General features: G+C 70.8%; 93 protein-coding genes, 1 tRNA gene and 1 riboswitch (1 of these 95 only partly in view). Of the genes, 60 read left to right on the forward strand and 34 right to left on the reverse strand.

All coding sequences use genetic code 11. The features are described 5' to 3' along the window. Window positions 1-40, forward strand: the end of a protein-coding gene (locus ACIREE_RS28640) for an HNH endonuclease family protein (RefSeq protein ID WP_404158381.1). Its footprint begins 647 nt before the window's first position; the window shows 40 of its 687 coding nt (coding positions 648-687); the start codon falls outside the window, past its left edge; its stop codon occupies window positions 38-40. Between the two features lie 4 nt (window positions 41-44). Further along, the gene (locus ACIREE_RS28645; protein WP_404158101.1) at window positions 45-818 is read left to right on the forward strand and encodes an N-acetyltransferase; all 774 of its coding nucleotides are present in this window, start codon (window positions 45-47) and stop codon (window positions 816-818) included. Between the two features lie 34 nt (window positions 819-852). On the opposite strand, the gene ACIREE_RS28650 is transcribed toward ACIREE_RS28645, so the two are convergent. After that, entirely contained in the window at window positions 853-1,683 is an 831-nt protein-coding gene (locus tag ACIREE_RS28650; protein WP_404158104.1) for a DUF4190 domain-containing protein, read from the reverse strand. Window positions 1,684-1,928: 245 nt separating this feature from the next. Here ACIREE_RS28650 and ACIREE_RS28655 point away from each other — a divergent pair, with 245 nt between their 5' ends. The 15 genes from ACIREE_RS28655 (at window position 1,929) to ACIREE_RS28725 (ending at window position 20,099) form a co-directional block, all read left to right on the forward strand. Beyond that, complete coding sequence (locus ACIREE_RS28655) at window positions 1,929-4,046, forward strand: N-6 DNA methylase (RefSeq protein WP_404158107.1); 2,118 nt, start codon at window positions 1,929-1,931, stop codon at window positions 4,044-4,046. A gap of 148 nt (window positions 4,047-4,194) precedes the next feature. Next, window positions 4,195-4,830: a hypothetical protein gene (locus ACIREE_RS28660; RefSeq protein ID WP_404158110.1), complete on the forward strand. Its 636-nt coding sequence runs from the start codon at window positions 4,195-4,197 to the stop codon at window positions 4,828-4,830. After that, window positions 4,827-6,392: a protein kinase gene (locus ACIREE_RS28665; RefSeq protein WP_404158113.1), complete on the forward strand. Its 1,566-nt coding sequence runs from the start codon at window positions 4,827-4,829 to the stop codon at window positions 6,390-6,392. Before ACIREE_RS28660 ends, ACIREE_RS28665 begins: the two co-directional genes overlap by 4 nt. A gap of 71 nt (window positions 6,393-6,463) precedes the next feature. Further along, entirely contained in the window at window positions 6,464-7,312 is an 849-nt protein-coding gene (locus ACIREE_RS28670) for a glycoside hydrolase domain-containing protein (RefSeq protein WP_404158116.1), read from the forward strand. 146 nt (window positions 7,313-7,458) lie between these two features. Further along, window positions 7,459-8,139: a SurA N-terminal domain-containing protein gene (locus ACIREE_RS28675; protein WP_404158119.1), complete on the forward strand. Its 681-nt coding sequence runs from the start codon at window positions 7,459-7,461 to the stop codon at window positions 8,137-8,139. A 204-nt stretch (window positions 8,140-8,343) separates the two neighbouring features. Next, the gene (locus tag ACIREE_RS28680) at window positions 8,344-9,411 is read left to right on the forward strand and encodes a nucleoside triphosphate pyrophosphohydrolase (protein WP_404158384.1); all 1,068 of its coding nucleotides are present in this window, start codon (window positions 8,344-8,346) and stop codon (window positions 9,409-9,411) included. A gap of 79 nt (window positions 9,412-9,490) precedes the next feature. After that, window positions 9,491-10,717, forward strand: coding sequence for a cytochrome P450 (locus tag ACIREE_RS28685; protein WP_404158387.1), 1,227 nt, complete (start codon window positions 9,491-9,493; stop codon window positions 10,715-10,717). 161 nt (window positions 10,718-10,878) lie between these two features. Continuing rightward, window positions 10,879-11,910 carry a transglycosylase family protein gene (locus ACIREE_RS28690; protein ID WP_404158122.1) on the forward strand — a complete coding sequence of 344 codons (1,032 nt, stop codon included), beginning with the start codon at window positions 10,879-10,881 and terminating at the stop codon, window positions 11,908-11,910. A 181-nt stretch (window positions 11,911-12,091) separates the two neighbouring features. Further along, window positions 12,092-12,239, forward strand: a riboswitch (cyclic di-AMP (ydaO/yuaA leader). 4 nt (window positions 12,240-12,243) lie between these two features. Further along, window positions 12,244-12,951 (forward strand): transglycosylase family protein, encoded by a 708-nt coding sequence (locus ACIREE_RS28695; protein ID WP_404158125.1) that lies wholly within the window; start codon window positions 12,244-12,246, stop codon window positions 12,949-12,951. Window positions 12,952-13,267: 316 nt separating this feature from the next. Beyond that, window positions 13,268-14,554, forward strand: a complete 1,287-nt coding sequence (gene eno, locus ACIREE_RS28700; RefSeq protein ID WP_404158127.1) for a phosphopyruvate hydratase — start codon at window positions 13,268-13,270, stop codon at window positions 14,552-14,554. Window positions 14,555-14,667: 113 nt separating this feature from the next. Further along, window positions 14,668-15,162 (forward strand): septum formation initiator family protein, encoded by a 495-nt coding sequence (locus ACIREE_RS28705; RefSeq protein ID WP_404158130.1) that lies wholly within the window; start codon window positions 14,668-14,670, stop codon window positions 15,160-15,162. Window positions 15,163-15,214: 52 nt separating this feature from the next. Continuing rightward, window positions 15,215-15,739, forward strand: a complete 525-nt coding sequence (locus tag ACIREE_RS28710) for a DUF501 domain-containing protein (RefSeq protein WP_404158132.1) — start codon at window positions 15,215-15,217, stop codon at window positions 15,737-15,739. After that, on the forward strand, window positions 15,736-16,680 hold the full coding sequence (locus ACIREE_RS28715; RefSeq protein ID WP_404158390.1) for an exopolyphosphatase: 945 nt from the start codon (window positions 15,736-15,738) through the stop codon (window positions 16,678-16,680). The genes ACIREE_RS28710 and ACIREE_RS28715 overlap by 4 nt, the downstream gene beginning before the upstream one ends. Before the next feature lie 449 nt (window positions 16,681-17,129). Next, window positions 17,130-18,530, forward strand: a complete 1,401-nt coding sequence (locus ACIREE_RS28720) for an NAD(P)/FAD-dependent oxidoreductase (RefSeq protein ID WP_404158135.1) — start codon at window positions 17,130-17,132, stop codon at window positions 18,528-18,530. A 258-nt stretch (window positions 18,531-18,788) separates the two neighbouring features. Continuing rightward, the gene (locus ACIREE_RS28725; protein ID WP_404158138.1) at window positions 18,789-20,099 is read left to right on the forward strand and encodes a class I SAM-dependent methyltransferase; all 1,311 of its coding nucleotides are present in this window, start codon (window positions 18,789-18,791) and stop codon (window positions 20,097-20,099) included. An 86-nt stretch (window positions 20,100-20,185) separates the two neighbouring features. Here ACIREE_RS28725 and ACIREE_RS28730 read toward each other — a convergent pair whose 3' ends face one another. After that, window positions 20,186-22,723 (reverse strand): ABC transporter permease, encoded by a 2,538-nt coding sequence (locus tag ACIREE_RS28730; RefSeq protein ID WP_404158141.1) that lies wholly within the window; start codon window positions 22,721-22,723, stop codon window positions 20,186-20,188. Between the two features lie 114 nt (window positions 22,724-22,837). Then, window positions 22,838-23,608 carry an ABC transporter ATP-binding protein gene (locus tag ACIREE_RS28735; protein WP_404158144.1) on the reverse strand — a complete coding sequence of 257 codons (771 nt, stop codon included), beginning with the start codon at window positions 23,606-23,608 and terminating at the stop codon, window positions 22,838-22,840. Between the two features lie 375 nt (window positions 23,609-23,983). Here ACIREE_RS28735 and ACIREE_RS28740 point away from each other — a divergent pair. The 3 genes from ACIREE_RS28740 (at window position 23,984) to ACIREE_RS28750 (ending at window position 26,529) form a co-directional block, all read left to right on the forward strand. After that, window positions 23,984-24,066: transfer RNA gene (locus ACIREE_RS28740), tRNA-Leu, on the forward strand. A 217-nt stretch (window positions 24,067-24,283) separates the two neighbouring features. Next, window positions 24,284-25,459: a 4-hydroxybenzoate 3-monooxygenase gene (locus ACIREE_RS28745; protein WP_404158147.1), complete on the forward strand. Its 1,176-nt coding sequence runs from the start codon at window positions 24,284-24,286 to the stop codon at window positions 25,457-25,459. Window positions 25,460-25,635: 176 nt separating this feature from the next. Next, window positions 25,636-26,529 (forward strand): Bax inhibitor-1/YccA family protein, encoded by an 894-nt coding sequence (locus ACIREE_RS28750; RefSeq protein ID WP_404158150.1) that lies wholly within the window; start codon window positions 25,636-25,638, stop codon window positions 26,527-26,529. A gap of 96 nt (window positions 26,530-26,625) precedes the next feature. On the opposite strand, the gene ACIREE_RS28755 is transcribed toward ACIREE_RS28750, so the two are convergent. After that, window positions 26,626-26,856: a DUF4287 domain-containing protein gene (locus ACIREE_RS28755; RefSeq protein WP_404158153.1), complete on the reverse strand. Its 231-nt coding sequence runs from the start codon at window positions 26,854-26,856 to the stop codon at window positions 26,626-26,628. Between the two features lie 88 nt (window positions 26,857-26,944). On the opposite strand from ACIREE_RS28755, the gene ACIREE_RS28760 reads away from it, so the two are divergent. Then, entirely contained in the window at window positions 26,945-27,256 is a 312-nt protein-coding gene (locus tag ACIREE_RS28760; protein WP_404158156.1) for a hypothetical protein, read from the forward strand. 96 nt (window positions 27,257-27,352) lie between these two features. Here the strand turns inward: ACIREE_RS28760 and ACIREE_RS28765 are convergent, their stop codons facing one another. The 3 genes from ACIREE_RS28765 to ACIREE_RS28775 all read right to left on the reverse strand — a co-directional run bounded on the left by ACIREE_RS28765 (window position 27,353) and on the right by ACIREE_RS28775 (window position 30,811). Beyond that, the gene (locus ACIREE_RS28765; protein WP_404158392.1) at window positions 27,353-28,141 is read right to left on the reverse strand and encodes a hypothetical protein; all 789 of its coding nucleotides are present in this window, start codon (window positions 28,139-28,141) and stop codon (window positions 27,353-27,355) included. A 245-nt stretch (window positions 28,142-28,386) separates the two neighbouring features. Continuing rightward, window positions 28,387-29,607, reverse strand: a complete 1,221-nt coding sequence (locus ACIREE_RS28770) for an acetyl-CoA C-acetyltransferase (protein ID WP_404158159.1) — start codon at window positions 29,605-29,607, stop codon at window positions 28,387-28,389. Window positions 29,608-29,779: 172 nt separating this feature from the next. After that, window positions 29,780-30,811, reverse strand: a complete 1,032-nt coding sequence (locus tag ACIREE_RS28775) for an SGNH/GDSL hydrolase family protein (protein WP_404158162.1) — start codon at window positions 30,809-30,811, stop codon at window positions 29,780-29,782. A 152-nt stretch (window positions 30,812-30,963) separates the two neighbouring features. Here ACIREE_RS28775 and ACIREE_RS28780 point away from each other — a divergent pair, with 152 nt between their 5' ends. Next, entirely contained in the window at window positions 30,964-32,355 is a 1,392-nt protein-coding gene (locus tag ACIREE_RS28780) for a cystathionine beta-synthase (protein WP_404158165.1), read from the forward strand. A gap of 342 nt (window positions 32,356-32,697) precedes the next feature. On the opposite strand, the gene ACIREE_RS28785 is transcribed toward ACIREE_RS28780, so the two are convergent. Continuing rightward, window positions 32,698-33,558 carry a MurR/RpiR family transcriptional regulator gene (locus tag ACIREE_RS28785; protein ID WP_404158168.1) on the reverse strand — a complete coding sequence of 287 codons (861 nt, stop codon included), beginning with the start codon at window positions 33,556-33,558 and terminating at the stop codon, window positions 32,698-32,700. A gap of 124 nt (window positions 33,559-33,682) precedes the next feature. Between ACIREE_RS28785 and ACIREE_RS28790 the strand changes: the two genes are divergently transcribed. Further along, window positions 33,683-34,198, forward strand: coding sequence for a hypothetical protein (locus tag ACIREE_RS28790; protein ID WP_404158171.1), 516 nt, complete (start codon window positions 33,683-33,685; stop codon window positions 34,196-34,198). A 4-nt stretch (window positions 34,199-34,202) separates the two neighbouring features. Here ACIREE_RS28790 and ACIREE_RS28795 read toward each other — a convergent pair whose 3' ends face one another. Together ACIREE_RS28795 and ACIREE_RS28800 are read right to left on the reverse strand one after the other, a co-directional pair. Further along, window positions 34,203-35,177, reverse strand: coding sequence for a hypothetical protein (locus ACIREE_RS28795; protein ID WP_404158173.1), 975 nt, complete (start codon window positions 35,175-35,177; stop codon window positions 34,203-34,205). Between the two features lie 36 nt (window positions 35,178-35,213). Next, complete coding sequence (locus tag ACIREE_RS28800) at window positions 35,214-36,707, reverse strand: aromatic amino acid ammonia-lyase (RefSeq protein WP_404158395.1); 1,494 nt, start codon at window positions 36,705-36,707, stop codon at window positions 35,214-35,216. A 190-nt stretch (window positions 36,708-36,897) separates the two neighbouring features. Between ACIREE_RS28800 and ACIREE_RS28805 the strand changes: the two genes are divergently transcribed. The 6 genes from ACIREE_RS28805 to ACIREE_RS28830 are packed head-to-tail and all read left to right on the forward strand — an operon-like array spanning window position 36,898 to window position 42,256. Further along, window positions 36,898-38,025 (forward strand): ABC transporter ATP-binding protein, encoded by a 1,128-nt coding sequence (locus tag ACIREE_RS28805; RefSeq protein ID WP_404158176.1) that lies wholly within the window; start codon window positions 36,898-36,900, stop codon window positions 38,023-38,025. After that, window positions 38,022-38,672 (forward strand): ABC transporter permease, encoded by a 651-nt coding sequence (locus ACIREE_RS28810; RefSeq protein WP_404158179.1) that lies wholly within the window; start codon window positions 38,022-38,024, stop codon window positions 38,670-38,672. Before ACIREE_RS28805 ends, ACIREE_RS28810 begins: the two co-directional genes overlap by 4 nt. A gap of 5 nt (window positions 38,673-38,677) precedes the next feature. Then, the gene (locus tag ACIREE_RS28815; protein ID WP_404158182.1) at window positions 38,678-39,355 is read left to right on the forward strand and encodes an ABC transporter permease; all 678 of its coding nucleotides are present in this window, start codon (window positions 38,678-38,680) and stop codon (window positions 39,353-39,355) included. Between the two features lie 11 nt (window positions 39,356-39,366). Next, window positions 39,367-40,311: an ABC transporter substrate-binding protein gene (locus ACIREE_RS28820; RefSeq protein ID WP_404158185.1), complete on the forward strand. Its 945-nt coding sequence runs from the start codon at window positions 39,367-39,369 to the stop codon at window positions 40,309-40,311. A 25-nt stretch (window positions 40,312-40,336) separates the two neighbouring features. Then, window positions 40,337-41,758, forward strand: coding sequence for a purine-cytosine permease family protein (locus tag ACIREE_RS28825; RefSeq protein WP_404158188.1), 1,422 nt, complete (start codon window positions 40,337-40,339; stop codon window positions 41,756-41,758). A gap of 57 nt (window positions 41,759-41,815) precedes the next feature. Next, a complete protein-coding gene (locus ACIREE_RS28830) occupies window positions 41,816-42,256 on the forward strand; it encodes a hypothetical protein (RefSeq protein ID WP_404158191.1) in 441 nt (146 codons plus the stop codon). Window positions 42,257-42,281: 25 nt separating this feature from the next. Here ACIREE_RS28830 and ACIREE_RS28835 read toward each other — a convergent pair whose 3' ends face one another. Further along, window positions 42,282-43,052: an SDR family oxidoreductase gene (locus tag ACIREE_RS28835; RefSeq protein WP_404158194.1), complete on the reverse strand. Its 771-nt coding sequence runs from the start codon at window positions 43,050-43,052 to the stop codon at window positions 42,282-42,284. 103 nt (window positions 43,053-43,155) lie between these two features. Here ACIREE_RS28835 and ACIREE_RS28840 point away from each other — a divergent pair, with 103 nt between their 5' ends. Continuing rightward, window positions 43,156-43,998, forward strand: coding sequence for a helix-turn-helix transcriptional regulator (locus tag ACIREE_RS28840; protein ID WP_404158197.1), 843 nt, complete (start codon window positions 43,156-43,158; stop codon window positions 43,996-43,998). 110 nt (window positions 43,999-44,108) lie between these two features. Here the strand turns inward: ACIREE_RS28840 and ACIREE_RS28845 are convergent, their stop codons facing one another. The 5 genes from ACIREE_RS28845 to ACIREE_RS28865 all read right to left on the reverse strand — a co-directional run bounded on the left by ACIREE_RS28845 (window position 44,109) and on the right by ACIREE_RS28865 (window position 47,924). Continuing rightward, window positions 44,109-44,483 (reverse strand): hypothetical protein, encoded by a 375-nt coding sequence (locus ACIREE_RS28845; protein ID WP_404158199.1) that lies wholly within the window; start codon window positions 44,481-44,483, stop codon window positions 44,109-44,111. A gap of 26 nt (window positions 44,484-44,509) precedes the next feature. Next, a complete protein-coding gene (locus ACIREE_RS28850) occupies window positions 44,510-45,082 on the reverse strand; it encodes a roadblock/LC7 domain-containing protein (protein ID WP_404158202.1) in 573 nt (190 codons plus the stop codon). Between the two features lie 95 nt (window positions 45,083-45,177). Continuing rightward, window positions 45,178-45,945 (reverse strand): DUF4388 domain-containing protein, encoded by a 768-nt coding sequence (locus ACIREE_RS28855; RefSeq protein WP_404158205.1) that lies wholly within the window; start codon window positions 45,943-45,945, stop codon window positions 45,178-45,180. After that, window positions 45,942-46,352 carry a hypothetical protein gene (locus ACIREE_RS28860; RefSeq protein ID WP_404158208.1) on the reverse strand — a complete coding sequence of 137 codons (411 nt, stop codon included), beginning with the start codon at window positions 46,350-46,352 and terminating at the stop codon, window positions 45,942-45,944. Before ACIREE_RS28860 ends, ACIREE_RS28855 begins: the two co-directional genes overlap by 4 nt. A 219-nt stretch (window positions 46,353-46,571) precedes the next feature. Continuing rightward, entirely contained in the window at window positions 46,572-47,924 is a 1,353-nt protein-coding gene (locus ACIREE_RS28865) for a diaminopimelate decarboxylase (RefSeq protein WP_404158211.1), read from the reverse strand. 112 nt (window positions 47,925-48,036) lie between these two features. Between ACIREE_RS28865 and hutU the strand changes: the two genes are divergently transcribed. From hutU to hutI, 4 genes are all read left to right on the forward strand, one after another. Continuing rightward, window positions 48,037-49,695 carry a urocanate hydratase gene (gene hutU, locus ACIREE_RS28870; protein ID WP_404158213.1) on the forward strand — a complete coding sequence of 553 codons (1,659 nt, stop codon included), beginning with the start codon at window positions 48,037-48,039 and terminating at the stop codon, window positions 49,693-49,695. Between the two features lie 128 nt (window positions 49,696-49,823). Further along, entirely contained in the window at window positions 49,824-51,035 is a 1,212-nt protein-coding gene (locus ACIREE_RS28875) for an allantoate amidohydrolase (protein ID WP_404158216.1), read from the forward strand. Beyond that, window positions 51,026-52,360 (forward strand): formimidoylglutamate deiminase, encoded by a 1,335-nt coding sequence (locus tag ACIREE_RS28880; RefSeq protein WP_404158398.1) that lies wholly within the window; start codon window positions 51,026-51,028, stop codon window positions 52,358-52,360. The genes ACIREE_RS28875 and ACIREE_RS28880 overlap by 10 nt, the downstream gene beginning before the upstream one ends. 122 nt (window positions 52,361-52,482) lie before the next feature. Beyond that, a complete protein-coding gene (gene hutI, locus ACIREE_RS28885; RefSeq protein ID WP_404158218.1) occupies window positions 52,483-53,652 on the forward strand; it encodes an imidazolonepropionase in 1,170 nt (389 codons plus the stop codon). A 32-nt stretch (window positions 53,653-53,684) separates the two neighbouring features. Here the strand turns inward: hutI and ACIREE_RS28890 are convergent, their stop codons facing one another. The 3 genes from ACIREE_RS28890 to ACIREE_RS28900 all read right to left on the reverse strand — a co-directional run bounded on the left by ACIREE_RS28890 (window position 53,685) and on the right by ACIREE_RS28900 (window position 55,468). Continuing rightward, window positions 53,685-54,092 (reverse strand): type II toxin-antitoxin system VapC family toxin, encoded by a 408-nt coding sequence (locus ACIREE_RS28890; protein ID WP_404158221.1) that lies wholly within the window; start codon window positions 54,090-54,092, stop codon window positions 53,685-53,687. Then, a complete protein-coding gene (locus tag ACIREE_RS28895; RefSeq protein ID WP_404158224.1) occupies window positions 54,089-54,385 on the reverse strand; it encodes a type II toxin-antitoxin system Phd/YefM family antitoxin in 297 nt (98 codons plus the stop codon). The genes ACIREE_RS28890 and ACIREE_RS28895 overlap by 4 nt, the downstream gene beginning before the upstream one ends. A gap of 183 nt (window positions 54,386-54,568) precedes the next feature. After that, window positions 54,569-55,468 (reverse strand): RNA polymerase sigma factor SigF, encoded by a 900-nt coding sequence (locus ACIREE_RS28900; RefSeq protein ID WP_404158401.1) that lies wholly within the window; start codon window positions 55,466-55,468, stop codon window positions 54,569-54,571. A gap of 259 nt (window positions 55,469-55,727) precedes the next feature. Here ACIREE_RS28900 and ACIREE_RS28905 point away from each other — a divergent pair, with 259 nt between their 5' ends. From ACIREE_RS28905 to ACIREE_RS28930, 6 genes are all read left to right on the forward strand, one after another. After that, entirely contained in the window at window positions 55,728-56,099 is a 372-nt protein-coding gene (locus ACIREE_RS28905; protein WP_404158227.1) for an STAS domain-containing protein, read from the forward strand. Window positions 56,100-56,279: 180 nt separating this feature from the next. Continuing rightward, the gene (locus ACIREE_RS28910) at window positions 56,280-56,759 is read left to right on the forward strand and encodes an ATP-binding protein (protein ID WP_404158230.1); all 480 of its coding nucleotides are present in this window, start codon (window positions 56,280-56,282) and stop codon (window positions 56,757-56,759) included. A gap of 157 nt (window positions 56,760-56,916) precedes the next feature. Beyond that, window positions 56,917-57,648 carry an LPXTG cell wall anchor domain-containing protein gene (locus tag ACIREE_RS28915; protein WP_404158233.1) on the forward strand — a complete coding sequence of 244 codons (732 nt, stop codon included), beginning with the start codon at window positions 56,917-56,919 and terminating at the stop codon, window positions 57,646-57,648. Window positions 57,649-57,731: 83 nt separating this feature from the next. After that, window positions 57,732-58,610 carry a hypothetical protein gene (locus ACIREE_RS28920; RefSeq protein ID WP_404158236.1) on the forward strand — a complete coding sequence of 293 codons (879 nt, stop codon included), beginning with the start codon at window positions 57,732-57,734 and terminating at the stop codon, window positions 58,608-58,610. Beyond that, window positions 58,607-59,722, forward strand: a complete 1,116-nt coding sequence (locus ACIREE_RS28925) for a hypothetical protein (RefSeq protein WP_404158239.1) — start codon at window positions 58,607-58,609, stop codon at window positions 59,720-59,722. The genes ACIREE_RS28920 and ACIREE_RS28925 overlap by 4 nt, the downstream gene beginning before the upstream one ends. Next, window positions 59,719-61,026 carry a hypothetical protein gene (locus ACIREE_RS28930; RefSeq protein WP_404158242.1) on the forward strand — a complete coding sequence of 436 codons (1,308 nt, stop codon included), beginning with the start codon at window positions 59,719-59,721 and terminating at the stop codon, window positions 61,024-61,026. Before ACIREE_RS28925 ends, ACIREE_RS28930 begins: the two co-directional genes overlap by 4 nt. Before the next feature lie 84 nt (window positions 61,027-61,110). Here ACIREE_RS28930 and ACIREE_RS28935 read toward each other — a convergent pair whose 3' ends face one another. Beyond that, entirely contained in the window at window positions 61,111-62,610 is a 1,500-nt protein-coding gene (locus ACIREE_RS28935) for a peptide MFS transporter (RefSeq protein ID WP_404158243.1), read from the reverse strand. 521 nt (window positions 62,611-63,131) lie between these two features. Between ACIREE_RS28935 and ACIREE_RS28940 the strand changes: the two genes are divergently transcribed. Continuing rightward, window positions 63,132-63,809, forward strand: coding sequence for a response regulator transcription factor (locus tag ACIREE_RS28940; protein ID WP_363194836.1), 678 nt, complete (start codon window positions 63,132-63,134; stop codon window positions 63,807-63,809). A 142-nt stretch (window positions 63,810-63,951) separates the two neighbouring features. Beyond that, a complete protein-coding gene (locus ACIREE_RS28945; RefSeq protein ID WP_404158246.1) occupies window positions 63,952-65,235 on the forward strand; it encodes an ATP-binding protein in 1,284 nt (427 codons plus the stop codon). A gap of 19 nt (window positions 65,236-65,254) precedes the next feature. Here ACIREE_RS28945 and ACIREE_RS28950 read toward each other — a convergent pair whose 3' ends face one another. Beyond that, window positions 65,255-65,818 carry a GtrA family protein gene (locus ACIREE_RS28950; protein ID WP_404158249.1) on the reverse strand — a complete coding sequence of 188 codons (564 nt, stop codon included), beginning with the start codon at window positions 65,816-65,818 and terminating at the stop codon, window positions 65,255-65,257. A gap of 67 nt (window positions 65,819-65,885) precedes the next feature. Between ACIREE_RS28950 and ACIREE_RS28955 the strand changes: the two genes are divergently transcribed. From ACIREE_RS28955 to ACIREE_RS28970, 4 genes are all read left to right on the forward strand, one after another. Next, entirely contained in the window at window positions 65,886-67,130 is a 1,245-nt protein-coding gene (locus ACIREE_RS28955; RefSeq protein ID WP_404158252.1) for a 5-(carboxyamino)imidazole ribonucleotide synthase, read from the forward strand. Beyond that, window positions 67,127-67,651, forward strand: coding sequence for a 5-(carboxyamino)imidazole ribonucleotide mutase (gene purE, locus ACIREE_RS28960; protein ID WP_404158255.1), 525 nt, complete (start codon window positions 67,127-67,129; stop codon window positions 67,649-67,651). Before ACIREE_RS28955 ends, purE begins: the two co-directional genes overlap by 4 nt. Window positions 67,652-67,680: 29 nt before the next feature. Continuing rightward, window positions 67,681-68,880 carry a dipeptidase gene (locus ACIREE_RS28965; protein WP_404158404.1) on the forward strand — a complete coding sequence of 400 codons (1,200 nt, stop codon included), beginning with the start codon at window positions 67,681-67,683 and terminating at the stop codon, window positions 68,878-68,880. Window positions 68,881-68,979: 99 nt separating this feature from the next. Continuing rightward, on the forward strand, window positions 68,980-70,050 hold the full coding sequence (locus ACIREE_RS28970; protein WP_404158258.1) for a membrane dipeptidase: 1,071 nt from the start codon (window positions 68,980-68,982) through the stop codon (window positions 70,048-70,050). A gap of 16 nt (window positions 70,051-70,066) precedes the next feature. Here ACIREE_RS28970 and ACIREE_RS28975 read toward each other — a convergent pair whose 3' ends face one another. Then, window positions 70,067-70,438: a VOC family protein gene (locus ACIREE_RS28975; RefSeq protein WP_404158261.1), complete on the reverse strand. Its 372-nt coding sequence runs from the start codon at window positions 70,436-70,438 to the stop codon at window positions 70,067-70,069. Between the two features lie 105 nt (window positions 70,439-70,543). Here ACIREE_RS28975 and ACIREE_RS28980 point away from each other — a divergent pair, with 105 nt between their 5' ends. Then, entirely contained in the window at window positions 70,544-71,047 is a 504-nt protein-coding gene (locus ACIREE_RS28980; protein WP_404158264.1) for a CGNR zinc finger domain-containing protein, read from the forward strand. Window positions 71,048-71,093: 46 nt separating this feature from the next. Here the strand turns inward: ACIREE_RS28980 and ACIREE_RS28985 are convergent, their stop codons facing one another. After that, entirely contained in the window at window positions 71,094-72,419 is a 1,326-nt protein-coding gene (locus ACIREE_RS28985) for a UDP-glucose dehydrogenase family protein (protein WP_404158266.1), read from the reverse strand. Between the two features lie 178 nt (window positions 72,420-72,597). Here ACIREE_RS28985 and ACIREE_RS28990 point away from each other — a divergent pair, with 178 nt between their 5' ends. After that, window positions 72,598-73,764 (forward strand): acyl-CoA dehydrogenase family protein, encoded by a 1,167-nt coding sequence (locus tag ACIREE_RS28990; RefSeq protein ID WP_404158269.1) that lies wholly within the window; start codon window positions 72,598-72,600, stop codon window positions 73,762-73,764. An 89-nt stretch (window positions 73,765-73,853) separates the two neighbouring features. On the opposite strand, the gene ACIREE_RS28995 is transcribed toward ACIREE_RS28990, so the two are convergent. Then, window positions 73,854-75,131, reverse strand: a complete 1,278-nt coding sequence (locus ACIREE_RS28995; protein WP_404158271.1) for an LCP family protein — start codon at window positions 75,129-75,131, stop codon at window positions 73,854-73,856. Window positions 75,132-75,249: 118 nt separating this feature from the next. On the opposite strand from ACIREE_RS28995, the gene ACIREE_RS29000 reads away from it, so the two are divergent. Beyond that, window positions 75,250-75,792: an acyl-CoA thioesterase gene (locus tag ACIREE_RS29000; protein ID WP_404158274.1), complete on the forward strand. Its 543-nt coding sequence runs from the start codon at window positions 75,250-75,252 to the stop codon at window positions 75,790-75,792. Between the two features lie 53 nt (window positions 75,793-75,845). On the opposite strand, the gene ACIREE_RS29005 is transcribed toward ACIREE_RS29000, so the two are convergent. Further along, a complete protein-coding gene (locus ACIREE_RS29005) occupies window positions 75,846-77,303 on the reverse strand; it encodes an LCP family protein (RefSeq protein ID WP_404158277.1) in 1,458 nt (485 codons plus the stop codon). A 126-nt stretch (window positions 77,304-77,429) separates the two neighbouring features. Here ACIREE_RS29005 and ACIREE_RS29010 point away from each other — a divergent pair, with 126 nt between their 5' ends. Further along, window positions 77,430-78,467, forward strand: coding sequence for a glycosyltransferase family 2 protein (locus ACIREE_RS29010; RefSeq protein ID WP_404158279.1), 1,038 nt, complete (start codon window positions 77,430-77,432; stop codon window positions 78,465-78,467). 19 nt (window positions 78,468-78,486) lie between these two features. Here the strand turns inward: ACIREE_RS29010 and ACIREE_RS29015 are convergent, their stop codons facing one another. Beyond that, the gene (locus tag ACIREE_RS29015; protein ID WP_404158282.1) at window positions 78,487-78,903 is read right to left on the reverse strand and encodes a spore-associated protein A; all 417 of its coding nucleotides are present in this window, start codon (window positions 78,901-78,903) and stop codon (window positions 78,487-78,489) included. A 309-nt stretch (window positions 78,904-79,212) separates the two neighbouring features. On the opposite strand from ACIREE_RS29015, the gene ACIREE_RS29020 reads away from it, so the two are divergent. Continuing rightward, complete coding sequence (locus ACIREE_RS29020) at window positions 79,213-79,671, forward strand: DUF2690 domain-containing protein (RefSeq protein ID WP_404158285.1); 459 nt, start codon at window positions 79,213-79,215, stop codon at window positions 79,669-79,671. Between the two features lie 77 nt (window positions 79,672-79,748). Here the strand turns inward: ACIREE_RS29020 and ACIREE_RS29025 are convergent, their stop codons facing one another. From ACIREE_RS29025 to ACIREE_RS29040, 4 genes are all read right to left on the reverse strand, one after another. Further along, window positions 79,749-81,413 carry an LCP family protein gene (locus ACIREE_RS29025; protein ID WP_404158288.1) on the reverse strand — a complete coding sequence of 555 codons (1,665 nt, stop codon included), beginning with the start codon at window positions 81,411-81,413 and terminating at the stop codon, window positions 79,749-79,751. Window positions 81,414-81,501: 88 nt separating this feature from the next. After that, on the reverse strand, window positions 81,502-83,202 hold the full coding sequence (locus tag ACIREE_RS29030) for an LCP family protein (protein ID WP_404158291.1): 1,701 nt from the start codon (window positions 83,200-83,202) through the stop codon (window positions 81,502-81,504). Between the two features lie 283 nt (window positions 83,203-83,485). After that, window positions 83,486-84,832, reverse strand: a complete 1,347-nt coding sequence (locus tag ACIREE_RS29035; protein ID WP_404158294.1) for an LCP family protein — start codon at window positions 84,830-84,832, stop codon at window positions 83,486-83,488. A gap of 107 nt (window positions 84,833-84,939) precedes the next feature. After that, window positions 84,940-85,695 (reverse strand): TIGR03089 family protein, encoded by a 756-nt coding sequence (locus ACIREE_RS29040; RefSeq protein WP_404158297.1) that lies wholly within the window; start codon window positions 85,693-85,695, stop codon window positions 84,940-84,942. 165 nt (window positions 85,696-85,860) lie between these two features. Between ACIREE_RS29040 and ACIREE_RS29045 the strand changes: the two genes are divergently transcribed. The 3 genes from ACIREE_RS29045 (at window position 85,861) to ACIREE_RS29055 (ending at window position 89,652) form a co-directional block, all read left to right on the forward strand. Beyond that, window positions 85,861-87,210, forward strand: coding sequence for a peptidoglycan recognition protein (locus tag ACIREE_RS29045; RefSeq protein ID WP_404158300.1), 1,350 nt, complete (start codon window positions 85,861-85,863; stop codon window positions 87,208-87,210). Window positions 87,211-87,300: 90 nt separating this feature from the next. Then, window positions 87,301-88,383, forward strand: a complete 1,083-nt coding sequence (locus tag ACIREE_RS29050) for a sugar phosphate nucleotidyltransferase (RefSeq protein WP_404158303.1) — start codon at window positions 87,301-87,303, stop codon at window positions 88,381-88,383. Window positions 88,384-88,629: 246 nt separating this feature from the next. Beyond that, window positions 88,630-89,652: a DNA-3-methyladenine glycosylase family protein gene (locus tag ACIREE_RS29055; protein ID WP_404158306.1), complete on the forward strand. Its 1,023-nt coding sequence runs from the start codon at window positions 88,630-88,632 to the stop codon at window positions 89,650-89,652. A gap of 18 nt (window positions 89,653-89,670) precedes the next feature. Here ACIREE_RS29055 and ACIREE_RS29060 read toward each other — a convergent pair whose 3' ends face one another. Genes ACIREE_RS29060 through ACIREE_RS29070 form a run of 3 tightly spaced genes read right to left on the reverse strand, consistent with a single transcriptional unit; the run spans window position 89,671 to window position 92,487 of the window. Continuing rightward, window positions 89,671-91,083 carry a coenzyme F420-0:L-glutamate ligase gene (locus ACIREE_RS29060; RefSeq protein ID WP_404158309.1) on the reverse strand — a complete coding sequence of 471 codons (1,413 nt, stop codon included), beginning with the start codon at window positions 91,081-91,083 and terminating at the stop codon, window positions 89,671-89,673. After that, the gene (gene cofD, locus ACIREE_RS29065; RefSeq protein WP_404158312.1) at window positions 90,978-91,949 is read right to left on the reverse strand and encodes a 2-phospho-L-lactate transferase; all 972 of its coding nucleotides are present in this window, start codon (window positions 91,947-91,949) and stop codon (window positions 90,978-90,980) included. Before cofD ends, ACIREE_RS29060 begins: the two co-directional genes overlap by 106 nt. Window positions 91,950-91,992: 43 nt before the next feature. Further along, a complete protein-coding gene (locus tag ACIREE_RS29070; RefSeq protein ID WP_404158316.1) occupies window positions 91,993-92,487 on the reverse strand; it encodes a cysteine dioxygenase in 495 nt (164 codons plus the stop codon). Window positions 92,488-93,180: 693 nt separating this feature from the next. Between ACIREE_RS29070 and ACIREE_RS29075 the strand changes: the two genes are divergently transcribed. The 3 genes from ACIREE_RS29075 (at window position 93,181) to ACIREE_RS29085 (ending at window position 98,861) form a co-directional block, all read left to right on the forward strand. Continuing rightward, window positions 93,181-93,444 (forward strand): WhiB family transcriptional regulator, encoded by a 264-nt coding sequence (locus ACIREE_RS29075; RefSeq protein WP_127831770.1) that lies wholly within the window; start codon window positions 93,181-93,183, stop codon window positions 93,442-93,444. Window positions 93,445-93,609: 165 nt separating this feature from the next. Continuing rightward, on the forward strand, window positions 93,610-97,362 hold the full coding sequence (locus ACIREE_RS29080) for a glycosyltransferase (protein WP_404158320.1): 3,753 nt from the start codon (window positions 93,610-93,612) through the stop codon (window positions 97,360-97,362). Further along, window positions 97,359-98,861, forward strand: coding sequence for a DUF5719 family protein (locus ACIREE_RS29085; RefSeq protein ID WP_404158324.1), 1,503 nt, complete (start codon window positions 97,359-97,361; stop codon window positions 98,859-98,861). Before ACIREE_RS29080 ends, ACIREE_RS29085 begins: the two co-directional genes overlap by 4 nt. A 23-nt stretch (window positions 98,862-98,884) precedes the next feature. Here ACIREE_RS29085 and ACIREE_RS29090 read toward each other — a convergent pair whose 3' ends face one another. After that, entirely contained in the window at window positions 98,885-99,382 is a 498-nt protein-coding gene (locus ACIREE_RS29090) for a metallopeptidase family protein (protein ID WP_404158407.1), read from the reverse strand. A 321-nt stretch (window positions 99,383-99,703) separates the two neighbouring features. On the opposite strand from ACIREE_RS29090, the gene ACIREE_RS29095 reads away from it, so the two are divergent. The 3 genes from ACIREE_RS29095 (at window position 99,704) to ACIREE_RS29105 (ending at window position 103,381) form a co-directional block, all read left to right on the forward strand. Then, a complete protein-coding gene (locus ACIREE_RS29095) occupies window positions 99,704-100,081 on the forward strand; it encodes a DUF3499 domain-containing protein (protein ID WP_363194867.1) in 378 nt (125 codons plus the stop codon). Window positions 100,082-100,221: 140 nt separating this feature from the next. Further along, on the forward strand, window positions 100,222-101,838 hold the full coding sequence (locus tag ACIREE_RS29100) for an L-lactate permease (protein WP_404158328.1): 1,617 nt from the start codon (window positions 100,222-100,224) through the stop codon (window positions 101,836-101,838). A 178-nt stretch (window positions 101,839-102,016) separates the two neighbouring features. Further along, window positions 102,017-103,381: a phosphomannomutase/phosphoglucomutase gene (locus tag ACIREE_RS29105; RefSeq protein ID WP_404158331.1), complete on the forward strand. Its 1,365-nt coding sequence runs from the start codon at window positions 102,017-102,019 to the stop codon at window positions 103,379-103,381. Window positions 103,382-103,501: the final 120 nt, after the last annotated feature.

Genomic DNA, 103,501 nt, shown 5'->3' on the forward strand with positions numbered 1-103,501 from the left:
AAATCCGACTGCGGCACCGCCCCGCTTCCATGCACGATGACGGGATGAACCCGCACTCCGGATCCTCGGCGCCCGTCCTGACCATCACCACGCTCGCCGAGCGGCCCGAACTGGCCGCCCCGATGTGGGGCATGCCGGACAACTGGCCCGACTTCGCGGTACAGGACCCGGTCGCCGTAATGCTGATGCCCCGGGTGCGCGACGAACTGCCCGAGTACGTGCTCGTCGCCACCGACGCCGAAGGGGCCGTCGTGGCCCGGGGCTTCAGCGTGCCGTTCGCGCTGCACGCCGAGGGGCGCGGGCAGCTGCCGGACCGGGGCTGGGACCAGGTGCTGCAGTGGGCGTTCGGCGACCGGGAGCGGGGCGTCGCCCCGGACACGGTCAGCGCGATCGAGATCACCGTCGTGCCGGGGATGCAGGGCAAGGGCCTGTCCGGGCGGATGCTCGCGGCCATGCGGGACAACGCGCGGGGCCGGGGCTTTTGTGAGGTCGTCGCGCCCGTGCGGCCCAGCGCCAAGCACCTGGAGCCGGCCACGCCGATGAGCGAATACGCCTACCGCGTACGGGAGTCGGACGGTCTGCCGAGCGACCCGTGGCTGCGCGTGCACGTCCGCGCGGGCGCCGTCATCGACAAGGTCGCGCCCGCCTCGATGGCCGTGTCCGGATCTCTCGCGCAGTGGCGCGCGTGGACCGGGCTCCCCTTCGACACCGCCGGGCCGGTGGAGGTGCCCGGCGCCCTGGTGCCGGTGGCCTGCGAGCCGGAGCACGACCGCGCCGCGTACGTCGAACCGAACGTGTGGATGCGGCACGCGCTGTGAGCGCGTGCCGCATCTGCCCCCGGGGTGCTGACGGTTACACCTTCAGGTCCCACTGCGTCGCGTTGTACTCGAAGCTCGGCGTGACCTCGACGGTCAGGTTCTTGGCGGCGGCCGGGGCGTCGAAGGCGTAGACGACCGTGGCCTTCTTGCCCGGCAGGATCGTGCCGTCGAAGCCGGTGCCGACCTTCTCGTCGAAGACCTGCTCGGCGTCGACCCCGTCCGCACCGGCGCGGGCGTCGGCGGTGAGCAGGGTCGAGTCGAACTTCTCCTTGCTGTCGTTGGTGACCGTGACGGTGACCTTGTAGGCGTGGTTGCCCTTGGTGTGGCCCGCCGCGAACTCGCTCGGGCTGTACGCCACCGCGTTCGACACCGTCACCGTCAGGTCGTCGTCGTAGACCACGGAGTCGCCCGCCTCGAGCGCCTTGCCGGCGTCGGGCTTCTTGTCGTCCTTGCCGGTACCGGAATCCCCCGAGCCCTTCGCGTCACCGGACGCCTTCGTGTCCTTGGCCTTCGTGTCCGACACCGACTTGTTGATCTGGTCCACCGCGTCGTCGACGGCCTTGAACGTGGTGTACGCGCCGAAGACCGCGAGGCCGAGCGAGGCCAGCGCCAGGATCACGCCGGTCAGTGCCACCCCCTTGTTCGTCGCCTCGCCGCGCTTGGCGCGCCCTCTGCCCGTCAGGCCGAGGATCAGGGCGATCACGCCGAGGACACCGGCCAGCCAGAACAGGATCGGGACGAGTCCGGACAGCGCGCCGATGACGCCGAGGATCAGCGCCGCCGTCCCCAGACCATTGCGCGCGACCTGCTGCGGCTGCTGCGGCTGGAACGGCGGGTACTGGGGCTGCTGCTGGGTCTGGGACATGGATTCCTCCGAGATGAGAGACGCCAACCTCCCCCCGGCTTTCCGTGTATCCGGCGGTTGGCTGGGTTAAGCAGACCATGCCGTGTGAACCGAGTCAACCGTGTTCACGGAGGTTGGCGTCTATCTGCTTGTGAACCGGGCTCTTACGCGGAGGTCGATAGAGTCGGGCGTACACAGGCGGTCCACACCGCATGCGACCGCATGCCGCCGCATGCAACCGAACGCCACCGAGGGGAGCCGACGCGGTGCAGGACAACGCGACAGAGGTGACGGCAGCCGGGATCGCCCGGCTCGCCGGGGTGGGCCGCGCCGCGGTCAGCAACTGGCGGCGCCGGCACGCCGACTTCCCCAAGCCCGTCGGCGGCACCGAGACCAGCCCCTCCTTCGCGCTCCCCGAGGTCGAGGAGTGGCTGCGCACCCAGGGCAAGCTCGCCGAAGTCCCGCTGCGCGAGCGCGTGTGGCAACAGCTCGCGGGACACCCCGCGGGCCCGGTCACCGCACTGCTGCACGCGGGAAGCGTCCTGCTGCTCGTCCACGACCGGCCCACCGAATGGCTCGCGCTCACCAGGACGGACGACGACCGCGCCCTCGCCGAACTGCTGCCCGCCGCCCTCGAAGGCGTCCTCACCCCGCGCTTCGGACACGCCACCGAGCGCGCCCTCACGACCCCGACGTCCACCGCCCTGCTGCCGTCCGTACCGCTGCTGCGCGGCGCGGCCGAACTCGCCGCCGAGCGGGGCGCCCGCTCCACCTTCGCGTTCCTCCTCGGCCGCCACCTCGACGCCAACCCGCGCCAGTACACCCTGACCCCGCCGGGCCCCGCCGAGCTGATGGCCGCCCTCGCGGGACCCGCCGGCACCGCCCTCGACCCCGCCTGCGGCACCGGCGCCCTGCTGCACGCCGTGCGCGCCCTCGACACCCGCCCCGGACAGCGCCTCTACGGTCAGGACGCCACCGCCGAGCTCGCCGCCCTGACCGCGCTGCGCCTGGCCCTCGACGGACACGACGGCGAAGGAGCCGCGCCCGCCATCCGCACCGCCACCGCCGACACCCTGCGCCACGACGCCCTCGGCGACGTACGGGCCGACGTGGTGCTCGCCCACCCGCCGTTCAACGAGCGCGGCTGGGGCCACGACGAGCTGGCCTACGACCCGCGCTGGGAGTACGGCTTCCCGGCCCGCACCGAGTCCGAACTGGCCTGGGTGCAGCACGCGTTGGCCCGCCTGAAAGACGGCGGGACCGCGGTGCTCCTGATGCCGCCCGCCGTCACGTCCCGCCGTTCGGGCCGCCGTATCCGCGCCGACCTGCTGCGCCGCGGCGCCCTGCGCGCGGTCATCGCGCTGCCCGCGGGAGCCGTACCGCCCAACAACATCCCGCTGCACCTGTGGGTCCTGCGCAGGCCCGCCGCGGCCGCCCCCGCCGCACCCGAGCTGCTGCTCGTCGACACGACATCGCTGGCCGGCCCCGGCGACGTACGCGAGAAGCAGGCCTGGGCCGCCGTGCGGGACGCCGTGCTCGACGCCTGGCGCACCTTCGACCGCGCGGGGGCCCTGGCGGAGCGCCCCGGGCTCGCCCGGTCCGTGCCCGTCATCGAACTCCTCGACGACGAGGTCGACCTCGCGCCCGCCCGCCGCCTGCCCCCGCCGGCCGCGGCCGGCGGCGCCGGTGAACTCACCGCTGTACGCGAGCGGCTCGCCGACACCCTGCGCCTGACCACGAAGCTCGCCCCGCAGGACGCGCCCCCGACCGCGTCCCCCGCGCGCTGGCCGCAGACGACGATCGGCGAACTCGCGCGCGCGGGCGCCCTCACCCTTCGCACGGCCGCCACCTCCGCGCCGGTCACGGCCTCCGCCACCGCCGCGAGCGGCACCGGCGGCCACGCGCGCGTACCCGTGCTCACCGACCACGACGTGCTCGCGGGCGCCGCCCCCTCCGGCACGCACACCGGCTCCGCCGCCGACGGTGAACCCGTCCTCCTCGAAGCCGGGGACGTCGTCGTGCCGGTCGTCGGCGGCGGCGCCGTCGTCCGCGTCGTCGACGAGGCCACCGCGGGCGCCGCCCTCGGCCGCGGCCTCGCCCTGCTCAGGCCCGACCCGGCCGCGCTCGACCCCTGGTTCCTCGCCGGATTCCTGCGCGGCACCGCCAACAACCGGCAGGCCAGCAGCTACGCGTCCACCGCGACCCGGCTCGACGTGCGGCGCCTCCAGCTGCCCCGGCTGCCCCTGGCGGAACAGGCCGGGTACGGCGCCCGGTTCAGGTCTCTCGCCGCCTTCGAGGACGCCCTGCGCCTCGCCGGCCGGCTCGGCGAGCAACTTGTCCAGGGCCTGCACGACGGCCTGACGGACGGGGTCCTGGAGCCGTAGCGAAACCGTAGTGAACCGGAGTGGGCACAACCCGGGGCCTGTTGTCCTTGTCGGCCTATACGCTCGGAGCAGCACACACCTCGTACCGCACCCCGTATCGCACCTTGTAGCGCACCTTGTACATAGGCACACACCAGCAGGAGCAGTCATGCACGGCCACGGCTATGCGCCCCCGCCCAAGCTCCCCTCACCCGGAGCGCAGGCCGGTATGCGCGTGCTCTTCGTGGCCATCGCCGTCCTGACCGTCGGCTTCCTCGGGTTCGTGCCGGTGCTGCGGCTCGCCCTGACCACCCACAGGAAGGTCGACTGGCGCGTCTTCATAGGCGTGGCAGCGATCCAACTCCTCTGCTGGGTGGGCATTTTCAGCGACCCGGGCGGGGAAGAGTTCACCACCTGGTACGGCAACGGGGGGATGGGCCTGATGCTCGTCAACCTGACCGGCTCGGTCACGTACTACCTGGTCGCGGACATCCGCCACGCCAACAGGAACCGGCTCGCCATGGGACCGGCCATGTACGGCATGCCGCGCGCGCAGCAGCCGTACGGCTACCCGCAGCCGCAACCCCAGACGTACGTACAGCCCCGGCCCCAGGCGCCCACGCCGCCGATGCACGCGATGCCCACCCAGGCCGCGACCCCGGCGCCCACCTCGGTCCCGCCGCCGCAGCCGCAGAACCATGGCCAACCGCAACCGCAACCGCAGCCGCCCCAGCGAATCGACCAGGTCCGCGCCGAGCTGGACGAGCTGAGCGACTACCTGCGCAAGCGGGACGGCGGCCGGTGACCTCTCCGTCCCCTCTTGCGGCGGGCGGCGGTCGTGTCATCGCCGGGCGCTACGAGCTGTCCACGCTCATCGGCCAGGGCGGCATGGGCCAGGTCTGGACGGCGTACGACAAACGCCTGGACCGCCGCGTCGCGGTGAAGCTGCTGCGCCCCGACCGGGTCGCGGGCGCCGAGGCCGACGAACTGCGCCGCCGCTTCCTGCGCGAGTGCCGCGTCACCGCGCAGGTCGACCACCCCGGCCTGGTCACCGTGCACGACGCGGGCAGCGAGCATGAAGGCGCCGACGGTGCCTCCTCGTTCCTGTACCTCGTCATGCAGTACATCGACGGGTCCGACCTCGCCGACCACCTCGCCGAGCACGACCCGTACCCCTGGCAGTGGGCCGTCTCGGTCGCCGCCCAGCTGTGCGCCGTGCTCTCCGCCGTGCACGCCGTGCCGATCGTGCACCGGGACCTCAAGCCCCGCAACGTCATGGTCAGGAAGGACGGTACGGTCACCGTCCTCGACCTCGGCGTCGCCTCCGTCCTCGACACCGACACGACCCGCCTCACCCACACCGGCTCGCCCATCGGCACGCCTGCCTACATGGCGCCCGAACAGGCGATGGGCGGCGCCGTCGGCCCGTACACCGACCTGTACGCCCTCGGAGTGCTGCTCTTCGAACTCCTCAGCGGCGACGTCCCGTTCGCGGGCACCACCGCGCTCGGCATCCTCCACCGCCACCTGTACGAGGCCCCGCGGCCGGTGCGCCAACTGCGCCCCGAGATACCGGAGGCGCTGGAGAACCTCGTCCTGCGCCTGCTCGCCAAGGACCCGCAGCACCGGCCCGCCTCCGCCCAGCAGACCTACGAGGAACTGCTCCCGCTGCTGCCCGCGCGCGGCGTGCCCAGTGGCCACCCGCTCGACCCCACGCGCCCGTTCCTGCGCCCGCACGCCCCCTGGCCCGACCGGGCGCGCACGCCCGCGCCGCAGCCCGACGGCTCCGACGTGCAGGGCGAGCGCCCCGATGTCGCGGGCGCCGTCGACGAGGTCAAGCGCCTCCTCGGCGAGGGCCGCATCACCCAGGCCGTCGACATCCTCGGCGCGATCCTGCCCGCGGCGGCCGCCCAGCACGGCGAGCACTCACCCGTCGTCCGCACGCTGCGCAAGCAGTACGCGGCCACCCTCATGGACGACGGCCAGTACCGCCGCGCCCTGCCCGAACTGCGCCGCCTCGCCGACGAGCGCGCGGCCGAGGCGGGCCACGCCGACCCGCAGTCACTGCAGTTCCGCTACGAGGCGGCGCAGTGCCTGGAAGCCCTCGGTGAGCCGGCCGCCGCGCTCGCCGAGTACCGCGCTCTGCTGCCCTACTACGAGAACCAGTACGCGACCACCGATCTGCGTCTGGCCCTCGAAGTGCGCCGCCGCATCGGCCAGTTGCTGCTCGCCGTCGGCGACCGGGGCGCCGCGCACGAGACCCTGATCCGCCTGCTGCACGACGCGGAGCGACTGCACGGGCCCGGCCACCCGTTCCCGGCGGAGGTGCGCCGTACGCTCCAGTGGCTCGGCCAGGTCAGGGGCTGACACATAGCCCGCACACGTAATACATCAGTTGTCACCAGTACAGACATCACAACACCAGGGGTGGGGATCTCATGACCAAGTCGTTTCGTTCCAGACCGGGGAGCCACAGACTCTCCAAGCGCAACCGGTACGTGGCCTGGGGGGCCGCGGGCGCCGTCGTCGTCGCCGGAGGCGCGTTCGCCGCGACCAGCGCATCGGCCACGACGTGGCCCGCACAGAAGACGTTCACCGGCCGCGCCTTCGACACCTGCACCGCGCCCTCGGCCGCCGCGATGAAGGCCTGGCACACCGGCTTCTACGGGGCGGCCGCCGTCTACATAGGCGGCAAGAACCGCGGCTGCGCCCAGCCCAACCTCACCAAGTCCTGGGTCAAGACGGTCAACTCGCAGGGCTGGAAGCTGATTCCGCTCTACGTAGGCGCCCAGCCGCCCTGCCAGACGGGCACCAGGAACGAGAAGATGACCACGTCGAACGCCGCGTCCCTCGGCGCCAAGGACGGCAAGGACGCCGTGGCCAAGGCGTCCGCGCTCGGCATGAAGGCGGGCAGCGCGCTCTACCTCGACATGGAGCCGTACGACATCAAGAACGCGTCCTGCAACAAGGCCGTGCTCAGCTACGTGCGCGCCTTCGACAAGGTCCTGCGCGGCAAGATCTACCGGGCGGGCTACTACGGCTTCAGCAGCTCCAGCGCCGCCGCGATCGCCACCGCGAAGGACCGCACCGACCTGCCGGGCAACCTCTGGTACGCCAAGTGGGACAAGGTGAACACGACGACGTCCGACTGGCCTTGGGCCAAGTCGCTCTACACGAAGCACAGCCGCGCGCACCAGTACATGGTCAACAGCAAGGAGAAGCGCGGCGCTTACACGATCACCGTGGACCGGAACGCGTGGGATGCCCCGGTAGCGCTCATCGGCTGACCGCGTCATCGCGGGGCCGGGGCGGAACGAGTACCTCAACTCGCGGCGAATCGTTGTCGAATAGGTGGCCGAGCCAGCGGCCACCTCCTACCATCGATCACGGACTTTGTGCACCGACGCACAAACTCGCCGCAGGGAGGCTCACCTTGCACCGCCGCACCAGTAGCCGTCGCCGTACCGCGCTCATCCTGTCCGCCGCCGCCGTTGCCGCGGTTCCCGCTCTCACCGCCTGCGGAAGCGGAGCGCACCCCGGCGCCGCTGCCGTCGTCGGCGGTCAGCGGATCACGGTCTCCCAACTGGAGACCCGGGTGAACGAGGTACGTGACGCGCAACAAGCCGCCACCACCGACAGCGCCCAGTACGAACAGGCCATCGCCAAGACCGGCGGCCTCACCCGCAACACGCTGCACACGATGGTCCTCGACCGGGTCCTGCACCGCGCCGCCACCGACCAGGGCGTCGGCGTCACCCGCAAGGAGATGCAGGACATGCGGGCCGGCCTGGAGCAACAGGCGGGCGGATCCAAGCAGTTGGAGTCCGCCTGGCTGTCGCAGTACAGCGTCCCGCCGAAGCGGCTGACCGAAAGCCTGCGCACCGAGATCGAGGCACAGAAGCTCGCGACCGCGCTCGGCGCCGACATGCAGACGCAGGAGGGCCAGAGCGTGTTCTGGAAGGCCCTCGGCACGGCGTCCAAGGAGCTGAACGTCGACCTGAACCCCCGCTACGGCGCCTGGAAGGTGACCCCCACGAGCCGCCTCGTGGAGGCGAAGACGCCCTGGCTCAAGCAGGTCACGAAGCAGCCGGCGGAATCCCAGCAGACCGCCTAGGGCCTGTCTTCGAACTCCCTCCCCCAGCTAACGCTGGGAGGCGCCCCCAGCCCGAAGGGCGGCCCCGCGGCGTCTGGTGCGTGCTCTGGGGGTCCCCCCGGCCGGAGGCTGGGGGAGGGGGTTTGAAGACAGGTCCTAGGGCGGGCTCCGGGGCGGAGCACTGTCAGCGGCCTGCGTTACGTTCGGGTGGTGAACGATCGAGAGGTGCACGGCACCAGCAGCGACACCACCACCGGATCCAGCACCACCAGTGACGCCGGCCGCATCGTCCTGCTCACCACCAGCCACCGGGTCGCCCCGGGGCTGCTGTCCTGGCAGGCGTGGGAGGCGCTGCGCGGCGCCGACGCGGTGCTGTGCGCCGACGCCGCGCACCCACAGCTGCCGTACGTGAAGGACGCCGGCGTCGAGGTCACCCTCGCGACCGCGCCGCTCGCCGCCCGCGACCTCGTCGACCGCTGCGCCGACGGCGGCCGCACCGTCGTCGTCCTGGCCACCGCAGAGGGAGACCGGCGCCTCACGGACGGCCTGGCGACACTGGCCGGCTCGGGCCGCGAGCAGATGCCGTCCCTCGAACTCCTTCCCGGCTCCTACGACCTGCCGGGCGCCCGCCTCCTCGACCTCGTCCAGGTCATGGACCGGATCCGCCGCGAGTGCCCCTGGACGTCCCGGCGCACCCACGAGGACCTGGCGAAGTACGCGATCGAGGAGGCGTACGAGCTGGTCGAGGCGATCGAGACGGGCGACCGCGCGGAGCTCAGGGAAGAGCTCGGCGACGTACTCCTCCAGGTCGTCTTCCACTCCCGTATCGCCGAGGAGGCGCCCGGCGAAGCCGGTGAGGACGCCGAGGACGCCGAGGACGCCGGCCCCTTCTCGATCGACGACGTGGCGGGCGGCATCGTCGAGAAGCTCATCCACCGCCACCCGCACATCTTCGGCGACGAGAGCGCGTCCACGCCGGAAGAGGTCAGGGAGATCTGGCTGCGCAAGAAGGGCGAGGCCAAGCGCCGCGCTTCGGTCACGGACGGCGTCCCGGTGGGCCAGCCCGGCCTGGCCCTCGCCGCGAAGCTCGGCTCCCGGGTGCGGACAGCGGGCCTCGACGTCCCCGTCCCGACGGGCCGGGGCATCGGCTACGAGCTGCTGGCCCTGGCCCTGCGCGCGGAGGCGTCCGGTGAGGACCCGGAGGCGGCCCTGAGGGCGGCGGCACGCGCGTACCGGGCGGCGATCCGCTCGACGGAGGGGCTGGAGGGGCTGGAGGGGCCGGACCGCCCCTAGGGCCGTCCACGGTCGTGTCACCCGCTCCGGGGACGCCGGATACGGTCGGGAGGTGACCGAAAGCCCTGTCCCCGCCGCGATGCCCGAACTCTTCGACTGGGAGTTCGCGACCAACCCCTACCCCGCGTACGCATGGCTGCGCGAGCACGCCCCCGTGCACCGTACGACCCTTCCCAGCGGCGTCGAGGCCTGGCTGGTCACCCGGTACGCGGATGCCCGCCAGGCCCTCGCCGACCAGCGGCTCAGCAAGAATCCGGACCACCACGACGGGCCGTCCCACGCGAAGGGCAAGACGGGTATCCCGGGCGAGCGCAAGGCGGATCTGATGACGCATCTGCTGAACATCGATCCGCCGGACCACACCCGCCTGCGCCGCCTCGTCTCGAAGGCGTTCACCCCGCGCACGGTGGCCGAATTCGCTCCCCGTGTGCAGGAGTTGGCGGACGACCTCATCGACCGCTTCGCGGCGAACGGCGAGGCCGACCTGATCCACGACTTCGCCTTCCCGCTCCCCATCTACGCCATCTGCGACCTGCTCGGCGTCCCGCGCGAGGACCAGGACGACTTCCGGGACTGGGCGGGCATGATGATCCGGCACGGGGGAGGGCCCCGCGGCGGCGTCGCCCGGTCCGTGAAGAAGATGCGCGCCTATCTCGCCGAGCTGATCCACCGCAAGCGCAACGAGCCGGGCGACGACCTGATCTCCGGCCTGATCCGCGCCTCCGACGAAGGTGAGCACCTCACCGAGAACGAGGCCGCGGCCATGGCATTCATCCTGCTTTTCGCCGGTTTCGAAACCACGGTCAATTTGGTCGGTAACGGGGCATATGCCTTGCTTACCCACCCGGAACAGCGCGAGCGACTGCAGCAGGCACTGGCCGAGGGCGACACCGGGCTCCTGGAGACCGGCGTAGAGGAACTGCTGCGCTTCGACGGCCCGGTGGAGCTGGCGACCTGGCGGTTCGCGACGGAGCCGCTCAGCATCGGCGGCCAGGACATCGCCGCCGGCGACCCGGTCCTCGTCGTGCTCGCCGCCGCCGACCGGGACCCGGCGCGCTTCACCGATCCGGACATTCTCGATCTCTCCCGCCGCGACAATCAGCATCTCGGCTACGGCCACGGCATCCACTACTGCCTCGGCGCTCCCCTCGCGCGACTGGAGGGACAGACTGCGCTCCGCACCCTTCTGACGCGCCTTCCGGACCTGCGACTTGCCCAGGATCCCGCCGATTTGCGCTGGCGGGGCGGGCTCATCATGCGCGGACTGCGCACGCTGCCGGTGGAGTTCACACCCCAGCAGAACTGACGACCAGTCAACTCTGTGACTTTGACGTGATCTGCGCTGCATCGACTTGTGACAAGCGTTCGAGTCCCGCTACGTTCACCAGTCATCGCGACACATGCACAACAAGCACCACCACATCACCCGTCGCGTGCTGCTGCATCAGTCTCGCGAAAGGCAACCGCATGCTCTCCGGGAACGGTCGACACCGTCGCCCCCGTCAGGCCCCTGCTCTCGTCGTCGCCGCCGGCGTCACCGGCAGCGTCATCGCGATACCGCTCCTCGCGGCAACCAGCGCGAGCGCCGCCTCCACCACCACCTGGGACAAGCTCGCCGAGTGCGAGTCCGGTGGCCAGTGGAGCCTGAACGCGGGCACCGGCTACTTCGGCGGACTGCAGTTCTCCCAGGAGATGTGGGAGCAGTACGGCGGCCTCGACTACGCGCCGAGCGCCGACGAGGCCAGCCGCTCCCAGCAGATCGCCGTCGCCGAGCAGGCGCTCAAGGCCAAGGGGCCCAGCGCCTGGCCGAGCTGCTCGCTCGTGGCGGGTCTCACCCAGGGCGACGAGTCGGCCGATGTCGACCCGGGCGCGACCGTCTCCCCGCAGGCGTCCGACCCGGCCGATCCCTCCGTCGGGGTCGGGCTCGGGGTGTCGGACGAGCCGTCAGCCGAGGCCTCGGGGGATACCTCCGGTAACACGGCGAGCGGCGATCCGAGTGGCGACTCCAGCGACGAGCCGAGCGGCGACGCAAGTGGCAAGGCAAGTGGAAAGGCGGGCGACAAGGCGGGCGACAGCGCGTCGGATGACGCGTCGGATGACGCCGCAGGCAAAGACGGTGGCGGGTCGGACAAGTCCGGCCGGGCCGACGACCCCACGTCCTCCGCGACGCCGTCCCCTTCCGGCTCCGCTTCCGGTGACTCCGCCTCCGACGAGTCCGGGGCCGACTCCGCCGGCCGCCACCGCGGCGACCCCGCCGCGGACGACACCTCCGACTCCCGTACGGGCGACGGACGGCACGCCTCGCGCGAGGAGGACCGCACCGAGGAGGCGTACACGGTGCGCTCCGGCGACAGTCTCTGGGACATCGCCGACGCTCAGGACGTGCGCGGCGGGTGGGATGCGCTCTACGACCTGAACAAGAAGACGGTCGGCTCCGACCCCGACCTCATCCTTCCTGGTCAGAGTCTGGATCTTGGCCTCGAAACGGTCGAAAAGTAGCGGGAGTTCAGAGACGGTTGGGGCGCGTATGTCCACTTTTGCGAGAGTGAGACATGAGTCTCAAAGACCCTGATCGTCTTTGAAATAGGGCGGATCGACTGCTTACGGTCGTCACCGCTCGCCACAGCGGGCCCCGTTGGACGTCACGCCGAATCCTGCCGACGCCCGTACGGGAACAGTCGACGCGTCAGCGCCGTAGGCAGGAGCGGGGGACCCAAGGTAAGTGCCGGGAAACCGGCTTGGGGTTAAGCCGCGCACAAGGATGCGCGGCCGGACACTCACTGGTCCGAACCCGACAGCTCACCTCGTAGGCGTCGGTGAGGGGATCTCTCCATGCTGCTTTCCAGCAAGGGCAAGCACCGCCGCCCGTCCAAGGCTGTCCGTGTCGCCACGCTCGCCGGCGTCGCCGGTGCCGCTGTCGCCGTCCCGCTGATGGGCGCCACCTCGGCCTCCGCCGCCTCCACCTCCGAGTGGGACGCGGTCGCGCAGTGCGAGTCCGGTGGCAACTGGTCCATCAACACGGGCAACGGTTACACCGGTGGCCTTCAGTTCTCGTCCTCGACCTGGGCCGCGTACGGCGGCACCTCCTACGCGTCCTCCGCGGACCAGGCGTCCAAGGCGCAGCAGATATCGGTCGCCGAGAAGGTTCTCGCCGCGCAGGGCAAGGGTGCCTGGCCGAGCTGTGGCGTGGGCCTGTCCGGCGCCGACACGAGCAACTCCGCCCCGGCCGGATCCTCGTCGGACTCCTCGCAGCAGCAGTCCCAGCCGCAGCAGCAGGAGCGCTCCGACTCCTCCACGACGACCCGCTCCGAGCAGCGCCAGCAGCCGCAGCAGCAGGAGTCGAAGAAGGACACCGTCACCACCCCGACCGGCAAGAAGGTCGAGAAGGGCGACGGCGAGTACAAGGTGAAGACCGGCGACACGCTCAGCAAGATCGCCGACGCGCACGGCACCGACTGGCAGAAGGTGTTCAAGCTCAACAAGGACATCGTCAGCAACGCCGACCTGATCTACCCGGGCCAGCAGCTGCACCTGAAGTAAGCCCGTCCTTCTTATAGGGGCCCTGTTGTTACGGCCTGCCTATAGGAGCGCATGGGGGCTTACAGGGGAGGCGTCGGTTCGGCTCGGCATCGGCGGATGCCGGGTCAGGCCGCCGCTTCACCCCGAGGGCCGCTCGTTTCAGCGACCTCCGTCCCGGCATCCGGGACGGAGGTCGCTGTCTTTGTTCCGTTAAGGAACATTTCGCTGTCGGCGTTGTCCACAAGGCGGGCGGTCGGCTGGCCGATGCCTCGGAGCCGGTTACGCTCATGGGTGCGGGCCACCCTGCCCGCACTGTTGTGTCACATCCCAGAAGGAGATGCTCGTGCCGTCCATCGACGTCGTCGTAGCCCGGGAAATCCTGGACTCCCGAGGCAACCCCACGGTCGAGGTCGAGGTCGGCCTCGACGACGGCAGCACGGGTCGTGCTGCTGTTCCGTCCGGCGCCTCCACCGGTGCCTTCGAGGCCATCGAACTCCGTGACGGTGACCCCAACCGTTACCAGGGCAAGGGCGTCGAGAAGGCCGTCCTCGCCGTCATCGAGCAGATCGGCCCGGAGCTCGTCGGCTACGACGCCACCGAGCAGCGCCTGATCGACCAGGCGATGTTCGACCTGGACGCCACCGACAACAAGGGCTCGCTCGGCGCCAACGCGATCCTGGGCGTCTCCCTCGCCGTGGCGCACGCCGCGTCCGAGGCCAGCGACCTGCCGCTGTTCCGCTACCTCGGTGGCCCGAACGCGCACCTGCTGCCCGTCCCGATGATGAACATCCTGAACGGTGGGTCGCACGCCGACTCCAACGTCGACATCCAGGAATTCATGATCGCCCCGATCGGCGCGGAGTCCTTCTCCGAGGCGCTGCGCTGGGGCACCGAGGTCTACCACACCCTCAAGAAGGTGCTGAAGGCCAAGGGCCTGTCCACCGGTCTCGGCGACGAGGGCGGCTTTGCCCCGAACCTGGACTCGAACCGCGCGGCCCTCGACCTCATCCTCGAGGCGATCAAGGAGGCCGGCTACATCCCCGGCCAGCAGGTCGCTCTCGCGCTCGACGTCGCCGCCTCCGAGTTCTACAAGGACGGCAAGTACCAGTTCGAGGGCAAGGAGCGCTCCGCCGCCGAGATGACGGAGTACTACGAGGAGCTCGTCTCCGCGTACCCGCTCGTCTCCATCGAGGACCCGCTGTACGAGGACGACTGGGCCGGCTGGACCGTCCTCACCGAGAAGCTCGGCGAGAAGGTCCAGATCGTCGGCGACGACCTGTTCGTCACCAACCCGGAGCGCCTCGCCCGCGGCATCGACGAGAACTCGGCCAACGCCCTGCTCGTCAAGGTCAACCAGATCGGCTCGCTGACCGAGACCCTGGACGCCGTCGAGCTGGCCCAGCGCAACGGGTTCAAGTGCATGATGTCCCACCGCTCCGGCGAGACCGAGGACGTCACCATCGCCGACCTGGCCGTCGCCACGAACTGCGGCCAGATCAAGACCGGCGCCCCGGCCCGCTCCGAGCGCGTCGCCAAGTACAACCAGCTGCTGCGCATCGAGGAGATCCTGGACGACGCGGCGGTCTACGCCGGTCGTTCGGCCTTCCCGCGCTACAAGGGCTGACCCGCCCCCGCGTGAGCCGGTAGTTCCGTACGTCCCCGCACTCGGTCCCGTACCGTGTGCGGGGACGTACGTACGTAGGCAGCCGGACAGTCAGACGGGGAGGCGGACAGGCGATGCCGGGAAAGCTCCGAAGCAGGGGCCGCGACGACTCGGCCCGCTTCTCCACGGCCACCCGGCTGCGCGTGCTCGGCGAGCAGACCGCGGAGCGCGTCTACCGCTCGCAGAACAAGCGCCAGGCCCGCCGCTCCCGCCTCACCGGGCGGGCCGCGCTGCTCGCCCTCGTCGTCTGCACGCTCGTGGTCGCCCTCGCGTACCCGATAAGGCAGTACGTGTCCCAGCGCGGCGAGATCGCGGACCTGCAGCGCCAGCAGCAGGAGGCGAAGGACCGGGTCGACCGGCTCCGGGACGAGAAGGCCCGCTGGCAGGACGACGCGTACGCCGAGCAGCGGATCCGCGAGCGCCTGCACATGGTGATGCCGGGCGAGACCGGGTACGTGGTGCCCGACGCGCGGTCCACCGCGGCGGAGCGCGCCGAGCAGGGCGAGACCGACCGTCCCTGGTACTCGAACGTCTGGGACGGCGTCGACAAGGCCGACCGGGCAAACTGACCGCCGTACCGCCCCCGCCCCTTCCCCGCACACACCGAAGTGAAAGACAGGCATGGAAACGCCCCCGCCCCAGACCGAGTCCACGGCGCCCACGGACGCCGACATCCGCGCGTTCCAGGAGCAGCTCGGCCGCCCGCCGCGCGGCCTGCGGGCCATCGCGCACCGCTGCCCCTGCGGCAACCCGGATGTCGTCGAGACGGCCCCGCGGCTCGAGGACGGCACGCCGTTCCCGACGACGTTCTACCTGACGTGCCCGCGCGCGGCCTCGGCCATCGGCACGCTGGAGGCGAACGGCGTGATGAAGGAGATGACGGAGCGCCTGGGCACGGACCCCGAGCTGGCGCGGCAGTACCGCGCGGCCCACGAGGACTACATCGCGCGCCGTGACGCCATGGAGGTCCTGGAGAACTTCCCGAGTGCGGGCGGCATGCCGGACCGCGTGAAGTGCCTGCACGTCCTGGTGGCGCACTCGCTGGCGGCAGGGCCGGGTGTGAACCCGCTGGGCGACGAGGCGATCGCGATGCTGCCGCAGTGGTGGAAGAAGGGCGCGTGCGTGTCGGCGGAGGTGACGGAGTGACCCGGGTCGCCGCCATCGACTGCGGTACGAACTCGATCCGTCTCCTCGTCGCGGACGCGGACCCGGAGACGAGCGAACTGATCGATCTGGACCGCCGGATGACGATCGTGCGGCTCGGTCAGGGCGTCGACCGGACGGGGCGCCTGGCCCCCGAGGCGCTGGAGCGCACGTTCGCGGCCTGCCGCGAGTACGCCGCCGTGATCAAGGAGCACGGCGCGGAGCGCATCCGCTTCGTGGCCACGTCCGCGTCCCGCGACGCCTCGAACCGGGACGACTTCGTCCGCGGCGTCCTGGACATCCTCGGCGTCGAGCCGGAGGTCATCACCGGTGACGAGGAGGCGGCCTTCTCCTTCACGGGTGCGACCAAAGAGCTGACGGGCCGCGCCGACCTGGACAAGCCCTACCTGGTCGTGGACATCGGCGGCGGCTCGACGGAGTTCGTCGTCGGAGACGAGCAGGTCCGCGCCGCCCACTCCGTCGACATCGGCTGCGTACGGATGACGGAGCGTCACCTGGTCGCGGCGGACGGCTCGGTCACCGACCCGCCGGCGCCCGAGCAGATCGAGGCGATCCGCGAGGACATCGTCGCGGCTCTTGACCTGGTGACGCAGCTGGTCCCGCTGACCGAGGCCCGCACACTGGTCGGCCTGGCCGGCTCGGTCACGACGGTGGCGGCGCTCGCGCTCGGCCTGAGCGCGTACGACTCGGCCGCGATCCACCACTCCCGCGTCTCCTACGAGAAGGTCGCGGAGCTCACGGACTGGCTGCTGACGTCCACGCACGACCAGCGCGCGCTGCACCCGGTGATCCACCCGGGCCGCGTCGACGTCATCGCATCCGGGGCCCTCGTGCTGCGTCTGATCATGGAGTGGACCGGCGCCCGCGAGGTGGTCGTCAGCGAGCACGACATCCTCGACGGCATCGCCTGGTCCATCGCCTGACCGAGGGGCCGGACCTGGCGTCGGATTCGGGCCCGGAGCGCCCTCGCCTGAGCGTGTCGCGTACCGTCTGAGCACCATGAACGGGGCCCGCGACACGCTCCGGCGACACCCCGTCGGGAAACTTCGTGAACTTCTTCACAAGGAAATCGGTCCCGTTGGACGCAGTTTTTTGACCGTGGGCCCGTTCGGGGCTGTCCACGGGCTCCGGCGGGAGGGGTGGCCGGGGTTACGGGAGCGTTGCGCGGAGGTGAGAACCGGGAGTGGTTCAGTGGGTCCGAATGCTCACCGTGGCTGCTCAAGAGGGGTGAGCAACGACCGGCGGCGGACCGTGGTTCCCTCTGTCGACCATGACCTGGGTCACGTGGGCGGCGAAGTGTAGCAGAGGCCCCACCCATCCTTGTGAAGGGGCGCACGAGCACCCCCCTCCAGACGGGTGGATACTCGATGGCATGAGCACCACGGAGCGTCCCAGGATCCTCATTGTCGGGGGTGGGTACGTAGGCCTGTACGCGGCGCGACGCATCCTGAAGAAGATGCGTTACGCGGAAGCGACCGTCACGGTCGTCGACCCGCGCTCGTACATGACGTACCAGCCCTTCCTCCCCGAGACCGCCGCCGGCAGCATCTCGCCGCGCAACGTCGTCGTCCCGCTGCGACGCGCTGTGCCGGGAGCCGAGATTCTCACCGGCCGCGTCACCACCATCGACCAGGACCGCAAGGTCGCTTCGGTCGCCCCGCTCGTCGGCGAGGCGTACGAGGTGCCCTTCGACTACCTGGTGATCGCGCTCGGCGCGGTCTCCCGCACCTTCCCGACCCCCGGCCTGGCCGAGGTGGGCATCGGTATGAAGGGTGTCGAGGAGGCCATCGGCCTGCGCAACCACGTGCTCGAGCAGCTCGACAAGGCCGAGTCCACGACGGACGAGGAGATCCGCCGCAAGGCGCTCACCTTCGTCTTCGTCGGTGGCGGCTTCGCGGGCGCCGAGACGATCGGTGAGGTCGAGGACCTGGCACGCGACGCGGCGAAGTTCTACAAGAACGTGAAGCGCGAGGACATGCGCTTCATCCTGGTCGACGCCGCCGACAAGGTGCTGCCCGAGGTGGGCCCGGAGCTCGGCGTCTACGGCCGCAAGCACCTGGAGTCCCGCGGTATCGAGGTCTACCTCAGCACCACGATGCCCTCCTGCGTGGACGGTCACGTCGTGCTGAGCAACGGCCTGGAGGCCGACTCCAACACGATCGTGTGGACCGCCGGCGTCAAGCCGAACCCGGCGCTCGCCCGCTTCGGTCTCCCGCTCGGCCCCCGCGGTCACGTGGACACCAGCGAGAAGCTTCAGGTCCAGGGCACCGACTACATCTGGGCCGCGGGCGACAACGCCCAGGTCCCGGACCTCGTCGGCCGCGCCGCGGGCAACCCGAACGCCTGGTGCCCGCCGAACGCCCAGCACGCGATGCGTCAGGCCAAGGTCCTCGCCGACAACGTGGTCTCCGGTATGCGGGGCTTCCCGCAGGGCGACTACAAGCACGCCAACAAGGGTGCGGTGGCGGGTCTCGGCCTCCACAAGGGCGTCGCGATGATCGTCATGGGCAAGATGAAGATCAAGCTCAAGGGCCGTCTTGCCTGGTACATGCACCGTGGCTACCACGGCATGGCCATGCCGACGTACAACCGCAAGATCCGTGTGATCGCCGAGTGGACGATCAACATGTTCCAGAAGCGCGACATCACCGCGCTCGGCGCCCTGGAGACTCCGCGCGAGGAGTTCTACGAGGCCGCCAAGCCGGCTCCGGCGCCCAAGCCGGCCGCCGAGAAGGTGCCGGAGAAGGTCGAGGAGAAGGCCAAGGCCTCCTGACCTCAGGGCTTCTGAGCTCGTCGTGGTCGGCGTAGCTGGTCGTAGCTTCTCGTAGTGCTCGTGCAGTACACGCCCGAAGGGGTCGGCCGCCATCCGTGGTGCGGACGGCCCCTTCGGGCTTTTTCGCGACCATGTACGTGGTGGCTACAAGTATTTTGCCGATCCGTGACGCAATAACGGGACTGCGGAAGCGGCTACTTGGTGTTTACGTGTAGTTGGACCGGTCCGGGATTTACCCCTGTCACGGAGGTGTGCGCCATGCAGGACGCCGCACAGCGGCTGAAGAACATCGCCGAGCAGCTGCTCGACGCCGAACTCCCGGTGCGGCTTCGCGCCTGGGACGGTTCGGAGGCAGGTCCCCCGGACGCCCCCGTGCTCGTGGTGCGGAGCCGTCGCGCCCTGCGCCGCCTGCTGTGGAAGCCGGGCGAGCTGGGTCTGGCCCGCGCCTGGGTCGCCGGTGACCTGGACGTCGAGGGCGACCTCTACGAGGCGCTCGACGTCATCGCCGGACTGCTCTGGGAGCGGGATCCGGACGCGGAGGGCGAGCGCAGAAGCCTCGTCGAGACGCTGAAGGATCCCAAGGTGCGGGCCGCGGTCGCCGACCTCGCGAAACTGGCGGGACCGTTCCTGCCGCCCGCCCCGCCCGCCGAGGAGATGCGCCGCAGGAGCCGCCTCCACCGGCATACCAAGGGCAGCGACAAGCAGGCCATCAGCCACCACTACGACGTCGGCAACGACTTCTACGAGCTGGTCCTCGGCCCGTCGATGGTCTACTCGTGCGCGTACTGGGAATCGCCCGACGCCACGCTCGAATCCGCCCAGCACGACAAGCTGGAGCTGATCTCCCGCAAGCTGGACCTCAAGCCCGGCATGCGCCTCCTCGACGTCGGCTGCGGCTGGGGCTCCATGGCCATCCACGCCGCCCGTGAGCACGGCGTGAGCGTCGTCGGCGTCACGCTCTCCCAGGAGCAGGCCGCGTACGCCAGGAAGCGCGTCGCCGAGGAGGGCCTCACCGACCGCGTCGAGATCCGGGTGCAGGACTACCGCGACGTGCGGGACGGCCCGTACGACGCGATCTCCTCGATCGGGATGGCCGAGCACGTCGGCTCGGAGCGCTACCTGGAGTACGCGACCGACCTGTACGCTCTGCTCGAGCCCGGCGGCCGGCTGCTCAACCACCAGATCGCCCGGCGGCCCCAGGAGGACGAGTCGGCGTACGAGGTCGACGAGTTCATCGACGCGTACGTCTTCCCCGACGGGGAGCTCGCGCCGGTCGGCACCACCACCGGCCTCCTCGAGCGGGCCGGGTTCGAGGTCAGGGACGTCGAGTCGATACGCGAGCACTACGCGCTCACCCTGCGCAGTTGGGTCCGCAACCTGGAGGCCCGCTGGGCGGAGTCCCTGCGGCTCGTCAGCCCCGGCCGGGCCCGTATCTGGCGCCTCTACATGGCGGCCAGCGCGCTGAGCTTCGAGCGCAACCGCATCGGGGTCAACCAGATCCTCGCGGTGCGGACACCGCAGAGCGGCACCTCCGGGATGCCGCTGCGGGCACGCACCTGGAACAACTAGCGTCCGCCCGTACGCAGCTGGGGCGCCCCGGTGACTGATCGCCACCGATGCGCCCCATGTGCGTACCTACGTCAACTGCCCTGCTCTCACTCGGCCTTGATGGCCGCGAGCATGTTCAGGCGGGCCGCGCGGCGGGCCGGCCACAGGGCCGCCAGGATGCCGACGACCGCGGCGAGCGCGAGGAAGAGGCCCATCCGGCCCCAGGGCAGGATCAGTTCGTACGTCGACATGGCGTTGCCGATGAGCTGGCCCGCGGCCCAGCCGAAGAACACGCCGAGGCCGATGCCGAGCACGCCGCCGAAGAGCGAGATCACCAGGGACTCCAGGCGGACCATGCGCTTGATGCCCTTGCGGTCGATGCCGATCGCGCGGAGCATGCCGATCTCCTGCTGGCGCTCGAAGACCGACATCGCCAGGGTGTTGATGACGCCGAGCACGGCGACGATGACCGCCATGGCGAGCAGGCCGTAGAGCATGTTCAGCATCAGCGTGAACATCTGGGCGACCTCGTTGGAGATGTCCTGGCGGTCCTGGATCTTGACTGCCGGGTTCTCGCCGAGGTCCTTGGTGAGCTTGTCCTTGGTGGCGTCGGAGGCGCCGCCGGACGTCTTCACCATGACCTGCGTGTCGGTGACGCCGGCGGCGTCGGTGGAGTGCGGATCGAGGGTGGGGGAGTCGACCATGATGCCGCTGACGATGTCGTTGGCCGTGTAGACGCCCGCGACGGACAGTTGCTGCTTCTTGTCGTCCTCATAGGTGACCGTGAAGTTCGAACCGGCCGTCCAGTGGTGGACCTTCGCGGTCTTGTCGTCGACGACGACGTTCGTGCCGCCGACCTTGAACTCGCCGTCCTTCATGGTGAGATCGACGAGCCGGCCGATGGTGCCGCCGTTGACGCCGGACAGGTTCTCGTAGTCGCCGCCGATCTGCGACTCCGCGCTGGACATGCCGCTGACGGCGGTGACACCGGAGGTCTTGTCGAGGGTCTTGCGGACGTCGGGGGAGAGCGCGTTGCCGTTGGCCATGGAGATGACGTAGTCGGCCTTGATGGAGTCGGCGGCCATCTTGTTGATCGCCGACTGGACGCTGCCCGCGATGACCGTGAGGCCGGTGATGAGGGTCAGGCCGATCATCAGGGCCGAGGCGGTGGCGGCGGTGCGGCGCGGGTTGCGTACGGAGTTCAGCCGGGCCAGCTTGCCGGAGATGCCGAAGGCGCGCAGCAGCGGGGCCGCGGCGGCGATCAGCGGACGGGACAGCAGTGGCGTCAGGATGAAGACGCCGATGACGAGCAGCGCGGCGCCGAGCGCCATCGGGGCCTGACCGGCGTCGCCGCTCATGGTGGTCGCGGCGAGCACGGCGACGACACCGACGGCCGAGACGAGCGAGCCGAGCGTGTTGCGCAGGATCAGGGACTTGGTCGTCGGGGCGGCGTGCACCGCGTTCATCGCGGCGACCGGCGGGATCTTCGCGGCGCGGCGGCCCGGCAGCCAGGCGGCCAGCATCGTGATGAGGATGCCGACGATCAGCGCGGAGAGGACCGTGTTGACGGAGATGACCAGCGGTCCTGCCGGGATGATCGCGCCCGTCGAGTCCATCAGGGAGCGCATGCCCGCGCCGATCCCGATGCCGACGGCCAGGCCGGTGACGGCGGCGACGGCGCCCACGACGAACGCCTCGAGCAGCACGGAGCGGGTGACCTGGCGGCGCGAGGCGCCGACGGCGCGCATCAGGGCGAGTTCCTTGGTGCGCTGGGCGACCAGCATGGTGAAGGTGTTCGCGATGATGAAGATGCCGACGAAGAGCGCGACGCCGGCGAAGCCGAGCAGCAGCTGCTTCATGGAGCTCATCGACTCGGAGATCATCTTCGCCTGCTCGTCGGCGAGTTGCCGGCCCGTCTTGGTCTCGACGGTGTCCTTGCCGAGCGCCTTGTCGAGCCCGGCCCGCAACTGGTCCTGGCTGGTGCCCGCGGCGGCCCGCACATCGATCTCGTCGTACGCGCCCGGCTTCTGGAAGAGCTGCTGCGCGGTCGGCGTGTCGAAGAGGGCCAGGGAGCCACCGGCCGAGACGTTCCCGTCGTCGGTGGTGAAGATGCCGGTGACCGTCGGGGTCAGGACCGGCCCGTCGACGGACATCCGTACCTGGTCGCCGACCTTGTACCCGGCGCGCTCGGCGGTCTCGGAGTCGAGGGCGACCTGGTTCTTGCCGTGCGGGGCGGTGCCGACCGTGAGGGGGTACCGGGTGTCCTTGGAACCCCAGTAGTTGCCGCCCTTGGTCGAGAAGCCGTTGCCGACGAGCTTGCCGTCCTGGTCGGCGACGGCGGCGTACCCGCTGAGCACGCCGTACGCGGAGGCGGCGCCCGGCACGCCCAGCGCCTTCTTCAGGGTGGCGTCGGTCAGCTTCGCCTCCTCGCCGACCTTGCCGTCCTTGGCCTCGATGTAGCCGGGGGTGAGGGCCACGTCGACCTGGTCGTAGCCCTTGGACGACTGCTTCTCCAGGGCGGAGGAGATGGTGTTGGTGAAGACGAGGGTGCCGGAGACGAAGGCGACGCCGAGCATGACGGCGAGCACCGTCATCAGGAGGCGGGCCTTGTGCGCGAAGACGTTGCGCAGGGCGGTTCGGAACATGGGTCTACTCAGTCCAGGTGGGTTCGGCGGGGCTGCGGATATCAAGCCCCGCCTTTGAAGGAGAGGCAGCGGGGTCCGGGGCGCGCAAGGCGAGGGGCCTCGGCACGGCCGGGGTCAGCTCGTGCGGCCCCGGGCGTCGAAGCGCTTCATGCGGTCGAGGACCGTGTCCGCCGTCGGCTCGTACATCTCGTCCACGATGCGGCCGTCGGCGAGGAAGACGACGCGGTCCGCGTAGGCCGCTGCCACCGGGTCGTGCGTGACCATGACGACGGTCTGGCCGAGCTCCCGGACGGAGTTGCGCAGGAAGCCGAGAACCTCGGCGCCGGAGCGCGAGTCCAGGTTTCCGGTGGGCTCGTCGCCGAAGATGATGTCGGGCTTGGAGGCCAGGGCGCGGGCGACGGCCACGCGCTGCTGCTGGCCGCCGGAGAGCTGGGCGGGGCGGTGGCGCAGGCGGTCGGAGAGGCCGACCATCTGGATCACGTTCTCCAGCCACTGCTTGTCGGGCTTGCGGCCCGCGATGTCCATGGGGAGCGTGATGTTCTCCAGGGCGGTCAGCGTCGGCAGCAGGTTGAACGCCTGGAAGATGAAACCGATCTTGTCCCGCCGCAACTTGGTGAGCTGCTTGTCCTTGAGGGAGCCCAGCTCGGTCTCGCCGATGCGCACCGAGCCCGAGGAGAAGGTGTCGAGGCCCGCCACGCAGTGCATCAGCGTCGACTTGCCGGAGCCGGACGGGCCCATGATCGCGGTGAGTTCGGCCTGCCGGAACGAGATGGTCACCTGGTCGAGCGCGACCACCTGGGTCTCGCCCTGTCCGTAGACCTTGGAGAGATCTGTGGCGCGGGCCGCCGACGTGGTGGTCCGGCCGGCGAGGGGAGTGGTGGTCACGGGTGGTGCTCCTGTCGGGACGACTGCGGGGGATGAACCCATCGTCTCGGTCGATCGGGCCCGTGAAGTCAGCCGCAGTTCTCGTTCCGAGGGGCGACTCCGGTCGGACCAGGAGAGCGTGTGTCATACCTGGGGATGACACGGGACCCTGAGAGGTCAGCGCCCGTCCGGGTCCGCCACGGCAGGTGAAATTCCGTCAATCCGCAGAAACGGGTCAGCGCGCACGAAAGGGCCTCCGGCAAGTGCGTATGGCCACTGTCATGTGCTGATGCACCCTCAGACGTCAATAAAATAAGACAACATCGGGTCGTTGTTCCGCTGATCGGGGGATGCCGCCGGATAGGCTCGGACGGTCGAAGCGGAGCCCCACACCCTGCCCGGATGGTGGAATGCAGACACGGCGAGCTTAAACCTCGCTGCCCTTCGCGGGCGTACCGGTTCAAGTCCGGTTCCGGGCACCTCCGATTCACTTCTTCGACTCTCCGCCTTCGCTTTCCCCCGCTTGCCTTCACTAACCCGCGCGACTGCCTCACGCGCGCGGGTCGCATCGTGCTGCCCGCACACCCATTGACACCCGTAGGAGGGGAGACGGAGGATCCGGACGAGCCTCAATGAACGAAAGTTCACCAGGCGAACGCCGGGGCGCGAGAGTGAAATGACGCGAGAGGGATCCGTATGCGCACCACCGTCGGCATCATCGGAGCGGGCCCGGCCGGCCTGCTCCTGGCCAGGCTGCTGCAGAACGCCGGGATCGCATCGGTCGTCCTGGAGAGCCGCGACCGGGCCTACGTCGAACGGCGCCAGCGCGCCGGAATCCTGGAACAGGGCACCGTCGACGTCCTGCGCGCCGCGGGCGCCGGCGCGCGCATGGACCGCGAGGGGATACCGCACGACGGCATCGAGCTGCGCTTCGACCGGCGCCGCCACCGCGTGGACTTCCCCGCCCTGACCGGCGGCAGGTCGGTGATGGTCTACGCGCAGACCGAGGTCTGCAAGGACCTCATCGCGGCGCGGCTGGCCGACGGCGGCCCGCTCCTGTTCGAGGCGGAGGCGCTGGCCGTGGAGGACGCGGAGACCGCGAAGCCACGCGTGCGCTTTCGCCACGAAGGCCGCGAGGACGTCCTGGAGTGCGACTACGTCGTGGGGTGCGACGGCTTCTGGGGCGTGGCCCGCGCGACGGTCCCCGAGGCGCTCTCGCGGACGTACGAGCGCACGTACCCCTTCGGCTGGCTCGGCATCCTCGCCGACGTCGCCCCCTCCCACGACGAGCTGGTCTACGCCCACAGCGACCGCGGCTTCTGCCTGCTGTCCATGCGCTCCCCGACCGTCACCCGCGCCTACCTCCAGGTCCCGGCGGACACGAACGCCGACGACTGGTCCGACGCGGAGATCTGGGACGAACTCGACCGGCGCCTGGCCGTCGACGACCCGCACTGGCGGCTCGCGCGCGGACCGATCACGTCCAAGTCCGTCACCCCGATGCGCAGTTACGTCCACGAGCCGATGCGGCACGGCCGGCTCTTCCTCGCCGGGGACGCGGCACACATCGTCCCGCCGACCGGCGCCAAGGGCCTCAACCTCGCCGTCGGCGACGTCGTCACCTTCGCCCGCGCCCTCGCCGCGTCCATGGCGGAGGGCGACACCGGGCCGCTCGACGCGTACTCGGACACCTGCCTGCGGCGCGTGTGGCAGGCCGAGCGGTTCAGCTACGCCATGACGACGATGCTGCACCGCGCGCCCGACGCGACCGCCTTCGACGACCGGATCCAGCTGGCCCGGCTCGACCGCGTGGCCACCTCGAAGGCCGCGGAGGCCGATCTGGCGGAGGCCTACACCGGCTTCCCGCTGTGATCGTCCGGCGGCCGCCCGGACATTCCAGGGCATCCCTCGGTGAGCGGAACATCACGGGGCTGTCCTGCGTTCCTCGTAACAGGATGGGAAAGATCCTCCCTGAGCAGTAGGGTCGGATCTTTGCCAGACCATTACTCTTGGGGCAAGGCCAAACACGGTGGCCATGGAGGAGTGAAATGAGGAGCAGCAACCCGGTCTTCTCGCGACGGGGGTTCAGCCGCGACACCGGCTACGCGCAGTTCAACGCGCAGCCGCAGGCCGGGGGCCCCGCGGTCGGGACGCAGCCGAATCCGTACGGCCAGGCACCCGCCGGCAACCCGTACGCGCAGAACCCCTACGCGCAGCAGGACCTGCAGCAGGGCGCCCCGCAGGCGCCCGTAGGCACCGGCCGCATGACGATGGACGACGTCGTCACGCGCACCGCCACCACGCTCGGCCTGCTGATCGTCACGGCCGCCCTCGCCTGGGCGTTCCTGCCGGTCGACGAGGCCAACATGGGCAAGTCGTACGGCATCGCGATCGGCTCCGCCCTCGTCGCGATGGTGCTCGGCTTCGTCCAGGCCTTCAAGCGCAAGGCGTCCCCGCCGATCATCCTGGCGTACGCGGCCCTCGAGGGTGTCTTCCTCGGCGTCCTGTCGAACATCGTCGACACCTACATCGCCCCCGGCGCGGCCATGCAGGCCGTGCTCGGCACGATGGCCGTCTTCGCGGCCGTCCTCATCGCCTACAAGGCGGGCTGGATCCGCGTCAACCGTCGCTTCTACGGCTTCGTCATGGCCGCCGCGATGGGCTTCATCCTGCTGATGGCCGTGAACCTGCTGTTCGCGGTGTTCGGCGGCGGTGACGGCCTCGGCTTCCGCAGCGGCGGCCTCGGCATCCTGTTCGGCGTCATCGGCATCCTGCTCGGCGCGTGCTTCCTGGCCCTGGACTTCAAGCAGGTCGAGGACGGCATCGCGTACGGCGCCCCGAAGGAAGAGGCGTGGCTCGCCGCCTTCGGTCTGACCATGACGCTGGTCTGGATCTACCTGGAGTTCCTGCGGCTGATCGCGATCTTGCAGGGCAACGACTAGGGACTGCTTCGGCGGGTGACCCGCCCGGGCGGTCCAGGGGCCCGCGCACCTTCGGGTGCGCGGGCCCCTTGCCGTTTGTGTGGGGGGTCGGGAGCGCTAACCGAACCGTCGTGCGGCGCGCCTCAGGTCGTACTCGTGGATGATCGCTTTGGCATGGCCGTACGCGAGATCGTGCTCCCCGCGCAGCCAGCTGACCTTCTCTTCGAAGCGAAGAAAGCAAGGGCCTTCTTCGACGGTGCGCAGCCAGTCGGCGACTTCACGACCGGTGCAGTGGGGGATTCGAGCCAGCAGATTGCGATGGGTCTCCGGGGAGAAGACTTGGGACATCGGCGCCTCCGGAACGCTTCGATGTGGCCTGTACTTCCACGCCACCGTGCCTGAGCGCCGCTTGCTTGTAAACAGCTACAGTCGCCGAGTGCTTGATACGACGCCATTGACAGCCGCGGTGGATCAGTTCGCGGATCGGCTGCGGGCCGCCCCGCAGAGTCGGCTGCAGCGGGGTGCTGCCGCGGAGGCACTGGCCCTGGCCAGGGAACTGTCCGCGCGTGCCCAGCGGTTGGAGGAACCGGGGGCGGCGGTGCGGGTGATGCCGGATGCCGGGATGTTCGCCGCCGCCGACCAAGTCACGGTCGCGGCGCGGGATTTGGGGGTTGCGCTGAGCGGCGCGGGTGATCTGGCCGAGGCCGTCGGTCTCGTCGAGGACGCGGTCAAGCGAGCCGGCGTCTGAGCCGCTGCCCCGCGCCCGGCCCGAGGCCGCGGGGCTCCGCCCCGGACCCCGCTCCTCAAGCGCCGGAGGGGCTTGTCGTGACCAGCGCTGAACAAACTAGGCCGAGGCTATGACCCGGTCCGCCAGGATGTACACGTTGGCGCCCGCGCACTCGAAGGTCAGGGCGTACGCGCCGGAGACGCCGGAGCCACCGAGCAGGACCGGGGTGTCGCCGTCGCGCAGCGCCGTGGCGAGCTGTTCCGCCGTCTCGCGGTGGCCCGGGGTCATGCACAGCGTCGTACCGTCCGCGAAGACGTAGACGTCGAGCGTGCCCAGCGGGCCGGGGCGGACGTCGGAGAGCGCCGTGCGGGTGTGCGCCAGCTCCTCCAGACACGCCACCGTGCGCTCGTGATCGCTGGTGACCGGCGACTGGACCGGCACGAAGTCGGGGTGCGAGGGGTGCCGGCGCCGGGCGGCGGCCAGCTCGGGCGACTCGCCCGCGAACTCGTCCTCCGGCTCCAGGGCCGACTCGACGACCGGCTCGAGGCCCGCGAAGTCGGCCTGCCGCGGCAGGAAGAACTCCTCGCTGAGAGCACTGCCTCCACCGGCCAGGAACGGGGGCAGGTCCGAGGTGTCGCGCGCCTCCTGCGCCGCCCAGAACGCCCGGGCCTCCGCCAGCTCGCGCTCCCGCTCCTCGGCGAGGGCATCGGCGACGGCGACGCGGATGGCGTCGGTGTCGGAGGTGGTGCGCGCGGCGGGCACGCCGGGGTGCGCGCCCATGGCGCGACCGCGTGCGACCTCCTCGCGCAGGTCCGCGATCTGTCGTCGCAGACCCCGGACGTTGTGCAGGGTGGTGGCGCCGACGGCCGTGGCAGCGGCCGTGGCGAGCAGCAAAGCAAGAGGGATGGCGCTCACTGACGTACTCCCGGTTTCAAGTCGACCCCCGACTTCCTACATCAGCTTGAAGCCTGGACGAACCAGCTGTCAGTGCATTACGTCACGAATTGGACAGGTCTTTTGGCCGGGCGTTTAGCCCCGATATACCCCGGGTACGGGTCTGACCTGCGAAAATGACTCTCCCCCGAGATGTACGTCACATCCTGGGGGAGATTGGATCACGATTGGATAGCCGGTCGGACCGCCGGTTCAGGTCAGCTGAGACGCTCGACGACCATCGCCATGCCCTGACCACCGCCGACGCACATGGTCTCCAGACCGAACTGCTTGTCGTGGAACTGGAGGCTGTTGATCAGCGTGCCGGTGATGCGCGCGCCGGTCATGCCGAAGGGGTGGCCGACCGCGATGGCGCCACCGTTCACGTTCAGCTTGTCCTCGTCGATGCCCAGGTCGCGGGCGGACGGGATGACCTGCGCGGCGAACGCCTCGTTGATCTCGAACAGGTCGATGTCGCCGACGCCGAGACCGGCCCGCTTCAGCGCCTGCTTGCTGGCCTCCACCGGACCGAGCCCCATGATCTCGGGGGAGAGGCCGGAGACGCCGGTCGAGACGACGCGGGCGAGCGGGGTCAGGCCGAGCTCACGGGCCTTGGTGTCGGACATGATCACGAGGGCGGCGGCGCCGTCGTTCAGCGGGCAGCAGTTGCCGGCCGTGACCAGGCCGTCGGGGCGGAAGACGGGCTTGAGGCCCGAGACACCCTCCACGGTGACGCCGGCGCGCGGACCGTCGTCCTTGCTCACGACGGTCCCGTCGGGCGTCGTGACCGGGGTGATCTCCCGCTCCCAGAAGCCGTTCTTGATGGCTTCCTCGGCGCGGTTCTGCGAGCGCACGCCGAAGGCGTCCATGTCCTCGCGGGTGACGCCCTTCAAGCGCGCCAGGTTCTCGGCGGTCTGACCCATCGAGATGTACGCGTCCGGCACCAGGCCGTCCTCGCGCGGGTCGTGCCAGGAGGCACCCTCCTGCTCGGCGACGGCCGCGGTGCGCGCCTCGGCCTCGGCGAAGAACGGGTTGCGGGTGTCGGGGAGGGAGTCGGAGTTCCCCTTCGCGAAACGCGACACCATCTCGACGCCCGCCGAGATGAAGACATCGCCCTCGCCCGCCTTGATGGCGTGCAGGGCCATGCGCGTCGTCTGCAGGGACGAGGAGCAGTAACGGGTCACGGTGCAGCCCGGCAGATGGTCCATGCCCATCTGCACGGCCACGATCCGGCCCAGGTTGTTGCCCTGCTCGCCGCCGGGCAGACCACAGCCGAGCATCAGGTCGTCGATGTCGCGCGGATCCAGCTCGGGGACCTTCGCGAGGGCGGTCTGGATGATCGTCGCGGTCAGGTCGTCGGCCCGCAGATCCTTCAGGGAGCCCTTGAAAGCGCGGCCGATGGGGGAGCGGGCGGCTGAGACGATTACGGCTTCGGGCATCACGGCTCCAGGGGTGTCTGGCGAAAGGCAGGACCGCTTGGGAAGTTACCCGTACGTATGCCATAGGTCACCGGCACGGCCGTGTGACCCCTGACGCATTTGTCTAAGCGCTTGCTCAGGGGCTCGGCCGGGTAAGGGCCCGCCCACCCCTGTCGCAACCGACAGCTCGCCGTCACACGTCGGACGAACTCAACTTCGACGGACTCGGATCCTGCGTCGGCACACGCCGCCGCCGACGCCGCTTCAACAGAGCCCACGGCCCACGCGGCCCCGTCGGCATCGCCGCCGTCACCTCCGTACCGCCCTCCTCGACCGCCTTCGCCGCCGCACGCGCGACCGGCAGGAAACCCTCCGCACGCGAGACATCCGGACGCTCCTCGTCCGGCCAGACACCCAACGTGGCGCACAACGTCGGCAACAGGGCCATCGCCGCCGTCTGGTACCCCTCCGCCGACGGGTGATAGTTGTCCGGGCCGAACAGCTCACGCGGATTCGCCGAGAACTCGGGCCCCAGCAGATCACCGAGCGACACCGTCCGCCCGCCCTGCTCCACCGTGCCGATGGTCTGCGCCGCCGCGAGCTGCCGCGACGCCCGCCGCGCAAGCCAACGCAACGGCTGCTGCACCGGTTCGACCGAACCCAGATCAGGACACGTGCCCACCACCACCTCCGCGCCGGCCGTCCGCAGCCGCCGAACCGCCGCCGAGAGATGACGAACCGACTTGGTGGCGGGGATGCGATGCGTGACATCGTTCGCGCCGATCATGATCACGACGACATCCGGCTGCCACTCCGGGTCCGCGAGGATCAACGCCACCTGACGGTCCAGATCGTCCGACTGCGCCCCGGGCAGCGCCACGTTGCGCAACTGCACCGCGCGCTCCGCGACCGCCGCGAGGCCCGACGCGAGCAGCGCCCCCGGCGTCTGCCTGGCCCGGTGCACCCCCTGCCCCGCGGCCGTCGAATCGCCCAGCATCGCGAACCGCACCGGCTCCGCGCCCACCACGGCGTACGCCCTGCCGTACTGGCCGTCGGCCGAGGGCACGTGCACCGGCTCGGCGCTGTGACTGCCCACCTGACGCCGCGCGAACTGCACCTCCGCCAGCACCACCCCGACCGCGGCCGCACCGAGCAGCCCGATCCCCCCGCCGCCGTACGCCGCCCCCGCGGCGATCCGCCGTGCCACCCTTGCCCTGCTCGACATGTTCCGCGGCCACCTGCCTCTGCTACGCGCCTGACTACAGCTTCTCTGAAGTCCTTGCCCCGTAATCACCGTCGGTCAATCGCAACGGGAGATGAAGGGCCGATGTGCGGCATACCCTGACCGCATCCCTCTGTAGGAGACCCGGAGACAACGTGCAGATCCACGACTCGATGATCAGTCTCGTCGGCAACACCCCGCTGGTGAGGCTCAACAAGGTGACCGAAGGGCTTCAGGCGACCGTCCTGGCCAAGGTCGAGTACTTCAACCCCGGCGGCTCCGTGAAGGACCGCATCGCGCTGCGCATGATCGAGGCGGCCGAGGAGAGCGGCGAACTCGAGCCGGGCGGCACGATCGTGGAGCCCACCAGTGGAAACACCGGTGTCGGGCTCGCCATCGTGGCGCAGCAGAAGGGGTACAAGTGCATCTTCGTGTGCCCCGACAAGGTTTCCACGGACAAGATCAACGTGCTGCGCGCGTACGGCGCCGAGGTCGTCGTCTGCCCGACGGCCGTCGACCCCGACCACCCGGACTCGTACTACAACGTCTCGGACCGTCTGGTCAGGGAGACACCGGGCGCCTGGAAGCCGGACCAGTACAGCAACCCGCACAACCCGCTCTCCCACTACCACTCGACCGGCCCCGAGCTGTGGGATCAGACGGACGGCCGCATCACGCACTTCGTCGCCGGGGTCGGCACGGGCGGCACCATCTCCGGGACCGGGCGCTACCTGAAGGACGCCAGTGACGGCCGCGTCCAGGTCGTCGGCGCCGACCCGGAGGGCTCCGTGTACTCGGGCGGCTCCGGTCGCCCGTACCTCGTCGAGGGCGTCGGCGAGGACTTCTGGCCGACCGCGTACGACCGCGAGGTCGCCGACGAGATCGTCGCCGTCTCCGACAAGGACTCCTTCCAGATGACCCGCCGCCTCGCCAAGGAGGAGGGCCTGCTGGTCGGCGGCTCCTGCGGGATGGCGGTCGTGGCGGCGCTGCGGGTGGCCGAGCGGCTCGGCCCGGACGACATCGTGGTGGTGTTGCTGCCGGACAGTGGGCGGGGGTACCTCTCGAAGATCTTCAACGATGAATGGATGGCCGATTACGGGTTCCTGGAGGACTCCGGGACCAGCGCGCGCGTCGGCGAGGTCCTCAAGTACAAGGATGGCGGCTCGCTGCCCGAACTCGTGCACATGCACCCCGAGGAGACGGTCGGTCAGGCCATCGAGGTGCTGCGGGAGTACGGCGTCAGTCAGATGCCGATCGTAAAACCGGGCGCCGGCCACCCCGACGTGATGGCTGCCGAGGTCATCGGGTCGGTTGTGGAGCGCGAGCTGCTCGACGCGCTCTTCGCCCAGCGGGCCTCCCTGGGCGACCCGTTGGAGAAGCACATGTCGGCCCCGCTGCCGCAGGTCGGCTCCGGTGAGCCGGTCGCGGACCTGATGGCCGTGCTCGGGACGGCCGACGCCGCGATCGTGCTGGTCGAGGGGAAGCCGACGGGTGTGGTCAGCCGGCAGGACCTGCTGGCCTTCCTCGCCAAGAGCGTCGGCAAGTAGGTTCACGAACACGATTCGCGAAAACGGTACGAGCGCGTCACGTGCGCGCAGCACCGGCTTAACACGGGTCCGGCACATTGGTGGATGTCGGAAGGGGCGGGAGCGGCTCCCCGCCTCGGACGGCGTCGAGCGGCGTCAAGGAATCTCCGGAGCGGCTCCCGGATCTCCATGGACGCCCTGGGCGTGGCACCCGGTCCTGACCCGGTGCCGCGTCCCTCGCGGGGACCGCCGTCGTCCCGCCCCCCGTAACAGGGGGTGCGGCGGTCCCCGCGCAATTCTTTCTCTACTCCTCTTCTACGCCCATGAGTTGGCGGTCATTCGACCACGCCCATGAGTTGGCGGTCATTCGACGAACAGGCCGCGCTCCGCCGCCCGTACGTCGAACTCCTCCAGGCGGGCCTGGGCCTGCGGCAGGCCGTCGCACATCGCTTCCAGGAGGACGCGGCCGAGCAGCATGGGCGCGCAGACCGTGTCGAAGGCGAGACCGGTGCCGACCGCGGCGGGTAGCAGCAGGTCGGAGTGTTTGGCCACGGGGGCGAACGCGGAGTCGGCGACGGAGACCACGGTCAGGCCGACGGATTTGGCGTAGGCGAGGGTGTCGACGACCTCGCGGGGGTGGCGGGGCAGGGCGAAGCAGAGCAGGGTCGTGGCGCCCGCGCGGACGGCCGCGTCGATCCGGTCGGCGAGCATCGTGCCGCCCTCGTCGAGGAGGCGGACGTCGGGGTGGACCTTGGCCGCGAAGTAGGAGAACCCGTAGGCCTGGGAGGCCGCCGCGCGCAGGCCGAGGACCAGGAGGGGCTGGGAGGCGGCGAGGAGGCGGCCCGCGCGTTCGACGGGTTCGGGGTCGGCGAGGAGGTCGGCGAGGTGGCGCAGGTTGGCGATCTCGGCCTCGACGGCTTGTTGGTACTCGTTGGTCTCGGTGGTCGCGGCCGGTGCGGCGGGGGCGACTTCGCGCAGGTATTTGCGCAGGGCCGGGTAGCCGTCGAAGCCGAGGGCGACGGCGAAGCGGGTGACGCTTGGCTGGCTGACCCCGGCGAGTTCGGCCAGTTCCACGGAGGAGAGGAACGGCACGTCTGCCGCGCGGCGCACCATGCAGTGGGCGATGCGTCGCTGGGTGGGGGTGAGGCGGTGGCCTTCGAAGAGGTGCTGGAGGCGGGCGGCGGGGTGCTGGCCCCCGGTGCTGTTGGTCGTGTGCTCGCTCATGTCTCCCCGTCCGTCCCCGGCGCCGTCCATTCAGCGGTTCCTGGCTGTGCATGATGTTATTCAGGCCGGGGGTGGGGCGCCAGAGGCTGCGTTGCTTCGATCTTCGGTTGGGTACGTTGCCCGGATGGGTCTTTTCGACAAGCTGACCGGTACCCGGCGTCCCGACGACGGGGTCGCGCCCCGGCCTGTGCAGGAGGTGCGGGAGGCGCTGCTTGGTCTGGCGGGGCCCGACGTGCCCTGGACCGTGCGCGCCGCGACCCCCGAGGAGCGGGCCGACCTGGTCGCGGAGTGGCGGGTCCGTGAGCCCGCCTGGCAGGAGTTCTTCCGGGCCCGGCACGTCGACCGCACCGTCAGGATCCGGCTGCGTCTGGTGCCGGACGAGCGGGAGGTGCGTGCGCTCGACGAGCAGTGGGAGGTCACCTGGCACGACGGCACCCCGCGGTTCGCCAGGTCGCGGGAGTACGGTCGGGGGCCCTCGCACACGGTGAGCAAGCGCTGGAGCTACGAGCGCGGTGCGGACGGCGAGCGGCACATGGAGGAGACGTTCTCCTTCGACTCCGCGGACATGAAGGACCCGCTGCGGGACACGGTGTTGAAGGCGGGCTGGGCGTGGCGCGGGGTCGTGTTCGGGAAGCTGTGACGAATCAGCGGCGCAGGGTGCGGCGGGTGCGGCCCGCCAGGACGATCGAGGCGCGGGCGGTGCGGCGCAGCAGGGGAGTCCGGGGCGGGCCCGCGGTGGGTGCGGGGTAGCGGCGGCGTGCGCGCAGCGAGACGGCGCCGCCGATGCCGCCGGCGAGGGTGAGCAGGGCGCCCCCGACGAAGAGGCCGTCGTTGAGGGGGTTGGCCGGAGTGCCGTCCCAGGCGGCGTTGTACAGGTCGCCCTTCCATGGGCCGTAGGAGACGACCCAGCCGTACTCGAGTTTGGGGATGAGCGCGTCACGGTGGCCCTCGCAGACGAACGGGGCCGTGCGGTGCCCGCCGGTGAGCGGGTCCTTGAAGCGGACGGTGCAGGGGCCCGGCGCGGTCGACCCGTCGACGACCGTCAGCTCGATCATGGGGTCGTGGTCGGCGGCCGCGGACCCGGCGATCCCGAGGCCGCACGTGATCACACCGAGCAGCAGGATCCAGCGGTAGCGGGGTCGGCGGGGGTGATGGGGGCGCTGCTCGGGGCGGGCCCAGGTGAGCCGGTCGCCGCCCGGGGTGGACAGGACTCCGCCGTGCTCGGGGGTGCCGGACCACCACAGCGATGCGTGGGCCGCGGGCCGACTCGGTCCGGTGGTGGTGCATTTGAGGTGGACGAGGGTGTCCGTCGTCGGGTCGAGGAGGCTGACGCGGGGGCCGCCCCGTCGGCTCGGCGTCACTTCGGCCCGGCACCGGATCCAGGGGTGGGTGCTCATGGTGCGGCGCATCCGGTGGACATTGCGCACGGAGGTCAGGCCGCCGGCGAGGAACGGGATGCCGAGGTACGGCAGCCGGCTCGTCCACCCGGCGTGCGGGATGAAGGCGAGCAGCACGATGAAGAGGCCGGCCGCCAGTGACCAACGGCCGTACCTGCGGTACCCGGACAGGGTCTGTTCCGTCTTTCCGGCGAGCAGCGCCGGACTCCCCTGAGTGACCATTGACCCCCCAATGCTCAGGAGGCAAAGAGTAGTTGGTTACTCCATGAATCGCTCCAGGAGCGCGGCGGCCCGTTCCACGTCGATGGTGAGCGGGCGGTCCGTCAGGTCCGGTTCGAGGTCCGCGTCGGCCAGTTCGAAGGCGCGGCCGACCGGGAGGGACGGGTCGGGGCGGTGGTCGCGCAGGCGCAGGGCGCGGACGGCGGCGACGAGTTCGCAGCCCACGACCTGGCGGTACGCGGCGCAGGCGCGCAGGGTCTGGCGGGCGGCCAGGGACGCGAAGCTGGCCTGTTCCTCGACGCCGCGGGAGAGGACGGCGTGGCCGAGGGAGGCGGGGGCGGAGAAGGCGCGGAGGTCGCCGAGGGCGGCTTCGGCGGCGTACTCCAGGATCATCACGCCGGACGCCCCTGGTTCGCCGTCGGCGAGGAAGGGGCGCAGGCGCGTGTAGGCCGGTTCGTTGAGGGTGGACAGGCGGGAGGTGGAGAGGCGGGCGGCCTGGGTGACGGAGAGCCGGAAGTGGTCGAGGGCCAGGGCGAGTTGGGCCATGTAGAAGCCGCCGTGGTGGTAGGCGGTCATGTCCTCGGCGGAGATCAGCGGGTTTTCGGCGGCCGCGTTGATCTCGACGGTGAGGATGTCTTCGAGGGCGTCCGCCGCGTCCTGGGCCGGGCCGTGGATCTGGGGGACGCAGCGGAAGCCGTACGGGTCCTGGATGCGGCCGAGCGGTGGGGTGGGGCGGTCGGGGGCGCCGAGGATGTCGCGCATCCGGGCCGCGACCTCGTAGGAGCCCTTGTGGCGGCGGGCCTCGTGGACGGGGAGGGCGTAGGCCTCGTAGGAGCCGTCGACCGCCAACAGGCTGAGGGCGGCGACGAGTTGGGTCGCCGTCAGCAGTGAGCGCAGTTCGTGCAGGGCCAGGGCCGACTGGCCGAGGGTCAGGGCGTTGCTGGAGATCAGGGCGAGGGCGTCGTTGTTGTCGAGCGGCTGGGCGGCCGGCGGGGCGCCCTTGCCGCGCCAGGGGTGTTCGCCCGCGAGGGCCAGGCCCATCTGGGCGAGCGGTGCGATGTCGCCGGTGCCGACGGAGCCGTGTTCGTTGACCGAGGGGTGCGATCCGTTCTCCAGCGCCTCGCACAGGGCGGTGACGACGGTGGGGCGCAGGCCCGCGCCGCCGGCGAGCAGCTGGTTGGCGCGGACGGCGAGCATCGCGCGGACCTCCCGCTCGGGCAGCTCGGCGCCGATCGCGCCCGCGTGGCTGCGCAGCAGGCGCAGTCCGTGGTCGGCGGCGGCCTCGGTGGGCACGTCCTCGCTGCGGTTGGCGCCGACGCCGGTCGAGCGGCCGTAGACGCGGCCCCAGGCGGCGATCTCGCGGGCCGCGTTCCAGGACTCCTCGACGCGTTTCATGGCGTCGGTGCCGGGGACGGGGCGGGCGCTCGCGTGGGCGAGGCGGACCACGTCGTCGACCGGGAGGCCGTGGCCGTCGAGCACGACGACCGGGGGCGCCGTGCCCGTAGGGTCCGTCGCGTCCCTCGGGGCCACCATCTTGGACGTCACGCGTCATTCCTCCTCGAACCGATATAAATCGCCCTGGATCGGGCGTTCGCGTCTCACATTTCGGGCAGCCCGGGGGGATTTACCGGTGATTTACGCGGGGGCATTGACAAGTTATTCACGCACCGAGAACTCTGCATGACGATATGCAGACCGGGCAAGAGGACTTCAGAGGCGCTCCATGATCCAGTTCGACGCGGTCCACAAGCGATTCCCGAACGGCACGACGGCGGTGCACGACCTCTCGCTCGACATGCCCGAAGGGGGCGTGACCGTCTTCGTCGGATCCTCCGGCTGCGGCAAGACGACCAGCCTCCGGATGATCAACCGTATGGTCGACCCCACGTCGGGCACCATCCGGGTCGGCGGGCGCGACGTCCTCGACCAGGACGCCGCCGAGCTGCGCCGCTCCATCGGATACGTCATCCAGCAGGCGGGCCTGTTCCCGCACCGCACCGTTCTCGACAACGTCGCGACCGTACCGCTGCTCCTCGGCTGGGGCCGTAAGAAGGCGCGCGCCGCGGCCGCCGATCTCCTGGAGCGGGTCGGGCTCGCCGCCGAGATGGGCAAGCGCTACCCGCACCAGCTCTCCGGCGGGCAGCAGCAGCGCGTCGGCGTGGCCAGGGCGCTCGCCGCGGATCCGCCGGTGCTGCTCATGGACGAGCCGTTCGGGGCCGTGGACCCTGTGGTGCGCAGTCAGCTTCAGGATGAACTGCTGCGGCTGCAGAAGGAGTTGAACAAGACCATCGTCTTCGTCACGCATGACATCGATGAGGCGGTGCGGCTCGGGGACCGGATAGCCGTGTTCCGGGAGGGCGGGCACCTGGTGCAATGTGCTCCGCCGACCGAGCTGCTTGCGCGGCCCGCCGATGACTTCGTCGCCGATTTCCTGGGGGCCGAGCGGGGGCTCAAGCTGCTGTCGCTGACCGGCTTGGAAGAGGTGGCGCAGGCCCCCCTGCCGGACGGGGGTTCCTGGGAGCTGGTGCTGGACGCGGCCCGCAAGCCGCTGCACTGGCGGGAGCGGGACGGTGCGGCCGAGGCGCCCGTGCGGGGCCTGCGCGACTCCGATTCCCTGCTGGCCGCGCTGAACGAGGCCGTTGCGTCGCCCTCCGGGCTGGTGGCCCGGGTCGACGCGGCCGGGGTGCTTACCGGGGTTTCGTCCCGGGATGACATCCACTCGCGTGCCGGGGTTGCTCACGCGCAAGCTCTGTCGGGCGCGCCCTCACGGGGCTCCGCCCCGGACCCCGCTGCCTCTCGTTCAAAGGCGGGGCTTGAAGCCGAAGCCGAAGCCGAAGAGGGTGCCGCATGAGCTTCGACTGGGAATGGGTCGGGTCCCATGGGTCCGACCTCACCACCCTCACCCTCTCCCACCTCCAGGCCGCCCTCACCGCCGTCCTGCTCGGCCTGCTGATCTCCCTGCCGCTCGCCGTCCTCGCCCACCGGGTCCGGCGGCTGCGCGGCCTTCTCCTCGGGTTCTCGAACATCCTGTTCACCATCCCGTCCATCGCCGTGTTCGTGCTGCTGCTGCCGGTCTCAGGACTGACCCGCACCACCACCGTCATCGGCCTGACGATCTACACCCTCGTCGTCCTGCTGCGGAACACCGTCGAGGGCCTGGACTCCGTACCGCAGAAGACCAAGGAAGCCGCGAAGGCCATGGGCACGCGGCCGCTGCGGGCCCTGCTCACCGTCGAGCTGCCGCTCGCGCTGCCGGTGATCATGGCGGGGGTGCGGATCGCGACGGTCATGTCCATCTCGCTCGTCTCCGTGGCCACGTACATCGGTGACGGCGGCCTCGGCCAGCTCTTCACCGACGGGTTCCAGCGCAACTTCCCGACCCCCGTCATCGTCGGCGTCGTGCTCACGCTGCTGCTCGCGCTCGTCGCGGACGCACTGCTCGTCGTCGTACAGCGGCTGCTCACGCCCTGGACCCGCACCCGGACCCGGAAGGCCTGACCGCCATGTACGAACTCTTCAAGAACCTGGGCTCCTGGCTGGTCGGCAGTGAGCAGTGGACCGGTCCCGACGGCATCGGTCACCGGCTCGTCGAGCATCTCCAGTACTCGCTGATCGCCACGCTCGTCGCCGCCGCGATCGCGCTGCCCGTCGGCCTGCTCATCGGGCACACGGGGCGTGGCGCCTTCATCGCCATCAACCTCTCGTCGTTCGGGCGTGCGCTGCCGACCGTCGGGCTCGTCGTCCTCGTCTTCCTGGCCAGCGGGCTGTCCATGTGGCCCGTCTACATCGCCCTCGTCGCGCTCGCCGTGCCGTCGATCGTGACCAACACGTACGCGGGGATGACCGCCGTCGACCCGGAGGTGCGCGACGCCGCGCGCGGGCAGGGCATGCGGGCCCATCAGGTCCTCTTCCAGGTCGAGCTGCCGCTCGCGCTGCCGCTGATCATGACGGGCCTGCGGCTCGCGCTCATCCAGGTCGTCGCGACCGCGACCATCGCCGCGTACGTCTCCTTCGGCGGGCTCGGCCGCTACGTCTTCGACGGGCTCGCCCAGCGGGACCTCGTGCAGGTGCTCGGCGGCGCCGTTCTCGTCGCGGTCGTCGCCGTCGTCCTCGATCTGGCCCTCTCCGGGCTGCAGCGCCTCCTCTTCCGCCACCGTCCCGCCGCGCTCAAGTCCGCCTAGGAGCAAGCAAGATGACCAACCTCAACCGACGCGCCGTCATCGGCGGGCTCTTCGCCGCGGCCTCCGTCCCCGCCCTCGCCGCCTGCTCCGGCGGCGTCACGTCCCTCGACGGGGGCGGCTCCGGCGGCGGAGGCGGCGGCTCCAGCAAGGGCGGCGTCACCATCGGCACCGCCAACTTCACCGAGAACCAGGTCCTCGGCTACCTGTACGCGGCAGCGCTCGAAGGGGCCGGGGTGAAGACCACCGTCCGCCCCAACCTCGGCACTCGCGAGATCCTCATCCCCGCCCTCAAGGGCGGCGACATCGACGTGCTGCCCGAGTACCAGGGCGCCCTGCTGCACTACCTCGACACCAAGGCCGACGCCACCGAGGAGGGCGAGATGCAGAACGCCCTCGCCATGGCGCTCCCGGCGGGGCTGCAGATCCTGCCCTACGGGATGGCCGAGGACTCGGACGCGTTCGTCGTCACCGGCGAGACCGCCGCGAAGTACCACCTCAAGTCGCTCGCGGACCTCGCGAAGCACAACGGCAAGCTCACCATCGGCGCCGCCCCGGAAGTGAAGAAGCGGCAGGTCGGCGCGGTGGGCCTGAAGGACGTGTACGGCGTCGAGTTCAAGGAGTTCAAGTCCCTGGACTCGTCGGGGCCGCTGGTCAAGGGCGCCCTGAAGAAGGGCGACGTCGACGTGGCGAACCTGTTCACCACCGACACCGACATCGCCGCCAACCACTGGGTCGTCCTCACCGACCCCAAGAACCTCGTCCCCGGTCAGCACGTCGTCCCGCTGGTCGCCGACCGCAAGGCCGACTCGACCGTCCGCAAGGCGCTGGCCCGGCTCGGCAACGTACTCACCACCGAGCAGCTGACCGAGCTGAACCGGCTCGTCGACAAGGACAAGAAGGACCCCGAGGACGTCGCGAACGACTACGCGCGCCAGCACGGGTTGATCAAGAAGTAGCTGAGCAAGAAGTAGAGGTCAACGTATGGCAGCGGTAGTGGAGAAGCATTCCATCGACGTCGTCCCGGACAGCGAGCGGCACGGGCGCGCCTTCAACCAGTTCACGCTCTGGGTCGGCGCGAACCTGCACATCACCGCCGTCGTCACCGGGGCGCTCGCCGTCGTCTTCGGCGGCGACGTGGTCTGGTCGCTGATCGGGCTCGTGCTCGGCAACCTGCTCGGCGGCGCCGTCATGGCGCTCCACTCGGCGCAGGGACCGAAGCTCGGCCTGCCGCAGATGATCCAGTCGCGGGCCCAGTTCGGGGTCAAGGGCGCCGTCGTGCCGCTGCTCCTCGTGATCCTCATGTACGTCGGGTTCTTCGCGAGCGGCAGCGTGCTCGCTGGGCAGGCGACCGCTCAGCTGACGCACACGAACGACGTGACCGGCATCATCGTCTTCGCGCTCGTCACGGCCGTCCTGGCGGCCGTCGGCTACCGCGTCATCCATGTGCTCGGCCGGGTGGCGAGCGTCGTCTGCGCGCTCGCCTTCGTCTACCTGGGCATCCGGCTCCTCGACCGCGTCGACCTCGGCGACCTGCTGGGCGACGCGCACTTCTCCTTCCCGATGTTCCTGCTCGCCGTGTCGCTCTCGGCGTCGTGGCAGCTGGCGTTCGGCCCGTACGTCGCCGACTACTCGCGCTATCTGCCGCGCACGACCAGCGCCAAGGCCACGTTCTGGTGGACGCTGTCCGGCTCGGCGCTCGGCTCGCAGTGGTCGATGACGTTCGGTGTGCTGGTCGCGGCGAGCGCGGGCGAGGCGTTCCTCGACAACCAGGTCGGCTACGTCGTCTCGCTCGGCGGCGCGGGCCTGATCGCCTCCGTCTTCTACTTCGTCATCGCGCTCGGCAAGCTCACCGTCAACGTCCTCAACACGTACGGCGGCTTCATGGCGATGGTGACCGGCGTCAGCGGTTTCCGCGGGCAGCGCGTCCTGTCGCAGCACGGCCGGGCCGTGTACATCGCGGTCATCATGGTCGCGGGCACGGCCGTCGCCATCGCGGGCAAGGACAGCTTCCTGTCGTCGTTCAAGGACTTCCTGCTGTTCCTGCTGACGTTCTTCACGCCGTGGAGCGCCATCAACCTGGTCGACTACTACCTGATCTCGCGGGAGCGCTACGACATCCCGGCCCTCGCCGACCCGAACGGCCGCTACGGCGCCTGGCGCTGGGACGCGCTCGGGGTCTACGCCGTCGGGCTCGTCGCCCAGTTCCCGTTCCTTGCGACGTCCTTCTACACCGGCCCGCTCGTCGGCCCGCTCGGCGGCGCGGACATCTCCTGGATCGTGGGGCTGATCGTTCCGGCCGTCCTGTACTGGCTGATCGCCCGGCGCGACACCTCGCACGTGCCGGAGGCGACGATCCTGGAGGAGCCGCAGGCCCAGCCGGTGGTGTCGGGTGTGGCCCAGTAGGAAGAGGGGGGCTAGCCCCACTGCGACGCGCGCCTTCGCTCCGTACCGTGAACCGGTATGGAAGCCCGCGAACAGGCCCGTGACGCCGAACTCAAGAAGGAACTCGACGCCACCCTGCACGCCCGCAGGGAACTCGGCGAAGAGTACGAGACCGCGCTCGTCGACTCGTTCCTCGACAAGGTCGAGCAGCGCCTGGACTCCGTCGTGGACCGGCGGGTGCGCAGGCAGCTGGCCGAGCAGCAGATGGTCGTCGCGCGCGATGCGCGCGGCGGCCGCGGCTCGGGCGACAACTGGGGCGAACGCTTCGGCTTCGCCGTCGTCAGCCTCGTCCTCGCGATCCCGCTGTCCGCGATCGCCGTGATCAACGCCCACCTGCCCGGTCTGCTGATCGCCTGGGGCGGCATCGTCGGCGTGAACGCCCTGCACGCCGGCCACTGGGGGCCCCTGTTCGGAGGGAAGCGGCGCGAGCAGCGGCGCGACTCCGACTGGGAGGACTGACGCACCCTTCACGACTGCGGGTCCTTCACGCCTGCCGGGTCGGCAGGAGGACGGCCTGGCGCAGGTTCACATGGCGGGGGCGGCTGGTCGTGTAGGCGATGAGGTCCGCGATGTCCTCGGACGAGAGCCCGGTGAGCGCCTCGAACATGCCGTCCAACTGGCCGGAGAGCTCCGCGTTGTCGACGTGCGAGGCCAGCTCCGACTCCGTCAGACCGGGTTCGATGTTCGTGACGCGGACGTCGAGCGGGCCGAGCTCCGTGCGCAGCGACTGCGACAGATACGTCAGGGCGGCCTTCGTCGCGCCGTACACCGCGTAGTTCGGGAACGGGACGTGCGCGCCGATGGACGAGATGTTCACCAGGTCCGCCGTGCCGCCCGCCGCGGCCGTCGCCATGAGGTCGGACGTGAAGGCGCGGATGACGCGCAGCGCGCCGGAGACGTTCGTGTCGAGCATGCGCTGCCACTCGTCGGCGCGGCCCTCGGTGACGGGGTTCGGCAGCATCACGCCCGCCGCGTTCACGACGAGGTCGACCCGTCCGTACGCGGCGTGCACGCGCTCGGCGGCGGCGTCGACGGAGGCCTGGTCGGTGATGTCGGTGGGGAGCGCGAGGGCCTGCCCGCCGTCGGCCCCGATCTTGGCCGCCAGCTCGGTGAGGCGGTCGGCGCGCCGGGCGAGGAGGGCGACACGGGCGCCCTGGGCGGCGAGCAGCCGGGCCGTTGCCTCGCCCATGCCGCTGGCGGCGCCGGTGACGAGTGCGGTGCGGCCGGAGAGGTTCGTGTACGTCGTCTGAGTCATGGCAGCAGCTTGCGGCGGCCCGCGGGACTTACCCAGGGCAGAGCTTTTCCTGGGTATGCCAGTACCAGGATGAATGTGCGCAGGGATGCCTAGGATCGGCGGCATGAACGAGCTCGGTGACATAGGGGATTTCCTGCGCTCGCGGCGCGCCCGCATCCGGCCCGAGGAGGTCGGCCTGCCCGGCCACGGCCGCCGCCGCGTGGCGGGGCTGCGGCGCGAGGAGGTCGCCCAGCTCGCCGGGGTCAGCGTCGACTACTACATCCGCCTTGAGCAGGGCCGGGGCACGTCCGTCTCGGACGCCGTGCTCGACGCCGTCGCCCGCGTGCTGCGCCTCGACGACACCGAGCAGACGTATCTGCGCGCGGTCGCCCGCCCCGCCGGGACCCGCCGCAGAGCGGCCGAGCGCCCGGCCGCGCAGCGGGTGCGGCCGGGCCTGAGGCTGCTCCTGGACACGATCGAGAAGGCGCCGGCGTTCGTGCTCGGCCGCCGCATGGACGTGCTGGCCTGGAACGCGCTCGGCGACGCGGTGCTCGGCTTCTCCGCGATGCGCCCGAAGGACCGCAACATGCCGCGCCAGGTCTTCCTCGCCCCGGCGGCGCGCGACCTCTACCCGGAGTGGCCGGCGGTCGCCGCCGAGACGGTCGCGTACCTGCGGCTCGACGCCGGCGCCCACCCACAGGACCCACAACTGGCCAGCCTCGTAGGGGAGTTGTCGCTTGCCAGTAAGGACTTCCGGCGCCTGTGGGCGGACCACCAGGTGAAGGAGAAGTCGAACGGCGCCAAGCGCATGCTGCACCCCGTCGCCGGTGAACTCGCCCTGCCGTACGAGACGTTGACGGTCACGGGGGAGCCCGATCAGATGCTGGTGGTGTACACGCCGGAACCCGGCTCGGTGACCGAGGAACGGCTGCGGATGCTGGGCAGCTGGGCCGCCACACCGCACTGAGCACTCTGTCGCCGAGCGCTCTGCCACGGCAGCGGGCGACGCCGCACCCGCTGGGGCGCGGCGTCGCCGACCTTTCTCCGGCAGACTCTCCGGGAAGTGAACGCCTGTGCTCAGACGTCCAGTTCGGCCTCGATCTGCTTGAGCTGGTGACGGGCCATCGCCAGGTTGGCGCGCGAGGAGTCCAGTACGAGGTACAGGAACAGCCCGTTGCCGCCGCGGCCCTTCAGCAGGCGGATCAGGTGGTACTGGGTGCCGAGGGTGATGAGGATGTCGTCGATCTCGTCCTTCAGGCCGAGGTGTTCCATGGTGCGCAGCTTGGCGCGGACGACGTCGGTGTTGCCCGCGGCGGCGACCTCCAGGTCGAAGCTCTTGGAGCCGCCGATGGTGCCGAGGGCCATGCCGCTGTTGTAGTCGACGAGTGCTGCGGCGCTCGCGCCCTCGATGGAGGCTATGGCGTCCTTGAGTGCGGTCTCGGTGTTGGCCATGGTCGTGGGTCCTTTCCTACGCTGCCTCAACGGGCTGTTCGGGGTTGCAATGTGGGCTCGGAGAGGTCGGTCTTCGGGGTGCGGACAGGGAGTCCGCTGTCGGTGGAAGCGGGTGGGGAAGCGGCTGTGGCTGTGGCTGAGGAGGTGGAGGCGGAAGGGGTGGCGGGGGCCGTGCGCGCCCGGGACCGGCCACGGGCCCGGGGCGGCGGCTCGGCGGCAGCCGCGGCCGCGGCAGCGTCGATCAGTTCGCCGATCCGGGTGCTGGAGCGGCGGCCCTCCAGATGCAGCCGCCCGACGTTGACCCGGTCCTCGGCGAGCAGCGTGAGGATCGCGGTCTCCCCGGCGGCATACGTGGCGACGTAGCCGTCCGTGCCGCGCACCAGGAGCTCCCGGAAGCCGCCCTGCCCGGTGGCGTCCGAGAGGCGCTGTGCCACGCCGAGCGCGGCTGCGGTCAGCGCGGCCACGCCCTCCGGTTCGACGCCCGGCGTGTCCTGGGCGAGCACGAGTCCGTCGACGCTGGCCGCGAGCGCCCCGGTGACCTGGGGGACCCGGACTCGCAACCTCTGTAGTTCGCCGAGGACTTCGGCCTCGTCGGCCATCGGCGGTCTCCTTCCGGGAGTGTGGGGGGCGACGGCAGGCATGGGAGGGATGGGAGGCCCGGGGTCGGGCCGTCCGGCGGCGCGGCGCAGGCGCTTCACAACGCCTCCAGCGCGGTGCGCAGCCGGCGCAGCAGCGCCACGTCGGGGTCCTCGACAGCGGCGTGTGCCATCCATGCGGGTACGGGGACCGGGCCGGCGGGCTCCGGTGGAGCCGTGGTCACCAGGCCGCCCGCGGCCAGGCGGCGCAGGTCGACCAGGGTGTGGAAGGCGGGCCTGCCCAGGGTGAGTGCTATCTGTGAGGCGGTGCGTGAACCGTCGACCAGGTCCAGGACGCGGCGCCGGCGGGCCGGGACCGGCAGCCCCCGGTCGGAGGCCCGGGTCAGTGGCGCCGTGTCGGTGTCCGGCTCGGGCCAGATCCGCTGGAGCAGTTCGCGGCGGCGCCGGGTCTCGCGCTCGACGGCGGCCACCGGCACCGGCCGTACCGCCCCGAACCAGTGCGAGACCCCGTACCGGAAGCGGGTCGGGCCGCTGCTCGGGGCGAGGGTGAAGTACGCGGCGTCGAACACCGCGCCCAGGTGGCAGAGTTCGAGCGCGCCGTCCGAGAGGCGGCCCTGCTCGACGAGGTAGCGGCCGACGCGCTGCCGGGCCCCCGCCTGGTCGACCGCCTCCCACCAGCGGTCGGCCCGGACCGCGCCGCCCGCGGTGAGCAGCACGTCCATGCCGGGGGTCGCGGGCGACTCCGCGTGCACTATGCGGCCGTCGGCCAGGTACAGGGTGCCGTGTTCACGGATCAGCGCCCCGGTGGCCCCTTCGGCGGCCAGCCGGCCGAGCATCGGCGAGACGTTCGCCGGGATGGTACTCATCCCAGTACCAGCCGGTCGGCTATGTCGGCGAGGCGCAGCCGGGCGAACGCGAGGTTGCCCTCGTCCCGGTCGAGCCACAGGTGCAGGAAGACACTGCTGTCGAAGCTGGTCCGGACGAAACGCAGCAGGTGGTAGCCGTCGCGGTTGGTGACCATGACGTCCTCGACGGGCGGCGCCTTGTCACTGGTGCCCTCGGTCCAGTCGCTGCCGTCGGCCGGGGAGAAGGCCCGGTGCTCGGCCGCCAGACGGGCGAGTTCGGCGGCCTCCGCGGCGGTGGCCTCGTGGTCCCCGTTGGGCGAGTCCCCGACGGTGCCCAGGGCGAGGCCGCTGGTCCAGTCGACGACGGAGGCGCCCCGCGCCCCCGGCAGCCGCATGACCTCGAGCAGGCACTCGTCGATTCCGGGCACGCCTGGAACTCCCCACCTGGTTACCGTGTTTGTGTGTCGCCGGCACTTGCGTGACGACGAAATTACGCAGGGTACGGAAACCTGGTGAGCGTTCCGGCATTTTCCGGTGGAACATTCGAAAGGGGGCTAAAATCCGCCAACCGCGACTGAAATAGGGATCGTTCACCGGCGTGCGCGCCGGTGCTTTCGCCGGTGTTTTCGCTGGTGTCTTCGCCGGTGTCAGAGGTCGAGCAGGGCACCTCGCTGCTTGCCGCCCGACTCCGCCACGATCTCCTCGACCGTCTGCGGCGCGCGTACGGTCGCGAACCGCGCCCCGTCGCCGTCGGCGCCTGCCGTGAAGCCGTAAACGCCGGGCCGCACCAGCGAGTTGTACGAGTAGTGCTGCGCGAAGTAGTACGCGCCGGTGTCGAGCGCGGCGGCGTAGTCGCCCGCCGCGAGCAGCGGCAGCGCGTGGTTCTCGGCGAGCAGGTCACCGGAGAAGCAGGCGGGTCCCGCCACGTCCTGCGCGACGTCGGGGCCGGTCTTGGGCCGCCCCTTCGCGTCGTAGGCGGCGATCCGCAGCGGCCAGGAGGCGGGTGCGTAGACGGTCCGCGTCGCGACCTGAACTCCCGCGTGCGTCACGGCGATCGGGCGGCCGCCGCTCTCCTTCGCGTACTCGACGAGTGCGAGGGTCGTGCCGTGCTTGGCGAGCAGCGAACGGCCGAACTCGGTGACCAGGCCGTAGCGCCCGTCGAAGAGGCCGGGGACGGCGCCGGCGAGCAGGTTCGCGTACGTGGCGTAGTCGGGGGTCTCTTCGTCGGAGGTGAAGTTGACGGGCAGGCCGCCGCCGATGTCGAGCGTGTCGATCTGCTGCCGGCCCGCCGCCGCGTTGATCTCCTCGGCGAGTTCGTACGCGGCTCGCACGCCCTGCGCCATCAGTTCCAGGGGCACGCCCTGGGATCCGGAGTGCGTGTGCAGGCGGGTCAGCCACGGCCGGTCCAGGTAGGCCTGGACGACCCACGCGCGGGCGCCCTCGTCGCGCAGCGCCACGCCGAACTTGGAGGTGGCGGTCGCGGTGGACAGGGCGCCGATGGAGCCCGCGCCGATCTGCGGGTTGATCCGGACCCCGATCGGGGAGCTGGTGGGGGCGGAGGCGACCAGGGCGTCGACGCGGGCCAGCTCCTGCGGGTTGTCGGCGTTGACCGCTATGCCGAGGGCGAGGGCCTCGCGCAGTTCGGCGCCGGTCTTGGCGGGGGAGTCCAGGACGGTACGGGTCGGCGGCACCCCGGCCGCGCGGGCCAGGGCCAGCTCGCCCGGACTCGCGACCTCGGCCCCGATGCCCGCCTCGTGCAGCAGCCGCAGGACCGGCACGAGCGGGGTCGCCTTCACGGCGAAGGCGTGCAGGACCGCGGTGCCGGGAGCGGTGACCGCGTCGAAGGCGGCGCGCAGCGCGGCCGCGGACGCGCGGATGCCCGTGACATCGAGGAGCCCGGCGACGGGGGCCGCCGGGCCGACGAGTCCTTGCTCGACGGCCGCACGTACTGCCTGGTCGCGACGGGTGGAGAGGGCCGTGGAAGCGTCACTGGATGCCATGTGGTCCAGACAACCACTCGGAGCGCGTCCGTGGGAATGTATTGACTAGTTCTATTCAGACCCCGAGGATGTGAATAACCGCATCACGATGGAGCACTCCAGGAGGCCGCCGATGTCAGGACCCCGCCCCGTACGAGCCCCCCGCGGCACCGAGCTCAACACGCTGGGCTGGCAGCAGGAAGGTGCCCTGCGGATGCTCATGAACAACCTCGACGCCGAGGTCGCGGAGCACCCCGACAAGCTGGTCGTCTACGGAGGCACCGGCAAGGCGGCCCGGTCCTGGGAGGCGTTCGACGCGATCGTGCGCACGCTCAAGACGCTGGAGTCGGACGAGACCCTTCTCGTCCAGTCCGGCAAGCCGGTCGGCGTGCTGCGCACCAGCGAGTGGGCGCCCCGCGTACTGCTCGCCAACTCCAACCTCGTCGGCGACTGGGCCAACTGGGAGGAGTTCCGCAAGCTGGAGGCCGAGGGCCTGACCATGTACGGCCAGATGACGGCCGGCTCGTGGATCTACATCGGCTCGCAGGGCATCGTCCAGGGCACGTACGAGACCTTCGGCGCGGTCGCCCGCAAGAAGTTCGACGGCACCCTCGCCGGGACGATCACCCTCACCGCGGGCGTCGGCGGCATGGGCGGCGCCCAGCCGCTGGCCATCTCGATGAACGAGGGCGTCGCGATCTGCGTGGACGTCGACGAGACCCGCATCGACCGCCGCATCGGCACCCGCTACCTGGACGTCAAGGCCGACAACCTCGACCACGCCCTGGAGCTGGCCGTCCAGGCCCGCGACGAGCGCCGCGCCCTGTCCATCGGCGTCGTCGGCAACGCCGCCGAGGTCTTCCCCGAGCTGCTGCGCCGCGACGCCCCGATCGACATCGTCACCGACCAGACCTCGGCCCACGACCCGCTCGCCTACCTCCCCGTCGGCATCTCGGTCGAGGACTGGGACAAGGAGCGCGAGGCCGACCCGGCCGGCTTCACCGACAAGGCGCGGCACTCGATGCGCCTGCACGTCGAGGCCATGATCGGCTTCCTCGACAAGGGCGCCGAGGTCTTCGACTACGGCAACTCCATCCGCGACGAGGCCCGCAAGGCCGGCTGCGAGCGCGCCTTCGACTTCCCCGGCTTCGTCCCGGCGCACATCCGCCCGCTCTTCGAGGAGGGCCTCGGCCCGTTCCGCTGGGCCGCCCTCTCCGGCGACCCGGAGGACATCGCCAAGACGGACAAGGCGATCAAGGAACTCTTCCCGGAGAACAAGCACCTGCACCGCTGGCTCGACATGGCCGCCGAGCGCATCGCCTTCGAAGGACTGCCCGCCCGCATCTGCTGGCTCGGCTACGGCGAACGCCACCTGGCGGGCCTCAAGTTCAACGAGATGGTGGCATCCGGCGAACTGTCCGCCCCGGTCGCCATCGGCCGCGACCACCTCGACTCCGGTTCGGTGGCCTCCCCGTACCGCGAGACGGAAGCCATGAAGGACGGCTCCGACGCGATCGCCGACTGGCCGCTGCTCAACGCCCTGGTCAACACGGCGTCCGGCGCCTCCTGGGTCTCCCTGCACCACGGCGGCGGTGTCGGCATGGGCCGCTCCATCCACGCCGGCCAGGTCTGCGTCGCCGACGGCACCGAGCTGGCCGCGCGGAAGATCGAGCGCGTCCTCACCAACGACCCGGCAATGGGCGTCATCCGCCACGTCGACGCGGGCTACGACCACGCGGTCGAGGTCGCGGCCGAGCGGGGCGTGCGGGTTCCCATGCGGGAGGGCGAGTGACGAGCCCCGCAGGGGCGCGGGGAACTGCGCGCTCGGCCCCCACCGGCGGTGAGACGGCGAACGACACGGGGCTCCGCCCCGGACCCCGCTCCTCAAACGCAGGAGGGGCTGGAACCGGCTTCCTGGAGATGTGGCGCGACCTGGCGCCCATCGGCCAGAACAAAGACACCCGCGGCTACCGCCGCTACGCCTGGACCGGCGCCGACACCGACTGCCGGGAATGGTTCAAGGCACAGGCCACGTCCCGCGGCCTGACCTACGAACTGGACCGCAACGGCAACCAGTGGGCCTGGCTCGGCGACCCCGAAGCGGGGGACGCCGTCGTGACCGGCTCCCACCTGGACTCCGTCCCGGACGGCGGCGCCTTCGACGGCCCCCTCGGCGTCGTCTCCTCCTTCGCCGCCCTGGACGAACTCCGGGGCAGGGGCGCGGAGTTCACCAAGCCGCTCGCGATCACCAACTTCGGCGACGAGGAGGGCGCCCGCTTCGGCCTGGCCTGCGTGGGTTCCCGCCTCGCCGGAGGCCACCTCACCCGCGAGCAGGCCCACGCCCTCACGGACGCCGACGGCATCACGCTCCGGGCGGCCATGGAGCGCGCAGGGTACGACCCGGAAGCGATCGGCCCGGACCCCGAGCGGCTCGCCCGGATCGGCGCGTTCATCGAGCTCCACGTCGAACAGGGCCGCGCGCTCGACCTGTCCGGCGACGCGGTCGGCATCGCCGGCGCCATCTGGCCGCACGGCCGCTGGCGCTTCGACTTCCGCGGCGAGGCCAACCACGCGGGCACGACCCGCCTGGTCGACCGCAGGGACCCGATGCTGCCGTACGCGGAGACGGTCCTGGCGGCGCGCAAGGAGGCCCAACTGGCGGGCGCGGTCGCCACGTTCGGCAAGATCGCGGTCGAACCCAACGGGGTCAACGCCATCCCGTCCCTGGTCCGCGGCTGGCTCGACTCGCGCGCCGCCGACCAGGACGCCCTGGACCGTACGGTCACGGCGATCGAGAAGGCGGCCCGCGAGTACGCCGACGCGCACGGCATCGACGTATCGCTGACCAGGGAGTCGTTCACGCCCGTCGTCGACTTCGACCACGCGCTGCGCGACGAACTCGCCCGGATCCTCGGCACGAACGAGGCATCGGCCGAGCTCAGGGTCCCCGTTCTGGGGACGGGCGCGGGACACGACGCGGGGATCCTCGCCTCCTCGATCCCCACCGCCATGCTGTTCGTACGCAACCCCACGGGCGTCTCGCACTCGCCGGCCGAGACCGCGGCCGAGGACGACTGCCTGGCGGGCGTGCGCGCACTGGCCGACGTACTGGAAGGGCTGGCCTGCAAGTGACGACGTACTGGCTGGAGCACGCCTGGCTCGACCCGACGGTGGAGCCGGGCGTGGTGGTGGAGGTGGCCGACGGCCGCATCACCGAGGTCCGCAAGGGAGCCGAGACCCCGCCCCCCGGGGCGACGGTCCTGCGCGGCCTCACGATCCCCGGCCTCGCCAACGCCCACAGCCACGCCTTCCACCGGGCGCTGCGCTCGACGGTGCAGGTCGGCTCGGGCACGTTCTGGACCTGGCGCGAGGTCATGTACGGGGTGGCGGACAGGCTCACCCCGGACACGTACCACGCACTCGCGCGGGCGGTGTACGCGGAAATGGCGCTGGCCGGCATCACGGCGGTCGGCGAGTTCCACTACCTGCACCACGCGCCCGGCGGCACCGCGTACGCGGACCCCAACGCGATGGGCGAGGCGCTGATCGCGGCCGCCGACGAGGCGGGCATCCGCATCGCGCTGCTCGACACGGCGTACGTCTCGGCCGGCTTCGGCAAGGAGCCCGACCGCCACCAGCGGCGCTTCTCCGACGGCACGGCCGAGGCCTGGGCCGAGCGCGCGTCGCTGCTCAAGGACCGCCCGCACGCCCGGATCGGCGCGGCGGTCCACTCGGTGCGCGCGGTCCCGGCCGGCCAGCTCGCGACGGTCGGGGAGTGGGCGGCCGCCCGACAGGCCCCCCTCCACGTCCACCTCTCCGAGCAGACCGCGGAGAACGACGCGTGCCAGGCCGCCCACGGCCGCACACCCACCCAACTCCTCGCGGAACACGGGGTGTTGGGCTCCCGCACGACGGGCGTCCACAACACCCACCTCACCGACGACGACATCGCCCTCATCGGCGGCTCCGGCACGGGCACGTGCATGTGCCCGACGACGGAACGCGACCTCGCCGACGGCATCGGCCCGGCGGTGGCCCTGCAACAGGCGGGCTCCCCGCTCTCCCTCGGCTCCGACAGCCACGCCGTGATCGACCCGTTCGAAGAGGCACGCGCGATGGAGCTGAACGAGCGGCTGCGCTCCCGCACCCGCGGCCACTGGACAGCGGCAGCGCTGCTGCGCGCGGCCACGGTCGACGGCCACGCGGCCCTCGGCTGGCAGGACGCGGGCGTACTGGAACCGGGTGCCGTGGCGGACCTGGTCACGGTCACGCTGAACTCGGTCCGCACAGCGGGCGCGGCACCGCGCCTGGGCGCGGAGACGGCGGTGTTCGCGGCGAGCGCGGCGGATGTGACGGACGTGATCGCGAGCGGCCGCCAGATCGTCCGCGACGGCGAGCACGTACTGGTCGGCGACGTGGCGAACGCCCTGAGCACGGCGATCGCGGCACTCCACTGACACGGGGCTCCGCCCCGGACCCCGCTCCTCAAGCCCCGGAGGGGCCGGATTTTTCAGCCCGTCCGGCGCTTGAGGACGAGCCGTTCAGGCGATCGACCCGCACCCGGCGACGGAGAGGAACCATGACCACCACGGCCATCACCAACATCGGCACCCTGGTCACCAACAACCCAGAACTCGGCGACGGCCCCCTCGGCCAGATCAAGGACGCCGCGCTCGTCATCGACGGCGACAAGATCGCCTGGGCAGGCCCGGCGAAGAACGTACCGGCGACGGACGAGGCGCACGACGCGGCGGGCCGCGCCGTGATCCCCGGCTTCGTCGACTCGCACTCCCACCTGGTCTTCGCGGGCGACCGCACCGCCGAGTTCAATGCCCGGATGAGCGGCCAGAGTTACCAGGCCGGAGGCATCCGTACGACGGTGGCCGCCACCCGCGCCGCCACGGACGAGGCGCTGGAGGCGAACCTCGTCCACCACCTCGCGGAGGCGCTGCGCCAGGGCACGACCACCTTCGAGACGAAGTCCGGCTATGGCCTGACGACGCAGGACGAGTCCCGGGCCCTGCGCATCGCGGCGGCCCACACGGACGAGGTCACGTACCTGGGCGCCCACATCGTCTCGCCCGACCACGCCGACGACCCGGCGGCGTACGTGGAACTGGTGACGGGCGAGATGCTGGACGCCTGCGCCCCGCACGCCCGCTGGATCGACGTGTTCTGCGAGAAGGGTGCCTTCGACGGCGACCAGGCGCGGGCGATCCTGACGGCGGGCAAGGCGAAGGGCCTGCACCCGCGCATCCACGCGAACCAGCTCTCGTACGGCCCCGGAGTCCAACTCGCCGTAGAACTGGACGCGGCGTCGGCGGACCACTGCACGCACCTCACGGACGCGGACATCGACGCGCTGGCGCAGGGCGACACGGTGGCGACGCTGCTCCCCGGCGCCGAGTTCTCCACCCGCGCCGAGTGGCCGAACGCCCGCCGCATCCTGGACGCGGGCGCCACGGTCGCCCTCTCCACCGACTGCAACCCGGGCTCGTCCTTCACGTCGTCCGTCCCCTTCTGCATCGCCCTGGCGGTACGCGACATGGGGATGACCCCGGACGAGGCACTGTGGTCCGCCACAGCGGGCGGCGCGCGGGCGCTGCGGCGTACGGACGTCGGCCACCTCGCCCCCGGCGCCCGGGCGGACCTGGCCTTCCTGGACGCCCCGAGCCACGTACACCTGGCGTACCGGCCCGGCGTACCGCTGGTCTCGGAGGTGTGGCGAGGGGGAACGCGCGCCGTCTGACGAGGCGGACGTTCACGGCCGGGCCACGACGGTCAGGAGGCGGCGCCGGGCGATTCGACGGGCAGCCCGCGTTCCAGCGCCGCTCCGGCCAGCCGCTTGTCGTAGGTGACGAACGCGGTCAGTGCGTGTTCCAGGTACTCGGCACTGGCCAGGTGGATCGCGTCGAGGCTGCGCAGATGCGGCACGGGGAACATCCCGGCCGCCCGCAGCACCGGGTCGGTGACCCGGATCCTCAGCAGCCGGTCCAGCAACTCCTCGGCCGCATCGCCGACTTCGGGATCGGCGCTCACGCGCACCAACGCCCGGAACACCTCCGTCTGCGAGAGCGCCGACGTCACGTGCCCTTCGGTGGCGCGCGCCGAGAGGAAGGTACGCAGGGCGTCGGTCTCGGCCTCGGGTACGAGAAGTTTCAACAGTGCGCATGAGTCGAGGTAGATCACCGGTCCTCTTCCTCGCGGATCTGAAGGAGAACCTCGGAGAGCTTGGCGGGAGCACCCGGCCGGGCGGGCAGGGGCTGCCAGTCCCCGAGCCCGCGCGCGGACGCGGCGTTGTCCGGATCCACCGTTCCCGTGCGCACCAGGTCTTCCATGACGCGCTGCTCGGGATCAGGAGGGCCGAGGACCGCGATCAGGCGTCCGTTGCGGGTGATCTCCACCCGCTCACCCGCCGCGACCCGGTCGATGAGCTCGCTGGCGTGCTGCTGAAGCTGCCGGATGGGTACGCGTGTGGTCATGACCTCACGCTAAGAGCGGCGTGCGGCGCTTTCCAGAATCGTGCGGCGTTTTCACCCTGCCGAGCTAAGCCCGCCAGGATCCGGCGGGCCAGGATCACGCGCCCGCTTCACGCAGCGCCCCGAAGAAGCGCAGGGCCCGCCGGTCGTCAGCGACGACCGGCGGGCCCATGAAGCTTTTGGCGCCTACTCCTCGACCGTCAGCCCCTTGCGCAGCTTGACGAGGGTGCGCGACAGCAGCCGCGACACGTGCATCTGCGAGATGCCCAGCTCTTCGCCGATCTCCGACTGCGTCATGTTGGCGACGAAGCGCAGCGAGAGGATCTTGCGGTCGCGCGACGGGAGTTCGGCGATCAGCGGCTTCAGGGACTCGACGTACTCGATGCCTTCGAGACCGTGGTCCTCGTAGCCGATGCGGTCCGCGAGCGCGCCCTCGGAGTCGTCCTCCTCGGGCTGGGCGTCGAGCGAACTGGCGGTGTACGCGTTCGACGCCGCCATGCCCTCCACGACCTCTTCGTTGGAGAGGCCCAGGCGAGCGGCGAGCTCGCCCACCGTGGGCGCCCGGTCGAGCTGCTGGGCGAGCTCGTCGCCCGCCTTGGCGAGGTCGAGGCGGAGCTCCTGGAGGCGCCGGGGCACCCGCACCGACCAGGACGTGTCGCGGAAGAAGCGCTTGATCTCACCGACGATGGTTGGCATCGCGAAGGTGGGGAACTCGACGCCACGGCTCAGTTCGAAGCGGTCGATCGCCTTGATCAGGCCGATGGTGCCGACCTGGATGATGTCCTCCATCGGCTCGCTGCGTGAGCGGAACCGGGAGGCCGCGAACTTCACCAGTGCGAGGTTCAGCTCCACCAGCGTGTTGCGTACATAAGAATATTCGGAGGTGCCCTCTTCGAGGGACTCCAGGCGCTCGAAGAGCGTCTTGGAGAGAGCACGGGCGTCGAGTGGTCCCACCTCGGCGAACGGCGGGATCTCCGGGAGCCCGTCGAGACCTTCCAGAGCGTCGGACTCGAGGTCGGAGTGGCGTTCCGGTGTGGGTGTCGACGTCGCCTGATCAGGGCGCGATTCGTCGAGCCGGGGTGACATGATGTCCTTGTCCTCCATCGTTCTCGGCATATGGCTGCCGATGCCAATACGTGCACTGTCGGAAGTGCGGCGCCTCCAAAGCCGGCCATGTTCGTTTTCTGTCCTTACTAGGCCTACCCGTTTTCCGCACCGGGCCGCAAGTGCGCTACGTGCTGAAATGTCCGTTTCTTAGGGGTTGTTCGGGTACCGAGGGCCGTACAGAAGGCGTAGTGTTTGGGGGCGTCAATCGGCACGTCGAAGGCAGCGAGAGAGAGACGTCATGGACCGCGGGACAGTCGGCAGCGCACACCGGGGCCGGCTTCTGGTCGAGGTGCGGCAAGAGGGCTCGAGCGCCGTGGTGACCCCGGTGGGTGAGCTGGATCACCACACGGCCGATCTGCTGCGCGAACCTCTGGAAGAGTGCCTGGTGAGCGGGCTTTCCCGGCTCGTGGTGGACTGTGCGCGGCTCGAATTCTGCGACTCGACGGGGCTGAACGTGCTGCTCGGTGCCCGCCTCAAGGCCGAGGCCGCGGGCGGCGGAGTTCACCTGGCCGGGATGCAGCCGGTGGTGGCCCGGGTCTTCGAGATCACCGGCGCGGATGCCGTCTTCACGGTGCACGAATCCCTGCAGGCAGCGCTCGCCGCGGAGTGACCGGATGACCGCGCGTCCTGTGGCCGCAGAAGTTACGCTCCAGTTGTCTCCACGTGATCGAGGCGTTATCAGCGTCACAGATTCCGCACCGAATCGATGGGTGTTCTCGTCCTTCGGCCGGGCAGGAGACACCCGACGACCGTCCCTGCACAATTGGTAAATCGGTGAGGTGAAGTGCTGATGAGCACCACCCGGCCTTACTCGCCGGGCGACCACGGCCCCGAGCCCGGCGACCTGCCGGCCGCCACGGGCCGGCAGGTCCGCAGGCTGAGCCTCGCTGGGGCGAGCGGCATCGTGCCGCTGGCTCGCGACTTCACCCGTGAAGCGCTGCACGCGTGGGGATGGCTGCCTGCCCCGAGCGCGGACCGCCGCGCCGCCGCGGAGGACGTGCTGCTCGTCGTCTCCGAGCTGGTCACCAATGCCTGCCTGCACGCCGAGGGCCCGGACGAGCTGGTCGTCTCCCTGGACAACAAGGTGCTGCGCATCGAGGTCGCCGACCATGGTGCGGGGCAGCCCGCGCCGCGCACCCCGCACCGCGCGGGACGCCCCGGCGGCCACGGCATGTTCATCGTCCAGCGCCTCTGCCTGGACTGGGGAGTTGTCCGCACGCCCGACGTCACGGGCAAGACCGTCTGGGCGGAGCTTGGCGCCCCCGCCTGAGGGTCGCCACCACCGCGTTTTCCACAGACTTCAGAGCACGCCGGATCGGCTTCGATCCGGCGTGCTCTTTGTCTTCCCTCGGCAAGACCCCAGGCGTACCTTGAGCCACCCGCATCTGATGAACCGTCAGTAACCGTCGGCTTGAAGGGATTTCGAGGTGTCGTACCGGACGTACCAGAAACGAACCGCCGCGTTCGCGCTCAGCGCGGCCCTGGCGGGCTCGGCGGTGCTGATGGCCGCCCCCGCAGCGCAGGCCACGGTGCAGAACGTCAACTACCAGTGCAAAACGCCGATCGGGAACAAGGGAGCCGTCTCCCCGATCGATATGAAGAGCGTCAAGAGCGGCAGCGGCTACAAGATCACGATGTCCTTCCAGAAGGGTGTCTCCTCCAGCCCGGTCGAGCTCGGCAAGGGCGCGATGAACCCCAGCGCGGTCATCAAGGTGGGCGGCGCCGACAGCGGCACCCTCCCGGTGAGCGGACCGGCGAACTCCGAGGCGATCCCCGCCAACAGCCCCATCAAGATCAGTGACCTGTCGGGCACGTACACGCCGAAGAAGAGCGGCAAGGTGACGTTCACCGCCGGTGTCCTGACCATCAAGGCGCTCGGTACGACCACCACGTGCACGCCGGCCAACAGCCCCAAGCCGTCCCTGGAACTGGACGTGAAGGCGGCGGGCGGCTCCGCCGGGAGCGGCGGCACGTCGGGCGGCTCCTCGGGTGGGACATCGGGCGGCTCCCAGTCGGGCTCATCCGGCGACGGCCAGCTCCCGCAGACGGGACCCGAGGACTCGGCGATAGCGCTGGGCACGCTGGGCGGAACGGTGCTTCTCGCCGGGGCGGCGGGCGCCCTCTGGCTCACCCGTCGCCATCAGGGAACGCCCCGCTAGGGGCGCGGGCCTGTGCCGACACATGGCTCCGCCACGGGGCGCGAGCAACCACGATGACTCTGTCCGGGGGGACCCCCAGGGGCTTGATTCTCGCCGTGCTGCTTGCCGTGGGCGGTGCCACGCCGGCCGCGGCGGCCCCGCCGCACTGGACGATCGCCCCCTCCGCGGGCAGCGGGTCGCGGCCGTACATCTACGCGGAGGGCGCCCCCGGCACCGTTCTGGAGGACAAGGTGGCCGTCACCAACCCGTCCGCCGAACCCCTCACCGTCGCCCTGAGCGCGAAGGCGAAGGACACCGGCGCGCGGCTCACGTTCGCGGCCGGGTCCGTGAAGGTCCCGGCCCGTACCCGGGCCGATATCCCGTTCACGCTCACCGTCCCGGCGGGCGCGACCCCGGGTGACCATCCGGGCACCATCGTGGCGAGCGTCGGCGGTCGCACCTCCGAGGTCGGCGTGCACCTGCGGGTCAGCGGCCCCACCCTGTCGGCGCTCACCGTCGAGCACGTACGGGTCCAGGGCGGGAACCGGATCGCGTACGAGGTCGTGAACCGCGGTAACACGACGCTCACGCCCCGCCTCGCGGTCAAGGCCGACGGGATCTTCGGCGGCGTCCTCGACAAGGGGCCGCGCACGCTGCCGGTGGAGCTGCTGCCCGGCCGCCGGGCCCGCCTCACCGAACCCTGGCACGGCGCCCCTGCGCTCGACGCGGTCGACGTGAAGGTGACGGTCACGGCGGGCGGCGGCGCCGGGGACTCGGCGACGACGACGGCCCGCTTCGTGCCCTGGTGGCCGCTCGGCGGTGTCCTGGCCGTCCTCTTGGGCGGGGCCTCCGCCGCGTACTGGTCCGTACGACACCGGCACCGGCACCGACAAGACACGGGCCAAGACACGGGCCAAGACACGGGCCACGGCGCAGGACCGGGACAAGCACCAGGTATCGGCAACCCAAGGAGTGCGCCATGACCCGCCGCAGTGCGCCGGCCGCGCGGCTGCTGACCGTCCTCTCCCTGCTGGCCGCGCTCCTCGCGGGTACGGCCCCGTGGGCCGTGGCCGCGGACGCGCCCACCGTCACCCTCTCCAAGTCCCAGGCGGGCACCGGGGGTTCGATCACCGTCAAGGGCGCAGGATGGCGGCCCGAGACCCTGCTGATGATGCTCATCTGCGGCCGGTCGAGTCCCGCGCGCGGTGTCATCGGCGGCACCAACTCCTGCGCCAACGCCGACGGCCGGGCCGTCACCACCGACGCCGAAGGGAAGTTCGCCAAGAAGCTGCCGGTCGCCGAGCCGCCGGAGCCCTGCCCGTGCGTCGTCCACGTAGCGACCGTGACCGGCAGCGCGAAGGCGCGGGCGGACGCCGTGCTCCAGGTAGCGGGCCACCCGGTGAAGGCGCTGCCCGCCGAGACCGGCAACGGGCAGCTGTCCATGGTCACCGACACCCGGCTCGACGGATCGAGCGGCATCCTCACCTGGTTCGGCTCCCCGCCCTCGCGCACGTTCACCTTCACCGTGGGCAACGTCGGCTCGACCCCGGTCAAGGACCCGGTCTTCCAAGTCGGCACGTCCCACGGGGTGTTCGCGCCCCGGTACGAGGAGCAGCAGTGGCGCGGCACCATCGCGCCGGGCCGCAAGGCGCAGGTCGAACTGCCCGTCGAGCTGACGGCCGGCGCCCACGGCAGCTATCTGGTGTCCCTGAAGTACAGCGGGAAGGTGCTGGCCGAGCAGCCCTGGGGCGTGGGCCGCCCCTGGGGCGTCACGCTCTTCTGGATCCTGCTCTGCGTCGTCGTCCCGGCCGCCGTCTTCCGTATCGGCATGGCGGTCGTGGACCGGCTGCGCCCGCGCGACCGGTACACGCAGGGGCGGCACCGCGGCGCCCAGCGCCTGGCCGAACTCACCGTACGGCTGCCGAACTTGAGGCCGGCGCAGCAGGAGCCCGGTGCCCCGGGCCCCGCCCGCTCCGGTGCCTCCACCACGACCACCCTGCCCTGGTTCACCCCGGACACCGGTCCGGGCGGGTCCACGGCCGGTCAGCTCTCCGCACCGCCCGACAACAGCCAGACGACGAAAGGAAACACGTGAGCAGGCAACGGAGAGCCGGTGCGGCCGACTGTGCCCTGATCCTGTCCGGAGCGGGGCTGTGGCTGGCCGCCGTACCGGCGCATGCGGCCGAGTCCTCGTTCAAGACGGAGTGCATCCCGCCCGCGATCTCGGGGCTGCCGCCGGTCGAGGGGACCACGGTGGCCGACGTCACGGCTCCGGCGACCGCCAAGGTCGGCGACGAGATCGACGTGGTCTGGAAGACGACCCAGGCCGCCTCGAAGAACCCCGACGTCCTCGACCTCGACGCCAACACCGTCCAGCCGACGGGCACCGTCAAGGTCGGCGGCGCGCAGACCGGCGACCTCAAACTGACGGGTCCCCGGGAGAACCCGGCGATCAAGAAGAACAGTCCGATGCTGCTGTCCGACATGAAAGGCAAGCTGAAGCTGACCAAGGCCGGGGACGTGACGCTGACCCCGGACGCGTACAACATCAACGTCAGCAAGCCGATCTCCACCGACACGAAGTGCACACCCAAGGAGACGGTCAAGCCCGCCGTGACCATCAAGGTCACGGACGGCGGGAGCGCGAGCACGGGCGGAACGGCCGCGGGCGGCAGCAGCAGTAGCAGTGGCGGCAACAGCAGCAGTAGTGGCGGCAGCAGTTCCGGAGGAGGAGGCGGCAAGACCGACTTCACCGGCAAGGAGGTGTCGATCCCGTACGCCTGCAAGACCCCCATCGGCGACAAGAACGCCACGTCCCCGGTGCAGATCAACGCCAAGAAGGACGGCGGGAACTACGCCCTGACGGTCCAGTTCAAGAAAGCCGTCATGGACAGCCCCGCCGACATCCCGGCCGACTCGGTCAAGCCGTCGATGGCGGTGAAGCTGGGCGGCGCCGACAAGGGCACCGTGAACGTCGAGGGCCCGACCAACAAGGAGCCCATCAAGTCCGGTGACCCGATGACGATCCCCGACCTGACGGGCACGTACAAGCCGGGCGCCGACGGCAAGTCGACCCTGTCGCCCGGCGTCCTCACGGTGAAGGCCCTGGGCACGACCACGACCTGCACGCCGACCAAGACGGAGGTCTCCCTGGAGATCGACACGACGGCGGTGGAGGGCGGCGCGACCGGCGGCTCGGCAGGCGGCTCCACGGGCGGCTCCACGGGTGGCACCGCGGCCGGTGCGGACACCACGGGCGGCAGCGGCGGCCTCGCCGAGACGGGCGCATCGAACGACGGCGCCCTGCGCGCCCTCGGCCTGGTGGCCGGCACGGTGATCCTGCTGGGCGGCGCGGTCTTCACGTTCCTGCCGAAGCGGCGGGCGGCGCGGCGCGGGTGACCGTACCGGACGGACGAAGGGGCCCGGCCGCACCTCACGGTGCGACCGGGCCCCTTCGCTGTCATGCGAAACGCGCGGATGCGGTCAGTGCACGCCGCCCATCAGCGGCTTGACCTTGCGGCGGAACATGAAGACCGCGACACCGGCGAGGACGGCCAGCGCGCCCTGCGAGGCGAACCACCACTGGCTGTCGGTCGGGGCACCGATCAGCTGGAGCAGCGCGATGACGGAGTCGCCCGCGGTGACGGCGAGGAACCAGACACCCATCATCTGGGAGCCGTACTTCTGCGGCGCCAGCTTCGTGGTGAGGGAGAGGCCGACCGGGGAGAGCGTCAGCTCACCGATGGTCTGGATCAGGTAGACCGCGCACAGCCACAGCGGCGTGACCTTGGTGTCGCCGGTCGCGGCGGCCTGGGCCAGCATCATCAGGAAGAAGGAGAGACCGATCAGGAAGACGCCGTTGGCGAACTTCGAGATGGTGCTGGGCTCCTTGCCGCGCTTGTTGAGCGCGATCCACGCCCACGCGGCGACCGGCGCGAACGCCATCACATACAGCGGGTTCAGGGACTGGAACCAGCTGGACGGGAATTCGAAGCCGAACAGGGTGTTGGCGGTGTGGTCGTTGGCGAACAGCGTCAGCGTGGAGCCGGTCTGGTCGTAGATGCCCCAGAACACGGCGGCCACGACGAAGAACCAGATGTAGGCGGAGACGCGGGACTGCTCGGTGGTGCTCAGCTCGCGGTCGCGCTTCATCTTGACCAGGTACCAGACCGGCAGCACCAGACCGAGGACGGTGAGCGGCCACAGCATCCAGTTCACGGTGAACCAGCCGCCGCCGCCGACGATGCCGTAGAACACGACCGCCACCGCGGCCCAGAGGCCGGCCTTCTTCAAGAGCGTGGACTTCTCGGCCGCGGACATCGGAGAGGGGACGACGGTGGACTCGGACGACAGGAAACGGAAGCCGAAGACGAAGCACATCAGGCCGAGGGCCATGCCCACACCGGCCATCGCGAAGCCGAGGTGCCAGTTGACCTTCTGGCCGACCGTGCCGATCGTCAGCGGCGCCACGAAGGCGCCGAGGTTGATCGCCATGTAGAAGATCGAGAAGCCGCCGTCACGACGCGGGTCGTTCTTGTCCGGGTACAGCTGGCCGACCATCGTGGAGATGTTGGCCTTGAGCAGACCCGAGCCGATGGCGATCAGAGCGAGGCCGGCGTAGAACGTCCCGGCGGACGGCAGGGCCAGGGTGAAGTGGCCGACCATGATGACCGCGCCGCCGACCGCGGTGGTCTTGCGCGGGCCCCAGACCCGGTCGCCGAGCCAGCCGCCCGGCAGGGCGAGCAGGTACACCATGGCGTTGTAGACCGAGTAGATCGCGGTCGCGGTCGCGAACGTGAGGCCGAGACCGCCGTCGATCACGGCGGCCGACAGGTACAGGACGAGCAGTGCCCGCATGCCGTAGAAGCTGTAGCGCTCCCACATCTCCGTCAGAAACAGAAAGGCCAGGCCGCGGGGGTGGCCAAGGAAGGTCTTGCCGCCGGCGACGGGCGCAGGGGCTTCCTTCGTCAGGCTGGACGCCATGGTGGTTCCTTGCTCGCTCGGGACGCCGCCGCTTCCTTTGTGGGGGTGGAGCGTGCGCCCGCGTGGGGGGTCGGCCGGCACCGGAGTCCTGCCGTCCTCCCCACGCCCGGGGGGATGTGCCCGTACGAGGTGTTCGTGCGGGACGAGGTACGGCGGACCCGGGATCCACACCCCGTTGCGCATCCTTACGCGCGGGGCCCGGCCACAGGTCGTTCCTTTCGGTGCTGACCGCGGTCAGCTCACACAGCAAAGGGACCTTTGGTGCGCAGTGCGCTCCTAAGGTCCCCCATAGTCCATCAGGCGTTCGATCACCATACGACACGACAGTGCCGCATATGGAAGGACTTGAGAGATGGATCACAGGCCCTGATGGAACCGGCGGGCTGATTCGAAGGCGTGACCAAGGATCGCACCCCAGAGCCGCAGGACACCAACGCGGAGGCGGAGGTTCCGTTCGGCCTGTCGGACCGCTCTGGCGGATCACCCCACGGGCGTCGTCCGACGCGGACTACCATCACCCCATGACCCGTGTACTGCTCGCCGAGGACGACGCGTCCATCTCGGAGCCGCTGGCTCGCGCCCTGCGCCGGGAGGGTTACGAGGTCGAAGTCCGCGAGGACGGACCCACCGCCGTCGACGCCGGACTGCAGGGCAGCATCGACCTCGTCGTCCTGGACCTGGGCCTGCCCGGGATGGACGGCCTCGAAGTCGCCCGCCGGCTGCGCGCCGAGGGGCACACCGTGCCGATCCTGATCCTCACCGCGCGCGCCGACGAGGTGGACACGGTCGTCGGCCTCGACGCCGGCGCCGACGACTACGTCACCAAGCCCTTCCGCCTCGCCGAACTCCTCGCCCGCGTCCGGGCGCTGCTCCGCCGTGGCGCCGCCGAGCCCAAGGAGGCCCCGGCCACGCACGGCGTGCGCATCGATGTCGAGTCGCACCGAGCCTGGATGGGCGACGAGGAACTGCAGCTCACGGCCAAGGAGTTCGACCTGCTGCGGGTGCTCGTGCGCGACGCGGGCCGGGTCGTCACCCGCGACCAGCTGATGCGCGAGGTGTGGGACACGACGTGGTGGTCGTCCACCAAGACGCTGGATATGCACATCTCGTGGCTCAGGAAGAAGCTGGGCGACGACGCGGCGAACCCCCGGTACATCGCGACGGTGCGCGGCGTCGGATTCAGGTTCGAGAAGAGCTGAGCCGCTCCGCTCGGGTGCGGCACAGCAAGCCTCTGCGGCGGTCGGGCGAACTCAGCCCCTCCGGCGATTGAGGAGCGGGGTCCGGGGCGGCGCCCCGTGACGGTGCTCCCAGTGCGGGGCCACGTCCGGGAGACTGAGGGGCATGCGCCGCCGACTCATCAACTCCACCCTCGCCGTCGTCCTGGTCGTGATCGCCGTGTTCGGGGTCTCCCTCGTCATCGTGGAGACCCGGACCATCAGCAACAGCGCCCAGGACCGTGTCGAGTCGGAAGCGGTCCGCCTCGCCTCCATCGTGGACAGCCGCCTGCTCAGCAGTGAGCAGGTCAACGGCAACATCCTCGCGGACCAGGTCGCCATCGAGGAGCGCTACGCGGTCGTCCGCATCCCGGGTCGCGCCCCGATCGAGCTCGGCGCCGAACCCCAGGGCGACGTCATCTCGTACACCGCCGAGGGCGAGCGGGGCGAGAAGGTCACCGTCGAGGAGCCCCGCTCGGCGGTCACCCGCGAGGTCGGCCGGACCCTGCTGATCATCGCGGGCGTGGCGCTGCTCGCGGTCGTCGCCGCCGTGCTGCTCGCCGTCCGCCAGGCCAACCGCCTCGCGTCGCCGCTCACCGACCTCGCCGCCACCGCGGAGCGCCTCGGCTCCGGCGACCCGCGCCCCCGGCACAAGCGGTACGGCGTCCCCGAGCTGGACCGCGTCGCCGACGTGCTCGAAGGGTCGGCCGAGCGCATCGCCCGCATGCTGACCGCCGAGCGGCGCCTGGCCGCCGACGCCTCGCACCAGCTGCGCACACCCCTCACGGCGCTCTCGATGCGCCTGGAGGAGATCACCATGACCGACGACCTGGCCGAGGTGAAGGAGGAGGCGACGATCGCGCTCGCGCAGGTCGAGCGGCTCACCGACGTCGTGGAGCGGCTGCTCACCAACTCCCGTGACCCGCGCACCGGTTCGGCCGTCAGCTTCGACCTGGACGAGGTGATCAAGCAGCAGCTGGAGGAGTGGCGCCCCGCCTACCGCAGCGCGGGCCGCGCCATCGTCTCCTCAGGCAAGCATCACCTCACGGCGGTCGGCACGCCGGGCGCGGTCGCCCAGGTCCTCGCCGCGCTGATCGAGAACTCGCTGATGCACGGCGGCGGCACCGTCGCCCTGCGCACCCGCGTCACCGGCAACCAGGCGGTGATCGAGGTCACGGACGAGGGCCCAGGCGTCCCGCCCGAGCTGGGTTCGCGGATCTTCGAGCGGACCATCAGCGGCCGCAACTCGACGGGCATCGGCCTCGCCGTCGCCCGGGACCTCGCGGAGGCGGACGGCGGCCGGCTCGAAATGCTCCAGGCGTCCCCGCCGGTCTTCGGCTTGTTCCTGTCGCGTACGCCGCTGAAGAAATCCACGGACGAGACGGGCACCGACCCGGAGACGATCCGCTAGCGGCGCCGTCCGGCAGCGGTCACTTCACGCGGTGCACGGGCGGCGGCGGTGCGTCCGAGCCGTCGAGGTCGAGGAACGATTCGGCGCTGGCGACGGCCTCGCGCGCGGGCAGCGCCTTGAACACCCAGGTCCGGTACGACCAGAAGCGGAACAGGGTCGCGAGGCCCATGCCGAGGAACTTGAAGACGTTGCTCTGCAGCTGGCTGTCCCAGCCGAAGCCGTACGTGGCCGCGTACAGGACCCCGTTCTCGATCACCAGGCCGACGATGCTGAACAGCAGGAACAGGGTGAGTTCCTTGGCGCGGCCGCTCTTGTCGCGGTCGCGGTAGGTGAAGTAGCGGAACCCCACGTAGTTGAAGGCGATGGCGACGACCGTCGCGATCACGCTGGCCCGCACGACCTGGAGGTCGGTGCCGTGCCGCATCAGGTTGAAGACCGCGAAGTTCACGACGACGCCCAGGGCGCCGACGACGCCGAATTTGGCGATCTCGCGGGCCAGGGTGTCGAAGCGCAGCCGCAGGGCGCCGATGCGGCCGGGACGGCCGCTCTCCCTGCCGGTTCGCCGGCTGGTGGTCGCCTTCATAGTGGTCGCCTCAGCCCCCGTCGTCCCCGTGATGATGGTCGCGCGGTCCGTGAGAACCGACCCGACCATGCTAACCAAGCGCCCCGGAAGCCGCCTGCGGACGGCGAGGGTGGAGGTTCCTACAAGCCGGTGGACGTACGGGAACCGGTCAAACGGCCGATACCCTGGGCGCGTGACGTTTCCCGTAGTCGGCATGGTCGGCGGCGGCCAGCTCGCTCGTATGACACACGAGGCAGGCATCCCGCTCGGCATCAGGTTCAAGCTCCTCAGTGACACCCCACAGGACTCCGCGGCCCAGGTCGTCGGCGAGGTCGTCGTAGGCGACCATCGCGACCTGGACACGCTGCGGGCGTTCGCGCGCGGCTGTGACGTGATCACCTTCGACCACGAACACGTGCCGACCGAGCATCTGCGCGCCCTGGAGGCGGACGGCATCCCCGTGCGCCCGGGGCCCGATGCGCTGCTCTACGCCCAGGACAAGGGCGAGATGCGCGTGAAGCTCACCGCGCTCGGCGTGCCGTGTCCGCGCCACCGCATCGTGCGCGACGCGGACGATGTCGCCGCGTTCGCCGCGGAGGGCGACGGCTTCCCCGTCATCCTGAAGACGGTGCGCGGCGGCTACGACGGCAAGGGCGTGTGGTTCGTGCGCTCCGCCGCGGACGCGAGCGAGCCGTTCAAGGCGGGCGTGCCGGTCCTGGCGGAGGAGAAGGTCGACTTCGTACGGGAGCTGGCGGCCAACGTCGTCCGCTCCCCGCACGGCCAGGCGGTCGCCTACCCCGTCGTCGAGTCCCAGCAGGTCGACGGCGTGTGCGACACGGTGATCGCCCCGGCGCCCGGCCTCGACGAGTCCCTCGCGGGCGAGGCGCAGGAGCTGGCGCTGCGCGTCGCCAAGGAACTCGGGGTCGTCGGCCACCTCGCGGTCGAGCTCTTCGAGACCCGAGACGGGCGGATCCTGGTCAACGAGCTGGCGATGCGACCGCACAACTCCGGCCACTGGACCCAGGACGGCGCGATCACCTCACAGTTCGCCAACCACGTCCGCGCCGTCCTCGACCTGCCGCTCGGCGACCCCCGCCCGCGCGCCAAGTGGACCGTGATGTGCAATGTCCTGGGCGGCGACTTCCCGGACATGTACAGCGCGTACCTGCACTGCATGGCCCGCGACCCGCAGCTGAAGATCCACATGTACGGCAAGGACGTGAAGCCCGGCCGCAAGGTCGGCCACGTCAACACCTACGGCGACGACCTGGACGAGGTGCTCGAGCGCGCCCGCCACGCAGCCGGGTACCTGAGAGGGACGATCACCGAATGAGCCCTGTGGTTGGCATTGTGATGGGGTCGGACTCCGACTGGCCCGTCATGGAGGCCGCGGCGAAAGCCCTCGCCGAGTTCGAGATCCCGTACGAGGTCGACGTCGTCTCCGCGCACCGCATGCCGCACGAGATGATCTCCTACGGTGAGCACGCCGCCGGGCGCGGCCTGAAGACGATCATCGCGGGCGCGGGCGGCGCCGCCCACCTGCCCGGCATGCTCGCCTCGGTGACGCCGCTGCCGGTCATCGGGGTCCCGGTGCCGCTGAAGTACCTCGACGGCATGGACTCGCTGCTCTCCATCGTGCAGATGCCCGCCGGTGTGCCGGTCGCCACCGTCTCGGTCGGCGGCGCGCGCAACGCGGGTCTGCTCGCCGCGCGCATCCTCGCCGCGCACGACGAGGAACTCCAGGACCGGATGCGGGAGTTCCAGCAGGAGCTGAACGACCAGGCCACCGAGAAGGGCAAGCGGCTGCGGACCAAGGTCGAGGGAGCCGGCGCCGGTTTCGGCTTCGGCAAGTGAGCGGCGGGACGAGCGGAGCGATGAGCGCGATGAGCGGTATGACGGACGACGCGTTGCGGCAGGCCCGGGCGGTACTCGCCGAGTTCCCCGTCGTCGACGGGCACAACGACCTGCCCTGGGCGCTGCGCGAGCAGGTCACCTACGACCTCGACGCACGGGACATCGCCGCCGACCAGAGCGCCCACCTGCACACCGACCTGGCCCGACTGCGGTCCGGCGGCGTCGGCGCGCAGTTCTGGTCGGTGTACGTACGCACCGACCTCACCGGCGACGCGGCGGTCAGCGCCACCCTGGAACAGATCGACTGCGTCGACCAGTTGATCGCGCGCCACCCGAGCGACCTGCGGGCCGCCCTGACCGCCGCCGACATGGAAGCGGCCCGCGCGGAAGGCCGGATCGCCTCGCTCAAGGGCGCCGAGGGCGGCCACTCGATCAACAACTCCCTCGCCACGCTGCGCGCGCTGTACACGCTCGGCGTGCGCTACATGACGCTCACCCACAACGACAACATCGCGTGGGCGGACTCGGCGACGGACGAGCCCGGCGTGGGCGGCCTGTCGGCGTTCGGCCGTGAGGTCGTCCGGGAGATGAACCGCGAGGGCATGCTCGTCGACCTGTCCCACGTGGCCGCCACGACGATGCGTGCGGCCCTGGACACGACCGAGGCGCCGGTGATCTTCTCGCACTCCTCGGCGCGGGCCGTCTGCGACCACCCGCGCAACATCCCGGACGACGTGCTGGCGCGGCTCTCCGGCAACGGGGGAGTGGCGATGGTGACCTTCGTCCCCAAGTTCGTCCTGCAGGCGGCGGTCGACTGGACCGCGGCCGCCGACGACAACCTGCGCGCGCACGGTTTCCACCACCTGGACTCCTCGCCCGACGCGATGAAGCTGCACCGCGCCTTCGAGGAGTCGACCCCGCGCCCGGTCGCCACCGTCTCGACGGTCGCCGACCACCTCGACCACATGCGCGAGGTCGCGGGCGTCGACCACATCGGCATCGGCGGCGACTACGACGGCACGGCGTTCACCCCGGACGGTCTCGACGACGTCGCCGGCTACCCGAACCTGATCGCCGAACTCCTCGTCCGCGGCTGGTCGAAGACCGACCTCGCGAAGCTGACGTGGGGCAACGCGGTACGGGTGCTGGGCGCGGCCGAGGACGTGGCGCGGGACCTCCAGGCACGGCGCGGCCCGTCGAACGCGACGCTGGAGCAGCTGGACGGCTGAGCCGTCCCCCGAACGGCGCCGCTCACCGCGAAGCGGCGCCGTCCCCGTGTCACGGTGTGGCGAAGGCTTGACCCCCACCTTTTCGGCCGGAGCCGTGCCATGGCAGACCTACAGGACGAACTGAACGCCACGACGGAGGCGGGAGAGCTCGACGCCGCCCCCACCGCGGCGGCCGGGCCCCCGCGTCCCGAACCCGATCCGACCCCGGCCCTGGGCCTGCTCGCCCAGCACCCCGTGGCGGACGGCTACTGCGGTCTGCCCGGCACGCTGCGCACGCTGCCCTGGTACGACCTCGAACTGGGCGAGAGCGCCGTGGAGACGGACCTGCCGCGGCTGCGCACCGGCGGCACCGGCGCTCTGCTGTGGGCGCTGCACATCGCCGACGAGCGGCCCGTCACCACGGCGCTGGAACAGATCGACCTGGTCAACAGCGTCGTGGCCCGCTACCCGGAGGGGCTGCGGCTGGCCCGCTGCGCCTCCGAGACCGCCGACGCCCGCGCCCACGGCCGGATCGCCGTCATCGTCGGCCCGGCACCGGCCGCCGCGGCGGGCGACTCGCTCGGCACGCTGCGCGCCCTGCACGCACTGGGGTTGCGCTCCCTCACGGTGGGCGACGCGCAGTGGGCGTCGGGGAACGGGCTGACGCGCTTCGGCGAAGAGATGGTCCGGGAGATGAACCGGCTCGGCATGCTCATCGACCTCACCGGCGCCTCCCAGGCGACGGCGGCTCGCACCTTCGCCGTCTCCAAGGCTCCCGCGATCCTCACGCGCTCCGGCGCCCGCGCTCTCAACGCCCACCCGGACAACGCCTCCGACGAGCTCCTGGCCGCGCTCGGCGCGGAGCGCGGCCTGTGCCTGGTGCCCTGCTCGGTGGCCCGCACAGGACCGGCCCTGCGTGACATGGCGGACCACCTCGACCACGTACGCCGCATCGCGGGACCCCAGTCGGTCGGGCTCTCCGGGATGTACGACACCGGGGACGCGCACCCCGAGGGGCTCGCCGACGCGGCCGGCTATCCGGCGCTGGTCGCCGAGCTCCTCGACCGCGGCTGGCCGGAGTCCGACCTCGCCCTGCTCACCTGGGGCAACGTCCAACGGGTGCTGCGCGGCGCCGAGTTCACCGCACGGGCGGCGCAGCGGCGCCGCGGGCCGTCGACGGCGACGATGTAGCAGGCGCCGGCAGGCGCTAGCCGGCGCCGCAGAGGCAGAACGGGTGCCCGACCGGGTCCGCGTAGACCCGCCAGTTGCGATCGCGGTCCTCGTTGTCGAGCACGGTCGCGCCGAGCGCCAGCACCTCCTTCTCCCCGGCGTCCAGGTCCTCGACGGTCAGATCGAGGTGGAACTGCTGCGAGGCCTCGGCCGAGGGCCAGGCCGGCGGCACGTACCCGGGCGCCTCCTGGAAGGCCAGCTGCTGCTTGCCCGCCACCTCCAGGACGACCCAGGAGCCGTCGTCCTCGGTGGCGGTGACGGTGCCGCCGAGGATCGCGCCGTAGAACTCGGCGAGCTTGCGTGGTTCGGGACAGTCCAGGGCGACGACACCGAACTTGGCGATGGCCATGACCACTCCTTCAGTTGCCTGACGCCTCGCAGGAGTTACCCCTACAAGGCATCTTCCGGTAACGCGGTTACCGCATGCTCCCGCATAAGAGGTAACGTCGCAACCATGAATGAGCGCGCGCCCGCACCCGGCGGCCTGGCCCTGATCGAGGACCTGGTGAACACGCTGCTCGACATCACGACGGGCTCGGACACGCTGGACTCCACACAGGTCCGCGAGCGCTTCGGCATCACGGCGGCCGAGGTCGACAGGGCCCGCGAGCTGCGCGAGTCACTGCGCGCGACCTGCCTGGCCCACGCCGGCCACCCGCCGCACCGGGCCGTGACCCCGCTGAGCGAACTGCTCGCGAGGGCCCCGCTGCGCGTGCTGGTCGACGAGCGGGACGGCTCGGCCACCCTGGCCCCGCTGGACGGCGCGCCGCTGGTCGCCCGGGTGGCGGCCGCCATCGCGCAGGCCGGGGCGGACGGCACCTGGCACCGCCTCAAGGGCTGCGAGGCCCCGGACTGCCACTGGGCCTACTACGACCGCAGCCCGGCCGGCCGCGGTCGCTGGTGCTCCATGGCGGTCTGCGGCGCCCGAGCGAAGATGCGCCGCTACCGGGCGAAGTGAAGATGCGCCGCTACCGGGCGAAGTAGGGCCCCACGAACGAACGCCGTCAGGCCGACGGGCGGCCCATCGCCCGGTACGTCCACCCGGCCTCGCGCCACGTCGCGGCGTCCAGCGCATTGCGGCCGTCCAGAATCACCCGCGCCGAAGCGACAGCGCCGAGCTCCGCCGGGTCCAGCTCGCGGAACTCCCGCCACTCGGTCAGATGCAGCACGACATCCGCGCCCCGCACCGCCTCGATCGCCGACTCCGCGTACCCGAGCGTCGGGAAGAGCCGCCGCGCGTTCGCCATGCCCTTCGGGTCGTACACCGTCACCTGGCCGCCCTGGAGGTGGATCTGCCCGGCGACGTTCAGCGCGGGCGAGTCCCGTACGTCGTCGGAGTCCGGCTTGAACGCGGCGCCGAGCACGGCGACCCGCTTGCCCAGGAACGAACCCCCGCCGAGCGCCTCGCGCGCCATCTCGACCATCGCCCCGCGCCGCCGCATGTTGACGGAGTCGATCTCGCGCAGGAAGGTCAGCGCCTGGTCGGCGCCGAGCTCGCCGGCCCGCGCCATGAACGCCCGGATGTCCTTCGGCAGGCAGCCGCCGCCGAACCCGATGCCGGCCCGCAGGAACTTGTGCCCGATCCGGTCGTCGTAGCCGAGGGCCTCGGCGAGCTTCACGACGTCGCCGCCGGCCGCCTCGCAGACCTCGGCCATGGCGTTGATGAAGGAGATCTTGGTGGCGAGGAACGAGTTCGCCGCCGTCTTGACCAGCTCGGCCGTGGGGAAGTCCGTCACCACGAACGGCGTGCCCTCGCCGACCGGCGTCGCGTACACGTCCCGCAGCAGCTTCTCGGCCCGCTCGCTGCCGACGCCGACCACGATCCGGTCCGGGTGCAGCGTGTCGTTCACGGCGAAGCCCTCGCGCAGGAACTCCGGGTTCCACGCCAACTCCGCGCCCTCGGGCAGCAGTTCGGCGAGCCGCTGCGCGGAGCCGACCGGCACGGTCGACTTGCCGACGACGAGCGCGCCCGGCTTCAGGTGCGGGGCCAGCGAAGAGAAGGCGGCGTCCACGTAACTCATGTCGCACGCGTACTCGCCGTGCTTCTGCGGCGTGTTCACGCACACGAAGTGCACATCGCCGAAGGCCGCGGCCTCGGCGAAGTCCATCGTGAAGCGCAGCCGGCCGGTGGCGCCCTCGATCCCGGCGACGTGCCGCCGCAGCAGCTCCTCCAAGCCGGGTTCGTACATCGGGACCTCGCCCCGCGTGAGCATGTCGATCTTCTCGGGTACGACATCCAGGCCGAGCACCTCGAAGCCGAGCTCGGCCATGGCCGCGGCGTGCGTGGCACCGAGGTACCCGGTGCCGATCACGGTGATTTTGAGGGCCATAGCGGAGCTCCAGAGGTGTCGGTGCTGCGTGCGCCGGACGAGCATATCCGGGGCATACGCAGGCCCCTCAGCGGGCAACTTTCCCGCTGTCGCACAGCTCACGTATCCCTGGCGTGGGCGGAGATCTAAAATTCGGGTTACTTAACGGTAATTAGCAGCGCTTGGAGCGTGAGTCACCTTGGCCGGATCGGCTGCCACCCCGGAGTTCGACCTGTACCGCCCGTCCGAGGAGCACGACATGCTCCGTGAGGCCATCCGCGCGCTGGCCGAGACGAAGATCGCGCCGTACGCCGCCGCGGTCGACGAGGAGGCCCGCTTCCCGCAGGAGGCGCACGACGCCCTCGTCGCCTCCGACCTGCACGCCGTGCACGTACCGGAGGCGTACGGCGGCTCGGGCGCCGACGCGCTCGCCACGGTCATCGTGATCGAGGAGGTCGCCCGCGCCTGCGTCTCGTCCTCCCTGATCCCGGCCGTGAACAAGCTGGGCTCGCTGCCCGTCATCCTCTCCGGCTCCGAGGAGCTGAAGAAGAAGTACCTGGGCCCGCTGGCCAAGGGCGAGGGCATGTTCTCGTACGCCCTCAGCGAGCCGGACGCCGGTTCGGACGCCGCCGGCATGAAGACGCGCGCGGTGCGCGACGGCGACTCCTGGGTCCTGAACGGCGTGAAGCGCTGGATCACGAACGCGGGCGTCAGCGAGTACTACACGGTCATGGCCGTCACCGACCCGGAGAAGCGCTCGAAGGGCATCAGCGCCTTCGTCGTCGAGAAGTCCGACGAGGGCGTCTCCTTCGGCGCCCCGGAGAAGAAGCTCGGCATCAAGGGTTCGCCGACCCGCGAGGTCTACTTCGACAACGTCCGTATCCCCGCCGACCGCATGATCGGCGAGGAGGGCACCGGCTTCGCCACCGCGATGAAGACCCTCGACCACACCCGCATCACGATCGCCGCGCAGGCGCTCGGTGTCGCGCAGGGCGCCCTCGACTACGCCAAGGGCTACGTGCGCGAGCGCAAGCAGTTCGGCAAGGCGATCGCCGACTTCCAGGGCATCCAGTTCATGCTCGCGGACATGGCGATGAAGATCGAGGCGGCCCGCCAGCTCACGTACGCGGCCGCTGCCAAGTCGGAGCGTGGTGACAAGGACCTGACCTTCCAGGGCGCCGCCGCCAAGTGCTTCGCCTCGGACGTGGCCATGGAGGTCACCACGGACGCCGTCCAGCTGCTCGGCGGCTACGGCTACACGCGTGACTACCCGGTCGAGCGCATGATGCGCGACGCGAAGATCACGCAGATCTACGAGGGCACGAACCAGGTCCAGCGCATCGTGATGGCGCGCAACCTGCCGTAACCCGTACCCGTGTCTTCACTTGTACGTCGATGGGGCCCCGCCGAGAGAATCGGCGGGGCCCCATCGACGTAGCGGACGACGCGTGACGGTCAGCTGCTCGTCACGGTCACCTTCTCGTCGCTGTTGAACTGGTCGACGAGCTGCTTGACCTTGGTCTTGTCCCAGACCAGGTTGCCGCCGGTCGAGCCGCTGACCGGCATGTTCATGGACTTGCCGTCACCGTCGCCACCGGAGACCGACTTCATCGCCATGAACATGGACGCCAGGTTCCACAGACTCATGTCCTTGTCGACGACGAGCGAGTCCAGGCCCGCGCCGAGCGTCGGGTAGAGCTTGAAGGGGTTCATGATCGTCGACGGGGACGCCACCTTGTGGGCGAGGGCCGCGAGGAACGCCTGCTGGTTCTTGGTGCGCTGCAGGTCGGACGCGGCGAACGCGTGCCGCGTACGGACGAAGGCGAGGGCCTGCTGACCGGTCAGGGTCTGCTTGCCCGCCTTGAAGTCGGCGCCGGACCACTTGTCCTTGAAGCCGTCCTTCAGGTTCATCTCGACGCCGCCGACCGCGTCCACGATGCTCGCGAAGCCGCCGAAGCCGATCTCCGCGTAGTGGTCGATGTGCAGGCCGGTGTTGGACTCGACGGTGCGTACGAGCAGCTCGGGGCCGTCCTCGGCGTAGGCGGCGTTCAGCTTCGTCTGGCGGCCCGTGGCCGGGTAGAGCTTGCCGGACTCGGCGCCCTTGAAGCTCGGGATCGTCACGTTCGAGTCGCGCGGCAGCGAGACGAGGGTGTCCCCGTTGTCACCGACGTGCAGGATCATCATCGTGTCCGTGCGCTTGCCCTCGGCGGAGCCGGTGTGCAGCTCCTTCTTCTGCGCGTCGGACATGCCCTCGCGGCTGTCGGTGCCGACGATCAGGTAGTTCGTGCCCTCGCCCGCCTCCGGCCGGTCGATGACCTTGGACAGGTCGACGTCCCGGTGGAGCTTGGAATCCGCCCAGAAGTACGTGGAGATGCTGGTCACCACGAGGACGGTGACCACGGTGATCGCGGTCCACTTGATGCGCTTGCGCCAGTTCGGCGCGGGGCGCGCGGAGCGGCCGCCGGCCGGCGGCCCGTAGCCGTCCCCGCCGCCCGCGCCGCGGCTGGGCTGGCCGTAGACCTGCCCTGTGTTGTAACCGTTGTCGTACGACGGTTCCGTTCCGCCCTGGCCGTACGCGTCGTCGTACCCCGGCTGCTGTTGCTGCGGGACGGAACGCTGCACATGCGGCATCACCCGTGCGCCCTCGGGGCGCGCGCTGCCGCTGCCACGGCCGTAGCCGCCGCGGCCGCCGCCGCCCTGCCTGTCGCTCCGCCCCTCGGGCCAATCGTTCATATGGCCAGTGTGCCGTGCACGGCTGTGTGCCTTACAAGGGCGGAAGGTAAATCGGACCAGGGCTGTTGCAGAGCTGACACAAACGGCGCGTGCTCGAGCCGCGCATATGGTGGGTGGCATGACAGACCAGGCCCACGGCACGGAGTCCGACATTCCGGGCAAGCCGACTTCCGCATCCCGTACGACGTTGTCGCACATCATGACGCACAACGACACCAACCTCCTGGGTACGGTGCACGGTGGCGTGATCATGAAACTGGTGGACGACGCTGCGGGCGCGGTGGCCGGCCGGCACTCCGGCGGCCCGGCCGTGACGGCCTCCATGGACGAGATGGCGTTCCTTGAGCCGGTCCGCGTCGGCGACCTCGTGCACGTGAAGGCCCAGGTCAACTGGACGGGCAGAACCTCGATGGAGGTCGGTGTCCGGGTCCTGGCCGAACGCTGGAACGAGTCGACGCCCGCGCAGCAGGTCGGCTCCGCGTACCTGGTCTTCGCGGCGGTCGACGCCGACGGCAAGCCCCGCAGCGTCCCCCCGGTGCTCCCGGAGACGGACCGCGACCGCCGCCGCTGCCAGGAGGCCCAGATCCGCCGCCAGCACCGCCTGGCCCGCCGCCGAGCGATCAAGGAACTCAGGGAGCGAACAAGCCCCTCCGGCGATTGAGGAGCGGGGTTCGGGGCGGAGCCCCGTGACCCCCGCTCAAGCGCCCCGCACGGTCAGGAACAAGCCACCTCGTCCCCGGTGACCGCGCCGAACTCCCCCTGATACGCATCCTCGGCCCGCACCCGCCGAACCCCGGTGAAGTCCGCCCCGGCCCGGACCTTCAGCACAGGCCCCTGCCCCGGCGCAGGCACAAGCTGCGCCCCGGGCAACGCCGTGGCCAGAGTCTTCGCCGACCGGTCCCAGCGCGGGTCGAACAGGATGACCGTCCCCTTCGCGAGACGGCTGTCCGCGTTCACCGGCACCCGGCTGGTCCGGAACCCGGTCCCGCGCAGCGCCGTGTCGACCTTCTTGCCGAGCCCCGCCGTCATCGTCGCGTTCTCCACCTGGACCCGGATCTGCTGCGGCGAGACGTCGACGACGATCGCCTTCTTGCGGAACCGGTGCGCGGCGAGCGGCTGGTCGTCGCGCAGCGCCTGGAAGAGCCTCTCGGACCTCTTCGGGTCCCACTTCACGGTGGAGCCGATGCCCTTGACCGGGTAGCTGATGTCGCCGATCGGCACGGTCGTGAACTCCGACGACTTCGGGGTGAACTTGCGCATGGCGCCCGCCAGTTCCACCATCTCGTTCGTCCCGAACCCGTTGTCGGCGCGGACCGAGCTGAGCAGCGTACGCGCGACGTCGCGGAATCTGACCGGGTTCAGCAGCACCCCGGACGACGTCGTCTTCGAGATCAGCGAGGCCAGGAAACGCTGCTGGCGCTGCATCCGGCCGAGATCGCCCGCGCCGTCCGTGTGCCGGGCGCGTACGTACTGCAGCGCCTCGCCGCCGTTCAGCTGGTGCGTGCCGACGCCCAGGTCGAGACCGGTGTAGGAGTCCTTGAGCGGGCGGGCCGTGCAGACCTCGACGCCGCCGAGCACGTCGACCGTCTTCATGAAGCTGGTGAAGTCGACCTCCAGGTAGTGGTCGATCTTCACGTGCGTCATGTTCTCGACGGTACGGACGGTCAGCTGCGGGCCGCCCTCCGCGTAGGCCGCGTTGATCTTCACCGGGTGCGCGTGGTGCTGGTCGCCGCTGTTCTGGTCGACGTGCGGCGGCATCATGGCGTAGGAGTCGCGGGGGAGCGAGACGACGGACGCGCGCTCGTGGTCGGCCGAGATGTGCACGATCATGATCGTGTCCGTGCAGTGGCAGGGCGACCCGCCGAGCCGGTACTTCTGCCGCTCCGCCTCGGTGATCTTGTCGCGGCCGTCGGTACCGACGAGCAGGACGTTCATGCCGTGCCCGGCGACCGGGCGGTTCTTCATGTCCTTGAACGGGTCGATCCGGTCGATACCGGTGTCGAGGCCGGAGACGAGCGCGTGCCCGATGCCCGCCGCGGCGAGCACCGTCACCGAGAACGTCGTGGCCACCCGCAAGACCCACCGGGGCTTCTTCCTGCGCAGCGGCTCGGCCGGCCGGCGGAGCTGAGCGGGCCGGTCCGGGCGGGCGGGGGAGCGGGGCGGCGTGGGCACGTGGGGGACACCTCCGCGACAGCGGGCGTGGGACGCGTGCACCGTAGGCCGATACGATCTCCTGCCCGCGGTAGTGAGCCGGGCGGCGCGCGCCCCTGTCCCCCATTAGCGGTAACGTGACCCACGATGAACGCGAACTCCCACACGCAGCCTCCGGCCGTATCCGTGATCATGCCCGTCCTCAACGAGGAGCGGCATCTGCGCGAGGCCGTCGAAGCGATTCTGGCGCAGGAGTACGACGGCGAGATGGAGGTCGTGGTCGCCCTCGGCCCGTCCGCCGACCGCACGGACGAGATCGCCGCGCAGCTCGTGGCGGAGGACTCCCGCGTCCATACGGTGCCGAACCCGACGGGCCGCACCCCCGCCGCGCTGAACGCCGCGATCAAGGCCTCCCGGCACCCGGTCGTCGTCCGCGTCGACGGTCACGCCGCGCTCTCGCAGGGCTATATCGCGACCGCCGTCCGACTCATCGAGGAGACCGGCGCGATGAACGTCGGCGGCATCATGCACGCCGAGGGCACCAACGACTGGGAGAAGGCCGTCGCCGCCGCGATGACCTCGAAGATCGGCGTCGGCAACGCGGTCTTCCACACCGGCGGCGCCGCGCAGCCCGCCGAGACGGTCTACCTCGGCGTCTTCCGGCGCGAGGCCCTGGAGCAACAGGGCGGCTACAACGAGGAGTTCATCCGCGCCCAGGACTGGGAGCTGAACTTCCGGATCCGCGAGGCCGGCGGCCAGATCTGGTTCTCACCCGAGCTGAAGGTCTCGTACCGCCCCCGCCCCTCGGTGAAGGCGCTGGCCAAGCAGTACAAGGACTACGGCCGCTGGCGCCACGTGGTCGCCCGCTACCACTCCGGCTCCATCAACCTGCGCTACCTCGCCCCGCCCACCGCCGTCATCGCGATAGCGGCGGGCATCGTGGCCGGCGCCGCCCTCACCCCGTGGGCCTTCGTGATCCCCGCCGGTTACCTGGCGGCGATCGTCGCGGGCTCCGTTCCGGCCGGCAAGGGACTCCCGCTCAAGGCCCGCGCCCAGATCCCCGTCGCCCTCGCCACGATGCACATGACGTGGGGCTGGGGCTTCCTCACCAGCCCGAAGGCGCTCGCGAAGAAGGTCATCGCGTCGCGGCGGCCGGCGGTGCGCAGCCAGACCGCCGCCAACTGACGTACGGGGAGCCGGCGGCTCAGCCGCAGTGGTCGTTCCAGCGGATGTCTGTCAGGGCCGACGAGGCGGGCGAGACATAGCCGCCCCAGTCGATGCACTTGCCGGCGGCGTACACGTACACGGGACCCGCGTAGGAGGAGTAGCGCCCCTCGTCCTCCTGCCAATTTCCACCGGATACCTCTACGCGGGCATCCACATATGCCGTTCTGCCGAGGTTGTTCACGGTGACCACGCAGTTGTAGCCGTTGTTGTAGGTGAGGTAAACCGTGCCGCTGCCGGAGTTGACGCTCATCGAGTCGATGACCTTGTAGCCGCTGCCGCAGGCGCCGTTGTACGCGGTGGCCGCGGCTTGTGCGGGGCTCGCCGCGACAGTGAGACCTGCGGCGGCGAGTGCCACGGCGGCTGCTGAACCTGCGATCTTCCTGTGTGCGCGCATGATTGATTCACCTCGGCCTTTCAGAAGGGGCGGCGTGGAGAGCCGTCCGGACCAGTGGAGATCGTCGCGGCGACCTCATCATCGAACGATCACGCAACCAATGGGATGACGTGTTCATGGCTTGATTGCGTGGAGGTATGGCCGATTCCGGGATCACGCTCCTCTCCTGCAACTTCCCTTACTGAAAAGGCAGTTGACCGCTCCGCAGGCGCATGATCGTATGTGCGCGCTTTCCACTCTCAGGTGCCTGCGGCCGATCGGCCGCAGGCTTCTCCCGCATGTCCAGGAGGGGTCGAAGTGCGTCCCAAGATGAGGAACTTCGCTCGTGCAGGTGTGGTGGCCGGGGGGCTCGGACTCGCGTTGATCGCGGGAACGGGGGGCGCCCAGGCGTACACGTACGACGGTCAGGACCCGACGGCAGCCGGGTGCGGGGGTGACGCGACGACGGTGCAGTCGGCGGTCGTGAAGAACGCCAACGTGAGATTCGGCGTCATCGAGATGCGCTACAGCCTCAAGTGTCACACCGGCTGGGCCCGCCTCACCCTCGACTACACCCAGTCCGCCTGCGGAAACGCCTCCGCCGGCTACGACTGTGCGCACGCCTACATCATCCGCAACAACGACGGCCGCCAGTACGGCTGCACCATCTACAAGGGGCAGTCCCAGTGCTACACGCCCATGGTCTATGACAAGGGTCTGACCTCGTTCGCCCAGGCCGCGATCGACTCCGCGGCGGGCTCGGCCAACACCAGGACCGGCTCCTACTGACCCGACGGCCCGTCAGAAGCCCTGTACCCCGCGGGACATGAGTCCGGCGGGGCACAGCGTCGCGCGCGAACGGGCAGTTACCAGGTGTATCCCTGCTGGATGTCCATGCAGGCATCGGTGTCGTCGCCGTTCAGGGGACGGGAGGACGCCGGGGGTTTGCCGTCGTTCGTCGCCGCGGACTTCGGGTAGGTGTCGCCACTGCGCCAGTCGGCGCCCACGACCAGGGTCACGCCCGACGACTCGGTCGACTTCTTCACCGAGGTCAGCGGCAGCCCGACGGCTTTCGCCACGGCCTGGGCGTCACCTTCGAGGTCGGCGCTCGGGTAGGTGATGACGGTCTTCTCCTCCGGCTGGTTCTGCGGGTCGACCTTCGCCTGCGCGAAGCCCTTGCCCTGCAGTGCCGTCACAACTCCCGTGGCGCGCCGCGAGGTTGGGGCCTGACCGTCCACGGCCGTGCCGTTGCGGACGATCACCGCGATGGCGTCGTCGGCCGCGGCCGGATCCTCCGACGTCAGGTCGGGCTTCTTCTTCGACGCCTTGCCGTCGAGCGGCTCGTCGTCGCGCACCATCGTGAACAACTGCTCGGCGTCACCCGCCTTGGGTATCACCCGGTTGATGTTCTGCGGCCACTGCGCGGTCGGCATCGTCGTCATCGTGATGCGCTTGGTGGGCACCTTCTGCAACTGCTTCGCCAGGTCGTACAGCTCGGAGACACTGGCGATGCCCTCGTCGACCGTCAGCGATCTGGTGGCCTGCTCGGCGAGCTTGCGCAGCTGGTTGGGGTTGGTGAGGGTCGCGTTCTCGCGCAGCTCGCGCACCATCGAGTTCATGTACATGTGCTGCGCATGCGTGCGGCCCAGGTCGGTGCCGTCCTCGAACCCGTAACGGGTCCGCAGCCATTTCAGGGCGTCCTCGCCCTTGATGGAGGTGGTGCCCTTCTTCAGCTTGAGGCCGGAGCCCGCGCCGTCGCTGTTGTGGGAGTACACGTTCTGCTTCACACAGACCGGCACGCCCCCGATCGCGTCGGCCATCGACACCACACCCGAAAACTCGATCTTCATGAAGTGGTCGATGTGAATGCCGGTGAGCTCCTGCCACGTGGCGACGGTGCAGCCGGGACCGCCACGGCCCAGCGACTCGTTCGTCATCTCCAGGGCGCCCGGCGACGGATAGACCTTGCCGTCGGGATCGGTGCACTTGGGAATCTTCAGCATGGTGTCGCGCGGCATGCTGATCACCGACATGTTGCTCCGGTCGGCCGACACGTGCAGCAGCATCTGCACATCGGCGAGCGGGGGAGCGCCCACGCTCTCCTTGTGCCCACCGAGCTTGAGATTCTCCTTCGTGTTACGGCTGTCGGAGCCGATGAGAAGGATGTTGAGGGGGGTCTGGCCGGCCTCGTTCGGCGTCGGCTCGGCCACCTTCTTCTCGCCGAGGTTGAGTCGGTCCTTCTTGATATTGCCGTTCAGATGTCGGTAATAGAGGTAGCCGGCGCCCGCCGTGCCGACCACCAGGACCGCGAGAACTCCCGCGGTCCAGCGCAGTATTCGATGTCTGCGCCGTTTCGGCCGCCCGCCCCCGTGCCGGCCCGCACGTGGTGTGCGATCCGGGAGATCCCTGCCGTCACCTGCGGAAATGTCCTCGTGAAGTCTCTCGTCCTGGACCGACTCACCGGCGTGAACCGCCGGTTCACCGAGGCCGTCCGTCCGTGTGCGCTCCCCGCGCACGCCGCTTCGCCCCATGCCTCTGCCCCACCCTCCCCGCCCTATGGCCATGACTCGGCCGCCCCGCTGTCAATTGGTTAGACAGCCAAAGGGCGGCCGAGGTTGGTCACTTGGCGCAAACAGTCTTGTCGGCTGTTGTCTTGACGGCATCCACCTTCGCCGTCCCGCCGCCGCTGATGGGCGTCCCCGCGCCCTTGAAGTCCTTGCCGAGGATCAGGATCATCGCCGGCAGCCCCTGATCGTTCTTCTCGCTCTTGCCTTCCTTCAGCGCGGACCCGGGCAGGCCCATGATGTCGGCGAGGCGCCGGGCCTGGTCGGCCTGGTCGGGCGAGTACTCCAGGGTCGTCTTCGCCTGGTCGGGCTTGTTGCCCATCTGGCTGGACTTGCCGACGTCTTCGCTGTTCTGCAGGTAGGTGAGGGTCGCCTGCGCGGCACCGGTCTTGCCGCTGCCGTTGTACAGGTCGACGCGCACATCGGCGGCCGCGGACTTCGTGCCCTTGAGCTTGGCGTCGGTGGCGGCCTTCTGCTTCTTCTTCGTCTCCGACAGCGACACGTCGTTCTTGATCGCGTCGAAGACCGGCGGCGCGGCCGCGTTCAGGATGACCGTCTTGTGCACGACGCCGTCCGCAGGGTTGTCGCTCACCGGTGCCGTCAGGAACGTCAGGTTCTTCGGCGGGACCTTCTTGATCTCAAGGGCGATGTCCTTGAGATGGCTCAGACTTCCTATGCCCTTGTCGACGGTGAGCGCCTTGGTCCCGGCCTCGGCGAGGCCCGTCAGCTTCCTCGGATTGGTGAGGGTGTCGCTCGAACTCATCTTCCGCGCCAGGGAGCTGAGGAACTGCTGCTGCACCTTGATGCGGTCCAGGTCGCCCTGGTTGCCGAAGCTGTGCCGGGTGCGCAGGAAGGCGAGCGCGTCCTCGCCCTTGACGACGCTCTTGCCTGCGGGGAGTTTCAGGTGGGAGTCCTTGTCGTTGACGGCTTTCTCGACACACACCTCGACGCCGCCGACCGCGGTGGAGAGCGTCTTCACCGCGTTGAAGTCCGCCATCATGAAGTGGTCGACGGTGATCCCGGTGACCGCCTTGACGGTCGCCATCGTGCAGCCGGCGTCGCGGTCGCTCTGCCCCAGACTGGTGTTGAAGCGGACGTCCGACGAGCCGGGGATCGTCTTGAGCTCTCCGGTCTCGGGGTCCTTCGCCTGGCAGTCCGGCACGTCGACGATGAGGTCGCGCGGAATGCTCAACGCGGTCGCGTTCGTACGGTCCTTGGAGACGTGCAGCAGCACGTTCGTGTCGGCGTGACCGACGCTGCCCTTGTCGCCGTAGCCCTCGTTGCCCTTGCCGGTGCGCTTGTCGGTGCCGATCACGAGGATGTTGAACGCCTCGTCCTTGCTGAAGCCGTTCTTGGCGCCGACCACGTCCTGCGAGGTGATGTTGCCGTCGAGGTGGCGGTAGTAGAGGTAACCGCCCGCCGAGGCGGCGAGGACCACGAAGGCCACGCCGCCGGCCGACCACAGCAGCACTTTCTTCGCCGTCGACTTCTTCTTTTTCTTCGGCTTCGAGCGTCGCCGCCCCGGCGCGGGCGCCTGCTGCTGCGGCTCGCGCCGCCTGCGCTGCGGGGGCACGTCCTGCGGCTCCCGCCTGCTGTCGCGCCTGCCGTCCCGCGGCGTGGTGCGGCGGGGACCTGGCACCGACGACTGCCCAGCGGAAGGGGTCAGTCGCAGTTCGTAATCACCGGTTTGCGGGTTGAGTACCCACTGGTCTGCGGGATCGATGTCGTCCGCCCGCCCACGGCCTTGCGCGTCCACGGTTGTCTGCATCCTCCGTCGGGGCCACGCGGCGCCTCGCCCCCCTCAAAGCAGGCGCCCGGTCAGTCGATAAGAGGTGCGCGACCTCGCCTGGGCAGCATGGCCGGGTGCACCGGATCGCTCACACTATCCGCCCAGTTCAGCGTCAAGCGACGGCGGTGACAAATTCCACTCCCCTACAACTGGGCATTCCGGCTCATTTCTGTGAACCTGTGTGCCACCTGATGACTTCCGCTTTACCCAGAGGCTGTTGAGGCGCGTGTGGAGAGGCCTCCGAGGCGCCTCAGCCGCAGGCATCCTGCCGGGCCGTGTTGCCACGGAAGGTGGGTGCGGGGGAGGGGGCGGCGGACGGTGCGGCGGGTGCCGACGGTCCGGCGCCGGGCTTCCCGTCGCCCCACTCCCCGTACTCCCCGTCCGCGCCGGATTCGTACCCGTCGTCGTAGTTACCCTCTTCGTAAGATATGTCCGATCCGTCCCCATCGCCCTGTGTTCGGCCGTTCTCGGCCTGTACGTCCGCGGGCGTCTCCTTGGAGACGACGATCGGGGCGTCGGTGCGCAGCTGTGTGAACAGCCGCTCGGCGGCGGGCTGCACGAGCTGGTCGCGGTTGGCGTTGTAGATGTACGACTGCCGCGGCACGGTCAGGAACTGGATGCGGTCGACCGGGATGCCGCGCATCCCGCGCACGAGGTCGTAGAGCCCGCGCAGACTCGCCAGACCCGGGTCGGTGGTGAGCGAGGAGGTGGCGGCGTCGAGCACGGGGTACAGCTTCGCCGGGTTCAGCAGCACGTCGTTGCTCTGCACCTTCGTGGCGAGCGCGCCGAGGAACCGCTGCTGGCGGTCCATCCGGTCGGTGTCGCTGCCGTTGCCGATGCTCTTGCGGGCGCGCACGTAGCCGAGTGCCTGCTCACCGTCGAGAACGTGCTTGCCGGGGGCCAGCCGCAGGTGCGCGTCCGCGTCGTCGATCGGCTTGTCCAGGCACACCTCGACGCCGTCGACCGCGTCGACCATGTCCTTGAAGCCCTGGAAGTCGACGACCATGTGGTGGTCGATCCGCACGCCCGTCATCTTCTCGACCGTACGGATGGTGCAGGCCGAACCGCCTGTCTCGAAGGCGTAGTTGAACATGGCGAACATCGGCTCGATGCGGGTGCCGTCCGGTTTGCGGCAGGCCGGCACGTCGACCATCAGATCGCGGGGGAACGAGACGGCGGTCGCGCTCTTCCGGTCCGCCGCGACGTGCAGCAGGATCGTGGTGTCCGAGCGCTGCGTGCCGTCGTTGCGGCCGTACTTGCGGTTCGCCCCGGCCCGCGAATCGGACCCGATGAGCAACAGGTTCTGCGCCCCGTCGACCAGGACGGTGGGCCGTTCCTTCTCGTAGCGGGCGAGTTCGGCGGCGGTGTCGGAGTCCTCGTGGATGTTGCCGTTGAGCTTCTCGAACGCGATCCAGCCCGTCCCGCCCGCCACGAGCACCAGCAGCGCCGCGCCGATCGCCGAGTACCGCAGCCATCTCCTGCGCCGCCGGATCCGCCCGGCGCCGCTCGGGGACGATCCGCCGCCCGGGCCGAGCGGCGTCCCGCCGTCGCGCTCCGGGGGCGTGGCTGCGGAGTCGGTCACGTGGGGCCCCCTCATGGCGACGTGGAAGACGCGGCAGCGCGTGCGTACGCATGCGTCTCTACGACCATGGACCCCGCCGCGGCGCAGGGCCGGGGGAGCTGACCCGAACGGGTTACGCGGGGCTATCGGGCGGTGGCCGTGATCCGTTCGCTCTCGACCCGCCTGGCGAGGGCCTCCTCGTCGAGCAGGTCGAGGTTGCGGCACAGCACGACGGAACCGCCGGTCGCGAGCGGCGCGAGCAGCCCGGCGCTCAGACCCTGCCAGGTGTCGTACGGGAGCCCGGACAGGAGCCGCGAGCCGGGCCCGGTCAGGCCGAGCCCCGGGGCGTCGGCGGCGGCCTTCTCCACGACCTCGGCGCCGGTCCACTCGGCGCCGGCGACGACGAGCGCGGGCTCCTGCGGGTCGACCGGCGAGAAGGGTGCGAACCGGTCCCCCTGCGACGGCACCTCCACCGCATAGTCGAGGAACCCCTCGGGCGGCTGCGGGAACCGTCCGCCCAGCGGCCGCAGCGCGAGCGCGACCCGCTCACCGGAACAGGCCCGCGCCTCGTCCAGCGTGTCGGGCCCGCTGACGACGAGATCGGCCCCGGCCGGGTCCCCGCCCACCTCGGCGACGACCCCGACCGATGAACAGGCGAGCAGCCACACCGCGCTCTGCCAGTGCGCGGGCAACAGCACGGCGACCCGGTCCCCGGGCTCCGCGTTCAGCTCGCCCTGCAGAAGATTGGCGGTCTTGGCCACCCAGTTGGCGAACGTCGCCACGGACAACTCCACGCGCTCCCCGGTGGCGTCGTCGTAGAACGTGACGAGCGGCCGCCCCGGATCGGCGCCGAGAGCGGCCTGGAGCAGAGCGGCAGGGGTACGGTGCGCGACATTCACCCGCCCCACCCTACGCGGCACGCATCCGGCGCCCGGCGGCACCGAGGGGGCGCCGCCCGCCCTTGTCGCCGCCGCCGTTCCGACACCCCGTCATCCGCCAACCCCACCCCCGGACTTCACCCCGGCACCCGTATGACACTCCCCAATGGCCGGAACCGTACCGGTATGACCACGATCGTGGGCATGCGTGGATTTCTTGCTTCCTCGATCGGCGTCACCTGCGCGGCCGCCCTGGCCCTCCCGCTCACCCTGCCCGCCGCCTCGCACGCCGTGCCGGCCCCGGCGCAGGCCTCGGTCCCGGGCAGCACCCAGTCGCTGGCGCTCGCCCCTCCGACCGCCACCCGCGCCGCGGGCACGCCCCCGGAACAGGGGCTGCCGCGGCGTGACGTCCGCCCGTTCTCCCTGGTCGGCGTCGTCTGGGACGACCCGAACACCGAACTCCACGGTCAGGTACAGGTCCGTACGCGGACCACCGGGACCGCCACCTGGTCCGCCTGGCAGGACCTGGAGACCCACAACGACGACGCCCCCGACCTGGACAGCGCCGAACACACCTCGGGCCGCCTCCACGGCTCCACCGCCCCCCTCTGGGTCGGCGACTCCGACGGCGTGGAGGTGCGGGTGCACGGCGACGCACCCGCGGCCACCCGCGCCGCGACCACCGATCCCCTCCCCAAGGGCCTGCGCCTCGAACTCGTGGACCCCGGCGCCGAACCCCCGCCGCAGAGCACGCCCGCCGAGGGCCCCCGCGCCACCGGCCTGACCCCCGAGACGGCCGAGGCCTCCGCCGTGAACGCCGATCTCGCCCCCCTCGGCGCCACCGCCGTCACCGCGCTCTCGAAGAAGGCGACGGAGGACGAGCTGATCGAGGCGCGCGGCGGCGACACGAGCGCGGCCAAGGCCCGCCCGTACGTCGGAGCCCGCCCGCGCATCATCACGCGCAAGGGCTGGGGCGCCGACGAGAAGCTGCGCGAGAAGAAGTTCGGCTACACGAAGACCGTGAAGGCGGCCTTCGTGCACCACAGTGCTACAGGCAACAACTACCGCTGCTCACAAGCCTCTTCGGTCATCCGCAGTATCTACCGCTACCACGTCAAGAGCAGCGGCTGGCGCGACATCGGCTACAACTTCCTCGTGGACAAGTGCGGCAACATCTACGAGGGCCGGGCGGGCGGGATCACCAAGGCGGTCATGGGCGCACACACCCTCGGCTTCAACACCAACAGCATGGGCATCGCGGTCCTGGGCTCCTTCGGCAGCTCCAACCCGCCCGCCGCCGCGGTGAACGCCATCGCGAAGCTCACCGCGTGGAAGCTCGGCCTGTACGGGGCAAATCCGCGCGGTACGACATATCTCAAGTCGGGTGGTGGCAATCTGTACCGCAAGGGAAAGAATGTGCGACTACATGTGATCTCCGGCCACCGGGACGGATTCGCAACCGAATGCCCGGGACGCCGTCTCTACAACAAGCTCGGCAAGGCCCGCAGCAGCTCCGCCCACCTCCAGGGCCGCTGACGCCGGCCGGCCCGGGTCTCGAACGGTCTGCATACACTGGCCGGCCGAAAGAGAAGTTCGGCCGGCCCCAGCAGGAAGCAGAGACGACAGGTGACAGAAGCGATCCTCCTGGTCGGCGGCAAGGGCACCAGGCTGCGCCCGCTCACGGTGAACACACCGAAGCCGATGGTCCCGGCGGCGGGCGTCCCGTTCCTCACGCACCAACTGGCGCGGGCGAAAGCGGCGGGCGTCGACCACATCGTGCTGGCCACGTCCTATCTTGCGGAGGTCTTCGAGCCGTACTTCGGCGACGGCTCCCGCCTCGGTCTCCACCTGGAGTACGTCACCGAGGTCGAGCCCCTCGGCACCGGCGGAGCCATCCGCAACGTGGCCTCGCGGCTGCGTTCCGGCCCCGACGAACCGGTGCTGATCTTCAACGGCGACATCCTGACGGGCCTGGACATCCAGGCCCTGGTCCACGAGCACGAGACGACGGGCGCCGACGTCTCCCTGCACCTCTCCCGCGTCGAGGACCCGAGGGTGTACGGCCTGGTCCCCACGGACGGGACGGGCCGCGTCACGGCGTTCCTGGAGAAGCCCCAGACTCCCGAAGAGATCGTCACGGACCAGATCAACGCGGGCGCGTACGTGTTCCGCCGCTCGGTCATCGACACGATCCCGACGGGCCGCCCGGTCTCGGTGGAACGGGAGACGTTCCCCGACCTCCTGTCCTCCGGCGCCCACCTCCAGGGCATGGTCGACTCCACGTACTGGCTCGACCTCGGCACCCCGGGCGCCTTCGTGCGCGGCTCGGCCGACCTGGTCCTCGGCCGCGCCCCGTCCCCCGGCGTCCCAGGCCGCTGCGGCGACAGCCTGGTCCTGGCGACGGCGACGGTCGCCCCGGGCGCCAAACTGACCGGCGGCACGGTCGTCGGTGAAGGCGCGCGGGTCGGCGAGGGCGCCCGCGTCTTCGGCTCCACGATCCTGGACGGCGCGGTGATCGAACCCGGCGCCGTGATCACGGACTCCCTGATCGGCCGGGACGCCCGCGTCGGCGCCCGCACGGTCCTCACGGGCGCGGTGATCGGCGACGGCGCACACGTAGGCGCCGACAACGAACTCCAGACGGGCGTCAGGATCTGGTGCGAAGCCAAAATCCCGCCGTCCGCGGTCCGCTTCTCATCGGACCAGTAACCCCCCCGTCCAACCCCCGGACCCAGCTCAATTCAGCCCCTCCGGCGCTTGAGGAGCGGGGCCCGGGGCGGAGCCCCGTGACGTGAGCCGCAGCTTGCCCGAGCTCCCAATCCAGCCCCTCCGGCGATTGAGGAGCGGGGCCCGGGGCGGAGCCCCGTGACCTAAGCCCCAACCTGCCCGAGCTCAGCGGCGCGGAAAACCCCCTACCCTCGTAGGGCACACCCCGCCCACCCAAGGACCCCCCGCGTGGCAGGCCGCCGATACACCCCCCGTACGCAAACCTCCCCGACCCGCACAACGGTGCGCGCCGGCGAGACCCACGTACCCCCGGCGGCCCCGATCCCGCACCAGACGACAGCCACCCGCACCTACACACCCCCGGCCCCCCTCCACCTGGGCCTCACCCTCGGCCCCCTGCGAAGAGGCCCCGCGGACCCCACCTTCCGCACCACCCCCGACGGCTCGATCTGGCGGGCGAGCCGCACCCCGCAGGGCCCCGGCACGCTACGGATCACCGAGCGCGACGGCACCGTACAGGCGCAGGCCTGGGGCCCGGGAGCCGACTGGTTCCTGTCCGAACTCCCCGCGCTCCTGGGCGAGTTGGACGACCCGGCCCCCTTCGAACCACGCCACCGCCTGGTCGCCGAATCGGTCCGCCGCCGCGCAGGCCTGCGGCTGACCCGCACGGGCCTGGTCCTGGAGAACCTGATCCCGTCGATCCTGGAGCAGAAGATCACGACGGACGAGGCGTACCGCGCCTGGCGTCTGCTCCTGCACCGGCACGGCGAACCGGCCCCGGGCCCGGCCGGCGGCCAGGACCTGCGGATGCGCGTCATGCCCGACCCGCGCGCGTGGACGCTGATCCCGTCCTGGGAGTGGCACCGGGCGGGCGTCGACAACAAGCGCGCCTCGACGATCATCCGCGCGGCGCAGGTGGCCCGCCGCCTGGAGGAGGCGGCCGGGATGGAGCCGGTCCAGGCCCGTGCCCGCCTCGAACTGGTTCCGGGCATCGGCCCCTGGACCTCCGCCGAGACGATCCAGCGCACGAACGGCGCCCCCGACGAGGTCACCACCGGTGACCTGCATCTCCCGCACACCGTCGGCTTCGCGCTCGCGGGCAACCGGGACGCGACGGACGAGGAGATGCTGGAACTCCTGGCCCCCTACGCGGGCCAGCGTCACCGGGCGGCCCGGCTCATCCTGCTGAGCGGCGTCGCACCGCCCCGCAGGCAGCCCAAGATGCGCCGGGTGAACATCGCCGAGTGGTGAACCCGCGAGCCCGCGCGCCTACCGCACCTCGATGAACTCCGAGACGATCCGAGCGGGCCGCTCCGCGGGCGCCGCGGCGGCATGCCCCACCGCGACGGCCCCCATCGGGTCCCAGCCCTCGGGCAGCCCCAGTACGTCCCGTACGACATCCCGGCAGAACATGGTCGACGACACCCACGCCGAACCGAGCCGCTCCCCGGCCAGCGCCACCAGGAAGTTCTGCACCCCGGCGCCGGTGGCCACGACGAACATCTCCCGCTCGGCGGCGTCCCGCCGGGTATCCCCATACGTATGAGACCCGTCCATCACCAGGCAGGGCACCACGAGATACGGCGCATTGCGCAGCACGTCCCCCCGCCGTACCCGCTTGGCGATCGACTCCTCGCTCTTCCCGTCCCGCCGCAGATCTTCGGTCCACGCGTCCCGCATCGCGTCGAGCAGCCGTACCCGCGACTCCGCCGACTCCAGCAGTACGAACCGCCACGGCGTCGTGTGATGCGGCGCGGGCGCGGTGACGGCGGCGGCGACGGCCCGCCGCACGGCCCCCGGATCGACCGGCTCATCGGTGAAGGCCCGCACGGTACGCCGCTGCGTCACGGCCTCCCGGACGGCCTCTGAGGTGCCGAGCCGGAACATGTCGTCGCGCGCGACCCGCACCAACTCCCGCGCGCTGCCGCCCTGCTGAGTGCCCGTCAGCCCGCCGAGCCCGCGCACCACGGCGACCGGCAGCCCGCCGGCCTTCCCCTTCACGAGGTCCCCGGCGGCGGCCAGCTCGTCGGCGGTCGCCACCACGGTCGCGCTCAGCGGATTCCCGTACGCGTCGACGCCGCCCCGCAGATCGTCCAGTACGCGCACACCGGCGGCACCGATGGCGACATCGGTCAGCCCGTTCCGCCAGGGGCGTCCGAAGGTGTCGGTGACGACGACGCCGACCTCGACCCCCAGGGCGTCCCGCACACCGTCGCGGATCGCGGCCGCGGCGGCGTCCGGGTCCTCGGGCAGCAGCAGTACGGTCCCGGCCGTCGTGTTGGACGCGTCGACGCCCGCCGCGGCCATCACCAGGCCCAGCTTGTTCTCCACGATCCGCAGCGGCCCGCGCCGCGCCACGACCCGAACGGTCTCGGCGTCGATCGCGGCCTCCCGGTCGTCGGCGCGGACGATCCGCCCCTCGGCCTTGCTGACGATCTTCGAGGTGACCAGCAGGACGTCCCCGTCGGCGAGCGCCGGCTCGGCGGCGACGATCAGCTTGGCCAGGTCGTCGCCCGGTCTGACCTCGGGGATCCCGGCGACGGCCCACGCGCGGAAGGAGGGGGCGGCGGCAGAGCTCACGGGATCCGTACCTCCTCGGCGAGCCGCAGCGCCTCGCGCGCCATCTCGGCCGCGGCGGTGCCCTCTTCGGGGTCCGTCATCATCAGGGGCACGGCCCGGCATTTGATCCCGGCAGCCTCGACCCGGTCCACGACCCCGGCGTCCACGGTGTCCACCAGCCACCCGTCGAGCAGCCCCGACCCGTAGTGCTCGGCGACCGCGGCGGCGCTGGATTCCACGCCCACCGCGGCGAGCACCTTGTCGGCCATGCCGCGCACCGGCGCGTCACCGACGATCGGCGAGAGCCCGACGACGGGCACGCCCGCCTCGGCGATGGCCTCCCGGATTCCGGGCACGGCCAGGATCGTGCCGACGCTCACCACGGGGTTCGACGGCGGGAACAGGATCACGTCCGCCTCGCCGATGGCCTCCAGGACGCCGGGCGCGGGCTTCGCGTGCTCGGCGCCGACCGGCACCACGGCCTGCGCGTCCACGGAGGCCCGCAGCTTCACCCAGTACTCCTGGAAGTGCACGGCCCTGCGCTCCCCGTCGATGTCGACGGCGACGTGCGTCTCGACCCGGTCGTCCGACATGGGGATGAGCTTCACTCCGGGCTGCCACCGCTCGCACAGCGCCTCGGTGACCGCGCTGAGCGGATAGCCGGCCGCCAGCATCTGCGTACGGACGATGTGGGTCGCGAAGTCCCGGTCGCCGAGCCCGAACCACTCGGGCCCGACCCCGTACACCGCGAGCTCCTCCTTGACGTGGAAGGACTCGTCCGTACGCCCCCAGCCCTGCCCCTCGTTGATGCCGCCGCCCAGCGTGTACATCACCGTGTCGAGATCAGGACAGACTTTCAGGCCGAAGAGGTGGATGTCGTCCCCGGTGTTGCCGATGACCGTGATGACCGCGTCGTCCGGTGCCGCCTGCTTCAGACCGCGAAGGAACCGGGCACCACCGATGCCGCCTGCCAGAACCACAATGCGCATGGCCCCAGCATCGCAGGCAGGTACGACATCGCGGCAGCCGGTCTCAGACAGCGGCCCGTTGCACGGTGGAGCAGGCGGGGGAGTGGATCGGCATCTCGGTCAGGCCGGGGAAGTACACGTGCAGGCTGACCGCCGGTTCGAGGGAGTCGTTGACGACCTCGTGGACGTAACCGGGCGCGAACACGCGCTGCGCGCCGGTGGCGAGCGTCCGCGCGCCGTTCTCCGTACGCTCCGTCAGTTCGCCCGCCAGGAGCGTCAGTACGCCGGAGGAGCGCCCGTGGTCGTGCAGTCCGCTGCCCTGCCCCGGCACCCACGACAGCAGCCACACCTCGTAACCGGGTCCGGTGCGCAGGCGGTGGTACCAGCGGGTCGTGGCGTCGTACTCGACGAGGTGTTCCCACTGCGAGCGGTCGGCGGCGACGGAGCGCGCGAGCCCGACGAACTCGGCCACGGTCTCGGGGTGTTCACGAGCGGGCCGCAGCAGGTGCGGTACTTCGAGGATGTCGCCGGCGATCTGGAGGTCGCTGTCGCTGTTCATGGGTGTGGGGATTCCTCGGAGGAGAGTGCGGGGGTGCCCGGAGAGGGGGCGCAGAGCCGTACAAGGGAGGAGAGCCGTACAAAAGAGGTGTGGTCGGAGCTCAGTGGCTCAACGACTCAACAGCTGCAACAGCAACAGTGCGCGCGGGCGACGGAGACGGACCCGGCGGTGCGGGTCGTCGTCATCAGTGCCAAGTTCGCGAGCATGCCCACCAGCACACCGGTTCATGCCTCCTCTGTCAACTCGATGTCCGCATTGTGGAATATGTTTCACCTCATCCGGTATCTCGCTCAGGCGAAAGGTTTGTGCACCCGTGATGCGGGACATGTGGCGCATCAGTCGGTGCGCAAACGCCGTGGCGATCCTGTGATCCGAATGTGATCCGGTTCGCTTCTGCGGGCGTGTCGGAACGAGTTCGATCTCCGTGACGTCCTCCTTGTAGAGACCTAGAAGTGACCTTGTAGTGATGTGCAGGGGGTAGGGCATCCACATGGGCCGCTGGCAAGTGTCACGGTTTTTGCCGATTTGAACACTTTCCGCATAGCCTTGGTTCCGCAGAGTGAATAAGGGGCCCAATAGCAGATCTCGGCTTGACTGCCCCGGATCGGCACACTTGTAATTTCACTCGTGTCGTTCAGCCGAAATCGGTAACGGCAACATCACGGGGACGCACGGACAGACGAGGGGCGCACTATGACCGAGTCGTTTCAGGATCTGCTGGTCGAGGACGCGGAAGAGGAACTCGGCTGGCAGGAGCGCGCGCTGTGCGCCCAGACCGACCCCGAGTCCTTCTTCCCCGAGAAGGGCGGCTCCACGAGGGAGGCCAAGAAGGTCTGCCTGGCGTGCGAGGTCCGCTCCGAGTGCCTCGAGTACGCACTCGCCAACGACGAGCGGTTCGGCATCTGGGGCGGCCTGTCCGAACGTGAGCGCCGACGCCTGAAGAAGGCCGCTGTCTAGTCCCCCAATTCACGCCATACGTACGGCCCGTCACCGGTGGTTGTCCACAGGCGGCGGGCCGGGTTTGTTGGCAGCCGTTAGTGTGGGGCCCCGTCCGAGACGCCACCGTTCCCCCAGCGGGCACGGACGTCCACCGCAGTCCAACGAACCGGGGCCCGTACCTCGATGTCCGTGCACAGCCATTCGGCAGACCCCTTCGGTACTGCCGCCGCCGCGTTCGACCCGGGGCACGCCACAGGGCTTGACCCGAGCAGCGCCCCCGAGTTCCCCAGGCACGTCGTCACCGCCGTCCTCGTCTCGCACGACGGCGCCCGCTGGCTGCCCGACGTCCTGTCGGGCCTGCTCGGCCAGGAGCGCCCCGTGCAGAGCGCGATGGCGGCCGACACCGGCAGCGCCGACGCCTCCGCGGCCCTGGTGGCCGGGGCCCTCGGCGACGAGCGGGTGCTGCACCTCGCGCGCCGCACCGGTTTCGGCCAGGCCGTCGAGGAGGCCGTACGCGGCGCCGGGGTGCTGACCCCGGACGAACTGCCCTACTTGAAGCGGCCGAGCGGCTGGGACCCCGTCAGCCGCACCTGGCGCGACGACGCGTACGACCTGCCGGACCTGCCGCACGGCGAACCCGAGCAGTGGCTGTGGCTGCTGCACGACGACTGCGCGCCCGAACCGGACGCGCTCACCCATCTGTTGCGCGTCGTCGAGGCGGAGCGCGAGGCCGGCTCCGACGTCGCGATCGTCGGCCCCAAGCTGCGCGGTTGGTACGACCGCAGGCAGCTGCTCGAAGTCGGCGTCTCCATCGCCAACTCCGGGCGCCGCTGGACCGGCCTCGACCGCCGCGAGCAGGACCAGGGCCAGCACGACCACGTGCGGCCCGTGCTGTCCGTCTCCACCGCCGGCATGCTGATCAGGCGCGATGTCTTCGAGCAGCTCGGCGGCTTCGACCGCAGGCTGCCGCTGATGCGTGACGACGTCGACCTGTGCTGGCGCGCCCAGGCCGCGGGACACCGCGTCGTCGTCGCCCCCGAGGCCGTCGTGCGGCACGCCGAGGCCTCCTCGCGCGAGCGCCGCACCGTCGACTGCGTGGGACGTACGGCGTCGTCGCCGCACAAGGTCGACAAAGCGGGCGCCGTCTACACGCTGCTCGTCAACGCGAGCGGTGCGCAGCTCCCCTGGATCCTGGTCCGCCTCGTGCTCGGCACGCTGCTGCGGACGGTCGCGTACCTGGTCGGCAAGGTGCCGGGCCAGGCCTTCGACGAGATCGCCGGCCTGATGGCGACGCTGCTGCGGCCGGGGCGGATCCTCGCCGGTCGCCGGGAGCGCGGCAAGGGCCCGGTCGACGCCAAGGAACTGCGGCCACTGTTCCCGCCGCCGGGCGCGACGGTGCGGCTCACCGTCGAGCAGGTCGCGGGGAACCTCTTCGAGGGCGCCGACCCGGAGACCAACACGGCCGGCCGGCACGGTGGCGGCGGCCTCGAATCCGGTCCCGGCGGCGACGACGCGGACTTCATCCAGATCGAGCAGTTCGCCCGCCTCAAGCGCATCGCCCGCAAACCGGGACCCGTGCTCTTCGTCGTGCTGCTGTTCGTCTCCCTCATCGCCTGCAGAGGGCTGCTGGGGAGCGGGGCACTCGCGGGCGGGGCGCTGCTGCCCGCGCCCGGCGACGCCTCCGACCTGTGGGCGCGCTACTTCGACGCCTGGCACGCCACCAGTACGGGCGGCACCCAGGCGGCGCCTCCGTACCTCGCGGTCATCGCCGCCCTCTCCACGGTTCTGCTCGGCTCCACCGGCCTCGCGATCACCGTGCTGCTCGTCGGCTCGGTGCCGCTCGCCGGCTTCGCCGCGTACTTCGCCTCCAGGCCGCTCGTCGAATCCAGACTGCTGCGCGCGTGGGCGGCCGTCGCGTACGCCTTCCTGCCCGCCGCCACCGGCGCCCTCGCGGGCGGCCGCGTCGGCACGGCGGTGCTCGTCATCCTGCTGCCGCTCATCGCGCGCGCGGGCCTGTCCGCCTCCGGCCTCATGAACGCCCGGGGCGCGCGTGGCAGTTGGCGGGCCACCTGGGCGTACGCGCTGCTGCTGACGCTCGCGACGGCCTTCACGCCGATCGTGTGGCCGATCGCCCTCGTTCTCGGCATCGCCCTCCTTGTAGTGCGCCGCGGTGACCTGGCCGCCTACGGGCTGCGTTTCCTCGCCGCGCTCGGCACACCGCTGCTGGTGCTCGCGCCGTGGTCCCTGACCCTGCTGCCGCTCGGCTTCTTCAAGGAGGCAGGCCTCTCCTACGGGAAGGGCTCCGCGACCGCGACGAGCCTGCTCGGCGCGTCGCCGGGCGGCCCCGGCACCACGGGCAGCCTGCTGCTCGTCGGCATCGTGCTGGCCGCGCTCGCCGCACTGCTGCGCCAGGACCGCCGCCTCGCGGTCCTCACCTCCTGGGCCGTCGCCCTGGTCGCCCTCGTCTTCGCGGTCCTGTCGAACAACTCGACGTGGGCCGGACCCGCCACCCTCGTCTACGGCATCGCGCTCCTGGCCGCCGCCGCGCTCGGCGCCGACGGCGCCCGCTCGCGCGTGGCCGAGCAGAGCTTCGGCTGGCGCCAGCCGGTGGCCGCGCTCGTCGCGTTCGCCGCCGCCGCGGGCCCCCTGCTGCTCGCCGCGGGCTGGATGATCGCCGGTGCCGACGGGCCCGTGGAGCGCCGCGACCCGGTACAGGTTCCCGCGTTCGTCGCCGAGGAGGCCGGTACCCGCGACCAGGCCCGCACGCTCGTCCTGGACGGCACCACGGGCCACGTGTCGTACTCGCTCGTCCGCGGCGCGGGCGCCCGCCTCGGCGACGGTGAACTGACCGCGGCCGCGGGCGAGAACAAGAACCTCGACAAGGTCGTCGCCAACCTGGTCGCGGGCTCCGGCGCCGACCAGGCCGATCAGCTCGGCGGGTTCGCCGTGCGCTACGTCCTCGTACGCGACGGGGCGCCGCGCCAGATGGGCCGCGTCCTGGACTCGACGCCGGGCCTGACCCGGCTCAGCCAGCAGGACGGCACCGCCCTGTGGCGCATCGACCGGCAGGTGGCGCGCGCCGTCGTCCTGCCCACGGCCGACGCCGGTTCGACATCGGAGGAGGCCAAGCCGGTCGCCGCGGGCCCCGTAGAGGTGCACACGAAGGTGGCCGCCGGCAGTGAGGGCCGCGTCCTGCGCCTCGCCGACCAGGCCGCCGAGGGCTGGACCGCCACGCTCGACGGCACGCCCCTGACAAGGACGACCGTCGACGGTTGGGCGCAGGGCTTCGAACTGCCCGCGTCCGGTGGCACGCTGGACGTCACCTACGACGCGCCGATCACGCACACCGCCTGGCTGTGGGTCCAGGGCGCGCTCGCCCTCGTGCTCGTGGTGATGGCGCTGCCCGGGCGGCGCGTGGACGTCGACGACGACCTTCCGGAGGAGCCGGTCGTGCCCGCCCAGGCCGTCACCGGTGAGGGCCGCAGGGCCCGTAGGCTGCGCGCCCAGGCCGAGGCCGAGCAGACCGCCGACCAGACGGCCGAGCAGCCTGGCGACGGCCTCGTACCGCCGGGGCCCGCTTCTCCGGAGTCGGAGGAGGTGCCGGTCGCGGACATCCCGCAGCAGCAGACGTACGGCGAGTGGGAGCAGCCCGGTTACCAGGGCGCCGAGTACGGCGCGTACCCCGTGGGCGAGCAGCAGTACCAGGACCAGAACGCCGCCTACGGCTACGACCCGCAGGCGGCCCCCTACCAGGCCGGCCCCTATCAGGCCGATCCCTACCAGGCGGGCCAGTACGACCCGTACGCCTACGGGGGCCCGTACGAGGCGCAAGCACAGTACGACCCGACGCTCGATCCGGCGTTCGACCCCACGTACGAGCAGCACGGTCACGGCAACGGCGCCGACAGTGAGCGCCCCGACGGGAGCCAGCAGTGAACCGCACGACCCTGTCCCTGATCGCGGCGGTGACGGCCCTGGCCGCCGTCACCGGGTTCGCCGCCACGACGTCGGGCGGCGCGGACGACGCTCCCGCCGAGGCCGCCGCCCAGCTGCCCGTCGAGCGCTCCAGCCTGCTCTGCCCGACACCCGGCCAGTCCGACCTCGCGGAGACCGCGTACACGTCGTACACGCCTCCTTCGAAGGGCACCGGAGGCTCCGGCGACACTGGGGGCAAGGCACAGTTGATGCCCGCGCAGAGCGGGTCGAGCGACACCGGGGACGCCAAGGGCAAGGCGAAGACGCCCAAGGCGGTCGTCACTCCGAAGGAGCCCGGCAAGCCGGCCGCGGGGGAGGCCTCGGGTGCCGACGCGCCCGCACTGATCGGTACCGCCGACGGCGCCCTGGCACCCGGCTGGACCGTTCAGCAGACCACCACGGTCGAGGCCGGCACCGGCCGCGGCCTGCTCGGCGTGGACTGCTCGGCCCCGGACACCGACTTCTACTTCCCCGGCGCCAGCACCGCCAAGGACCGCAGCGACTACATCCACCTCACGAACCCGGACGACGAGGCCGCGGTCGTGGACGTTCAGATGTACGGCCCGGACGGTGCTGTGAAGTCGGACGTCGGCGAGGGCATCCAGATCGGGCCGCACGCCAGTGTCCCGGTCCTGCTGTCGACGCTGACCGACAAGCCGTACACGAACCTGACGCTGCACGTGACCGCGCGCAGCGGCCGGGTCGCCGCCGCGGTGTCGGCCGCCGACGACAAGCTGGGCGGCGACTGGCTGCCCGCCGCCACCGACCCGGCGGCCTCCCTCGTGCTGCCCGGCATCCCGAAGGACGCGACGAGTGTGCGCCTGGTCGCTTTCGCGCCGGGCCAGGACGACGCCGACCTGAAGGTCCAACTCGCCACGTCCAGCGGCAGGATCGCGCCCGCGGGCCACGACACCCTGCACGTGAAGTCCGGCATGACGTCCGCCGTCGACCTCGGTGAACTGACGCGCGGCGACGCGGGCTCCCTGCTCCTGACGTCCACCGACGCCTCCGTGCCGGTCGTGGCCGCGCTGCGCGTCACCCGCGGCAAGGGTGCCGACCAGGAGACCGCGTTCATCCCGGCCACCCGCGACATCGGCGCGCGCGCCACGGTCGCCGACAACCGGGCCAAGGGCTCCACGCTCGCCCTGACCGCCCCCGGCGCCACCGGCAGGGTGAAGGTCACCGCGTCACCCGGAGCGGAGGGCGGCACCGCGACCACGAAGGAGTACACGGTCAAGGGCGGTACGACCCTCTCGGTCCCCGCGCCCGTCCCGACCGGCCTGAAGGGTGCGTACGCGCTCACGGTGGAGCCCGTGTCGGGCGGCAAGGTCTATGGCTCGCGCATGCTGGAGGAGAAGCAGGACGACGTCCCGGCGTTCACGATCCAGACGCTGCCGGACGACCGGGGGACGGTGTCGGTACCGGAGTCCGACGAAGACCTCTCCATCCTCCAGAAGTAACCGGCTGTCCTACGGAGTCGGGCTCACTCCTCGCCGTCCTCGTACCGGGGATCGACGGTCTCCGGGGTGACCCCGAGCACCTCGGCGACCTGCTCCACGACCACGTCGTGCACCAGGGCCGCCCGTTCGTCGCGCCCCTTGGTGCGGATCTCCACAGGGCGCCGGTAGACGATCACGCGCGCGGGCGTGTCGCCCCGCGCGGGGATCGTGCCGCCCAGTGGCACGGTGTCGGCGCCCCACGCCTCGTCCTCGGCCGTCAGCCGCGGCACCTCCAGGATCACGAAGTCGACCTCGGCGAGCTGCGGCCACCGCCGCTCCAGCCGCTCCACGGAGTCCTGGACGAGGTCCGCGAAGACCTCGGCGCGGCTCGCCGACAGCGGCACCTGCGGCGGCGCCACGGGCCCGCGCATACCGCGGCCGTGCCGGTCGCGGCGGCGCGGCGGGCGCGGCTCGGCGGGGGAGCGCGGCGGTACCTGCCCGTCGGGCGGCACCGGATTCTCAGCGTTGGCGGACCTTTCCATCACCGACGCAGCCTAGTCCTCCGGGGCGGTCGAAGCGGGCCGCCTCCGTACGGAGCACGGCATGTCGCTTCCTGACCGATCAAGCCAATCTTGGGCTTGATTCCATATCCCTCCTGGACCGTCGAACTCAAGGCAATTGACAGTATTTGTCATGAGTGGTGACCGCTTTCAACTCCCCTGTGAGGCGTACGACCTCGGGTCGCCCCAGGTCACGAGTGAGTCCGCGCGGGCCGGTGCGCGCCGTCCCACATCACGACACGGTGGGGTGAGCGCGGGGAGAGTCGTCGCGGCCCGCTCAGGAGTGCGGTACCGTCCAACATCGTGAGCCCTGTACGTCGCTGTTCGCGCACCGCTTGCGGCCGTCCCGCCGTCGCGACGCTGACGTACGTCTACGCCGACTCGACCGCGGTCCTCGGCCCCCTCGCCACTTACGCCGAACCCCACTGCTACGACCTGTGCGCCGAGCACTCCGAGCGCCTCACCGCGCCGCGCGGCTGGGAGGTCGTCCGGCTCACGGACGGCAGCGTCCCCGCCCGCCCCAGCGGTGACGACCTGGAGGCCCTCGCCAACGCCGTGCGGGAAGCGGCCCGCCCCCAGGAGCGCGCGGCCGAGGCCGGCGGCTCGGGAGCGCGCCGCGCGGACCCGATGGAGGTCGCCCGCCGCGGCCACCTCCGCGTGCTGCGCTCGCCCGACAACTGACGCACCCCGACCCGCTGTCGGCGCGAGCGGGACGCGAAAAGAAAGCGCCTTCACCGGATCTTCGCTGTCCTACGCGTTGACCCGGGATTGTTGAGGACACGACGATCGCCACCCCGACTCCGGGATCCCGGGAGGCGCTCGTGTTCATCCAGCAACTGGAGCCCGTAGGTGGCTCGCTGGGCCTGTCCGCACTCATCGCCACGCTGCCACTCGTCACCGTCCTCGTCCTGCTCGGCGCCGTCCGTATGAAGGCACACCGCGCAGGCCTGATCGGCCTCGTCGTGGCCGCCCTCGTCGCGTGGCTCGTGTACGACATGCCGCTCGGCCAGACCGTCTCCAGCGCCGCACAAGGCGCGCTGTTCGGGCTCTTCCCCATCCTGTGGATCGTCGTCAACGCCCTGTGGGTGTACCGGATGACCGTCCGCACCCGGCACTTCGACATCCTGCGCCGCTCCTTCGGGCGGCTCTCCGACGACCCACGCATCCAGGCCCTCGTCATCGCGTTCTGCTTCGGCGCGCTCCTGGAGGCCCTCGCCGGATTCGGCGCGCCGGTCGCCATCTGCTCGGTCATGCTCGTCGCGCTCGGCTTCGACCCGGTCAAGGCCGCGGTCGTCGCCCTCGTCGCCAACACGGCACCCGTCGCCTTCGGCGCCATGGGCACCCCCGTCGTGACCCTCGCCCAGGTCACCGGGCTCCCGCTGGACTCCGTCGCCTCCGTGGTGGGCCGACAGACGCCGCTGCTCGCGCTCATCGTGCCGCTGCTGCTCGTGGCGCTGGTGGACGGGCGACGGGGGCTGCGCGAGACCTGGGTGCCCGCCCTGGCCTGCGGATTCGCCTTCGCCGTCGTGCAGTTCGCCGCCTCCAACTACGTCTCCGCCCAACTCGCCGACATCGGAGCCGCCTTGATCGGCGCGGGCGCCCTGGTGGCCGTCCCGCACGCGCGCAGGCCGGCCGCCGAACCCGTACGCGCCGCGGTCCTCACCGGCGTACGCAGCGACGACCTGGACGAGGAGGACCCGCGGCCCGAAGTACTGCGCGCCTACGCCCCGTACGCGCTCATCGTCGTCGTCTTCTCCGTGGCGCAGATCCCCGCTGTCAAGGACTGGCTGGCCAAGGCGAACCAGGTCTTCGACTGGCCCTTCCTGAACGTCGCAGGGCCCGACGGAAAGCCGGTGGGCGGCAACGTCTTCACGCTGCCCCTCGTCTCCACCGGCGGCACGCTCGTCCTGCTCGCCGGGGTGTGCACGGCCGTCGTTCTCGGCGTGCACGCGCGCGTAGCGGTGCGCGAATGGCTGGGGACCGTGTACGAGCTGCGGTTCGCGATCCTCACCGTGACCAGCGTGCTCGCTCTCGCCTACGTCATGAACCTGTCGGGCCAGGCCGCCACCATCGGGCACTTCGTAGCCGCGGCGGGCGCGGGACTCGCCTTCCTGTCCCCGGTGCTCGGCTGGTTCGGTGTCGCCGTCTCGGGCTCCGACACCTCCGCCAACGCGCTCTTCGGCGCCCTCCAGGTGACGGCGGCCCAACAGTCGGGCCTGTCACCGGAACTCCTCGCTGCGGCGAACAGCTCGGGCGGCGTCCTCGGCAAGATGATCTCGCCGCAGAACCTGACGATCGCCTGCGCGGCCGTCGGACTCGCGGGCCGGGAGGGCGACCTGCTGCGCAAGGTGCTGCCGTGGAGCCTCGGCCTGTTGCTGGTGATGTGTCTGATCGTGTTCGCGCAGAGCACGGCCGCCTTGTCGTGGATGCTGCCTTGAGCAGTCGAGGCGCTGCCTTGAGCAGAGTGAGAGTGCTGCCTGAGCAGTGAGGGCGCTGGCCTGACCAGTAAGGACGCGGGGAGGCGCGTTCTTTGCGAGGAATGGGGGGTTCACGGCCCGATGTCGGTGCGGACAGGTAGTTTGTGGGGTCCGTGCAGGACTCCAGAAGGGCTGGGCCGTGGCTGCTGATCTGTCGCAGATCGTGAAGGCGTACGACGTGCGAGGGGTGGTCCCGGACCAGTGGGACGAGGAGCTCGCCGCACTGTTCGGCGCCGCCTTCGTGCGGGTGACCGACGCGACGGCGATCGTCGTCGGGCACGACATGCGGCCCTCCTCGCCCGGCCTGACGCGGGCCTTCGCGCGCGGGGCCGCGGCCCTCGGCGCGGACGTCACCGAGATCGGCCTGTGCTCCACCGACCAGCTGTACTACGCGTCGGGCGCGCTCGGCCTGCCCGGCGCGATGTTCACCGCCTCGCACAACCCGGCGCGGTACAACGGCATCAAGATGTGCCGGGCGGGCGCGGCGCCGGTCGGCCAGGACACCGGCCTCGCCGAGATCCGTGAACTGGCCGAGGAGTGGAGCGAGTCGGGCGCCCCCGAGCCGGCCGCGACGCCGGGAACCATCACTGCGCGGGAGACGTTGGAGGAGTACGCGGCGCACTTGCGCGGCCTCGTCGACCTCACCGCCATCCGCCCCCTGAAGGTTGTGGTCGACGCGGGCAACGGCATGGGCGGGCACACCGTGCCGACCGTCTTCGACGGGCTGCCGCTCGACCTCGTACCGATGTACTTCGAGCTGGACGGCACCTTCCCGAACCACGAGGCGAACCCGCTGGACCCGGCGACCATCGTGGACCTGCAGGCGCGCGTGCGCGCCGAGGGAGCCGATCTCGGCCTGGCCTTCGACGGTGACGCGGACCGCTGCTTCGTGGTCGACGAGAACGGCGACCCGGTCTCCCCGTCCGCCATCACCGCTCTGGTCGCCACGCGCGAGCTGGCCAGGAACGGCGGATCGGGCACGATCATCCACAACCTGATCACCTCCTGGTCGGTCCCCGAAGTCGTGAAGGAGAACGGCGGCACGCCCGTACGCACCCGGGTGGGCCACTCCTTCATCAAGCAGGAGATGGCCACCAGCGGCGCGATCTTCGGCGGCGAGCACTCCGCGCACTATTACTTCCGCGACTTCTGGAACGCCGACACGGGCATGCTCGCGGCCCTCCACGTGCTGGCGGCGCTTGGCGGCCAGGACGGCCCGCTGTCCGCGCTGGTCTCCTCCTACGACCGCTACTCCGGCTCCGGCGAGATCAACTCCACCGTCGCCGACCAGGCCGACCGCCTCGCCGCGATCAAGGCCGCGTACGTCGACCTCGCCGGCATCACCCTGGACGAACTCGACGGCCTCACCGTCACCTCGACCGACTGGTGGTTCAACGTCCGCCCCTCCAACACGGAGCCCCTGCTCCGTCTGAACGCGGAGGCCCGGGACACGGCGCTGATGGAAAAAATCCGGGACGAGGCACTGGCGATCATCAGGGCGTAACCCGCCGACCGGCAGCCCGCCCGCCCCCTGCCCCGCGACCCCCTGCCCGCCAGCCACCCCCAGCCCGTCCGGCGCTTGAGGACGACGCTCAGGCGACTGGACCGGTACTCGGCGACGGCG

The sequence above is a fragment of the Streptomyces sp. NPDC102467 genome, assembly GCF_044765445.1.
GTDB lineage: Bacteria > Actinomycetota > Actinomycetes > Streptomycetales > Streptomycetaceae > Streptomyces.

What these genes read in the sequence shown, in the direction of transcription:
- ACIREE_RS29010 (WP_404158279.1), top strand. Translation starts at nt 77,430, where the DNA reads ATGAACGCGAACTCCCACACGCAGCCTCCGGCCGTATCCGTGATCATG.
- ACIREE_RS28775 (WP_404158162.1), bottom strand. Translation starts at nt 30,811, where the DNA reads ATGTCGAGCAGGGCAAGGGTGGCACGGCGGATCGCCGCGGGGGCGGCG.
- ACIREE_RS29020 (WP_404158285.1), top strand. Translation starts at nt 79,213, where the DNA reads ATGAGGAACTTCGCTCGTGCAGGTGTGGTGGCCGGGGGGCTCGGACTC.
- ACIREE_RS28820 (WP_404158185.1), top strand. Translation starts at nt 39,367, where the DNA reads ATGACCAACCTCAACCGACGCGCCGTCATCGGCGGGCTCTTCGCCGCG.
- ACIREE_RS29035 (WP_404158294.1), bottom strand. Translation starts at nt 84,832, where the DNA reads ATGAGGGGGCCCCACGTGACCGACTCCGCAGCCACGCCCCCGGAGCGC.
- ACIREE_RS28690 (WP_404158122.1), top strand. Translation starts at nt 10,879, where the DNA reads ATGCTCTCCGGGAACGGTCGACACCGTCGCCCCCGTCAGGCCCCTGCT.
- ACIREE_RS29080 (WP_404158320.1), top strand. Translation starts at nt 93,610, where the DNA reads ATGTCCGTGCACAGCCATTCGGCAGACCCCTTCGGTACTGCCGCCGCC.
- ACIREE_RS28940 (WP_363194836.1), top strand. Translation starts at nt 63,132, where the DNA reads ATGACCCGTGTACTGCTCGCCGAGGACGACGCGTCCATCTCGGAGCCG.
- ACIREE_RS28875 (WP_404158216.1), top strand. Translation starts at nt 49,824, where the DNA reads ATGTGGCGCGACCTGGCGCCCATCGGCCAGAACAAAGACACCCGCGGC.
- ACIREE_RS28975 (WP_404158261.1), bottom strand. Translation starts at nt 70,438, where the DNA reads ATGGCCATCGCCAAGTTCGGTGTCGTCGCCCTGGACTGTCCCGAACCA.
- ACIREE_RS28955 (WP_404158252.1), top strand. Translation starts at nt 65,886, where the DNA reads ATGCTAACCAAGCGCCCCGGAAGCCGCCTGCGGACGGCGAGGGTGGAG.
- ACIREE_RS28900 (WP_404158401.1), bottom strand. Translation starts at nt 55,468, where the DNA reads ATGTCACCCCGGCTCGACGAATCGCGCCCTGATCAGGCGACGTCGACA.
- ACIREE_RS28805 (WP_404158176.1), top strand. Translation starts at nt 36,898, where the DNA reads ATGATCCAGTTCGACGCGGTCCACAAGCGATTCCCGAACGGCACGACG.
- hutI (WP_404158218.1), top strand. Translation starts at nt 52,483, where the DNA reads ATGACCACCACGGCCATCACCAACATCGGCACCCTGGTCACCAACAAC.
- purE (WP_404158255.1), top strand. Translation starts at nt 67,127, where the DNA reads ATGAGCCCTGTGGTTGGCATTGTGATGGGGTCGGACTCCGACTGGCCC.
- ACIREE_RS28670 (WP_404158116.1), top strand. Translation starts at nt 6,464, where the DNA reads ATGACCAAGTCGTTTCGTTCCAGACCGGGGAGCCACAGACTCTCCAAG.
- ACIREE_RS28865 (WP_404158211.1), bottom strand. Translation starts at nt 47,924, where the DNA reads ATGGCATCCAGTGACGCTTCCACGGCCCTCTCCACCCGTCGCGACCAG.
- ACIREE_RS28755 (WP_404158153.1), bottom strand. Translation starts at nt 26,856, where the DNA reads ATGTCCCAAGTCTTCTCCCCGGAGACCCATCGCAATCTGCTGGCTCGA.
- ACIREE_RS28790 (WP_404158171.1), top strand. Translation starts at nt 33,683, where the DNA reads ATGGGTCTTTTCGACAAGCTGACCGGTACCCGGCGTCCCGACGACGGG.
- ACIREE_RS28660 (WP_404158110.1), top strand. Translation starts at nt 4,195, where the DNA reads ATGCACGGCCACGGCTATGCGCCCCCGCCCAAGCTCCCCTCACCCGGA.
- ACIREE_RS28645 (WP_404158101.1), top strand. Translation starts at nt 45, where the DNA reads ATGAACCCGCACTCCGGATCCTCGGCGCCCGTCCTGACCATCACCACG.
- ACIREE_RS28815 (WP_404158182.1), top strand. Translation starts at nt 38,678, where the DNA reads ATGTACGAACTCTTCAAGAACCTGGGCTCCTGGCTGGTCGGCAGTGAG.
- ACIREE_RS28720 (WP_404158135.1), top strand. Translation starts at nt 17,130, where the DNA reads ATGAGCACCACGGAGCGTCCCAGGATCCTCATTGTCGGGGGTGGGTAC.
- ACIREE_RS28745 (WP_404158147.1), top strand. Translation starts at nt 24,284, where the DNA reads ATGCGCACCACCGTCGGCATCATCGGAGCGGGCCCGGCCGGCCTGCTC.
- ACIREE_RS28855 (WP_404158205.1), bottom strand. Translation starts at nt 45,945, where the DNA reads ATGAGTACCATCCCGGCGAACGTCTCGCCGATGCTCGGCCGGCTGGCC.
- ACIREE_RS28840 (WP_404158197.1), top strand. Translation starts at nt 43,156, where the DNA reads ATGAACGAGCTCGGTGACATAGGGGATTTCCTGCGCTCGCGGCGCGCC.
- ACIREE_RS28950 (WP_404158249.1), bottom strand. Translation starts at nt 65,818, where the DNA reads ATGAAGGCGACCACCAGCCGGCGAACCGGCAGGGAGAGCGGCCGTCCC.
- ACIREE_RS28935 (WP_404158243.1), bottom strand. Translation starts at nt 62,610, where the DNA reads ATGGCGTCCAGCCTGACGAAGGAAGCCCCTGCGCCCGTCGCCGGCGGC.
- cofD (WP_404158312.1), bottom strand. Translation starts at nt 91,949, where the DNA reads ATGCGCATTGTGGTTCTGGCAGGCGGCATCGGTGGTGCCCGGTTCCTT.
- ACIREE_RS28830 (WP_404158191.1), top strand. Translation starts at nt 41,816, where the DNA reads ATGGAAGCCCGCGAACAGGCCCGTGACGCCGAACTCAAGAAGGAACTC.
- ACIREE_RS29025 (WP_404158288.1), bottom strand. Translation starts at nt 81,413, where the DNA reads ATGGGGCGAAGCGGCGTGCGCGGGGAGCGCACACGGACGGACGGCCTC.
- ACIREE_RS28685 (WP_404158387.1), top strand. Translation starts at nt 9,491, where the DNA reads ATGCCCGAACTCTTCGACTGGGAGTTCGCGACCAACCCCTACCCCGCG.
- ACIREE_RS28705 (WP_404158130.1), top strand. Translation starts at nt 14,668, where the DNA reads ATGCCGGGAAAGCTCCGAAGCAGGGGCCGCGACGACTCGGCCCGCTTC.
- ACIREE_RS29090 (WP_404158407.1), bottom strand. Translation starts at nt 99,382, where the DNA reads ATGGAAAGGTCCGCCAACGCTGAGAATCCGGTGCCGCCCGACGGGCAG.
- ACIREE_RS28785 (WP_404158168.1), bottom strand. Translation starts at nt 33,558, where the DNA reads ATGAGCGAGCACACGACCAACAGCACCGGGGGCCAGCACCCCGCCGCC.
- ACIREE_RS28770 (WP_404158159.1), bottom strand. Translation starts at nt 29,607, where the DNA reads ATGCCCGAAGCCGTAATCGTCTCAGCCGCCCGCTCCCCCATCGGCCGC.
- hutU (WP_404158213.1), top strand. Translation starts at nt 48,037, where the DNA reads ATGTCAGGACCCCGCCCCGTACGAGCCCCCCGCGGCACCGAGCTCAAC.
- ACIREE_RS28650 (WP_404158104.1), bottom strand. Translation starts at nt 1,683, where the DNA reads ATGTCCCAGACCCAGCAGCAGCCCCAGTACCCGCCGTTCCAGCCGCAG.
- ACIREE_RS28795 (WP_404158173.1), bottom strand. Translation starts at nt 35,177, where the DNA reads ATGGTCACTCAGGGGAGTCCGGCGCTGCTCGCCGGAAAGACGGAACAG.
- ACIREE_RS28710 (WP_404158132.1), top strand. Translation starts at nt 15,215, where the DNA reads ATGGAAACGCCCCCGCCCCAGACCGAGTCCACGGCGCCCACGGACGCC.
- ACIREE_RS28910 (WP_404158230.1), top strand. Translation starts at nt 56,280, where the DNA reads ATGAGCACCACCCGGCCTTACTCGCCGGGCGACCACGGCCCCGAGCCC.
- ACIREE_RS28695 (WP_404158125.1), top strand. Translation starts at nt 12,244, where the DNA reads ATGCTGCTTTCCAGCAAGGGCAAGCACCGCCGCCCGTCCAAGGCTGTC.
- ACIREE_RS28730 (WP_404158141.1), bottom strand. Translation starts at nt 22,723, where the DNA reads ATGTTCCGAACCGCCCTGCGCAACGTCTTCGCGCACAAGGCCCGCCTC.
- ACIREE_RS28825 (WP_404158188.1), top strand. Translation starts at nt 40,337, where the DNA reads ATGGCAGCGGTAGTGGAGAAGCATTCCATCGACGTCGTCCCGGACAGC.
- ACIREE_RS28845 (WP_404158199.1), bottom strand. Translation starts at nt 44,483, where the DNA reads ATGGCCAACACCGAGACCGCACTCAAGGACGCCATAGCCTCCATCGAG.
- ACIREE_RS28970 (WP_404158258.1), top strand. Translation starts at nt 68,980, where the DNA reads ATGGCAGACCTACAGGACGAACTGAACGCCACGACGGAGGCGGGAGAG.
- ACIREE_RS28965 (WP_404158404.1), top strand. Translation starts at nt 67,681, where the DNA reads ATGAGCGGTATGACGGACGACGCGTTGCGGCAGGCCCGGGCGGTACTC.
- ACIREE_RS28980 (WP_404158264.1), top strand. Translation starts at nt 70,544, where the DNA reads ATGAATGAGCGCGCGCCCGCACCCGGCGGCCTGGCCCTGATCGAGGAC.
- ACIREE_RS28945 (WP_404158246.1), top strand. Translation starts at nt 63,952, where the DNA reads ATGCGCCGCCGACTCATCAACTCCACCCTCGCCGTCGTCCTGGTCGTG.
- ACIREE_RS29045 (WP_404158300.1), top strand. Translation starts at nt 85,861, where the DNA reads ATGACCACGATCGTGGGCATGCGTGGATTTCTTGCTTCCTCGATCGGC.
- ACIREE_RS28925 (WP_404158239.1), top strand. Translation starts at nt 58,607, where the DNA reads ATGACCCGCCGCAGTGCGCCGGCCGCGCGGCTGCTGACCGTCCTCTCC.
- ACIREE_RS28800 (WP_404158395.1), bottom strand. Translation starts at nt 36,707, where the DNA reads ATGGTGGCCCCGAGGGACGCGACGGACCCTACGGGCACGGCGCCCCCG.
- ACIREE_RS28835 (WP_404158194.1), bottom strand. Translation starts at nt 43,052, where the DNA reads ATGACTCAGACGACGTACACGAACCTCTCCGGCCGCACCGCACTCGTC.
- ACIREE_RS28995 (WP_404158271.1), bottom strand. Translation starts at nt 75,131, where the DNA reads ATGAACGATTGGCCCGAGGGGCGGAGCGACAGGCAGGGCGGCGGCGGC.
- ACIREE_RS29015 (WP_404158282.1), bottom strand. Translation starts at nt 78,903, where the DNA reads ATGCGCGCACACAGGAAGATCGCAGGTTCAGCAGCCGCCGTGGCACTC.
- eno (WP_404158127.1), top strand. Translation starts at nt 13,268, where the DNA reads ATGCTCGTGCCGTCCATCGACGTCGTCGTAGCCCGGGAAATCCTGGAC.
- ACIREE_RS28850 (WP_404158202.1), bottom strand. Translation starts at nt 45,082, where the DNA reads ATGGCCGACGAGGCCGAAGTCCTCGGCGAACTACAGAGGTTGCGAGTC.
- ACIREE_RS28750 (WP_404158150.1), top strand. Translation starts at nt 25,636, where the DNA reads ATGAGGAGCAGCAACCCGGTCTTCTCGCGACGGGGGTTCAGCCGCGAC.
- ACIREE_RS28810 (WP_404158179.1), top strand. Translation starts at nt 38,022, where the DNA reads ATGAGCTTCGACTGGGAATGGGTCGGGTCCCATGGGTCCGACCTCACC.
- ACIREE_RS29070 (WP_404158316.1), bottom strand. Translation starts at nt 92,487, where the DNA reads ATGAACAGCGACAGCGACCTCCAGATCGCCGGCGACATCCTCGAAGTA.
- ACIREE_RS29060 (WP_404158309.1), bottom strand. Translation starts at nt 91,083, where the DNA reads ATGCCGGGCCGTGCCCCTGATGATGACGGACCCCGAAGAGGGCACCGC.
- ACIREE_RS28905 (WP_404158227.1), top strand. Translation starts at nt 55,728, where the DNA reads ATGGACCGCGGGACAGTCGGCAGCGCACACCGGGGCCGGCTTCTGGTC.
- ACIREE_RS28725 (WP_404158138.1), top strand. Translation starts at nt 18,789, where the DNA reads ATGCAGGACGCCGCACAGCGGCTGAAGAACATCGCCGAGCAGCTGCTC.
- ACIREE_RS29000 (WP_404158274.1), top strand. Translation starts at nt 75,250, where the DNA reads ATGACAGACCAGGCCCACGGCACGGAGTCCGACATTCCGGGCAAGCCG.
- ACIREE_RS28985 (WP_404158266.1), bottom strand. Translation starts at nt 72,419, where the DNA reads ATGGCCCTCAAAATCACCGTGATCGGCACCGGGTACCTCGGTGCCACG.
- ACIREE_RS29075 (WP_127831770.1), top strand. Translation starts at nt 93,181, where the DNA reads ATGACCGAGTCGTTTCAGGATCTGCTGGTCGAGGACGCGGAAGAGGAA.
- ACIREE_RS28895 (WP_404158224.1), bottom strand. Translation starts at nt 54,385, where the DNA reads ATGACCACACGCGTACCCATCCGGCAGCTTCAGCAGCACGCCAGCGAG.